113 protein-coding genes, 1 tRNA gene, 1 pseudogene and 1 other annotated feature (1 of these 116 running past the window's edge) are annotated in these 115,343 nt (G+C 51.1%); of the genes and pseudogenes, 50 read left to right on the top strand and 65 right to left on the bottom strand.

Annotated elements, in window-relative coordinates; genetic code table 11:
• Positions 1-437 carry the start of a glycine C-acetyltransferase gene (gene kbl, locus IB196_RS00575; RefSeq protein WP_005120460.1) on the bottom strand. Its footprint begins 760 nt before the window's first position, so only the first 437 of its 1,197 coding nucleotides appear in the window; its start codon is at positions 435-437; its stop codon lies off the left edge, out of view.
• 153 nt (positions 438-590) lie between these two features.
• Entirely contained in the window at positions 591-1,742 is a 1,152-nt protein-coding gene (locus IB196_RS00570; protein WP_040231583.1) for a glycosyltransferase, read from the bottom strand.
• A 297-nt stretch (positions 1,743-2,039) separates the two neighbouring features.
• On the opposite strand from IB196_RS00570, the gene rfaD reads away from it, so the two are divergent.
• From rfaD to rfaC, 3 genes are read left to right on the top strand one after another with little or no spacing between them, the layout of a single operon-like run.
• Complete coding sequence (rfaD, locus tag IB196_RS00565) at positions 2,040-2,972, top strand: ADP-glyceromanno-heptose 6-epimerase (RefSeq protein ID WP_003827312.1); 933 nt, start codon at positions 2,040-2,042, stop codon at positions 2,970-2,972.
• A gap of 12 nt (positions 2,973-2,984) precedes the next feature.
• Positions 2,985-4,031, top strand: coding sequence for an ADP-heptose--LPS heptosyltransferase RfaF (gene rfaF, locus IB196_RS00560; protein ID WP_040231582.1), 1,047 nt, complete (start codon positions 2,985-2,987; stop codon positions 4,029-4,031).
• A gap of 3 nt (positions 4,032-4,034) precedes the next feature.
• On the top strand, positions 4,035-4,994 hold the full coding sequence (gene rfaC / locus IB196_RS00555; protein WP_040231581.1) for a lipopolysaccharide heptosyltransferase RfaC: 960 nt from the start codon (positions 4,035-4,037) through the stop codon (positions 4,992-4,994).
• Between the two features lie 128 nt (positions 4,995-5,122).
• Here rfaC and IB196_RS00550 read toward each other — a convergent pair whose 3' ends face one another.
• The 5 genes from IB196_RS00550 to IB196_RS00530 all read right to left on the bottom strand — a co-directional run bounded on the left by IB196_RS00550 (position 5,123) and on the right by IB196_RS00530 (position 10,492).
• Positions 5,123-5,893 carry a glycosyltransferase family 25 protein gene (locus tag IB196_RS00550; protein WP_040231579.1) on the bottom strand — a complete coding sequence of 257 codons (771 nt, stop codon included), beginning with the start codon at positions 5,891-5,893 and terminating at the stop codon, positions 5,123-5,125.
• 127 nt (positions 5,894-6,020) lie between these two features.
• Positions 6,021-6,818 carry a lipopolysaccharide core heptose(I) kinase RfaP gene (rfaP, locus tag IB196_RS00545; RefSeq protein ID WP_040231577.1) on the bottom strand — a complete coding sequence of 266 codons (798 nt, stop codon included), beginning with the start codon at positions 6,816-6,818 and terminating at the stop codon, positions 6,021-6,023.
• Entirely contained in the window at positions 6,811-7,935 is a 1,125-nt protein-coding gene (locus tag IB196_RS00540; RefSeq protein WP_188231968.1) for a glycosyltransferase family 4 protein, read from the bottom strand. Before IB196_RS00540 ends, rfaP begins: the two co-directional genes overlap by 8 nt.
• Before the next feature lie 21 nt (positions 7,936-7,956).
• The gene (rfaQ, locus tag IB196_RS00535; protein ID WP_233614660.1) at positions 7,957-8,961 is read right to left on the bottom strand and encodes a lipopolysaccharide core heptosyltransferase RfaQ; all 1,005 of its coding nucleotides are present in this window, start codon (positions 8,959-8,961) and stop codon (positions 7,957-7,959) included.
• Positions 8,962-9,241: 280 nt separating this feature from the next.
• The gene (locus tag IB196_RS00530; protein ID WP_188231967.1) at positions 9,242-10,492 is read right to left on the bottom strand and encodes an O-antigen ligase family protein; all 1,251 of its coding nucleotides are present in this window, start codon (positions 10,490-10,492) and stop codon (positions 9,242-9,244) included.
• 311 nt (positions 10,493-10,803) lie between these two features.
• Here IB196_RS00530 and IB196_RS00525 point away from each other — a divergent pair, with 311 nt between their 5' ends.
• The 3 genes from IB196_RS00525 to coaD all read left to right on the top strand — a co-directional run bounded on the left by IB196_RS00525 (position 10,804) and on the right by coaD (position 13,805).
• Positions 10,804-11,793, top strand: a complete 990-nt coding sequence (locus IB196_RS00525; protein WP_188231966.1) for a glycosyltransferase — start codon at positions 10,804-10,806, stop codon at positions 11,791-11,793.
• A 246-nt stretch (positions 11,794-12,039) separates the two neighbouring features.
• Positions 12,040-13,317 carry a lipid IV(A) 3-deoxy-D-manno-octulosonic acid transferase gene (gene waaA / locus IB196_RS00520; RefSeq protein ID WP_188231965.1) on the top strand — a complete coding sequence of 426 codons (1,278 nt, stop codon included), beginning with the start codon at positions 12,040-12,042 and terminating at the stop codon, positions 13,315-13,317.
• Between the two features lie 8 nt (positions 13,318-13,325).
• Positions 13,326-13,805: a pantetheine-phosphate adenylyltransferase gene (gene coaD / locus IB196_RS00515; RefSeq protein ID WP_005122615.1), complete on the top strand. Its 480-nt coding sequence runs from the start codon at positions 13,326-13,328 to the stop codon at positions 13,803-13,805.
• A 48-nt stretch (positions 13,806-13,853) separates the two neighbouring features.
• Here the strand turns inward: coaD and mutM are convergent, their stop codons facing one another.
• The 4 genes from mutM to radC form a co-directional block, all read right to left on the bottom strand.
• A complete protein-coding gene (gene mutM / locus IB196_RS00510) occupies positions 13,854-14,663 on the bottom strand; it encodes a bifunctional DNA-formamidopyrimidine glycosylase/DNA-(apurinic or apyrimidinic site) lyase (protein ID WP_005122614.1) in 810 nt (269 codons plus the stop codon).
• A gap of 98 nt (positions 14,664-14,761) precedes the next feature.
• Positions 14,762-14,929 carry a 50S ribosomal protein L33 gene (gene rpmG, locus IB196_RS00505; protein WP_003024094.1) on the bottom strand — a complete coding sequence of 56 codons (168 nt, stop codon included), beginning with the start codon at positions 14,927-14,929 and terminating at the stop codon, positions 14,762-14,764.
• A gap of 22 nt (positions 14,930-14,951) precedes the next feature.
• The gene (gene rpmB / locus IB196_RS00500) at positions 14,952-15,188 is read right to left on the bottom strand and encodes a 50S ribosomal protein L28 (RefSeq protein ID WP_002436699.1); all 237 of its coding nucleotides are present in this window, start codon (positions 15,186-15,188) and stop codon (positions 14,952-14,954) included.
• A gap of 218 nt (positions 15,189-15,406) precedes the next feature.
• Positions 15,407-16,072, bottom strand: coding sequence for a DNA repair protein RadC (radC, locus tag IB196_RS00495; protein WP_005122612.1), 666 nt, complete (start codon positions 16,070-16,072; stop codon positions 15,407-15,409).
• Between the two features lie 172 nt (positions 16,073-16,244).
• Here radC and coaBC point away from each other — a divergent pair, with 172 nt between their 5' ends.
• From coaBC to slmA, 3 genes are all read left to right on the top strand, one after another.
• Positions 16,245-17,465, top strand: coding sequence for a bifunctional phosphopantothenoylcysteine decarboxylase/phosphopantothenate--cysteine ligase CoaBC (coaBC, locus tag IB196_RS00490; protein ID WP_149691914.1), 1,221 nt, complete (start codon positions 16,245-16,247; stop codon positions 17,463-17,465).
• Positions 17,443-17,901, top strand: coding sequence for a dUTP diphosphatase (gene dut, locus IB196_RS00485; protein ID WP_006687626.1), 459 nt, complete (start codon positions 17,443-17,445; stop codon positions 17,899-17,901). Before coaBC ends, dut begins: the two co-directional genes overlap by 23 nt.
• A gap of 116 nt (positions 17,902-18,017) precedes the next feature.
• Positions 18,018-18,614 (top strand): nucleoid occlusion factor SlmA, encoded by a 597-nt coding sequence (gene slmA / locus IB196_RS00480; protein WP_003827257.1) that lies wholly within the window; start codon positions 18,018-18,020, stop codon positions 18,612-18,614.
• Between the two features lie 77 nt (positions 18,615-18,691).
• Here the strand turns inward: slmA and pyrE are convergent, their stop codons facing one another.
• Complete coding sequence (gene pyrE, locus IB196_RS00475; protein WP_149691877.1) at positions 18,692-19,333, bottom strand: orotate phosphoribosyltransferase; 642 nt, start codon at positions 19,331-19,333, stop codon at positions 18,692-18,694.
• Between the two features lie 65 nt (positions 19,334-19,398).
• Complete coding sequence (rph, locus tag IB196_RS00470; RefSeq protein WP_003024054.1) at positions 19,399-20,115, bottom strand: ribonuclease PH; 717 nt, start codon at positions 20,113-20,115, stop codon at positions 19,399-19,401.
• A 125-nt stretch (positions 20,116-20,240) separates the two neighbouring features.
• On the opposite strand from rph, the gene IB196_RS00465 reads away from it, so the two are divergent.
• The 7 genes from IB196_RS00465 (at position 20,241) to IB196_RS00435 (ending at position 25,264) form a co-directional block, all read left to right on the top strand.
• The gene (locus IB196_RS00465; protein WP_005122606.1) at positions 20,241-21,104 is read left to right on the top strand and encodes a YicC/YloC family endoribonuclease; all 864 of its coding nucleotides are present in this window, start codon (positions 20,241-20,243) and stop codon (positions 21,102-21,104) included.
• 130 nt (positions 21,105-21,234) lie between these two features.
• On the top strand, positions 21,235-22,569 hold the full coding sequence (locus tag IB196_RS00460; protein WP_172729729.1) for a site-specific integrase: 1,335 nt from the start codon (positions 21,235-21,237) through the stop codon (positions 22,567-22,569).
• Positions 22,566-23,504 carry a hypothetical protein gene (locus tag IB196_RS00455; protein WP_188231964.1) on the top strand — a complete coding sequence of 313 codons (939 nt, stop codon included), beginning with the start codon at positions 22,566-22,568 and terminating at the stop codon, positions 23,502-23,504. The genes IB196_RS00460 and IB196_RS00455 overlap by 4 nt, the downstream gene beginning before the upstream one ends.
• Positions 23,505-23,595: 91 nt before the next feature.
• Positions 23,596-23,814, top strand: a complete 219-nt coding sequence (locus tag IB196_RS00450) for an AlpA family phage regulatory protein (protein WP_049014569.1) — start codon at positions 23,596-23,598, stop codon at positions 23,812-23,814.
• Positions 23,814-24,248, top strand: a complete 435-nt coding sequence (locus IB196_RS00445; RefSeq protein WP_131341477.1) for a hypothetical protein — start codon at positions 23,814-23,816, stop codon at positions 24,246-24,248. The genes IB196_RS00450 and IB196_RS00445 overlap by 1 nt, the downstream gene beginning before the upstream one ends.
• A 13-nt stretch (positions 24,249-24,261) precedes the next feature.
• Positions 24,262-25,092, top strand: a complete 831-nt coding sequence (locus IB196_RS00440; protein WP_188231963.1) for an antA/AntB antirepressor family protein — start codon at positions 24,262-24,264, stop codon at positions 25,090-25,092.
• Positions 25,085-25,264, top strand: a complete 180-nt coding sequence (locus tag IB196_RS00435; RefSeq protein ID WP_188231962.1) for a DUF4222 domain-containing protein — start codon at positions 25,085-25,087, stop codon at positions 25,262-25,264. The genes IB196_RS00440 and IB196_RS00435 overlap by 8 nt, the downstream gene beginning before the upstream one ends.
• 427 nt (positions 25,265-25,691) lie before the next feature.
• Here IB196_RS00435 and IB196_RS00430 read toward each other — a convergent pair whose 3' ends face one another.
• Complete coding sequence (locus IB196_RS00430; RefSeq protein WP_071887300.1) at positions 25,692-25,874, bottom strand: YlcI/YnfO family protein; 183 nt, start codon at positions 25,872-25,874, stop codon at positions 25,692-25,694.
• Between the two features lie 178 nt (positions 25,875-26,052).
• A pseudogene (locus IB196_RS00425) lies at positions 26,053-26,280 on the bottom strand (hypothetical protein); the annotation flags it as partial.
• 338 nt (positions 26,281-26,618) lie between these two features.
• Between IB196_RS00425 and dinD the strand changes: the two are divergent.
• Positions 26,619-27,443: a DNA damage-inducible protein D gene (gene dinD / locus IB196_RS00420; RefSeq protein ID WP_188231961.1), complete on the top strand. Its 825-nt coding sequence runs from the start codon at positions 26,619-26,621 to the stop codon at positions 27,441-27,443.
• A 229-nt stretch (positions 27,444-27,672) separates the two neighbouring features.
• Here the strand turns inward: dinD and IB196_RS00415 are convergent, their stop codons facing one another.
• Together IB196_RS00415 and IB196_RS00410 are read right to left on the bottom strand one after the other, a co-directional pair.
• Positions 27,673-28,113 (bottom strand): hypothetical protein, encoded by a 441-nt coding sequence (locus IB196_RS00415; protein ID WP_040231568.1) that lies wholly within the window; start codon positions 28,111-28,113, stop codon positions 27,673-27,675.
• A gap of 13 nt (positions 28,114-28,126) precedes the next feature.
• Complete coding sequence (locus IB196_RS00410) at positions 28,127-28,798, bottom strand: hypothetical protein (RefSeq protein ID WP_188231960.1); 672 nt, start codon at positions 28,796-28,798, stop codon at positions 28,127-28,129.
• A gap of 443 nt (positions 28,799-29,241) precedes the next feature.
• On the opposite strand from IB196_RS00410, the gene IB196_RS00405 reads away from it, so the two are divergent.
• Positions 29,242-29,859 carry a trimeric intracellular cation channel family protein gene (locus tag IB196_RS00405; protein WP_188231959.1) on the top strand — a complete coding sequence of 206 codons (618 nt, stop codon included), beginning with the start codon at positions 29,242-29,244 and terminating at the stop codon, positions 29,857-29,859.
• Here IB196_RS00405 and ligB read toward each other — a convergent pair.
• The gene (gene ligB / locus IB196_RS00400) at positions 29,856-31,535 is read right to left on the bottom strand and encodes an NAD-dependent DNA ligase LigB (RefSeq protein WP_188231958.1); all 1,680 of its coding nucleotides are present in this window, start codon (positions 31,533-31,535) and stop codon (positions 29,856-29,858) included. The two genes, IB196_RS00405 and ligB, sit on opposite strands and share 4 nt — an antisense overlap.
• Before the next feature lie 261 nt (positions 31,536-31,796).
• Here ligB and gmk point away from each other — a divergent pair, with 261 nt between their 5' ends.
• From gmk to recG, 5 genes are read left to right on the top strand one after another with little or no spacing between them, the layout of a single operon-like run.
• Positions 31,797-32,420 (top strand): guanylate kinase, encoded by a 624-nt coding sequence (gmk, locus tag IB196_RS00395; protein ID WP_005122601.1) that lies wholly within the window; start codon positions 31,797-31,799, stop codon positions 32,418-32,420.
• Between the two features lie 54 nt (positions 32,421-32,474).
• Complete coding sequence (gene rpoZ / locus IB196_RS00390; protein WP_000135058.1) at positions 32,475-32,750, top strand: DNA-directed RNA polymerase subunit omega; 276 nt, start codon at positions 32,475-32,477, stop codon at positions 32,748-32,750.
• An 18-nt stretch (positions 32,751-32,768) separates the two neighbouring features.
• Positions 32,769-34,883, top strand: a complete 2,115-nt coding sequence (gene spoT, locus IB196_RS00385; RefSeq protein ID WP_005122599.1) for a bifunctional GTP diphosphokinase/guanosine-3',5'-bis pyrophosphate 3'-pyrophosphohydrolase — start codon at positions 32,769-32,771, stop codon at positions 34,881-34,883.
• Positions 34,884-34,893: 10 nt separating this feature from the next.
• Positions 34,894-35,583 (top strand): tRNA (guanosine(18)-2'-O)-methyltransferase TrmH, encoded by a 690-nt coding sequence (trmH, locus tag IB196_RS00380; RefSeq protein ID WP_155021720.1) that lies wholly within the window; start codon positions 34,894-34,896, stop codon positions 35,581-35,583.
• 5 nt (positions 35,584-35,588) lie between these two features.
• Entirely contained in the window at positions 35,589-37,670 is a 2,082-nt protein-coding gene (gene recG / locus IB196_RS00375) for an ATP-dependent DNA helicase RecG (protein WP_040231563.1), read from the top strand.
• A gap of 39 nt (positions 37,671-37,709) precedes the next feature.
• Here recG and gltS read toward each other — a convergent pair whose 3' ends face one another.
• Positions 37,710-38,915, bottom strand: coding sequence for a sodium/glutamate symporter (gene gltS, locus IB196_RS00370; protein ID WP_003024029.1), 1,206 nt, complete (start codon positions 38,913-38,915; stop codon positions 37,710-37,712).
• A gap of 225 nt (positions 38,916-39,140) precedes the next feature.
• Between gltS and xanP the strand changes: the two genes are divergently transcribed.
• Positions 39,141-40,532 (top strand): xanthine/proton symporter XanP, encoded by a 1,392-nt coding sequence (xanP, locus tag IB196_RS00365; protein ID WP_188231957.1) that lies wholly within the window; start codon positions 39,141-39,143, stop codon positions 40,530-40,532.
• A gap of 121 nt (positions 40,533-40,653) precedes the next feature.
• A complete protein-coding gene (locus tag IB196_RS00360) occupies positions 40,654-42,363 on the top strand; it encodes an AsmA family protein (protein ID WP_188231956.1) in 1,710 nt (569 codons plus the stop codon).
• A 32-nt stretch (positions 42,364-42,395) separates the two neighbouring features.
• On the opposite strand, the gene IB196_RS00355 is transcribed toward IB196_RS00360, so the two are convergent.
• The 9 genes from IB196_RS00355 to IB196_RS00315 form a co-directional block, all read right to left on the bottom strand.
• Positions 42,396-43,082 carry a D-lyxose/D-mannose family sugar isomerase gene (locus tag IB196_RS00355; RefSeq protein ID WP_188231955.1) on the bottom strand — a complete coding sequence of 229 codons (687 nt, stop codon included), beginning with the start codon at positions 43,080-43,082 and terminating at the stop codon, positions 42,396-42,398.
• Positions 43,083-43,131: 49 nt separating this feature from the next.
• Entirely contained in the window at positions 43,132-43,992 is an 861-nt protein-coding gene (locus tag IB196_RS00350; RefSeq protein ID WP_040231557.1) for a ketose-bisphosphate aldolase, read from the bottom strand.
• A gap of 80 nt (positions 43,993-44,072) precedes the next feature.
• The gene (locus IB196_RS00345; protein ID WP_003024015.1) at positions 44,073-44,924 is read right to left on the bottom strand and encodes a class II fructose-bisphosphate aldolase; all 852 of its coding nucleotides are present in this window, start codon (positions 44,922-44,924) and stop codon (positions 44,073-44,075) included.
• Between the two features lie 11 nt (positions 44,925-44,935).
• Positions 44,936-46,027, bottom strand: a complete 1,092-nt coding sequence (locus tag IB196_RS00340) for a PTS fructose transporter subunit IIC (RefSeq protein ID WP_188231954.1) — start codon at positions 46,025-46,027, stop codon at positions 44,936-44,938.
• Between the two features lie 26 nt (positions 46,028-46,053).
• Positions 46,054-46,374 carry a PTS fructose transporter subunit IIB gene (locus IB196_RS00335; RefSeq protein WP_003844521.1) on the bottom strand — a complete coding sequence of 107 codons (321 nt, stop codon included), beginning with the start codon at positions 46,372-46,374 and terminating at the stop codon, positions 46,054-46,056.
• A gap of 19 nt (positions 46,375-46,393) precedes the next feature.
• On the bottom strand, positions 46,394-46,864 hold the full coding sequence (locus IB196_RS00330) for a fructose PTS transporter subunit IIA (protein WP_003024008.1): 471 nt from the start codon (positions 46,862-46,864) through the stop codon (positions 46,394-46,396).
• A 26-nt stretch (positions 46,865-46,890) separates the two neighbouring features.
• Positions 46,891-48,444, bottom strand: a complete 1,554-nt coding sequence (locus IB196_RS00325; protein ID WP_188231953.1) for a PRD domain-containing protein — start codon at positions 48,442-48,444, stop codon at positions 46,891-46,893.
• A 322-nt stretch (positions 48,445-48,766) separates the two neighbouring features.
• Positions 48,767-51,085 carry an alpha-xylosidase gene (gene yicI, locus IB196_RS00320; RefSeq protein WP_188232022.1) on the bottom strand — a complete coding sequence of 773 codons (2,319 nt, stop codon included), beginning with the start codon at positions 51,083-51,085 and terminating at the stop codon, positions 48,767-48,769.
• Between the two features lie 10 nt (positions 51,086-51,095).
• Positions 51,096-52,478 carry a glycoside-pentoside-hexuronide family transporter gene (locus tag IB196_RS00315; protein WP_188231952.1) on the bottom strand — a complete coding sequence of 461 codons (1,383 nt, stop codon included), beginning with the start codon at positions 52,476-52,478 and terminating at the stop codon, positions 51,096-51,098.
• 290 nt (positions 52,479-52,768) lie between these two features.
• Here IB196_RS00315 and IB196_RS00310 point away from each other — a divergent pair.
• Together IB196_RS00310 and IB196_RS00305 are read left to right on the top strand one after the other, a co-directional pair.
• Positions 52,769-52,863, top strand: a tRNA-Sec gene (locus IB196_RS00310).
• A 95-nt stretch (positions 52,864-52,958) separates the two neighbouring features.
• Positions 52,959-53,525 carry a DUF6680 family protein gene (locus IB196_RS00305; RefSeq protein WP_149691887.1) on the top strand — a complete coding sequence of 189 codons (567 nt, stop codon included), beginning with the start codon at positions 52,959-52,961 and terminating at the stop codon, positions 53,523-53,525.
• On the opposite strand, the gene IB196_RS00300 is transcribed toward IB196_RS00305, so the two are convergent.
• Positions 53,526-53,729: a toxin-antitoxin system HicB family antitoxin gene (locus IB196_RS00300; protein ID WP_149691888.1), complete on the bottom strand. Its 204-nt coding sequence runs from the start codon at positions 53,727-53,729 to the stop codon at positions 53,526-53,528.
• A 136-nt stretch (positions 53,730-53,865) separates the two neighbouring features.
• Here IB196_RS00300 and IB196_RS00295 point away from each other — a divergent pair, with 136 nt between their 5' ends.
• The 4 genes from IB196_RS00295 (at position 53,866) to IB196_RS00280 (ending at position 55,665) form a co-directional block, all read left to right on the top strand.
• Positions 53,866-54,156, top strand: a complete 291-nt coding sequence (locus IB196_RS00295) for a SymE family type I addiction module toxin (protein ID WP_040231550.1) — start codon at positions 53,866-53,868, stop codon at positions 54,154-54,156.
• 243 nt (positions 54,157-54,399) lie between these two features.
• Complete coding sequence (tssD, locus tag IB196_RS00290) at positions 54,400-54,885, top strand: type VI secretion system tube protein TssD (protein WP_040231549.1); 486 nt, start codon at positions 54,400-54,402, stop codon at positions 54,883-54,885.
• A gap of 10 nt (positions 54,886-54,895) precedes the next feature.
• Positions 54,896-55,339: an STM2901 family protein gene (locus IB196_RS00285; RefSeq protein ID WP_040231548.1), complete on the top strand. Its 444-nt coding sequence runs from the start codon at positions 54,896-54,898 to the stop codon at positions 55,337-55,339.
• Positions 55,333-55,665 carry a DUF1493 family protein gene (locus IB196_RS00280; RefSeq protein ID WP_040231546.1) on the top strand — a complete coding sequence of 111 codons (333 nt, stop codon included), beginning with the start codon at positions 55,333-55,335 and terminating at the stop codon, positions 55,663-55,665. Before IB196_RS00285 ends, IB196_RS00280 begins: the two co-directional genes overlap by 7 nt.
• Positions 55,666-55,763: 98 nt before the next feature.
• On the opposite strand, the gene misL is transcribed toward IB196_RS00280, so the two are convergent.
• Both misL and IB196_RS00270 read right to left on the bottom strand, forming a co-directional pair.
• Positions 55,764-58,544 (bottom strand): intestinal colonization autotransporter adhesin MisL, encoded by a 2,781-nt coding sequence (gene misL / locus IB196_RS00275; RefSeq protein WP_188231951.1) that lies wholly within the window; start codon positions 58,542-58,544, stop codon positions 55,764-55,766.
• A gap of 74 nt (positions 58,545-58,618) precedes the next feature.
• Positions 58,619-59,236 (bottom strand): hypothetical protein, encoded by a 618-nt coding sequence (locus IB196_RS00270; RefSeq protein ID WP_005121535.1) that lies wholly within the window; start codon positions 59,234-59,236, stop codon positions 58,619-58,621.
• A gap of 574 nt (positions 59,237-59,810) precedes the next feature.
• On the opposite strand from IB196_RS00270, the gene IB196_RS00265 reads away from it, so the two are divergent.
• The 3 genes from IB196_RS00265 (at position 59,811) to IB196_RS00255 (ending at position 62,884) form a co-directional block, all read left to right on the top strand.
• Positions 59,811-60,584, top strand: a complete 774-nt coding sequence (locus IB196_RS00265; RefSeq protein ID WP_005121534.1) for a winged helix-turn-helix domain-containing protein — start codon at positions 59,811-59,813, stop codon at positions 60,582-60,584.
• A complete protein-coding gene (locus IB196_RS00260) occupies positions 60,581-61,045 on the top strand; it encodes a hypothetical protein (protein WP_005121533.1) in 465 nt (154 codons plus the stop codon). The genes IB196_RS00265 and IB196_RS00260 overlap by 4 nt, the downstream gene beginning before the upstream one ends.
• A gap of 342 nt (positions 61,046-61,387) precedes the next feature.
• On the top strand, positions 61,388-62,884 hold the full coding sequence (locus tag IB196_RS00255; RefSeq protein WP_188231950.1) for a C69 family dipeptidase: 1,497 nt from the start codon (positions 61,388-61,390) through the stop codon (positions 62,882-62,884).
• Positions 62,885-62,914: 30 nt separating this feature from the next.
• On the opposite strand, the gene IB196_RS00250 is transcribed toward IB196_RS00255, so the two are convergent.
• A complete protein-coding gene (locus tag IB196_RS00250) occupies positions 62,915-63,817 on the bottom strand; it encodes a LysR family transcriptional regulator (RefSeq protein WP_040231542.1) in 903 nt (300 codons plus the stop codon).
• Positions 63,818-63,927: 110 nt separating this feature from the next.
• On the opposite strand from IB196_RS00250, the gene IB196_RS00245 reads away from it, so the two are divergent.
• The gene (locus IB196_RS00245) at positions 63,928-64,935 is read left to right on the top strand and encodes a zinc-binding alcohol dehydrogenase family protein (RefSeq protein ID WP_005121528.1); all 1,008 of its coding nucleotides are present in this window, start codon (positions 63,928-63,930) and stop codon (positions 64,933-64,935) included.
• A gap of 207 nt (positions 64,936-65,142) precedes the next feature.
• Positions 65,143-66,045 (top strand): carboxylate/amino acid/amine transporter, encoded by a 903-nt coding sequence (locus IB196_RS00240; RefSeq protein WP_188231949.1) that lies wholly within the window; start codon positions 65,143-65,145, stop codon positions 66,043-66,045.
• A gap of 26 nt (positions 66,046-66,071) precedes the next feature.
• Here the strand turns inward: IB196_RS00240 and nlpA are convergent, their stop codons facing one another.
• From nlpA to dagR, 9 genes are all read right to left on the bottom strand, one after another.
• Positions 66,072-66,890 carry a lipoprotein NlpA gene (nlpA, locus tag IB196_RS00235; RefSeq protein WP_149691897.1) on the bottom strand — a complete coding sequence of 273 codons (819 nt, stop codon included), beginning with the start codon at positions 66,888-66,890 and terminating at the stop codon, positions 66,072-66,074.
• Between the two features lie 123 nt (positions 66,891-67,013).
• The gene (locus IB196_RS00230) at positions 67,014-67,928 is read right to left on the bottom strand and encodes an Rpn family recombination-promoting nuclease/putative transposase (RefSeq protein WP_149691898.1); all 915 of its coding nucleotides are present in this window, start codon (positions 67,926-67,928) and stop codon (positions 67,014-67,016) included.
• Between the two features lie 209 nt (positions 67,929-68,137).
• Positions 68,138-68,881 (bottom strand): 2-dehydro-3-deoxy-phosphogluconate aldolase, encoded by a 744-nt coding sequence (locus IB196_RS00225; RefSeq protein ID WP_040231535.1) that lies wholly within the window; start codon positions 68,879-68,881, stop codon positions 68,138-68,140.
• On the bottom strand, positions 68,868-69,977 hold the full coding sequence (gene dgaE, locus IB196_RS00220) for a D-glucosaminate-6-phosphate ammonia lyase (protein ID WP_040231534.1): 1,110 nt from the start codon (positions 69,975-69,977) through the stop codon (positions 68,868-68,870). The genes IB196_RS00225 and dgaE overlap by 14 nt, the downstream gene beginning before the upstream one ends.
• A 3-nt stretch (positions 69,978-69,980) precedes the next feature.
• Positions 69,981-70,841, bottom strand: coding sequence for a PTS system mannose/fructose/sorbose family transporter subunit IID (locus IB196_RS00215; RefSeq protein ID WP_005121522.1), 861 nt, complete (start codon positions 70,839-70,841; stop codon positions 69,981-69,983).
• Positions 70,838-71,587, bottom strand: a complete 750-nt coding sequence (locus tag IB196_RS00210; protein WP_003023960.1) for a PTS sugar transporter subunit IIC — start codon at positions 71,585-71,587, stop codon at positions 70,838-70,840. The genes IB196_RS00215 and IB196_RS00210 overlap by 4 nt, the downstream gene beginning before the upstream one ends.
• Before the next feature lie 25 nt (positions 71,588-71,612).
• The gene (locus IB196_RS00205; RefSeq protein WP_003023959.1) at positions 71,613-72,098 is read right to left on the bottom strand and encodes a PTS system mannose/fructose/N-acetylgalactosamine-transporter subunit IIB; all 486 of its coding nucleotides are present in this window, start codon (positions 72,096-72,098) and stop codon (positions 71,613-71,615) included.
• Positions 72,099-72,110: 12 nt separating this feature from the next.
• On the bottom strand, positions 72,111-72,536 hold the full coding sequence (locus IB196_RS00200; RefSeq protein WP_040231533.1) for a PTS sugar transporter subunit IIA: 426 nt from the start codon (positions 72,534-72,536) through the stop codon (positions 72,111-72,113).
• Positions 72,537-72,748: 212 nt separating this feature from the next.
• On the bottom strand, positions 72,749-75,547 hold the full coding sequence (gene dagR / locus IB196_RS00195; RefSeq protein ID WP_040231530.1) for a transcriptional regulator DagR: 2,799 nt from the start codon (positions 75,545-75,547) through the stop codon (positions 72,749-72,751).
• Between the two features lie 204 nt (positions 75,548-75,751).
• Between dagR and IB196_RS00190 the strand changes: the two genes are divergently transcribed.
• Together IB196_RS00190 and IB196_RS00185 are read left to right on the top strand one after the other, a co-directional pair.
• Positions 75,752-76,045 (top strand): YicS family protein, encoded by a 294-nt coding sequence (locus IB196_RS00190; RefSeq protein ID WP_040231528.1) that lies wholly within the window; start codon positions 75,752-75,754, stop codon positions 76,043-76,045.
• Between the two features lie 92 nt (positions 76,046-76,137).
• Positions 76,138-77,520: a glycoside hydrolase family 1 protein gene (locus IB196_RS00185; RefSeq protein ID WP_188231948.1), complete on the top strand. Its 1,383-nt coding sequence runs from the start codon at positions 76,138-76,140 to the stop codon at positions 77,518-77,520.
• 55 nt (positions 77,521-77,575) lie between these two features.
• On the opposite strand, the gene nepI is transcribed toward IB196_RS00185, so the two are convergent.
• The 3 genes from nepI to IB196_RS00170 all read right to left on the bottom strand — a co-directional run bounded on the left by nepI (position 77,576) and on the right by IB196_RS00170 (position 80,158).
• Positions 77,576-78,760, bottom strand: a complete 1,185-nt coding sequence (gene nepI / locus IB196_RS00180; protein ID WP_005121516.1) for a purine ribonucleoside efflux pump NepI — start codon at positions 78,758-78,760, stop codon at positions 77,576-77,578.
• Between the two features lie 169 nt (positions 78,761-78,929).
• A complete protein-coding gene (locus IB196_RS00175) occupies positions 78,930-79,382 on the bottom strand; it encodes a DUF1198 family protein (protein WP_003023933.1) in 453 nt (150 codons plus the stop codon).
• Positions 79,383-79,402: 20 nt separating this feature from the next.
• Positions 79,403-80,158: an IclR family transcriptional regulator gene (locus tag IB196_RS00170; protein WP_005121514.1), complete on the bottom strand. Its 756-nt coding sequence runs from the start codon at positions 80,156-80,158 to the stop codon at positions 79,403-79,405.
• Positions 80,159-80,404: 246 nt separating this feature from the next.
• Here IB196_RS00170 and IB196_RS00165 point away from each other — a divergent pair, with 246 nt between their 5' ends.
• The 5 genes from IB196_RS00165 to IB196_RS00145 all read left to right on the top strand — a co-directional run bounded on the left by IB196_RS00165 (position 80,405) and on the right by IB196_RS00145 (position 85,786).
• Positions 80,405-81,304: a dihydrodipicolinate synthase family protein gene (locus IB196_RS00165; RefSeq protein ID WP_005121513.1), complete on the top strand. Its 900-nt coding sequence runs from the start codon at positions 80,405-80,407 to the stop codon at positions 81,302-81,304.
• Between the two features lie 21 nt (positions 81,305-81,325).
• Complete coding sequence (locus IB196_RS00160) at positions 81,326-82,843, top strand: altronate dehydratase family protein (protein WP_188231947.1); 1,518 nt, start codon at positions 81,326-81,328, stop codon at positions 82,841-82,843.
• Positions 82,844-82,911: 68 nt separating this feature from the next.
• The gene (locus IB196_RS00155) at positions 82,912-84,222 is read left to right on the top strand and encodes an MFS transporter (protein ID WP_005121510.1); all 1,311 of its coding nucleotides are present in this window, start codon (positions 82,912-82,914) and stop codon (positions 84,220-84,222) included.
• 51 nt (positions 84,223-84,273) lie between these two features.
• The gene (locus IB196_RS00150; RefSeq protein ID WP_149691902.1) at positions 84,274-85,170 is read left to right on the top strand and encodes a 2-dehydro-3-deoxygalactonokinase; all 897 of its coding nucleotides are present in this window, start codon (positions 84,274-84,276) and stop codon (positions 85,168-85,170) included.
• Entirely contained in the window at positions 85,163-85,786 is a 624-nt protein-coding gene (locus tag IB196_RS00145) for a 2-dehydro-3-deoxy-6-phosphogalactonate aldolase (protein ID WP_005121507.1), read from the top strand. The genes IB196_RS00150 and IB196_RS00145 overlap by 8 nt, the downstream gene beginning before the upstream one ends.
• A 47-nt stretch (positions 85,787-85,833) precedes the next feature.
• Here the strand turns inward: IB196_RS00145 and uhpT are convergent, their stop codons facing one another.
• The 7 genes from uhpT to ivbL form a co-directional block, all read right to left on the bottom strand.
• Positions 85,834-87,225, bottom strand: a complete 1,392-nt coding sequence (gene uhpT / locus IB196_RS00140) for a hexose-6-phosphate:phosphate antiporter (protein ID WP_149691903.1) — start codon at positions 87,223-87,225, stop codon at positions 85,834-85,836.
• A gap of 141 nt (positions 87,226-87,366) precedes the next feature.
• Positions 87,367-88,695 (bottom strand): MFS transporter, encoded by a 1,329-nt coding sequence (locus IB196_RS00135; RefSeq protein WP_040231521.1) that lies wholly within the window; start codon positions 88,693-88,695, stop codon positions 87,367-87,369.
• A gap of 9 nt (positions 88,696-88,704) precedes the next feature.
• Positions 88,705-90,207 (bottom strand): signal transduction histidine-protein kinase/phosphatase UhpB, encoded by a 1,503-nt coding sequence (uhpB, locus tag IB196_RS00130; protein ID WP_040231520.1) that lies wholly within the window; start codon positions 90,205-90,207, stop codon positions 88,705-88,707.
• Positions 90,204-90,797, bottom strand: a complete 594-nt coding sequence (gene uhpA / locus IB196_RS00125; RefSeq protein WP_005121502.1) for a transcriptional regulator UhpA — start codon at positions 90,795-90,797, stop codon at positions 90,204-90,206. The genes uhpB and uhpA overlap by 4 nt, the downstream gene beginning before the upstream one ends.
• 156 nt (positions 90,798-90,953) lie before the next feature.
• Complete coding sequence (gene ilvN, locus IB196_RS00120; RefSeq protein WP_003023914.1) at positions 90,954-91,244, bottom strand: acetolactate synthase small subunit; 291 nt, start codon at positions 91,242-91,244, stop codon at positions 90,954-90,956.
• A 3-nt stretch (positions 91,245-91,247) separates the two neighbouring features.
• Positions 91,248-92,936 (bottom strand): acetolactate synthase large subunit, encoded by a 1,689-nt coding sequence (ilvB, locus tag IB196_RS00115; RefSeq protein WP_188231946.1) that lies wholly within the window; start codon positions 92,934-92,936, stop codon positions 91,248-91,250.
• 107 nt (positions 92,937-93,043) lie between these two features.
• A complete protein-coding gene (gene ivbL, locus IB196_RS00110) occupies positions 93,044-93,142 on the bottom strand; it encodes an ilvB operon leader peptide IvbL (protein WP_003827118.1) in 99 nt (32 codons plus the stop codon).
• A gap of 522 nt (positions 93,143-93,664) precedes the next feature.
• Between ivbL and tisB the strand changes: the two genes are divergently transcribed.
• From tisB to emrD, 3 genes are all read left to right on the top strand, one after another.
• Complete coding sequence (gene tisB, locus IB196_RS00105) at positions 93,665-93,754, top strand: type I toxin-antitoxin system toxin TisB (protein ID WP_003023909.1); 90 nt, start codon at positions 93,665-93,667, stop codon at positions 93,752-93,754.
• 123 nt (positions 93,755-93,877) lie between these two features.
• The gene (locus IB196_RS00100; RefSeq protein ID WP_040231517.1) at positions 93,878-94,711 is read left to right on the top strand and encodes a DMT family transporter; all 834 of its coding nucleotides are present in this window, start codon (positions 93,878-93,880) and stop codon (positions 94,709-94,711) included.
• A gap of 193 nt (positions 94,712-94,904) precedes the next feature.
• On the top strand, positions 94,905-96,089 hold the full coding sequence (emrD, locus tag IB196_RS00095; RefSeq protein ID WP_005121497.1) for a multidrug efflux MFS transporter EmrD: 1,185 nt from the start codon (positions 94,905-94,907) through the stop codon (positions 96,087-96,089).
• Here emrD and IB196_RS00090 read toward each other — a convergent pair.
• Both IB196_RS00090 and dsdC read right to left on the bottom strand, forming a co-directional pair.
• Positions 96,016-97,098, bottom strand: coding sequence for a cellulase family glycosylhydrolase (locus tag IB196_RS00090; RefSeq protein ID WP_040231514.1), 1,083 nt, complete (start codon positions 97,096-97,098; stop codon positions 96,016-96,018). The two genes, emrD and IB196_RS00090, sit on opposite strands and share 74 nt — an antisense overlap.
• Before the next feature lie 78 nt (positions 97,099-97,176).
• Positions 97,177-98,103 (bottom strand): DNA-binding transcriptional regulator DsdC, encoded by a 927-nt coding sequence (gene dsdC, locus IB196_RS00085; RefSeq protein ID WP_005121496.1) that lies wholly within the window; start codon positions 98,101-98,103, stop codon positions 97,177-97,179.
• A 229-nt stretch (positions 98,104-98,332) separates the two neighbouring features.
• On the opposite strand from dsdC, the gene dsdX reads away from it, so the two are divergent.
• Both dsdX and dsdA read left to right on the top strand, forming a co-directional pair.
• Entirely contained in the window at positions 98,333-99,670 is a 1,338-nt protein-coding gene (gene dsdX / locus IB196_RS00080) for a D-serine transporter DsdX (RefSeq protein ID WP_040231512.1), read from the top strand.
• 17 nt (positions 99,671-99,687) lie between these two features.
• Positions 99,688-101,010: a D-serine ammonia-lyase gene (gene dsdA / locus IB196_RS00075; RefSeq protein WP_188231945.1), complete on the top strand. Its 1,323-nt coding sequence runs from the start codon at positions 99,688-99,690 to the stop codon at positions 101,008-101,010.
• A gap of 12 nt (positions 101,011-101,022) precedes the next feature.
• Here dsdA and IB196_RS00070 read toward each other — a convergent pair whose 3' ends face one another.
• The 6 genes from IB196_RS00070 to ibpA form a co-directional block, all read right to left on the bottom strand.
• Positions 101,023-101,553: a hypothetical protein gene (locus IB196_RS00070; protein WP_040231509.1), complete on the bottom strand. Its 531-nt coding sequence runs from the start codon at positions 101,551-101,553 to the stop codon at positions 101,023-101,025.
• Entirely contained in the window at positions 101,550-101,912 is a 363-nt protein-coding gene (locus tag IB196_RS00065) for a DUF202 domain-containing protein (protein ID WP_188231944.1), read from the bottom strand. Before IB196_RS00065 ends, IB196_RS00070 begins: the two co-directional genes overlap by 4 nt.
• Positions 101,902-102,249, bottom strand: a complete 348-nt coding sequence (locus IB196_RS00060; protein WP_005121491.1) for a YidH family protein — start codon at positions 102,247-102,249, stop codon at positions 101,902-101,904. Before IB196_RS00060 ends, IB196_RS00065 begins: the two co-directional genes overlap by 11 nt.
• 235 nt (positions 102,250-102,484) lie before the next feature.
• The gene (locus IB196_RS00055) at positions 102,485-104,146 is read right to left on the bottom strand and encodes a putative transporter (RefSeq protein WP_040231506.1); all 1,662 of its coding nucleotides are present in this window, start codon (positions 104,144-104,146) and stop codon (positions 102,485-102,487) included.
• A gap of 124 nt (positions 104,147-104,270) precedes the next feature.
• Positions 104,271-104,699, bottom strand: a complete 429-nt coding sequence (gene ibpB / locus IB196_RS00050; protein ID WP_005121488.1) for a small heat shock chaperone IbpB — start codon at positions 104,697-104,699, stop codon at positions 104,271-104,273.
• Positions 104,700-104,793: 94 nt separating this feature from the next.
• Positions 104,794-105,207, bottom strand: a complete 414-nt coding sequence (gene ibpA, locus IB196_RS00045) for a small heat shock chaperone IbpA (protein WP_040231504.1) — start codon at positions 105,205-105,207, stop codon at positions 104,794-104,796.
• Positions 105,201-105,273: a sequence feature (ROSE (Repression Of Heat Shock gene Expression) occurs in the 5'-region of heat shock genes and acts as an RNA thermometer to modulate expression.), on the bottom strand. (Overlaps the previous gene by 7 nt.)
• Before the next feature lie 239 nt (positions 105,274-105,512).
• Between ibpA and IB196_RS00040 the strand changes: the two genes are divergently transcribed.
• On the top strand, positions 105,513-105,845 hold the full coding sequence (locus IB196_RS00040) for a YceK/YidQ family lipoprotein (RefSeq protein WP_005121486.1): 333 nt from the start codon (positions 105,513-105,515) through the stop codon (positions 105,843-105,845).
• Between the two features lies 1 nt (position 105,846).
• Here the strand turns inward: IB196_RS00040 and IB196_RS00035 are convergent, their stop codons facing one another.
• Complete coding sequence (locus IB196_RS00035) at positions 105,847-107,073, bottom strand: DUF3748 domain-containing protein (protein WP_188231943.1); 1,227 nt, start codon at positions 107,071-107,073, stop codon at positions 105,847-105,849.
• A 99-nt stretch (positions 107,074-107,172) separates the two neighbouring features.
• Between IB196_RS00035 and cbrA the strand changes: the two genes are divergently transcribed.
• Positions 107,173-108,288 (top strand): colicin M resistance lipid reductase CbrA, encoded by a 1,116-nt coding sequence (cbrA, locus tag IB196_RS00030; RefSeq protein WP_188231942.1) that lies wholly within the window; start codon positions 107,173-107,175, stop codon positions 108,286-108,288.
• Positions 108,289-108,292: 4 nt separating this feature from the next.
• Here the strand turns inward: cbrA and yidA are convergent, their stop codons facing one another.
• From yidA to dnaA, 5 genes are all read right to left on the bottom strand, one after another.
• Positions 108,293-109,105 carry a sugar-phosphatase gene (gene yidA / locus IB196_RS00025; RefSeq protein WP_005121481.1) on the bottom strand — a complete coding sequence of 271 codons (813 nt, stop codon included), beginning with the start codon at positions 109,103-109,105 and terminating at the stop codon, positions 108,293-108,295.
• A 213-nt stretch (positions 109,106-109,318) separates the two neighbouring features.
• Complete coding sequence (gene gyrB, locus IB196_RS00020) at positions 109,319-111,733, bottom strand: DNA topoisomerase (ATP-hydrolyzing) subunit B (protein ID WP_005121480.1); 2,415 nt, start codon at positions 111,731-111,733, stop codon at positions 109,319-109,321.
• A gap of 28 nt (positions 111,734-111,761) precedes the next feature.
• A complete protein-coding gene (gene recF / locus IB196_RS00015; protein ID WP_188231941.1) occupies positions 111,762-112,835 on the bottom strand; it encodes a DNA replication/repair protein RecF in 1,074 nt (357 codons plus the stop codon).
• On the bottom strand, positions 112,835-113,935 hold the full coding sequence (dnaN, locus tag IB196_RS00010; protein ID WP_003023863.1) for a DNA polymerase III subunit beta: 1,101 nt from the start codon (positions 113,933-113,935) through the stop codon (positions 112,835-112,837). Before dnaN ends, recF begins: the two co-directional genes overlap by 1 nt.
• A 4-nt stretch (positions 113,936-113,939) precedes the next feature.
• Positions 113,940-115,343, bottom strand: coding sequence for a chromosomal replication initiator protein DnaA (gene dnaA, locus IB196_RS00005; protein WP_005121475.1), 1,404 nt, complete (start codon positions 115,341-115,343; stop codon positions 113,940-113,942).

The following is a 115,343-nucleotide window of genomic DNA, read 5'->3' as shown; positions in this document are numbered from 1 at the left end:
CACAGACGAACGCCATCGATAATAGAGGCGTGGTTCAGGGCGTCAGAGATAATGGCATCTTCTGCTCCCAGCAGCGTTTCGAACAGGCCGCCGTTGGCGTCAAAGCAAGAAGAGTAAAGAATGGCATCTTCCATACCCAGGAACGCCGCCAGTTTTTGCTCCAGTTGCTTATGGGTGTCCTGAGTGCCGCAAATAAAGCGCACCGAGGCCATACCAAATCCGTGAGAATCCATACCCGCTTTTGCCGCTGCAATCAGTTCCGGGTGGTTAGCCAGCCCTAAGTAGTTGTTAGCACAAAAGTTAATAACATGGCTTCCGTCAGCCACGGTGATATCAGCCTGCTGAGCAGACGTAATAATGCGCTCTTCTTTAAACAACCCTTCCGCGCGTGCGGTTTCCAGATCGTTCGTTAACTGCTTATAAAAATTCCCACGCATTGCAATTCTCCAGACTGGGCAAATTTCAGCACATATTACCCAATGCTATTGGTTTGTACGAGATGACTCATCATGACTTGTCTAAAATGCAGCATAAATCACGTGTACCCACATAACCTTTCAGGAATGACAGACCTGGCATCACAACCTGACTTACGTTGTCGCGTCATCAATGACCTGAGACACTGATGACGGTGCTATAGTAAATCCTGCCATAGCAAAGGCCTTATTAACCTTAATGATATAGTTGTCTTCGTAGAATTCCTCAATCGCCTGCTGAATCTGTTCGCCGGCAGGCAACGCTTTTCCATCAACAATTCCCTGTAGCAAGGAAACAAATTTTTCCGGTTCATCAGTAGGGTATAAATTACCGTTTATCCCTTCTTTGATAATGTCTGCAGGCCCCGTTTCACAATCAGAGCTAATGGCATAAACGCCGTGAGCGCTGGCTTCAACCAGAACCATAACGAAACCTTCAAAATGAGAAGTTAACAGCAGGCAGGTGATATTTTTTAGCGTATTTTGAATATATTCCCATGGTGATTTCTGCCAACCATGCCAGTGAATATTTCCACTAATCCCCAACGTTTCAGCTAATGCCGTTAAGGTATCAACATCCGGGCCGGTGCCGATAATATCTAAGGACCACTTCCCTTTTAGTTTAGCCAACCCGTTGAAAAGACTGCGTACATTTTTCTGTCCATCTGCCACAACCCTGCCTACATACACAAACCGGGCATGCTTCTCAGGGGTAGGGATACGGATATCGCATCGCGCAACGGGATTATAAATCGTTGCAATAGTGCTTTTTTCTATTCCCATCTCAATGAGCTGCTGAGTTATCCCTGAGCTAATTGAAAGATGATAGTCAGCTTTATTAATGTACTTGATTTTTTTCTTATAATTATTTTTGTAGAAGTTAAAAATAGAGAAGTGAAACCATGAAAATATTTTCACCTGCTTGCTTGTATATTTTCTTGCAACGTGACTGATGTAACATGAAAGCGTATCCAGGGAAATAATTATATCTGGACTTTCCTGAAGAATAATTTTTCGCAAACCATAAGCAAAACTTAGTCTTCTTAATTTAGTTATTTTTATATTAGAAGATAGATGACAATAGCGCTGCCCTGTGAGCCAGTCATTATTGACATTGCTATTATTATTTTTCTTAAAAAAAACAAAAGAGACATCAATATCAGGGTCTTGCGTCCGCAGCAGCCTCACCAAATTAATACATACCGTCTCCATACCTCCGAGGCCACTGGTTTCATAACCTGTAATAATTATCTTCTTAAGTTGCATATATTTTTTTCATTCCAACGACTATTGTCAGCCCCAACACAGTGCTTTACCTTGCTTATTCATTCGTTGATGGCTCCGAAAAAGCCAGCACCGCGCGCCTGAACATCCATTTACGACGTGAATCATACACCACCAGACCCTAACTATTTCAATTAAGAATGACTGAAGCAATAATCAGTACACATGTCACACGCCACATGACGCGACGTACTGCTGAAGCCGAAGCCATGTAGTGATATGATTAGAGGTATTCGTGTCTGAGATTGTCTCTGACTCCATAATTCGAAGGTTACATTTATGATCATCGTTACCGGCGGCGCGGGCTTTATCGGCAGCAACATCGTTAAGTCCCTGAATGACAAAGGCATCACCGATATTCTGGTGGTGGACAACCTGAAAGACGGCACCAAGTTTGTGAATCTGGTGGATCTGAATATTGCTGACTATATGGATAAGGAAGACTTCCTGATCCAGATTATGGCTGGAGAAGATTTCGGCGATATCGAGGCAATTTTCCACGAAGGCGCGTGCTCTTCCACGACCGAGTGGGATGGCAAGTATATGATGGACAACAACTATCAATACTCCAAAGAGCTGCTGCACTACTGTCTGGAGCGTGAAATTCCTTTCCTGTATGCCTCTTCTGCAGCAACGTACGGCGGTCGTACCTCTGACTTCATCGAATCTCGTGAATATGAGAAGCCGCTGAACGTCTATGGCTACTCAAAATTCCTGTTCGACGAATATGTACGCCAGATCCTGCCAGAAGCAAATTCTCAGATCGTTGGCTTCCGTTATTTCAACGTCTACGGGCCGCGTGAAGGTCACAAAGGCAGCATGGCGAGCGTCGCTTTCCACCTCAATACTCAACTCAACAATGGCGAAACGCCAAAATTGTTCGAAGGCAGTGAAAACTTCAAACGTGATTTCGTCTATGTCGGCGATGTTGCAGCAGTAAACCTGTGGTTCCTGGAAAACGGGGTTTCTGGCATCTTTAACCTCGGTACTGGTCGCGCAGAGTCTTTCCAGGCCGTCGCGGATGCCACGCTGGCATACCACAAAAAAGGCAGCATTGAGTACATTCCGTTCCCGGAAAAACTGAAGGGCCGCTATCAGGCATTTACTCAGGCGGATCTGACTAACCTGCGCGCTGCGGGCTATGACAAACCGTTCAAGACCGTTGCCGAAGGCGTAACGGAATATATGGCCTGGCTGAACCGCGACGCATAAGGCAGGCAATCAATGAGGATTCTGGTGGTTGGCCCGTCCTGGGTGGGCGACATGATGATGTCGCAAAGTCTCTATCGCACGCTCAAGGCGCGCTATCCCCAGGCGATAATCGACGTGATGGCACCTGCATGGTGCCGTCCGCTGCTGTCGCGTATGCCTGAAGTCAACGACGCCATCGCCATGCCGCTGGGACACGGCGCGCTGGAGATTGGCGAGCGCCGCAAACTGGGCCACAGTTTGCGTGATAAACGCTACGATCGCGCGTATGTCCTGCCGAACTCGTTTAAATCCGCACTGGTACCCTTCTTCGCGGGTATTCCTCATCGTACCGGCTGGCGTGGCGAGATGCGCTATGGTCTGCTGAACGATGCACGTGTACTGGATAAGGAAGCCTGGCCGCTGATGGTCGAGCGCTATGTCGCGTTAGCGTACGATAAAGGCGTGATGCTCACAGCCAAAGATTTACCACAGCCGCTGCTGTGGCCACAATTACAGGTCAGTGAAGGTGAAAAGTCACTTACCTGTAGCCAATTTTCCCTCTCGGCTGAACGTCCAGTCATCGGTTTCTGCCCTGGTGCAGAATTTGGTCCAGCGAAACGTTGGCCACATTACCACTATGCAGAACTGGCAAAGCAGTTGATTGACGAAGGTCATCAGATTGTCCTGTTTGGCTCGGCTAAGGATCATGAAGCTGGCAATGAAATTCTGGCTGCACTGAGCGTTGAACAGCAGGCATGGTGTCGGAACCTGGCTGGTGAAACGCAGCTGGAGCAGGCCGTTATTCTTCTCGCCGCCTGCAAAGCCGTGGTCACCAATGACTCCGGTTTGATGCACGTGGCTGCCGCACTAAATCGTCCGCTGGTCGCTCTGTATGGCCCTAGCAGCCCGGATTTCACTCCACCACTCTCTCACAAAGCACGCGTGATTCGCCTGATTACGGGCTATCATAAGGTGCGTAAGGGAGATGCTGCACAAGGGTATCACCAGAGCCTGATTGACATCACACCTCAGCGCGTACTGGAAGAACTGAATAACCTGTTGTTACAAGAGGAAGTCTGACGGATGCAGGTTCTGATCGTTAAAACATCGTCAATGGGCGATGTGCTGCATACGTTGCCCGCATTAACAGATGCGCAGCAGGCCATTGCGGATATTCAGTTTGATTGGGTAGTGGAAGAAGGGTTTGCTCAAATCCCCTCCTGGCATCCGGCCGTAGACCGTGTGATCCCGGTGGCGATTCGCCGCTGGCGTAAAGCCTGGTTTTCCGCCCCCATTAAAGCTGAGCGCAAGGCTTTTCGCGATGCGGTACGTTTACAGAACTATGACGTGGTTATCGATGCGCAGGGGTTGGTAAAAAGCGCCGCGCTGGTCACTCGTCTGGCGCATGGCATTAAGCATGGTATGGACTGGAGTACCGCGCGCGAACCGCTGGCGAGTCTGTTTTATAACCGTAAGCATCATATCGCCAAACAACAGCATGCTGTTGAACGTACTCGTGAGCTGTTCGCGAAAAGTCTGGGATATACCAAACCCCAGTCGCAGGGTGATTACGCTATTGCACAGCATTTTCTGAATGAACGCAATGCCGATGCAGGGCAGTATGCCGTCTTCCTGCACGCCACCACTCGTGATGACAAGCACTGGCCGGAAGCGAAGTGGCGGGAGCTCATTGGCTTATTAAATCACGCAGAAATACGTATTAAGCTCCCCTGGGGCGCTCCGCATGAAGAAGCGCGAGCCAGACGACTGGCAGAAGGATTTGATTACGTAGACGTTTTACCGCGAATGAGTCTTGGGGATGTAGCCCGGATATTAGCCGGCGCTAAGTTTGTAGTATCCGTTGATACCGGATTAAGCCACTTGACCGCCGCACTGGATCGGCCGAATGTTACGCTATATGGCCCTACGGATCCGGGGTTGATTGGGGGATACGGGAAGAATCAGGTCACATGTCGTGCCCCGGAAGGAAAGCTTGCTTTGCTTGAACCCACTCAGGTTTATTCTCACATAGCGCTGCTGTAATTATTCAGGTATCGCAGATATGTTAAATTCGTTCTTATACAATCGCTTTGCTATTTAACATATCTGCAGCTGACCAAAACTATGCACTATATCGTCTTTCATCCACGATTAAGCATTGTTGCATTCATCTACTTCCACCAACATAACCCAAGAATAATTCGTCGGCCATACCAGTATGAGGATGAAATTTTACGTCTGAAAAGTGATTTTTGCTTTTTCTTGTGACTCTTTATCTCTTTACGTTCTTTCTCTAACCAGCTCCCGGACAACTCTTCAGGGTGATGGACAAAGTTTGCCAGGTATATATCAGAAAAATAACCCTGACGCATCAGATATGCCCATTCATCTATGATGAAAAAGTTATTTTCAAAACGGGAAACAAGTTTTTGAGCGGTTACAGAATTCATCAAATAACCGCAGGCTCGCAAAACATATCCATGACCAAATATAACTTTGCCGAAGGTCTGGCCACCAATTTTCTTGAGTTTAAGCAAATTTAAGACAACTTTATTTTTATACCTTAAACCATCCTGCCCACCAAGTAGGTATAACGCATCTTTATTGAGAACACTTTCATCGACTGTCGATATAAATTCCTTAAAATTCTGATCGATTATTGCATCATCCTCAAGAATACAAACCCAATCTTGTCCACTCTGCCCAAACTGTTTAAATGCCTTCATATGGCTTAGTGAGCAACCCAGTTCACCATCAGTAGGCGTATGGTTTTCCCTGTGCTGAAAGTCAGTTAACGGTATCTTGCGCTTTTCTTCGGCGGACAAATTTTTCCCATAGATAGCATCAACGAACGAATACTCGATCTTTAATTCATTCATTATATCTGATACGCGTTTTCGTCGGGCATCGTCAAAAGGAAGCGAAATGACCAGCACGTACATGAGTTCAAACCCTCTAATATAATTAAGCCAGCACCGTCATCGTGAACTAAAGATTAACAATCACTGGCCAGCTGAATAAACTTAATTAACTATTCTATGTAGCTATACAAAGTCTATCATTTCATATTTATAGTTTATTCTTTGATGTATGATTAATAATTTTATCAGTTTTTTTTGCATAAGTTGCAAAGAGATCGGACTCATCACGAATAATTTTATTAATGTCTTTTTTAAAGTATATCTTCAAAAATCTGAAGTAGTCTCTTTGCGTTAACCCGATGTTTAACGAGGAGAAGTACAAACCAATCAGATCTTTATTGCGCCAACGAACAGGAACCGCATTTCTTATCTGAGCCCGGTGCAGATCAATAACCGACAGTTTGAACGTATTATCCTCAAAATTGGCCGGTTGGTGCAATAAGAAGTGACAGAGATAGCAATCACGGTGATTAACGCCTCCCTGATGCATCCTTCTGACCATAATGGCAAGACGCTCAATTAATGCCATTTTAATTTTTCGCGCAGGTGGATTCACCAACCAATCTGCGCAATAGTCTTCCAGGCTAACCGCCGGGCTCAGATCTTCAGTTATAATAAATGAGATACGGTTGAGCGGATTTATACCTTGCTGCCCGAAACCAACACCGTGCATTGTATCAACATCCAGTTCCTGCAAACGGTGTATAGCATTCCATTCCCTATCAGCTCCGAGTACCGGCAAACGTAAAGAGAACAAGTTTTTGATAACTTCCTTCAGTTTAGTTCCCTGGTGCCATTTCAGGAAATAGCTTTTACCTGCAATCTCAAACCTTATCGTTCTACGCGTTTCGAGCTGTCTAAATGTTTCTCCCTGCAGCTTCTGCACTTCAGAAAAAGCATCTTTCCCTTTCCACAAGGATAAAAATGGTTCTTTTAACTCAACCATGGGCACCACCTATAATAATATCCGCTGCTTTCTCAGGTAGACTATAAAGGTCTTGAGTATCAGCAAAGTGTTGTGCATTCTCTTTCCAGGCATTTCTCTGCTCTGAGTCAGTTAAAGAAAAATAAACAGCTTCATTTAATAATTTTTGTTCAAACGGTTCATCAATAACAATGCCGCACTCAGCATCTTTAACATAATGAGCATATCCGCAAACTGCCGTTGTTATGACAGGTAAACCTGCTGCAATTGCTTCAACCAGCACGATCCCTGCGGCTTCCTGGTATGCCGGATGAATCAATAGATCGGCCGCTGCCATTAACTCTGAGACATCATTACGGCCAGGGAAGAACTTGATATTGTCAGCAACACCATACTCTGTTGCCAGCTTTATATAGCGATCAGGCTTATCCTGACCCACAACAAACAGAATCGTTTGTTTGCGGACAGCTTCCGGTAAGGAAGCAATCGCCCTGATAGTTCTGTCGACACCCTTACGGGTAAAATCAGAACCGATTTGTATAATTAAATACTGGGAACCACTGATATCATTTTCTTTCCTGAAGCTAGCTCTACAATTTGCTGCCTGAGAGCTATATTTTCTGTCAGGATAAATTCCCGGCGGAAGAATATGGAAACGCGCTGGCTCGGTATGATAGTGCTTCTGAAAATCCGCAATTTGCTTATCTGTTAACATCAACAGCTGTGTTGATTTTCCCTCAGCAAATGTTGCTTTCTCAAAGGCAGCATAATGCCGGTATCGTGGTGTCAGACGATAGAGCAAACCTTTTTCTTGCGCGACTTTTTCTGCGTAGCAGACATCAGCAGCATAATAAACATCTAATCCAGGCATTTTATTGAACCCAACGACCCGGTCTGCTGGATTACTCTCAAGATGTTTACTTACCCACCGATGATACTCAGCATTTTTCCCGTTGTTGGAGCATGACCTCACAGGAACAATGATGATCTCCAGGCTGTCTGGAATATTTCCTTGCCATGATTGTGTGTAAACCCGAACATGATGTCCACGTGATGCGACTGTCGACGCTATACGCAAAAAATCACGCTGTAACCCACCAAAAGGGAAATATTTATACAAACAGAAAGCAATAACCATTTTATATATCCGGATGCTTTATTAATCGAGTTTAGGTAACCGTGACGCTATGGCTGCAATCACGTCTTCCGCAGGTATAGCAGATAAATATTTCTTACTTCGATCAAGTTTTTCACGCACAGGCATTGGTTGGTAATCACCAGCCCAAAATTGAACCACATCATCAGACCATGGTCGCCAGGCGATATGATCGGTGGCGCCGAAAAGACAAATGATGGGGGTTTTAACAGCTGCAGCAATATGCATCGGGGCAGAGTCAACACCAATAAAAAGTACGGCATGATCAATTAATGCAGCAAGCTCAGGGAATGTTGTCTTCCCGGCAATTTCAGTTAAAGGTTTGGTTTCACATGCCCTGGCAATCTCATCGACGCAGGCAATATCGCTGGCACCAGGTCCAGAAGTCAGTACAACCTGATACCCCAAATGATGTATCGCATCAATCACCAGGGAGAATCTATCATTCTCCCACGACTTGAATTCTTGTCTCGCCGTAGGCTGTATAACAACATACTTCTGGGTATCAACCTGAGGAAGTTTTTTCCGGACAGATTGCCAGACTTGCTCACCATAAACCATTTTCAGTATCGGGACTGATTCTTTTAGATTTAATGGCGTCAACACAGACAAATTACGTTCAACCCAATGATCGCCACTTAGAGGAACGTGATGAGTAAAACTGTCGCGCCAGAATTTCTTATTTCTGTGCGAGAAATCATGTGTCAACTTTATTGGGCAATCCAAACAACGACACAGTAAGGCAACTATCCACTGATCGGTAAGATTGACCACTAAATCATAATGATTACCACGTAGTACCTTGGTTAGCGCTAAGAAATTTTTTGCTTTCTCAAAAGCAGAGCTCTTTTTATTTTTTATGCCATACAAAGCATGGATATCGGGGTTTTCAGATAAAATAGGAATGGTGTCTTCGTAGAGTAAAACATCAATATCAGCATCAGGATAATTTTTTTTAAGCGTGCTGATGACCGGTGTGGTTAGCAACATATCGCCGTGAAAGCGCATTTTTATTACCAGGATCTTTTTCACACTATACCCTTTCAGGTTATTGTTAATTTTCAAATCACGCTACCGCCCCAGGCTCAACAGCTACCTGTGTACTGCAGATCACACCATCTTATTTTATCGCTTATATTATACCACTATTCACTTGACAATTCGATATCTATGGGAATTTTCTATGTGAATTAGAGAAAAATGAATACTTACAATATATGAGACTATTTATCATATTATGAAAATTGAGCCTATATTCTCAACTACGTTACATAGGCTCATTTTAATGTTAATTCATTAATTTTCCTGACTCATTTTTGTCATACAACATCAGGATAGCTATGCTGTATAATAAAAAGACATTTATGAACATCTTTTCAAATAGACAATATACCAGAATATAGCCAACAAGAGAGCACAGTAATGAAATACTAAAAATATCTTTTTGGCTTCTGGCTCGAATATATATGTCTTTAAATGTAATGAAAAAAGCCGCAGTAAATAAGAAGAGACCAATTGCCCCAACATTATAAAGAATTATTATAAAAAATGGTTCATCTATATTATAGCCTTTGTTCCGCTCAGAATATACCCCGCCATTTTTCGGCGCATTATGGCCCTCTAAATATTGATTGTATGTAGAATTTCCATATCCAATACCAAAGGCGGCATTGTTTATATTTTCCATTACTAAAGGGAAACGGTCTAAGATGATTTCATCACGACTGGATGTGACGTTATTCATTTGCAGAGTTTGATCGACTTTCATTTTTACCTGACCCACAGTGTTGTAGGCCCCGACAAGCAAAGCAACCATTATAAATAGCAAGCCACAGGTAGCAGCCATAAATCTCTTGATAGTTTTACTCACCAGAAATGAAATCAGGAAAATCTCTACAACAACTGCTAAGATCCCTGCCCGACTCCCGGTGTATGATAAAAAGACAAACGCAAGCGCAGAAATGATATATAATACTGTTTTCAGGAAGTGATTCTTGAATAAGATCGCCCCTGTTAATACAAAAGGAAATAGCATAACAACATAGAATGCGAAACCATAGCGAAGCTGTAGATACAGTTCCTGCGGGTTATTTTTTATAATTCTTAAAATCGGCACTACTAAGACAATATAGGATAGAGTAAGTATCGCCCCAATGACAAAGACCCGTCTCAGTGAGGTTATATGCTTACTGAATGCTCCAAAAAATAACATCATCACTAACGGGTAACGCCAGTCTTTTATCAATATAATAAAGGCATCAAGAGATTTATCTTCATAGGTGAAAAACACAATACAAAAAACACACCACAACGTGAAGAGTAACAATAACTTTCTCTTCTGTATGAGATCAAGCACAATATTTTTAATATCTATTTTATTGGCTTTAATATAGTAAATAGATAAAACTACAGCGAGCACAGAGGTCATATTTAGCACCCCTTGATTATCTATCGTAAATAACCCAAAAATCATTAAAACCAATACAACTTTGCTTAAAATCAAGATATTACTATTTTGACTGTATCTTACTTGATTCATAAAATTCAAATCTCACTTCTTAAAATTGCCTTGTTAATCAATAACAAACACTCGCTCGCACGATTTATGGGGCATATCTTATTATATAACATCGTAAAAATCCCCCATTAATTTTAGTCTCTTCCTCTCACGGTGTACCTTCATTCTAATCACAAAAATATTTTCACATAACACAATGATTAATAAAGAAAATTTAGTCACCAAGTATCTCTTTCCTTCCTTTACAGTTTGTTCTATTCTATGCCGACAGGAGAGCCATTTTGTCTTACATAAACACGCGTGCGCTCTGAAAGAATCAAAAGGAAAAGGATGTGAAAGAAAATATAGTAAAATATATTAAAAATGCACATATTGAAAATGACGATAAAAAAAGTACATGCATCAATATTACCTATGGCGCTGACAGACCCTTTCTTTACGGTACGGGCGTTTCAATTACATCGGTACTTTTAAATAATCGGGATCTGAACTTCCATTTCCATATTTTCACTAATTATCTTGATGAACATCAACTTCATCTTTTTTCTGTCCTGGCAAGCCAATACAATACCCGCATTACGTTTTATGTACTGGATGATAATGAATTAAAAAATCTACCTACTGCATCTAAGGCATGGAATTATTCGATCTACTTCAGACTTATTGCAATCGATTATTTTGCCGATAAACTCAGCAGCATTATATATCTTGACTCTGATATTATATGTAAAGGAAGCCTTACCTCGTTACTCACGGAAGAATTTAATGGCAATGTATTAATGGCTGTCCATGATAGCTTTGTCGATACGTCTGCTGTTGCCGGTATCAATCCAGGCCTGTACTTCAACTCAGGCTTCATGTATTTTAATCTTCCAGAATTAAAAGATACTAATTTGACTCTACAGGTCATTTCAAAGGTCAATGAAAACCGTTTCTCACATCCCGATCAGGATGCGTTGAACGTCCTCTTCAATGATCGCGTAAAAATTCTTGACCATAAATTCAATTCATTCTTTAACATTGATACGTTAGCCAGGAAAGGGGGGGATGCCTTTAAAATCACATCACAAACGGTATTCATTCACTATGTCGGCGTCACTAAACCCTGGCATGACTGGGCGCAATATTATGCTGAAGTCAAATACTTCAAAATAGCCAGAGATAATTCACCGTGGAAAGATATTCCTTTATTGGCACCCACTACGTATAAACAGCTATCGCGAAAAAGCACACATTTAAAACACAATGGTCATCTCCTCGGTGCTTTTATTTTCTATGTTAAGTATTTAGTTAACAAATACCAAGCACAGAAAAAACGCTAATGTATTGATATTATTGTCTTTTCAGGAATGGCTATGTTTCTGGCATATTCTATAAAGAGATCGGTTTTTATGACCATAACCATTCCGTTTTTAGCCTTCCACTGCAGAGATTACCAAGCGGGGCAACACAACTCAGGCCCCCTTTCTCGTGATCCGTACAGTTTCCTCAAAAAATCAGCAAAAATGATGGTAAAGCCATAGTTAAATACATAGAATCCCCAGCACATCCATAAGCCAGCTACTATTATGCTTGAATTGCTTTACACCGCCCTTTTCTACCTTATTCAGCCTCTAATCTGGATACGGCTTTGGGTGCGCGGACGTAAAGCTCCGGCGTACCGTAAACGCTGGGGTGAACGTTACGGTTTTTATCGCCGCCCACTGAAACCAGGCGGCATCATGCTCCATTCAGTTTCCGTAGGTGAAACGCTGGCAGCAATCCCCTTAGTCCGCGCTCTGCGACATCGTTACCCGGATTTGCCGATCACGGTAACCACCATGACGCCAACCGGTTCTGAGCGCGTGCAATCTGCTTTTGGCACAGACGTTCAACATATCTATCTTCCCTATGATTTACCGGATGCGTTGAACCGTTTCCTGAATAAAGTTGACCCCAAACTGGTGTTAATTATGGAAACCGAGCTCTGGCCAAATCTGATCGCTGCACTGCATAAGCGCCACATCCCGTTGGTCATAGCCAACGCGCGCCTTTCTGCTCGTTCAGCCGCTGGCTACGCTAAATTAGGGAAATTTGTTAGCAGGCTATTACGCCGCATTACGCTGATTGCTGCACAAAACGAAGAAGATGGTGCTCGCTTCATTACATTGGGTGCCAGAAGCAATCAGGTCACCGTCACCGGCAGCCTGAAGTTTGATATTTCTGTCACCCCACAGCTGGCCGCTAAAGCGGTTACGTTGCGACGCCAGTGGGCACCGCATCGCCCGGTATGGATTGCGACCAGCACGCATGACGGGGAAGAAAGCATTATCATCGCTGCTCATCAGGCGCTGTTACACCAGTTCCCGAATCTTTTATTGATTCTGGTTCCCAGACATCCTGAGCGCTTCCCGGATGCCATCAACCTCGTACGCCAGGCTGGTCTAAGCTTTACCACACGTTCTTCAGGCGAAGTGCCGTCCTCAAGTACCCAGGTGGTTATCGGCGACACGATGGGTGAGCTGATGCTGCTGTACGGAATTGCCGATCTTGCTTTTGTCGGTGGCTCTCTGGTTGAGCGTGGTGGACACAACCCACTGGAAGCAGCGGCACATGCCATTCCCGTATTGATGGGCCCGCATACCTTTAACTTCAAAGACATTTGCGCCCGACTGGAACAGGCAAGCGGGTTGATCACCGTCACTGACGTCACCACGCTGGCGAAAGAGGTTTCGTCCCTTCTGACCGATGAAGATTATCGTAATTTTTATGGTCGCCATGCTGTTGAAGTACTGTATCAAAATCAGGGCGCGCTACAGCGTCTGCTGCAGCTGCTGGAACCTTACCTGCCACCCAAAACGCATTGAGGGCTGTCATGCAAAAACGGGCGATTTATCCAGGAACCTTTGATCCCATTACTAACGGCCACCTCGATATCGTGACGCGTGCGACAAGCATGTTTGATCACGTGATCCTGGCAATTGCCGCAAGCCCCAGTAAAAAACCGATGTTCACACTGGAAGAACGCGTTCAGCTGGCACAGCAGGCAACGGCGCATCTTGGTAATGTAGACGTCATGGGATTTAGCGATTTAATGGCAAACTTTGCCCGCGATAATCAGGCTAATATTCTGATTCGCGGTCTGCGTGCCGTGGCTGATTTTGAATATGAAATGCAGTTGGCGCACATGAACCGCCACTTAATGCCTCAACTGGAAAGCGTCTTTTTGATGCCTTCTAAAGAGTGGTCGTTTATTTCATCATCGCTGGTTAAAGAAGTCGCCCGCCACCAGGGTGACGTGACCCACTTCCTGCCAAAAAATGTTCATCAGGCGCTGATGGATAAGCTGAAGTAGCGCTTTAGCCGGGTAAGCCGACAATGTTTATCCGGCCTGCAATGAATGTTATTTCTGACAGCGACGGCAGTAGAACGTCGTTCGCTGAGCGTGCTTAGTTGCAACGATTGGCGCTCCGCATACGCGGCAAGGCTCACCTTCACGTCCATAAACCTGTAATTCCTGAGCAAAATAGCCTGGCTTACCGTCACTTTGCAGAAAATCTTTCAGCGTCGTTCCACCCTGCTCGATAGAGCGCAGCAATACAGCCTTAATAACGCGTACCAGCAGCCCACACTCATCTTTCGACAGCGATGATGCCAGGCGGTCAGGATGAATGCCAGCCGCAAAGAGAGACTCACTGGCGTAGATATTTCCCACCCCCACCACCAGCTTGTTATCCATCAGCCAGGGTTTTATCGCCGTTTTCTTCTTCGCGCATTTCTGCTGGAGATAAGCGGCGTTGAAATCGTCGCTCAGCGGCTCAGGGCCAAGATGGGCGAGGACATTATGTCCATCCAGTTCTTTCGTCCACAGCCAGGCGCCAAAACGCCGGGGATCGGTATACCGTAGGACTTTGCCATTACTCATCACTAAGTCGACGTGATCATGCTTTTCTGCGGGAAGTTCTTCAGGAAGAATACGCAGACTACCCGACATCCCCAGATGAATGATAATCCAGCCATCCGCCAGTTCCAGCAGCAGGTATTTCGCGCGGCGCTGTACGCTCAGTACAGGTTTATCGCTCAGGCGATAGATTTCCTCAGATACTGGCCAGCGCAAACGACCATTACGCACAGTGGCGTGTAGAATCGTCGCCCCTACCAGATGCGGCTCAATACCACGGCGACTGGTTTCGACTTCAGGTAATTCAGGCATAGCATCTCCGGCGCTGTATCAGGTCTCATTAATATGGGGACGGCCAGAAAACAAAAAACCCCGCCGAAGCGAGGTTTTTTGCTACATCGAAACTAAAATTATTTGATTTTAGCTTCTTTGTACAGTACGTGCTGGCGTACAACTGGATCGAATTTTTTCAGTTCCAGTTTTTCCGGCTTAGTACGTTTGTTCTTCGTGGTGGTGTAGAAGTGACCTGTACCAGCAGAAGAAACCAGCTTGATTTTCTCGCGAATACCTTTAGCCATGATTTATTTCCTCTTTAAGTACTTAGTACTTTTCGCCACGGGCACGCAGTTCAGACAGAACTGTATCGATGCCTTTCTTATCGATTACACGCATACCTTTAGCAGATACGCGCAGGGTGACAAAACGCTTCTCGCTCTCAACCCAGAAACGGTGAGAGTGCAGGTTCGGCAGGAAACGGCGTTTAGTCGCGTTCAGTGCGTGGGAACGGTTGTTACCGGTCACCGGACGCTTGCCAGTAACTTGGCAGACTCGGGACATGTCTATTCTCCAAAAATCAAATTAGCTCGAGCTTCGTATGGGGTATCGGCGCCTCGTCAGGCTTTACAGCCCGGTCATCGCATAGTTCTAAGTGAACTCTCGATTGCCAGGCCCAAATGCCAAACCCGAGATTCTCAAAGGTGGCGTAGTATACGCTGACCCGGCGTTATGCTCAAGTCCCGAACAGACAAAGATCCCGATGGATCGCGTAAAGTGCGTTAAATCCAACCGCGTTCCGCAAAAGAAACGTACTCTCCGCGCCCAATGACCAGATGATCAAGCACCCGGATATCCATGAACTGACAGCATTTCACAACACGCTCGGTGATGAGTTTATCTGCTTTGCTCGGCTCTGCACAGCCTGAAGGGTGATTATGCGCAAGGATCACTGCGGAAGCATTCATTTTTATCGCTTCGCGGACAATTTCTCGCGGATGTACCTCGACGTGGCTAATCGTACCGGAAAAAAGTTTACTGTGTTTAATCACGCGATGTTGAGAATCCATAAAGATCACAAAAAAGATCTCGCGTTCCTCTTGCGAGAGCTGGCTTTGCAAAAATTCACGCGCCATTTCCGGGCTAAGTATCGCGCGCTCCTCAATCACCCGTACGTTGTAGTAACGCCTTGCCAGTTCCGCTATCCCCTTCAGCTGCGCATACTTCGCGATACCGATACCCGGAACATAGCTGAATTCCATGTAATCAGCAGACAACAGGCCATACAGCGAATCAAAATGCTGCAGCATCTCTTTCGCCAGCGTCAGCACATCTTTACCCAGCATCCCGGTGCGTAAAAAAAGAGCTAGTAGCTCAACGTCGGTCAGCGAGCTGGCTCCCTGCGCCAACAGCTTTTCCCGAGGCATTATACGTCCTGTATTTTCCATGCTTTTCCCCTCCTGTCGCGTCCGCATAGTGGCATAACGCCAACGGTGAATCGACGCTCTGTTATCAGTTCTTCGTAGCGCCTCGCAAACTGGATCGCGGGCAAAAGCACGACACATTGCGGATTGTGATAAAATATCCGCCTTCTGGTGAAACCCAACAGGAAAGATCATGATGAGCCTGGCCGGTAAAAAAATCGTACTTGGCGTCAGTGGCGGTATTGCTGCGTACAAAACCCCTGAGCTGGTGCGTCGTTTACGGGAACGCGGCGCTGATGTTCGCGTGGCAATGACTGAGGCGGCAAAAGCGTTTATTACTCCTCTGAGCTTACAGGCAGTTTCGGGTTACCCCGTTTCCGACAGCCTGCTTGACCCCGCTGCCGAAGCCGCGATGGGTCACATTGAGCTGGGGAAATGGGCCGATTTGGTTATCCTGGCCCCTGCGACGGCAGACCTGATTGCTCGCGTTGCCGCCGGGATGGCCAACGATCTGGTCTCTACGATTTGTCTGGCAACACCCGCGTCTGTTGCCGTGCTGCCGGCCATGAACCAGCAGATGTACCGCGCTGCCGCTACCCAGCACAATCTGGGCATTCTTGCCTCGCGCGGTTTGCTCATTTGGGGCCCTGACAGCGGTAGCCAGGCATGTGGCGATGTCGGTCCTGGCCGTATGCTGGATCCCTTAACAATTGTGGATATGGCTGCAGAACATTTTTCACCTGTCAAAGATCTGCAACATCTCAACATCATGATTACGGCGGGTCCGACGCGTGAACCACTTGATCCCGTGCGATATATTTCCAACCATAGCTCCGGGAAGATGGGATTTGCTATCGCGGCCGCTGCAGCAAAACGCGGGGCAAACGTCACGCTGGTATCAGGTCCGGTTTCGTTGCCCACGCCGCCATTTGTCCAGCGCGTTGATGTGATGACCGCGCTGGAAATGGAAGCCGCCGTGCAATCTGCGGTGCAACAACAGCATATTTTTATCGGCTGCGCCGCAGTCGCTGATTACCGCGCTGAAACTGTCGCCCATGAGAAAATCAAAAAGCAGGCGACGCAGGGCGATGAATTAACAGTAAAAATGGTCAAAAACCCGGATGTTATTGCCGGCGTTGCCGCACTGGATGCTAACCGGCCTTTTGTCGTTGGGTTTGCCGCCGAAACAAATAATGTGGAAGAATATGCCCGACAAAAACGCCTCCGCAAAAACCTTGATGTGATTTGTGCGAACGACGTTTCGCTGTCTACTCAAGGATTTAACAGTGACAGCAACGCATTACACCTTTTTTGGCAGGATGGAGATAAAGTCTTACCGCTTGAGCGCAAAGAACTCCTGGGCCAATTATTACTCGACGAGATCGTGACCCGTTATGATGAAAAAAATCGACGTTAAGATTCTGGACCCGCGCGTAGGGCAACAATTTCCGCTCCCGACGTACGCCACCTCTGGTTCTGCCGGACTTGACCTGCGTGCTTGTCTTGATGACGCCGTAGAACTGGCGCCGGGCGCAACAACGCTGGTGCCTACCGGGTTAGCCATCCATATCGCCGATCCTTCTCTGGCGGCGGTGATGCTCCCGCGCTCCGGGTTGGGCCATAAGCACGGTATCGTACTGGGCAATCTGGTCGGTTTGATTGATTCCGACTACCAGGGCCAACTGATGGTATCCATCTGGAACCGTGGTCAGGACAGCTTCACTATTGAGCCAGGCGAACGTATCGCGCAGATGGTATTTGTACCGGTCGTGCAGGCTGAATTTAATCTGGTGGAAGAGTTTGAAGCCACCGATCGTGGCGAAGGTGGCTTCGGCCATTCCGGGCGCAAGTAACCCGCAGAAAAGTATCCCACAGCGTAATAACGCAATAACATACCGCAAACAGTCGTTTGCGGTCGCTGTGTGGATGCCTGCCTGGCAAGAGCTTATTTTCAGGGGTATTTTGTAACATGGTAGAAAAGCAAACTGCGAAAAGGAATCGTCGCGAAGAAATACTTCAGTCTCTGGCGCTGATGCTGGAATCCAGTGATGGAAGCCAGCGTATCACGACAGCAAAACTGGCAGCCTCTGTGGGCGTATCCGAAGCGGCATTGTATCGCCATTTTCCCAGCAAGACTCGCATGTTCGATAGCCTGATTGAGTTTATCGAAGATAGTCTGATTACCCGTATCAATCTGATTTTGAAAGATGAAAAGGACACTAACGCGCGCTTGCGTCTAATCGTTCTGTTGATTTTAGGGTTCGGTGAACGTAATCCCGGCCTGACGCGAATTCTGACCGGACACGCGTTGATGTTCGAGCAAGACCGTCTGCAAGGCCGCATTAACCAACTTTTTGAGCGCATTGAAGCGCAGTTGCGCCAGGTTCTACGAGAAAAAAGAATGCGTGAAGGTGAAGGCTACACCGTGGATGAAACGCTGCTGGCCAGCCAGTTACTGGCTTTCTGCGAAGGTATGCTATCCCGGTTTGTACGTAGCGAATTTAAATACCGCCCAACGGATGATTTTGACACCCGCTGGCCGTTAGTTGCCGCTCAATTGCAGTAACACAGCCGTCCACCTTATCAGGCCTGCGCAACCCGTAGGCCCGGTAAGCTTAGCGCCACCGGGCAATTCAAAAGCGATTAAACCCCAAACTCTTCGCGATACGCCCGTACTGCGGCCAGGTGTTCTGCCATTTCAGGTTTTTCTTCCAGATAGGCAATCAGATCTTTCAGGGTAATGATAGAAATCACCTTGCAACCATAATCGCGTTCCACTTCCTGAATCGCTGAAATCTCGCCGCGACCGCGTTCCTGACGATCGAGAGAAATGAGTACCCCTGCCAACGTCGCGCCATTTGCCTGGATTATCTCCATGGATTCACGAATCGCAGTACCGGCAGTGATCACGTCATCCACCAGCATGACACGCCCCTCAAGTGCGCTACCGACCAGATTGCCACCTTCACCGTGGGTCTTCGCCTCTTTACGGTTAAAGCAGTACGGCAAATCTTTATCGTGGTGTTCAGCCAGCGCAACGGCCGTTGTAGTCGCAATCGGAATACCTTTGTACGCTGGGCCAAACAGCAAATCGAACTCAATACCGGAATCCACCAGCGCTTCGGCGTAAAAACGGCCTAACAGAGCCAGGTCGCGCCCGGTATTAAACAGTCCGGCGTTGAAGAAATAGGGGCTTTTACGCCCGGATTTCAGCGTAAACTGGCCAAACTTTAGTACCTGCTTGCTAAGCGCAAACTCAATAAACTGGCGCTGATACGGTTTCATGGATTCGCTCCTCATCTCACTTTATTACAGACAAAAAAAAGGCGACTCATCAGTCGCCTTTAAAATCAATTTTCTAACGCCGCCTTCTGCGTCGCTACAATGGATTCGATTCCCCCTCGGGCCAATGCCAGTAGGGTGAGTAGCTCTTCGTGGCTGAACGGCTCACCTTCTGCCGTACCTTGCACTTCAATAATGCGACCGTCTTCGGTCATCACCACGTTCATGTCGGTCTCTGCGGCAGAATCTTCAACGTATTCGAGGTCGCAAAGTGCTTCGCCATTCACAATACCTACGGAGACCGCCGCGACCATCCCTTTCATCGGGTTAGTTTTCAGTTTACCGCTCGCGACCAGCTTGTTCAGCGCATCAGCTAACGCAACACATGCACCGGTAATTGATGCGGTGCGCGTACCACCGTCTGCCTGGATAACATCGCAGTCCAGCGTAATGGTGAACTCGCCTAGCGTCTTCAGATCAACAGCGGCGCGCAACGCGCGAGCGATCAGACGCTGGATTTCCATAGTACGACCGCCCTGCTTACCTTTTGCCGCTTCACGCGCGTTACGGGTGTGTGTGGCGCGTGGCAGCATGCCATATTCTGCGGTGATCCAACCCTGGCCCTGACCTTTCAGGAAACGCGGAACACCTTCATCAATAGACGCGGTGCACAACACTTTGGTATCACCAAATTCGACCAGCACGGAGCCTTCAGCGTGTTTTGTATAATTACGGGTCAGGGTGACGGGACGCACCTGATTGGCACTACGACCTGCTGGACGCATGATAAAATCTCCGGCTTGAAACGAATGTGGCTGCGCATTATACGGACTTCCGACTGTTATTCCTATCCTGACAAGACGTGGATGGCTATAATCCTCCCATCTCATCTTTAAAAACAGGAACGTCTATGATCCGCAGCATGACCGCTTACGCCCGGCGTGAAATCAAGGGTGAATGGGGTAGCGCTACCTGGGAAATGCGCTCGGTAAACCAGCGTTATCTGGAAACTTATTTTCGCCTGCCGGAGCAGTTCCGTAGTCTCGAACCCGTGGTTCGCGAGCGTATTCGCACGCGTCTGACGCGCGGTAAAGTCGAATGTACGCTGCGTTTTGAGCCTGATGCCAGTGCACAAGGCGAGCTGATTCTGAATGAAAAACTCGCTAAACAGCTCGTTAGCGCTGCTAACTGGGTCAAAATGCAGAGTGATGAAGGTGAAATTAACCCGGTTGATATCCTGCGTTGGCCTGGCGTAATGGCAGCCCAGGAGCAAGATCTGGACGCCATTGCCGCCGAAATCCTCGCCGCGCTTGACGGTACGCTGGATGACTTCGTCGTCGCGCGTGAAACCGAAGGTCAGGCGCTAAAAGCGCTGATCGAGCAGCGTCTGGAAGGCGTCAGCGCTGAAGTCACCAAAGTGCGCGCACATATGCCGGAAATCCTGCAATGGCAGCGCGAGCGTCTGGTCGCCAAACTGGAAGATGCTCAGGTGCAGCTGGAAAATAACCGCCTTGAGCAAGAGCTGGTGCTGATGGCACAGCGTATCGACGTGGCTGAAGAACTGGATCGCCTGGAAGCTCACGTCAAAGAAACCTACAACATTCTGAAGAAAAAAGAGGCGGTTGGCCGTCGTCTGGACTTCATGATGCAGGAATTCAACCGTGAGTCGAATACTCTGGCATCGAAGTCTATCAATGCCGAGGTGACTAATTCCGCGATTGAACTGAAGGTATTGATCGAGCAAATGCGCGAGCAAATTCAGAATATCGAGTAAATACTTAAGAGCTATCACAAAGACGCACAAAACCAGCAAAGCCCGCATTTAGCCGGGCTTTTTTGTTATCATGGGCTATCATAAAGACGCAACAAAGCGCATAGTTAAGGCGTACCCAAAGGTGTACCCAATGAGTTTTGTGTACATCACTTTGGGTACACCCCCTATTCAAAGTTTGGATATTCGCAAAATGCCAAAACTGACAGACATGCAGATCCGTGCGTGGATAAAAGCCGGAGAACGCTTCGAAGGACGCGCAGATGGTGGCGGTCTATACCTCCGATACCGACAGGTAGACCAATCCCCAAGCTGGCGATTCCGCTATAAGTTCTCTGGTAAGCAACGGGCTATGGTTATTGGCTCCTATGCCGAGCTATCACTATCTAAAGCCAGAGAGACCGCCAAAGAACTAGCCGCCCGCGTTGCGCTTGGTTATGACGTGGCAGGAGAAAAACAAGAACGGAAAGCCAAGGCCCTGGCGAAGATGGAAGCAGAAAAAAACGCCATGCGCGTTTCAGATCTTGCCGCCGAATACTTTGAACGCCAAATACTGCCTCGCTGGAAGCATCCAGACATACTACGCCGCCGGATCGACAAGGATATTAATCCCCATATTGGACGCATGAAGGTGGAGGACGTAAAGCCACGCCATATTGATGACATGCTCAAAGCGATAGTAGACCGTGGAGCACCGACCATAGCGACAGACGTTCTACGCTGGACGCGCCGCATATTCGACTACGGAATCAAACGGCACGCTCTGGAGATTAACCCATGTTCCGCATTTGAGGTCTCGGACGCTGGTGGGAAGGAAGTTAGCCGTGACCGCTGGTTAACCCGTGATGAGCTAATCCAGCTATTTAGGGCCATGCGCACCGCAAAGGGATTCAGTCGACAGAATGAGATCACTTTCAAACTATTGTTAGCCCTATGCGTTCGTAAAATGGAGTTATGCGCCGCCCGCTGGGAAGAGTTCGACCTGGACAAAGGCATTTGGCACTTACCAGAAGAACGCAGTAAAAACGGGGACGCTATAGATATTCCTCTGGCGCCACCAGCAGTTGAATGGCTTAGAGAGCTTTACACGTTCTCATGCAACAGCGCATGGGTATTGCCAGCCAGAAAGATGCAAAACAGGATGATTCCACACATTCAGGAAAGCACCCTGCCCGTGGCGCTGGCAAAAGTACGCGCAGAAATGCCGGACATGCCAAACTTCACCATTCACGACTTCCGCCGCACAGCTCGTACACATTTAGCGGCATTGGGTATTGACCCGGTAGTTGCAGAAAGATGTCTTAATCACCGTATCAAAGGCGTTGAGGGTATCTATAACCGGCACCAGTATTTTGATGAACGCAAAGCAGCGCTGGCACAATGGGCCGATCTGCTGGTGGCGCTGGAGCGCGGTGAAGATTACAACGTTACCCCTATTAAGAAATCTAATTTACGGACTGTAATATGAAGAAGATTCCGCCAAATACGTATTTTTCTATTGCTAGAGCCGCAGATTTACTTGAAATCGAGATTGATGATTTGTTGCATATGGGTTCTACGGGAGCTATCCATCTTGGCGTGATTCTGGATGACTTACCTTCTGTGCTTGTTCAACATGTCGATAAACATGGAAATGTTATTTATCACGAATCCTACGCTCCTGAATGCCTAGTAAATTCAGAGTTTTATTATTTTGATCCACATTTATATGAAGGGCAGCAAAAAGAAATCCGCGGAGGCCTTCAAAGTGCGGGTCTAGCATCTGGGCTGTGGCATATTAATAGAGGAACGGTAGGCCAAATTTTACAGTATGGTTCCGGCGCTATAGGGTTATGTCTCACCACCTCATTCGACAATGTAGATATCGATGACTTTAACTATGTCGAAATGCTACTACTTGCAAGTGCACAAGAATTTGATTTGCCTGAGGATTTATTTCCAGATCAAGAAGCCGCAAAAAATGAAATTATGCGACAGAGCGAGCTACTACTAAAAGCGGGTGATTTGTACATCTCAAGGGCTTGGCTTCTTCACATCAGAGAGTGTATGGAAAATTGTACGGTAATCACCCCAAAATTGGGGACACCACAAACGGCGCTAAGGAAAATAGCGATTACAGCCCAAGAGCACGGGAATACTAAACGTTTCAGCCAGAATCGTGAAAACTGCCTGATGGCACTTATTTATACCAAGAGAATTTACCCTGAAGAATGTAAAAACGTCAGCGGTATCGAAACAAATGATGCTTGGGCCGCGGCAACGTTAGATCATTGGCATTCTGTTGGCGCTGGATACTCTCAACCTTCAGCTGATTTTCTCAAAAAAATCATTTCTGATATGGATCGAATTCCAAGTGATCGAACCACCGCTGGAAAACCTAAGGTAGTTGATACTAAAAAGTAGTCCCATGATGCTAATTTTTAGTGTCGTTCACTTCATTGATGATTTTTACTTTAATGCCCGTAACACCAACTATCACAGGAGTTACGGGGCTATGCATACCTCTCAACCGGCATCATCAGCCATACCTACCTCGGGATACATTCGCCGCTTTCGCATGCCGGAGCTGCTGGGCGTATCCATGCCTACCATTGATCGCTGGGTTAAGAACGGCAAGCTTCCTCGCCCAATTAAGCTTAGCGATAGCGTTACCGCATTTGATGCGGTAGAGATTCATAACTGGCTGGCAGAACGCCGCGGGAAGGTAGCGTAATGGAAAAGAAAAACCGCCCAGTACAGCAGGCGGCTAACTCAGATATTCGCGGATCTGATGTTACGCCACCAGCCCACTCTATTCAACAGATGAAGCGCACGCCGAAAAAGCATCGTGCCCGCGTCTATATGCTGCGCACTGGCGTAGAGGGATGGACAGAGAACGATATTCTTCGCTACTGCCGTCTTTCGTCTGGCCGCAACTATGCATCTGAAATAGAGCGCCGCCTCGATATTCAGCTTGAGCGTATCGACGAGAAAAACCCGGATGGCATTGGCTCACACCTACGCTACCGCTTTGTAAGCCGTGGTGACGTGATGCGAGTTATCCAGTTGGTTAACAGCAACGCTGCCGCATGTGGTTATCAGGGACTTACTCAGCCTGAAATAACCGATATTCTCAACCTCTACCCGGACGCATTCACCGCCGCATAACGGAGTCTGAAATATGAAACTCGAAAAAAGCCGATTCACTTCGGAGGCCGCCCCACAATCTAACGTAGGCCAGGGCGTAATTATCAATAACGACTTTGCCGCCATTGTGCCGGTTAATTCAGGTCTGATTGGCGGGCGTCAAACCAATATTGTGAGCGCCAGAGATCTGCATAAAGCGCTCGGTGTTGGCAAAGATTTCTCAACGTGGATCACCGACCGCATTACTGATTATGGCTTTTCTATTGGCAGTGATTACATCGTTAACAAGGCAATTTCCCCAAAATTGGGGAAAAGCCCTACTGGCGCGGCTTGCAGCCCGGCAACTGTAGGCAGGCCTGGTAAGGATTATTTGCTGTCTATCAGCACCGCCAAAGAAATCGCAATGCTCGAGCGCAACGAACAAGGCCGAGCCGTTCGCCGCTACTTCATCCAGTGCGAGGAGGAGTTACAGCGCAGCGTACCGGAGATTGCCGCCCGGTATCGCCAGCACCTTAAAGCCCGTATCAATGCGGCTGGTCGTTTCACCGCTATGTGTGAAGCGCTTGAATTAGCGCGAATGGAGCAAGGTAAAACCACGCAGCGCCATCACTACACCAATGAGAGCAACATGCTGTCTCGCATTGTTCTTGGTGGCCTGACAGCTAAGCAATGGGCGCAGGCAAACGGTGTGGAGGGTGAGCCACGCGACAGCATGAACGCTAAGCAACTAGAGCACTTCGCTTACCTTGAGAATACCAACATCACGCTGATCGATATGGGCATGGAGTTTGAACAACGCAAAGCAGAATTAAACCGCCTGTCACAGCGCTGGATGGCAAAGCATCAGGAGGTTGCTCATGACTAAGACCACCAGCATCCCACGCCCGCAGCAGCGCTTTAAGGACGCACACGGCGCTATGGTGACGGTTGAAAGTGTTACGTCCAACCGCGTGACGTTCTACCGTGACGGATATCATTCACAATGCGTACAACCGCTGGAACGCTTTACTAAGGAATTCCGGGAGGTGGCGCAATGATGGCTACCGTCCAGAGCAAGGGTTTTCTCCTGGCTGGCCTGTTAACAAATGTTAACCCTCAGAACCTTATAAAACCCAAGGTCACGAACGGTTGCCTGTTATCAATTGTTATGGCTAATGGCTTAGCAAAACTTAGCCTGAACCTCACAAAACCTGACATCCACACTCGGGAAATGACGACAAATGATGACATTTTAAACCAAGAAGAAATCACCTCTAAAAAGCTGAATGCGGGGAATAAATTCCCCCTGCTGGCTGGTGGCGTGAACTGGTGTGCTACCGTTATGGGCCGTGTTACATCAGCTTTTACGAGCAGTACGCATGCACCAGAAGATTTTTTAGGGGTCGTTACGCGAGAAGGTGAGTATTCGGAGTCCATAAAAAAGGGCAGCCATAAGGCCACCCTTTGCAATGTTGCTGAAAAAAATCAAGCCTTAGGTTTAATTCCTTCTTTCCGCAGCCTATCGCGGCATGAGTCTTTAACCCAAGAACTGAAATTGCCTTGTCCAGCAACAGCGTTGATTTGCTCAAGTAGTTCATCCTCAAAGCGAATGTGCTTCATGGTGCTCCCCTTGCGATCGAACGCTTTTTTCTGCTTATCATCTTGCATTGGTAGTTACCAGTATTATAATGGCAATACAGATGGTAACTACCAGTTTGCGGTAATTCAATACCAATCTGTAAAAACGGCAAAGCCCGAGGGTGCGCTAACACCAATCGGGCTTCTAACCACCACCGATAGTAATAGTATCGAGGTAGCTATGAGCAATCGTACCACACACCCGCAAGGGCGGGATTCCCTGCTTACCTCCTGCCAGCGCTGCGGCAGCGGCTTCCATTCGCTCCACCAGCGCCAGCATACGCGACTGTGGGTTATTCTCTGGCTGGTTTAATTTGCTGCGTAGGGCATCGAGTAGCCACGCTGTTTTGTCGCCACCAGATGCTGCTACAGACCCATTAAACGCATCCACCAATTCAGCAGGGACGCGGAACGCTACAAGATTGGATTTGCTCATGATGGCAACCGTATCAGTGTTTTATATCTATACAGTATACCACTGTATAACAATGTTATACGAATGGGGTTGAAGTTAACTATCTGATTTGTTTGATACCGTCAATTTTGGAATGTGATGCTGACGGTGCTTAAAGAACAGAGTAACTGCAAGTCACTCTGTTGTCCTGTCAAAGGGCAGAATTTTGCGGCTGGTCATTCTCATGGCTGGCTGATTGCTTATGGTGGGGTACCTCTATCATACATTAATCAGGATGTGAGATATTAAGCCTTGCCGCTAGCGTTGGCGGCAATGATAGCTGCCATCCTTAAATATCAAGCTAATACATGGAGTGAGCAATGAACGAGCACCACCAGCCTTTCGAAGAGATCAAACAGGTTGATGAAGAAGGATCAGAATATTGGTCAGCACGAGAGCTAGCAAAGCTGCTGGATTACTCAGAGTATCGTCATTTCACTCCTGTTTTAGAACGAGCAAAAGAAGCATGCCTTAACAGCGGTCACAATATTGGCGACCATTTCGAGGATGTCCTCGGTATGGTCAAAATTGGTTCAGGTGCGCAAAGGGAACTAAAGGATGTAATACTGTCTCGGTACGCTTGCTACTTAGTTGTTCAAAACGGAGACCCTACCAAACCCGTCATAGCCGCGGGGCAAACGTACTTTGCAATACAGACTAGGCGGCAGGAACTAGCTGACGATGAGACATTCAAGCGACTCCGCGAAGATGAGAAACGCCTTTTTCTTAGGAACGAACTGAAAGAGCACAATAAACATTTGGTCGAGGCAGCACAGCAAGCCGGTGTTGAAACCACTCTGGATTTTGCAATTTTTCAGAATCATGGGTATCAAGGGCTGTACGGTGGCTTAGATCAGAAGGCTATACATCAGCGAAAAGGCCTCAAGAAAAGCCAAAAGATACTCGACCACATGGGTTCCACTGAATTGGCGGCCAACTTATTCCGAGCCACTCAGGCAGAAGAGAAACTCCGCAGGGACAATGTTAAATCTAAGCAAAAAGCCAATGAAACTCACTTTGAGGTAGGTAGAAAAGTACGTCAAACTATTCAGGAGTTGGGTGGGACAATGCCCGAGAATCTGCCTGTGCCAGAAAAAAGTATCAAACAACTTGAATCGGCCGCCAAAAAACTGGGCAAAAAATAGACACAGCAACAAAGCACATGAAGTTTTGGTGTACACAAGGGTGTACCCATTGAATAAACGCACTCCATAAAAACCAGTAAACATAAGGCATAGACTCACATACTCAACAAACAAATTCAATCGAGTAATTTTGAATATCATCCCTATGCTATCGTAACGTACTAGATAGCCTGCTCAATGCAGGCTATCCGTACCGCCAGTAAGTGCTGACTTATATAAAATTGAATACTTATTTATCTGGCATATATTTGTCGTTATAAATACTCTTCAGAATATCAATCCGAACAGCATTACTGCTGTTCATATTCACGACTGTCAGTACTTCATCGGAGCCCCTGAGACGCCAGCATTCCGCCTCAACATCGCATTTTACCTGTTTTTCATAGCCCGCCATTGAGAGATATTTACTAATCCTCCCCGTATTACTGGTATCATGGAACGTCACACTCCATACATCAGCCTTAGGACCAGAAATGTTCGTATAATTAAAGTCATACACTTGGGATATTCTCGGCATTTTTTTTAAAACTTGAGGAGTATAATAATCATATTTGTCTTTATCAAACTCTGTATATTGTGCGTTACCAGCAAGTCTCATTTTAATATTAGGACAGAAATAAGAACTGCATATAGCTATTATCATCAGCACTATTATGACTGCCTGTTTCATATGTTTCCCTTTTTTACCAGTTAACGACCGTTCCATCTCTGGAAACTATTTTAACGTTACCAGAACTAAAGTCGCTGTAAGGTATCACTGTTCTCATGAATGAGGGTAAAACACCTTTTACAGGAAGAGCTAAAGCTGATTTCATCGGTTCGGGAAATAAAATCGGTTGGAATGAGGTGTTTTTAAAAGAACCGATTGGACCATAATAATCCCAACGTCTGAGGGCTTCCTCTTTGCTGACGGGCTGCAATAGCGGGAATGGGTTACTATATGAGACTACGCGGTAGAACCCCAGCAAATCGGATACTAAATCCTCACCACTGAAACCGCTGTCGGTGTAAAGATAAAAGGGGAAATTTGACTGTAAACCTTCAAAACGATGAGCAAGCGCCATCATCATGGAAAGCGCTATACTATATCGTTCAAATAAACTTCGCCCTTTTCTAATTCTCCATCTGATGAACTTCCCAATTGTGAGCCCTCCTCTTCCCATACTTTGAGTGTATTTTACATCGTAATAATCCTTTCCTGAATGCTCGCCTTGGTGCATATCCGAGAGTAACTTTCTGACATCATCTCCTCGAGCATGTCCCATATCTATCCACCCCAAAACTTCGGTGTAGGTTATCCCACTTCTTAAATTTCCAGCCTCTCTGCCATCCTGAATTTCCTCTCTTACGCTCATGTCTATCACTCCGACTGACTAAATGCTGAAGATTTTGCTGTAAATGTGTCTACACGCATAGAAGCGATAGCTGAGGGGGGCATTTTTCAGAATAGAGGCCGCTGAATATCAGAGTTTACTTAGGATGACTTCTCTAATGGCTTCTGGAGTGTCAACTTGTCCAATGGTCGGGGAGGATAGTTTTGTTGAAATATCATACGTGGCTCGCCAGTAAACGGCGGCGCTACGTGCTTTTCCGATGGGCATGTTTATAACCTCTCACTACGCATTATATTTTCTCATCACTTATCACCATCACTAATATCGTTATGCGCACAACATATGGCATTTTCTTCAAACAAGCATTAGCTGTAGTTATTAGAATCACTTCACCTTAGAAAATCTCAATCGTGACAGTGCGCACAAATCGTTAACCTTAGCCCCCAGCAAATCAGGGGGAATACATGCTGTTACACGTTTTATACTTAATTGGTATTACTGCCGAAGCCATGACGGGTGCACTTGCGGCAGGTCGTCGTCGTATGGATACATTTGGCGTCATTATTATTGCCACCGCGACGGCCATTGGCGGTGGATCAGTGCGCGACATTCTTCTCGGCCACTATCCGCTCGGTTGGGTAAAGCACCCTGAATACGTCATTATCGTGGCGACCGCTGCGGTACTGACCACCATTATTGCCCCCGTCATGCCCTATCTGCGTAAAATATTCCTCGTACTGGATGCGCTGGGCCTGGTGGTCTTTTCTATTATTGGCGCTCAGGTGGCGCTGGATATGGGACACGGGCCAATTATTGCCGTGGTCGCTGCGGTTACCACTGGTGTCTTTGGCGGTGTATTACGCGATATGTTCTGCAAACGCATCCCGCTGGTGTTCCAGAAAGAATTGTATGCCGGCGTATCATTTGCCGCTGCCGTGCTGTACATCGTGCTACAGCATTATGTCTCCAGCCACGATATCGTAGTTATCTCCACCCTGCTTTTCGGCTTTACAGCACGTTTACTGGCACTGCGCCTGAAGTTAGGACTGCCGGTATTTTACTATCGCCATGAAGGGCATTAAGGCATAAAGCCCGTGATCCGCTGAGCAGCTAACCAGTTGCTCAGCACTGTGACCTCTCGCTCCTCCAGCCACTGCATCACCTGCCGAGCCCGTCGCTCCCCCATAAAAGGTAACTGCCGCCAGCTTTGTTCACTACGCTCCTGTAACTGCAGCCACGAACCATCCCGACTGGCATTCAACGTAACCTGTGTTATCGGTATTCCCATAGCAATCAGCCAGCGCGTGAACGGAAGATCGCGTGACAGGTTGAACTGATGCCATAACTTCTCCCCTTTGCTTACACCAAATGTGGACTGTAGTTGTTCCTGAGTTAGCCCAAGCCAGGAAAAGATATGCTCAAAGCGATACGCCTGATGGAGCTCCCGCCATCCCGCCTCGCCGATGCCCTCCAGCCCCAATACCTCTTTGGCGCCCAGCCAGACCAGCCTTGCGACAAACTGCTCATAACACTCCGGGGTAGCATAAAAACAGGTTAATGAATTGAAGCGCCCCTCAGGTGGCGTTGGCTTAATACGCTGGGTACTGCGCCACACCACCTCATCTATACGGGGGATCCCTTGTCCGGCGAGGCTTATCAGAATCTGATCGCCAGGCGCGATATCCCATTCATTCCAGCGTCGGACAGAGCCAATATTGACGCGCTGCACCCGCTTATCATCCAGCATGACGGGCTTCAACATAGCAACAACGGCAATTTTCCCACTTTTACCAACTGAAAACTGAATATCTGTAACCTCTGACACCTGAGCCACCGGAGGATATTTCCACGCTGCCAGCCAGTCTCCCTGTCCAGGGAGCCAGTATCGCGCCTGTGGTTCTTTCCCCGATCGCACCACGACACCATCCGTCACAAAAGGGAGCGCCGAAGTCCACCACCTGGCGCGGGCCTGCTCTACGTCGTCCGCATTCTTCACGGCCTGAGTATAGCGCTGCGCAAAACTGAACCCGGCAGCAGTGAGTTGCTCCAACCTTTCCGACATGACCGCCGGACCATCAGGCCAGGCCCAGATAAATATGTTCAGAGAGCGTAATAACTCCGGCGTGTTCTGCCGCATCATCATTCCAGCAACCTTTGAACGGGCGTTCATTCCCCCTCTCTGCTGTTGGATATGCCCTTCCTGCTGCAAAAATATCTCACCCTGCAGAGTACTGTTAGCGAGCTGTCCCTCGGTAATATGGGGTACGGAAGGGATCTGAAGAACCTTTTGCGTCCAGTCTTCACCTTTCAGGCCGTTACCACGGCTAATCGCCTGTATCAGATTGCCGTTGCGATAAACCAGCGTGACCGCCACGCCGTCCACCTTCGGCTGCACCCAGAGATCGCTACGGGCCTGCATCCATTGCTGGAGCGCTTGCTTATCGGCAAGTTTTCGAACTCCCGTGTGGGGAACAGGGTGCGAAACTGTGCCACTTATTGGGGGCGCAGACAGATCGGGTGGGGCTTCATCGACAAAACAACGTTGCCATTGGATGAGTTGCGCATTGAGCTGGTCATAAACGCCGTCGTCTACGGCACTTTCACCCTGTTTCCAGTAACTGTCATTCCACTGTGTTATCTGCTGCTGTAGTCGCGAAATTTCCTCATTTGCCCGGGCAGGCGACCAGACGGGGCAAACCGCCCAGGCGGGTAGATATCCCATTAGCAAAATCACCCCTATGCCTTTCCATAACCTCATGCTACCTCCGCTGAACACTGCGTTTCCCGGCAGATATAGCGCGAAGTGAAAAGGAAACAGAGCGGTAAAAACTCATCCTGCGAGCACCATTCCTGACATTTGCACAAATTGCTGCAAATCGTGGATAAAACAGGAAACTGGTACGCAAAACGCAATAAACATGCGCAAAAAGTGTGACAAAGGCTACGTAGCAAAGCGGCTACGTGTATAATAAGCCCGTATGTAGGCTCTCTTTCGACAATCACATACATTAAGATACTCATGGCTCAAGGCACGCTTTATATTGTTTCTGCCCCCAGTGGCGCGGGTAAATCCAGCCTGATTCAGGCTTTATTAAAAACCCAACCGTTGTATGACACCCAGGTTTCTGTTTCGCACACCACGCGCGCTCCGCGTCCGGGGGAAGTGCATGGTGAACACTATTTCTTTGTGAACCATGATGAATTCAGAACCATGATTGGCAGAGATGCGTTCCTGGAACACGCTGAGGTATTTGGCAATTACTACGGCACCTCGCGTGAGGCAATTGAGCAAGTACTGGCATCGGGCGTCGATGTCTTTTTAGATATCGACTGGCAAGGTGCGCAGCAAATTCGTGAAAAAATGCCGCATGCACGCAGTATTTTTATTTTGCCACCTTCTAAGATTGAGCTGGACCGCCGCCTGCGTGGCCGTGGTCAGGATAGCGAAGAAGTTATCGCAAAACGTATGGCGCAAGCTGTTGCAGAAATGAGCCATTACGCCGAATATGATTATCTGATTGTGAATGATGACTTCGATACTGCCCTGGGCGATTTGAAAACGATCATTCGCGCCGAACGTCTGCGCATGAGCCGCCAAAAGCAGCGTCATGACGCTTTAATCAGCAAACTGTTGGCAGACTGAACCCACATTCAGTATCATGCCCAGTCATTTCTTCACCTGTGGAGCATTTTAAGTATGGCACGCGTAACTGTTCAGGACGCTGTAGAGAAAATTGGTAACCGTTTTGACCTGGTACTGGTCGCCGCGCGTCGCGCTCGTCAGATGCAGGTAGGCGGAAAGGATCCGCTCGTACCGGAAGAAAACGATAAAACTACCGTTATCGCGCTGCGCGAAATCGAAGAAGGTCTGATCAACAACCAGATCCTCGACGTGCGTGAGCGCCAGGAACAGCAAGAGCAGGAAGCCGCTGAATTACAAGCTGTTACCGCTATTGCTGAAGGTCGTCGTTAATCACAAAGCGGGTCGCCCTTGTATCTGTTTGAAAGCCTGAATCAACTGATTCAACACTACCTGCCGGAAGACCAGATTAAGCGTCTTCGGCAGGCGTATCTCGTTGCACGTGACGCTCACGAGGGCCAGACACGTTCAAGCGGTGAACCCTATATCACGCACCCGGTAGCGGTAGCCTGTATTCTGGCCGAGATGAAACTCGACTACGAAACGCTGATGGCTGCGCTGCTGCATGACGTGATTGAAGATACCCCAGCCACCTATCAGGACATGGAACAGCTTTTTGGTAAAAGCGTTGCAGAGCTAGTAGAAGGGGTATCGAAGCTTGATAAGCTTAAGTTTCGCGATAAGAAAGAGGCGCAAGCCGAAAACTTTCGCAAGATGATTATGGCGATGGTGCAGGATATCCGCGTCATTCTCATCAAACTTGCCGACCGTACTCACAATATGCGCACGCTGGGCTCATTACGCCCGGACAAGCGTCGCCGCATCGCCCGTGAAACCCTCGAAATCTATAGTCCGCTGGCACACCGTTTAGGTATTCATCACATTAAAACCGAGCTGGAAGAGCTGGGTTTTGAAGCGCTGTACCCGAACCGCTATCGCGTGATTAAAGAAGTGGTTAAAGCCGCTCGCGGCAACCGCAAAGAGATGATCCAAAAAATCCTCTCGGAAATCGAAGGGCGTTTGCAGGAGGCAGGCATTCCGTGTCGCGTGAGCGGGCGCGAGAAGCACCTGTACTCTATCTACTGCAAAATGGTGCTCAAAGAGCAGCGTTTTCACTCCATCATGGATATCTACGCTTTTCGCGTCATTGTTCATGATTCCGATACCTGCTATCGCGTACTCGGCCAGATGCATAGCCTGTACAAACCGCGTCCTGGTCGCGTGAAAGACTATATCGCCATTCCAAAAGCGAACGGATATCAGTCTTTGCACACCTCAATGATCGGCCCTCATGGCGTTCCGGTTGAAGTACAAATTCGTACTGAAGACATGGATCAGATGGCAGAAATGGGTGTGGCGGCGCACTGGGCTTACAAAGAGCACGGCGGCGAAAGCAGCACCACCGCACAAATCCGCGCTCAGCGCTGGATGCAAAGCCTGCTGGAACTGCAGCAGAGCGCCGGTAGCTCGTTTGAATTTATTGAAAGCGTCAAATCTGATCTCTTCCCGGATGAGATTTATGTTTTCACACCGGAAGGGCGCATTGTCGAACTGCCCGCCGGTGCAACGCCTGTCGACTTCGCCTACGCCGTGCATACCGATATCGGTCACGCCTGCGTCGGCGCACGTGTCGACAGACAGCCTTACCCGCTTTCACAACCGCTGTTTAGCGGTCAGACCGTTGAAATCATTACCGCGCCGGGCGCACGTCCGAATGCGGCATGGCTTAACTTCGTCGTCAGTTCGAAAGCGCGCGCCAAGATTCGCCAACTGCTGAAAAACCTCAAGCGCGATGATTCCGTCAGTCTGGGCCGTCGACTGCTCAACCATGCCCTGGGCGGTAGCCGTAAACTGGCTGAGATCCCGCCAGAGAGCATCCAGCGTGAGCTTGAGCGCATGAAGCTCGCCACGCTTGACGATCTGCTCGCAGAAATCGGTCTGGGTAACGCCATGAGCGTGGTGGTAGCGAAAAACCTCCAGCAGGGCGAAGCAACAGCTAACGTACCGGCACAATCTGGCCATGGTCATCTGCCGATCAAAGGCGCAGACGGTGTGCTGATCACCTTCGCGAAATGCTGTCGTCCGATTCCAGGCGATCCCATCATTGCCCACGTCAGCCCGGGTAAAGGTCTGGTGATTCACCATGAATCCTGCCGTAACATTCGTGGCTACCAGAAAGAGCCTGAGAAGTTTATGGCGGTGGAATGGGATAAAGAGACGGAGCAGGAGTTCATCACCGAGATTAAGGTGGATATGTTTAACCACCAGGGTGCTCTGGCGAACCTGACGGCGGCAATTAACACGACCACCTCCAATATTCAAAGTCTGAATACGGAAGAGAAAGATGGCCGCGTCTATAGCGCCTTTATTCGCCTGACCGCCCGCGACCGTGTGCACCTGGCAAATATCATGCGCAAAATCCGCGTCATGCCGGACGTGATCAAAGTCACCCGTAACCGTAACTAGAACACGTTTTATGAATGAACAGCGCTATGCACGTATCCGCGAAATGCTCGCACGTCGTCAGCCCGATCTGACCGTCTGCATGGAAGAGGTCCACAAGCCTCATAACGTTTCCGCTATCATTCGTACTGCAGATGCGGTCGGCGTGCATGAAGTCCACGCCGTCTGGCCGGGTAGCCGTATGCGCACCATGGCCTCTTCTGCCGCAGGCAGTAACAGTTGGGTACAGGTTAAAACTCACCGCACCATTAGCGATGCGGTCACACATTTAAAAAATCGGGGCATGCAGGTGCTGGCAACCCATCTGTCAGATAAAGCCGTGGATTTTCGCGAGATTGATTACACTCGCCCCACCTGCATCCTGATGGGTCAGGAAAAAACCGGCATTACTCAGGAAGCGTTGGCTCTGGCGGATCAGGACATCATCATTCCCATGACTGGCATGGTGCAATCGCTGAACGTTTCGGTCGCCTCGGCGCTGATTCTGTACGAGGCACAGCGCCAGCGGCAAAACGCCGGCATGTACCGCCGAGAAAACAGTATGCTGCCGCAAGATGAGCAGCAGCGTTTGCTGTTTGAAGGCGGTTATCCGGTGCTGGCGAATGTCGCTAAGCGCAAAGGTCTTCCCTACCCTCACGTAAACACGCAGGGCGAAATTGAAGCCGATGCAACGTGGTGGGCCACTATGCAATCTGCGAGATAAACGCGATGAAAGGCCGTTTACTGGATGCCATCCCACTCAACTCTCTGACCGGCGTTGGCGCAGCGCAAAGCAGTAAACTGGCGAAAATTGGCCTGCACACCGTACAGGACCTCCTGCTCCACCTCCCCCTGCGTTACGAAGACCGTACCCATCTGTACCCAATTGGCGAACTGCTACCGGGCGTCTATGCCACCGTTGAAGGCGAAGTGCTGAACTGCAATATCACCTTCGGCGGTCGCCGGATGATGACCTGTCAGATCAGCGATGGTTCCGGCATTCTCACCATGCGCTTTTTCAATTTCAGCGCAGCAATGAAAAACAGCCTCGCCACCGGTCGCCGGGTGCTGGCCTACGGTGAAGCCAAACGCGGGAAATACGGTGCAGAGATGATCCACCCGGAATACCGTGTGCAGGGCGATCTCAGCACGCCGGAATTACAGGAAACGCTTACCCCTGTTTATCCGACTACCGAAGGCGTGAAGCAGGCCACGCTGCGCAAGCTGACCGATCAGGCGCTGGACCTGCTCGATACCTGCGCCATTGCCGAACTGCTGCCGCCAGAGCTGTTGCAGGGCATGATGAGCCTGCCGGAAGCCCTGCGCACGTTGCACCGCCCACCGCCGTCACTGCAGTTGAGCGATCTGGAAACCGGCCAGCATCCGGCGCAGCGACGTCTCATTCTGGAAGAACTGCTGGCGCATAACCTCAGCATGCTGGCGTTACGCGCCGGAGCCCAGCGTTTTCATGCCCAGCCGCTGAGCGCAAACAATGCGCTGAAAGATAAGCTGCTGGCGGCGCTACCGTTTAAACCGACCGGCGCACAGGCCCGCGTTACCGCTGAGATCGAACATGATATGGCGCTGGATGTCCCGATGATGCGCCTCGTGCAGGGCGATGTCGGCTCCGGTAAAACGCTGGTTGCAGCACTTGCTGCTCTACGGGCAATTGCACATGGCAAGCAAGTTGCGCTGATGGCCCCCACCGAACTACTGGCTGAGCAGCATGCGAATAACTTCCGTAACTGGTTCGCGCCGCTGGGCGTTGAAGTGGGCTGGCTGGCAGGTAAACAGAAAGGCAAAGCGCGCCAGGCGCAGCAGGAAGCTATCGCCAGCGGTCAGGTGCAGATGATTGTCGGCACGCACGCGATTTTCCAGGAACAGGTACAGTTCAACGGCCTGGCGCTGGTTATCATTGATGAACAGCATCGTTTTGGCGTGCATCAGCGCCTGGCGCTGTGGGAGAAAGGCCAACAGCAGGGTTTCCATCCGCACCAGCTCATCATGACTGCCACGCCCATCCCGCGCACGCTGGCGATGACCGCCTATGCCGACCTCGACACATCAGTCATTGACGAACTGCCTCCGGGGCGTACGCCGGTCACTACGGTGGCGATTCCGGATACCCGCCGCAGCGACATCATTGATCGCGTGCGCAACGCCTGTACCCACGAAGCGCGCCAGGCATACTGGGTCTGTACGCTGATTGAAGAGTCTGATCTGTTAGAAGCTCAGGCAGCAGAAGCAACGTGGGAAGAGCTTAAAATTGCGCTGCCAGAACTCAATATTGGCCTGGTACACGGCCGTATGAAGCCCGCCGAGAAGCAGTCAGTAATGGCGGCCTTTAAGCAGGGTGAACTGCATCTGCTGGTTGCCACCACGGTAATTGAAGTGGGTGTGGACGTGCCAAACGCCAGCCTGATGATTATTGAAAACCCGGAGCGTTTGGGTTTAGCACAGTTACACCAGTTGCGCGGCCGCGTCGGTCGTGGCGCGGTAGCCTCCCACTGCGTCCTGTTGTACAAATCACCACTGTCAAAAACAGCGCAAAAACGCCTGCAGGTTCTGCGCGACAGCAACGACGGGTTTGTGATTGCACAAAAAGATTTGGAGATCCGCGGCCCCGGCGAGCTGTTAGGTACTCGCCAGACCGGAACGGCGGAATTCAAAGTAGCGGATCTGTTGCGCGATCAGGCAATTATTCCGGAAGTTCAGCGCATTGCCCGCCATATTCACGAACGTTACCCGCAACAGGCGGTGGCGCTGATTGAGCGCTGGATGCCGGAAACCGAGCGCTATTCCAACGCATAGTGAATTAATCGCGGCGGACATGACTCCGCCGCACAGCCGTTATTGCGCAAAAATCGGCAACAGCAGATACAGCTTAATCACCAGCGCGTTGACGATATCGATAAAGAACGCCCCCACCATCGGCACCACCAGAAACGCCATATGGGATGGCCCAAAGCGTTCGGTAATCGCCTGCATGTTGGCAATCGCCGTCGGCGTCGCGCCGAGGCCAAACCCGCAATGCCCGGCTGCCAGTACGGCGGCATCGTAGTTCTTACCCATCATGCGCCAGGTGACGAATATCGCGTACAGCGCCATGAAAATAGTCTGCACAACCAGAATTGCCAGCATCGGCAGAGCCAGAGAAGCCAGCTCCCACAACTTCAGGCTCATCAGCGCCATCGCCAGGAACAACGACAAACTCACGTTACCCAGCACCGAAACCGCACGCTCGAACACCCGATAAAAGCCCAGTAATGCCAGACCGTTACTGAGGATCACCCCAACAAACAGCACGCAGACAAAGGTCGGCAGTTCCAGCACCGTTCCGACCAGCATTTGCGCAACGATTTTCCCCACCGTCAGGCAGATAGCGATCAGCGCAATAGTTTCAATCAGCACCAGTGAGGTGATCATGCGTCCGACGTCCGGCTTTTCAAATGCGGTCGGAACAGCCTGATCGTCCGGCATACCGTCCGGCGTGGTGGAGTGTTTGACCAGATAGCGTGCCACCGGGCCGCCAATCAGCCCACCCAATACCAGACCAAACGTTGCGCAAGCCATCGCCACTTCAGTCGCATTGGTGAAGCCGTAACGTTCAATAAACAGCTTGCTCCATGCGGCCCCGGTTCCGTGTCCACCAGAGAGGGTGATCGAGCCAGCAATCAGGCCCATCAGCGGGTCCAGACCCAGCAGGGTCGCCATACCAATACCGATGGCGTTTTGCATCAGCAACAGGCCAACAACCACAATCAGAAAAATACCCACCACGCGGCCGCCGGCGCGCAAACTTGCGATATTGGCGTTCAGACCGATAGTGGCGAAGAAGGCCAGCATCAACGGATCGCGCAGGGTCATATCGAAGTTCACTTCCCAGCCCATGCTTTTTTTCAGCACCAGCAGCGCAATCGCCACCAGCAGGCCGCCCGCTACGGGTTCGGGAATGGTGTATTTTTTCAGGAAGGAAACAGACTGGACGAGCTTACGTCCCAGCAGCAACACAAGGGTTGCCGCAACCAGCGTTGATAACGTATCGAGATAAAACATTTACAGCTCCATTAGTGCGTTTAGCACAATCACGCACGATGCATTCCAGACCGATTTTTAGCTCTTATTGAGTTTTCGGGGTGGATTTTAAGCAGAAAATGATGAAAAGTTATATAAAAATGTTTGTTTATCCGTTTTAAATATTAAGAATACCTGCTAGCAAACGTTTGCTTTTCTGCCCTGGTCAGATAAAATCACCGCTTTTCCACCATGGGATTGCCTCTGATGTCCGTTAACGCCGTAGAGTCAACAAATGCGCAACCGGTTGCGCAGACTCACAACAGTGAACTGATTTACCGTCTTGAAGATCGCCCCCCGTTAGCCCAGACCTTGTTTGCCGCCTGTCAGCATCTGCTGGCCATGTTCGTCGCGGTAATTACTCCCGCTCTGTTAATTTGCCAGGCGCTTGGTTTACCGGCTCAGGATACTCAACACATTATCAGTATGTCGCTGTTCGCCTCCGGCGTAGCTTCTATCATTCAGATCAAAGCCTGGGGGCCGGTAGGCTCAGGGCTGCTATCCATTCAGGGCACCAGCTTTAACTTTGTTGCGCCACTGATTATGGGCGGTACGGCGCTAAAAACCGGTGGCGCAGATGTCCCAACCATGATGGCGGCGCTGTTCGGTACGTTGATGCTGGCAAGCTGCACCGAGATGGTTATCTCACGCGTACTGCATTTGGCGCGGCGGATCATTACCCCATTGGTCTCAGGCGTGGTGGTGATGATTATCGGCCTGTCGCTGATTCAGGTGGGTCTGACATCAATTGGTGGTGGCTATGCCGCAATGAGCGACAACACCTTTGGTGCACCGAAGAATTTACTGTTGGCAGGCGTTGTACTGGCACTAATCATCCTGCTTAACCGTCAACGCAACCCTTACCTGCGTGTTGCGTCATTGGTGATTGCGATGGCGGCAGGCTATCTGCTGGCCTGGTTTATGGACATGCTGCCGCAAAATACCGCACCGGTAAGTCAGGACCTGCTAATGGTGCCAACGCCGCTGTATTATGGCCTGGGTATCGACTGGAGTTTACTGCTGCCGCTGATGCTGGTCTTTATGATCACCTCGCTGGAAACCATCGGCGATATTACGGCCACCTCTGATGTCTCCGAGCAGCCGGTTTCTGGTCCGCTGTATATGAAACGCCTGAAAGGCGGCGTGCTGGCGAACGGTCTGAACTCGTTTGTTTCCGCTGTGTTCAACACCTTCCCGAACTCCTGTTTTGGACAGAACAACGGGGTTATTCAGTTAACGGGAGTTGCCAGCCGCTACGTCGGTTTTGTGGTGGCGTTGATGTTGATCGCGCTGGGCCTGTTCCCGGCGGTCAGCGGTTTTGTACAGCATATTCCTGAGCCAGTACTGGGCGGGGCAACGCTGGTAATGTTCGGTACTATCGCCGCATCCGGCGTGCGTATTGTGTCCCGCGAGCCGCTGAACCGCCGCGCGATTTTGATTATCGCGCTGTCGCTGGCCGTCGGCCTGGGCGTCTCCCAGCAGCCGTTGATCCTGCAGTTCGCCCCGGACTGGGTGAAAAACCTGCTCTCTTCCGGCATTGCCGCAGGCGGTATTACCGCTATCATTCTGAACCTGGTGTTCCCACCAGAAAAGCAATAAGCAAACAGCGGCGTTGATTCTGAATCAACGCCGCTGTAACGCTCTTTCACCATTCCCGCCTTGAGCATTGCGTCTAAATCGTGCATAACTTGACTATGTGCACTTCGCGGGATGGAAGACCATGAAATTTATTGGAAAGCTGCTTCTTTACGTGCTGATCGCCCTTGCAGTGGCGATCCTCGGCCTTTATTTTCTACTGCAAACCCGCTGGGGCGCAGAGCACGTCAGCGCCTGGGTTTCACAGAACAGCAGCTACCATCTGGCCTTTGATGCCATCGATCACCGGTTTTCTTCCCCTTCCCATATTCTGCTGGAAAACGTCACCTTTGGCCGGGATGGTCAGCCCGCCACGCTGGTCGCCAAAACGGTCGATATTGGACTCAGTAGCCGACAAATCACCGACCCGCTGCACGTAGACACCATTTTGTTGCAAAACGGCACGCTGAATCTTTCCCAGCAAACCGCGCCGTTGCCGTTTCAGGCCGATCGCCTGCAATTGCAGGATATGGCGCTTAACAGCCCCGGTAGCGAGTGGAACCTCAGCGCCCAGCGCGTTAACGGCGGCGTCATTCCCTGGAGCCCTGAGGCAGGTAAAATTCTCGGCAGCAAAGCGCAAATTCAGCTCAGCGCCAGTTCGTTGACGCTGAACGATGTCCCGACCACCAACGTATTGATTGAAGGCAGCATCGACCATGACCGGGTGACGCTAAGCAATATTGGCGCGGACGTGGCGCGTGGGGCATTAACCGGTGTAGCGCAGCGCAATGCCGACGGTAGCTGGGTGGTGGAGAATCTGCGCCTGAACGATATTCGGCTGCAAAGCGACAAATCGTTGGCCGATTTTTTTGCCCCGTTAAGTACCATTCCTTCCCTGCAAATTGGTCGTCTGGAAGTGACGGATGCCCGTCTGCAAGGCCCTGACTGGGCGGTTACGGATCTCGATCTGAGCTTGCGCAACATGACCTTCAGCAAGGATGACTGGCAAACTCAGGAAGGAAAATTGTCGATGAACGCCAGCGAGTTTATCTACGGCTCGCTGCACTTCTTCGATCCGATTCTGAACGCTGAATTCTCACCGCAGGGCATTGCGCTACGCCAGTTCACCACTCGCTGGGAAGGCGGTATGGTCAGAACGTCGGGTAACTGGCTGCGCAACAACAAAGCGCTGGTCCTCGATGATGCCGCCATCGCCGGACTGGAATACACGCTGCCAGAAAACTGGAAACAGCTGTGGATGAAACCCCTGCCCACCTGGCTAAACAGCCTGACGCTGAAGAAATTCAGCGCCAGCCGTAATCTGGTGATTGATATCGATCCGGACTTCCCATGGCAGCTCACCGCGCTGGACGGCTACGGTGCCAACCTCGGGCTGGTGCAAAACAATCAGTGGGGGATCTGGAGCGGTAGCGCCACCCTCAACGCCGCTGCCGCCACGTTCAACCGCACCGACGTGCGTCGCCCTTCGTTGGCGCTGACGGCGAACAACAGCACCATCAATATCAGCGAACTGAGTGCCTATACGGAAAAAGGGTTGCTGGAGGCCACCGCCAGCATTTCGCAGTTGCCTCAGCGCCAGGCTCAGATCAGCCTGAACGGGCGCGGCGTGCCAATGACGATTCTGCAACAATGGGGATGGCCCGTGCTGCCGCTTTCCGGCGACGGTAATATTCAGCTTACCGCCAGCGGCAATATTCAGGCCGACGCGCCGCTCAAGCCAACGGTCAGCGGCCAACTACATGCGGTGAACGCGGAGAAACAGCAGGTCACGCAGACCATGCAGGCGGGCGTGGTTTCGGGGAGTGAAGTCACAACACCACCACCTGCGCAATGATTTATTGCCCGGTGGCGCTTCGCTTACCGGGCCTACTCACGCTCATAATGAATATATTCGCTGCACAACAGCCACTTCACCGGCTCGTCCTCTTCTATCGCCGGAAAGCGACCGCCCGGTTCAAGGAAATGGTTGTCATGCAGGTCGTCATTGACCATCGAGATTTCCCAGCCCAGCACGAATGCTTTCTCCGCCCAAAAGCGATGATACAGCCGCGGCGGCAGGCACACCCCCTGCCCCGGTTTCAACACCAGCGTCTCACCGGGTTTCACGCTATGCCGCTGACCATCGACGCTAACTTCAACAATACGCCGTGCGTCATACCCGTCATCAGGCGTGGCCCATGCCAACTGCATACATAAGTCACCGCCGCTGCGATTCACGATATCTTCCATTTTATGGCGATGAAAATGCCATGGCGTTTGCTGATCCTGCTGAATTTGCAGCATCTTTTCGGCATACGGTTTGGGATAACCCGCTGACCCTGGCTGACCATTGCGCAACGTCAGTAACGTCAGTCCCGTTTGCGCAAAATCTCCACGCCCAAAGTCGGTAATGTCCCAGCCCAGCCGGAGATCGAACACTTCACCCCACAGAGTTTGATCCTGTTGCCGCCAGACGTCAGCCGTAAAATACGCAAAATCAGGCAGACAGACCCGAAAAGTCTCGGCTATGGCATGCGCTTTATCGACGGCATAATTAATGTGTGAACGCTTCATTCCACTTTTCCTTGTTGCGAAAAAGGCGGGTCACCCCGCCTGCATGCCGTTAGTAAAGTGATGCTTTGCCGGTTGAACCGAACAATTTCATTTTGTGGCGGATCACGTCACGCGCGGCGCTAATCGCTTCCGGGTAAATCACGTTCGGATCCCACCAGGTTTCTTTCGCCAGGATTTCGCGGACTTTCTGGAAATAGGCGTATTTCATATCGCTGGAAATATTGATTTTACCCACGCCCAGCGTAACGGATTCGGCAATTTCCGCATCCGGGTTCGCGGATCCACCATGCAGCACCAGCGGAATGTCCACACGTCCGGCGATATCGCGCAGGATGTTCATTTGCAGCTCTGGCTGCATCCCTTTCGGGTAGATCCCGTGCGCGGTTCCAATCGCCACCGCCAGCGTGTCTGCGCCGGTACGGGCGATAAAATCCTGTGCCTGAGCTGGATCGGTATAGGTAACCTTCGATACGCCGCCTTCCACTGACGTTCCGGTCTGGCCAATTGTACCCAGCTCACCTTCAACCGAGACGCCTACCGCATGCGCCAGTTTGACCACTTCGCGGGTTAGCGCCACGTTTTCTTCATACGGCAGTAGCGATCCATCAATCATCACCGAGGTAAACCCACACTGAATCGCCCTCAGGACATGCTCAACCGAAGCGCCGTGGTCCAGATGCAGAGTAAAGGGAACCGGGCTACGCAGAGTGATATCGCGGACATAGCTAAAAAACGCATCGCCGACAAAATCATGTTCACTGGGGTGAATAGAGATAATCGCCGGGGTATTGGTCGCTTCCGCTTCCTCCACTACTGCACGTACAAAGCAGCTGTCCGCCACGTTGAATGCGCCGATAGCAAAACCGTGCTGACGAGTAGGTTGCAGTAATTCTTTCATCGAAACTAACATGTTAATTCTCCAGTTTCAGGGTGTAGAAAGCCCTGCCAGTGCGTCATCGCAGAGGCATAGAAGGCGTTACAGAAAATGAATCAGGCTTTGCCGATAGCGCCGCTGGCCTGCAGGTACGGAATAATGGCTTCCTCGCAGGCCTGCTCCATCAGGGCCAGGGCATCAACGAGCTCACCGGATGTGTCACGACACAGGGTATGCAGTAGCGCAGCCTTTCCGGCTTCGAAAACCGCCGCACCAACGTTTATCTTGGCGACGCCAAACGTCGGGCAACGCTGTAGCTGATCAAACGGCGTCCCGCTGCCGCCATGCAGCGCCAGAGGTACAGTTGATAACCGGGCTATTTCCTCCAGCCGCAGGAAATCAATAGCAGGTGTGATACCCGGCGCGTACATGCCGTGTGCCGTACCCACCGACACCGCCAGCAAATCGATCCCGGTCTGTTGGATAAAGGGTTCCACGTCGGCGGCCTGAGTCATCAAATCAGCGTTAGCGGCATGGTCATAGCGCGGAGCATCGGCCAGATGGCCCAGCTCGCCTTCCACGCACAGAGAAACGCTGGCTGCGAGCTCGACCACTGCCCGGGTCTGGCGAATGTTCTCCTCCAGTGCAAAGGCGGAGGCATCGATCATTAACCCGCTGAATCCGGCGCGAAAAGCCTGACGAATGCGTACAGGATCCTTTCCATGATCCAGCGCCAGCGCGACCGGTACTGAGGCTTCCTCTGCCAGCGTTTTGACCACCGCAGCGGCTATCGGAGCCGGAAAATGCTCCAGATGCCCCTGATACAGATTCAGAATAATGGGCGCACGGTGCTTCTCAGCCACCCGCACCGCCGCGCGGGCGCTTTCGAGGTTCATACAGTTGATGGCTAGCAGCGCGTACTGCTCACGCCAGGCTTTCGTCACCATGCTTTTCATATCGGCAAACATACGGCCTCCGGTTATTCCAGGGTGAAGGTGATCTCTTCGTCTTTCATTTTTTGATCGCTGAGTTCATCAAACTCTTCGTCACGCTCGGTCACCGGTTTCTTCCACAGCGACAACATGACACCGCAAATCACCGTGCCGATTCCCAGCGCCAGACAAAACAGCAGCGGATGCGTAAAGAGCGGAACCACAAACATGCCACCGTGCGGTACCGGGCTTTCGACACCCCACACCATAATCAGCCCTCCCGCTACCGCCGAAGCCACCACACAGGACCCCACTACGCGCAGCAGGTCGCGCGCCGCAATCGGAATAACCCCTTCGGTAATCATGCAGATCCCCATCGGAAATGCTGCTTTCAGCGCCTCGCGCTCCGCACGGGTGTACTTGTGACGCGTCAGCAGGAAGGAGAGCGTAATGCCGAACGGCGGGATCATCGAACCAACAAACTTCACCGCTTCCGGACCGTACACACCGCTGACCAGCATGCCGTCAGCAAACAGCGACATGGTTTTATTCACCGGTCCGCCGAAGTCGAATGTCGCCATCGCACCGAGGATAGCGCCCATCAGAAAGCGGGATCCGCCCTGCATGGACTCCAGCAGATGAATCAACGCGTCCTGCAGCCAGGCTATCGGCTTGCCAATCAGCGTCATCATCAACAGGCCGCCAATGACGGTACTCAGTACCGGCAACACCATGATGGGCATCAGCCCCTGCATCGACTGTGGCAAACGGATATAGCGCTTAAGTAGCAGTACGGTATAACCGACCAGGAACCCGCCCAGCATCCCGCCGATAAAACCGGTATGAATTTCGCCGCAAACAAAGCCGACAATCAGGCCCGGCGCAAATCCGGGACGATCGGCAATGGAGTACGCAATCGCCGCACTAATCAGCGGTACGATTAACCCCATCCCCCAGCCGCCAATCTGGTTGAGCATCCAGGGTATGGTTCCTGTTTTTTCACCCACGTTAGTGCCGCCAAGTATTTGCCCGAGAGCAATACAGATCCCGGCGGCGACAATTAACGGAATCATCCACGAAATCCCCGTTAATAAATGTCTTTTTATTTCCTGAGATAGCGGAATTTTATTTTCACTCATGTGAAATCCCTCCAAAATGAGGATCGCTACTGGTTATTATTAACTAATGATTTTTCGACCTTTTCAAGAAACTGAATGGGCGATTTTATGACGATTTCGGTTTTCACTCGCACGATGCGTTTATTTGAAAATCGTTCCTCCCCTTTTATTTTGACATCGACAGCAAGAATTACGACATCAGCTGCAGAAATATCCTCTGTCAGCAGTTCGTTCTCCGTGCCGATAGTTCCCTGGGTTTCAACTCTTATATTATGACCAAGCGCTTTAGCACCTTTAATTAGCTTCTCACGGGCAATATAGGTGTGCGCAATACCCGCCGTACAGGCGGCAACACAAACAATGTTCATAACATGCTCCACATTTTAATTAGCAGACATTGGATTCAGCATATTGGCTAAACAGCTCAATAATTTTTTGTGGACTACTTTCTACTAACAATTGTTCAATAATGTCGTCATCCGCCAAGGCACCTGCAACCTGCGAGAGCAAACGAATATGGGTGGTGTTTTGATCTTCAAGGCGTACGGCAAACAGAATGATGCAGCGCACATTACTGCCGTCCAGGGTTTCCCAGGGAATGTCCTGGCGGGTACGACCAATTGCCAGCGTGGTATTGACCACCGCCGAGGATTTGCCGTGCGGAATAGCAATATGGTTTTCGAAACCGGTCGAGCCTTCTGATTCACGCTGCCAGACATCCTGAATAAACGTTTCCCGACAGCTAATTGCCCCATCTTTTTGCAGAATATCCGTCAGTTCCTCAATAGCCTCCGTTTTGTTCGTGGCCTTCATGTCCAAAATAACGCGATTTGTATTGAGTATTTTCGTGATGTCCATCAATCATACCTCATGGAGTTCAGACATTAATTTTCAACGACCAGCGACGTCGCCCGATGTAATTTTTCCGTAATAACCGTTTCTGTTACTCGCTTAATATCCGCATCATTGAAAAAGGCGGTGACATACACAACCGGCATGGCAACAGCGGGTAAATTAATTGTCGATACCACCAGTTCAATATCGTCCGTCAGTACGGAAGGCAAGCTGCCTGCCGACACCACGCCAACGATGGTCCAGTCCGGAAAAGTGCGTAGAATGCGGCTTTTGAGTAAGTGGGAAGTACCGATACCGGTTGAGCAGACCAGCAGCACGCGCTTACGCGCGATCTGCCGCTCCATTGCGGCCTGAAAATGTACGGTTAGATACCCCACCTCATCTTCCGACACGGCCCGCTCGCCCCAGCCGCTAAACACCCGATTTACCGCGCACTGGGTCAGACGCCACACGTCCTGCAACTCGCCTTTAATGTCCTCCAGCAGCGGATTACGGATGCGGATTTGGTAGTTCAGGCGGTTAATCAGCGGCTTAATATGGATCAGTAATCCGTCATACAGCGCAGTATCCTGGCTAAGATCGCTGTCGACCATTTCAGCGAAGGTGGCAATCAGCCGCTGGGTAATCAAGCGCGCTTCATCGCTGGAGTGCATATGGCCAATCACGCTCACGTCGTTATGCTCTTCAATTACCACGCCGGAAGAGATAATGTATTGATAAATAAACCAGACTTCGTCTTCCGGCAGCGGGTGGGCAATGCGTTTTTCAATATGTTGAATCATACGACTGGCAATGGAAAAGATGTTCTCATCACAGGTAGTGATGCTCTCTTCTTTTCTCGGTAGCGCGTTGCCCCGCGTGATGCGGTACATCATGATCAGAATATGGGTAAAAATATTGACGTAATAAGGCTCGCCCAACGACCAACACAGATCGTTCTCCATTTCCTGCAACAGCGTCTGGACAAACAAAACGTCTTCTTCGCCGAAGTAATGCACCAGCGCTTTATAGCTGCCCGGATCAAGACGTGAATAAATTACGCTGCCAGGTTCATTATGGTTAATCACGCCGTTAATCAGCGATGCCATTGCCTGGCGTACACCGCTCTCGCTGCCTTCGATGTGCGTACCGCTCTGGCTGCGAATCAGCGACAGGCCCAGCGGGGTAATCCAGGATTCAATCACTTTCAGATCGTTAACAATCGATGCACTACTAATAAAATAACGCTCGGATAACTTACTGATCGACGTTTCATGCGGCGTTTCGCTTAATAATTGTGAGGCTATCTTGACTCGCCGTGAATTATTCATCATGCCGTCAGTATCATCACCCTCCGATCCTAATAACTGGTCCATATATAAAAGGTCGGTAATATTATCGGAACTTAATATCACCCCAGCACCAGCACGTTTATCGATGGTTATTTTCCATTCTGATAACCATGGTTCCAGTAAGCGCAGATCGCGCTGCACAGTTTTCTCTGAAACAGATAAATACTCGGCAATTTTCAGCAGCGTGACATATTCCTTCTTAGACAGAAGAAACTTTAATAATCTGTTTTGTCGCGAGGTAATCATTTGCATTATTTACCCTTATTACATACCAGATTAAATATCTAAAGAAGCGCTTATGCTCCACGTGTAATCCGTGATGATAAATATAAGAGGACTACGATGCGCCAACAATACTAAATCGTGTCCAGCAATCCGGACAGAAATAAGACAAAAAGAGGAAATAGTGAGATATTTACGGCGCAGATCACATTTTTCGCGGGAATCAGAGTGATACCGCTCGCAAATATGCAGAGATAAAAATTTAATTCAGGATGTTTTGGATTTTCAGATCTGGAATGCTGCTCGCAGCGTGGGCCGGATAAAACGCATCCGGCACCACGTCGACACATGCTTACAAGGTAATCGTCAGCTCACTGCCCTGTGGAGTAATAACTACACCCAGCTCGCTGCCCATATGCGACCCGCATTTAATGCCGCCAATTTTCTGAATATTTCGCAGGCACAGCGTCCAGTTACGTGCCTCACCGTTCCCTTTCACAGTGATGGTATTACCTACACGCGTCGCCTTCAGCGTGAAGATAACCGAGCCGTCCATCGCAGACACTTCACACACCGCTTCCCGTCCCTCCTGCAAATGGAACAGCTGGAACGCGGTTCCTTCATGCCAGGCGTAGTCCGGCTTCTGGTTATTGCTGCCCAGCGCCAGCAGGGTGTTCTCACGCACGTAGACTGGCAGGCTCAGGAAGTCATGCCGCTGCTTATGCCAGCGGCTGCCAGACACCTCGTCGTTAAGCCACAGATGCGTCCAGCGTCCTTCCGGCAGGTAGAACTGCACATCGCCGGCCTCGCTAAACACCGGTGCGACCATTACGCTATCGCCCAGCATGTACTGGCGGTCGAGGTAATCACACGCCGGATCGTCCGGGAACTCCAGCATCATCGCGCGCATCATCGGTGTGCCTTGCTCATGGGCACGGGCCGCTTCGCGATACAGATACGGCATCATGCGGCATTTCTGCTCGGTGAAGTAGCGCACCACATCGCAGGATTCATTATCGTACGCCCACGGCACACGGTAGGATTTGCTCCCGTGCAGACGACTATGGCTGGAGAGCAGCCCGAACGCACACCAGCGCTTGTAGACGTGCGCCGGGGCGGTATTCTCAAAGCCGCCAATATCGTGACTCCAGAAGCCAAAGCCGGACAGACCAATGGACAACCCGCCGCGCAGGCTTTCCGCCATCGATTCATAGTTGGCATAGCAATCGCCGCCCCAATGCACCGGAAACTTCTGCGCGCCCACTGAAGCTGAACGGGCAAACAGGACAGCGTCTTCTTCACCGACGGTTTCTTTCAGCACGTTCCACACCAGTTTGTTGTAGATGTACGCATAATGGTTATGCATTTTCTGCGGATCGGAGCCGTCGAACCACTGGACATCCGTTGGAATGCGCTCGCCAAAATCGGTCTTGAAGCAATCCACGCCGATATCCACCAGGCCTTTCAGCTTGTTGGCATACCACTCACAGGCTTGCGGATCGGTGAAGTCATAAATCGCCAGGCCCGGCTGCCATTTATCCCATTGCCACAGGGAACCATCCGGCCGCTTGAGCAAATACCCTTTCTCTTTCAGCTCGTTGAAAATCGGTGATTTTTGCCCGATATACGGGTTGATCCACACGCAAACCTTCAGCCCTTTTTCTTTCAGGCGGCGGATCATGCCTTCCGGGTCCGGGAAGGTCAGCGGATCCCACTCAAAGTCGCACCACTGGAAGGCTTTCATCCAGAAGCAGTCGAAGTGAAAAACGTGCAGCGGCAGATTGCGCTCGGCCATGCCGTCGATAAAGCTGTTCACCGTCGCTTCATCGTAATTGGTGGTGAATGACGTGGTCAGCCACAGGCCGAACGACCAGGCGGGCGGCAGCGCGGGACGGCCAGTGAATTGGGTATAACGGTTCAACACGTCCTTCGGCGTTGGGCCGTCAATAACGAAGTATTCCAGATACTCGCTTTCCACGCTGAACTGCACTTTCGACACTTTCTCAGAGCCAATTTCAAACGACACGCACTGCGGATGATTCACCAGCACGCCGTAGCCGCGGTTGGTGAGATAAAACGGGATGTTCTTGTAAGATTGCTCGGTACTGGTGCCGCCGTCACGGTTCCAGGTTTCTATCGTTTGCCCGTTACGCACCAGCGCGGTAAAGCGTTCGCCCAGGCCGTATACCGTTTCCCCGACGCCGAGATCCAGGCGCTCAAACATATAGTTACGCCCGCTGTGGGTCTCCTGCACGTAGCCGTTGTTTTTCAGCTGACTGCCGGTAATACGCTTGCCATTACGCAGGAAATCCAGCGACCAGAACTCACCTTTGGTAACGCGCACGCTGAGATTGCCGCTCTTCAGTTCGGCAATCTCAGCGGTGTTGCGCATCTCGACCTTCACATCCTGCAGCACATTTAGCGGGTAATGCGGACCGGTATCCAGCGCACCCTGGAAATGCTCCATACGCACGCCCACCACGCCTTCCTGCGGCGAGAAGAAGCGCAGGGTAAACAATGGGGTATCCAGTTGCCAGGTACGTTCACGCACGTCTCGCGGCGCAACGTAGACAATCATCTCATTGCCCTGCTGTTCAACCTCGAACACCTGAATCGGGTTAATCACGTTCAGACCGGGCTGAATCAGCCAGTTTCCATCGCTTATTTTCATCATCGGTTCCTTAGTTCTGTAATTCTTTCGTCGTAAAATCTTGCTGATTGCGACGCGCGCCCTGCGCCAGTTGGCTCATGATTTCAGTCAGATACGGCGTTTTCAGGGTATAGAAGCGTTTGGCAATCACGGCGCTCAGCAGGTAGCAAATAGCCGGGACAATGGTGAACAGCCCGATGATGATGCTAATGGTGGCGCCGTTCTGGGTTTTCGCTGCGGCGTCGTAGCCCCCACCTGCCAGCATCCAGCCAATCAGCGCCCCACCGAGCGCCAGACCCAGCTTGAGCACAAACAACGTGCCCGCAAAGCTGATGCCCGTCAGACGTTTACCGTTGCACCACTCGCCGTAATCAACGGTGTCGGACATCATCACCCACTGAATTGGCGTCACGAGCTGGTGCAGTACGCCAATCACGAAGATAAAGCCGAACATGGTGATGCTGGCGTGCATCGGTACAAAGAACATCGCCAGGCTCGCTACCGCCAGTGCGGCGTTGGTCCACCAAAAGATGCTGACTTTGCATTTCCAGTCGGTCAGCGGCTTCGCCAGCGCAGAGCCGATAAGATTGCCGACGCAATAGGTGGTGAGGAAGGCGACAAACACTTCTGGCATACCCAGGATCCAGGTGACGTAATACATCATCGCCCCGCCGCGTACGCAGACAGCAAGGATGTTGAGGATGGTCAACAGGCCGACAATGCGCCATTGATCGTTCTGCCAGATGTCGCGCAGGTCTTCACGCATCGAGGTGGTGCTCGGCGGCGCTTCCACGCGTTCTTTGGTGGTGAAAAAGCAAAACGCCAGCATCAGGAACGCCACCACCGAGAGCACGGCAATCCCGCCCTGAAAGCCGAACGCTTTATCCTCGCCGCCAATCAGATCCACCAGCGGCATCATCAGCACGGTGGAGAGCATGCCGCCCGCCGTCGCCAGCACGAAGCGCCATGATTGCAGGGAGATACGCTGCGCGGGGTCATTGGTGATGACACCGCCCAACGCACAGTAGGGGATGTTCACTACGGTGTAGAGCAGGGTCAGCAGCGTGTAAGTAATTGCAGCATAAATCATTTTGCCGTGCAGGCTGAGATCTGGCGTACTGTAGGCCAGCACGCAAACCAGACCAAACGGCAGTGCGCCAAACAGCACCCACGGGCGGAATTTCCCCCAGCGCGACCGGGTACGGTCGGCCAGCAGCCCCATGCAAGGGTCTGAGATGGCATCCAGCGCACGCGCCAGTAAGAACATGGTGCCGACAAATCCGGCCGGAATACCAAAAATATCGGTATAGAAGAACATCATATATAACATGACGTTATCGAAGATAATGTGGCTCGCCGCATCGCCCATTCCGTAGCCAATCTTCTCTTTAACAGACAGAATCTCACTTTTCATTACGCATCCTTGTTAGCACTTTCACACGCCCTGATACCGGTTACAGTTCTTGTAAACCATCCCTGTGAGCGCGGGTATTCCGATATCTCGTTATCAAATTACGATTCTTGTTTTCTGTGATCAGAGTTGCGTCGAAAAATGTGATGAAATGTAACTACCGGATTTATTGAGGATTTATATGAAACCGATCATGGCAAGACAAAAGGGAAGTTAAAAAAGTGAGTGAGGGGGTGTGGAAACCCCAGGAAGTAGCTATAATGCGCCCCGCCTCCATGTAGCAATCGAGGCGCGGAAGATCGTCATCTCCGGTGAGGTGGCTGGACTTCAAATCCAGTTGGGGGCGCCAGCGTTCCCGGGCAGGTTCGACTCCTGTGATCTTCCGCCAAAATTCTTACCTTATCCCAGTCATTTGCCATATCTTTTCAGCACACAAATTCCTTTATGATCCTCGCCCAAATATTTTCATAGCGAGAATCTAATATGAACACTGCTCTTACAATTATGGCTATTGCTGCTACTGTAATTAGCCCATTATTAGCCATTCAGACACAAAAGTTTATAGAAAGATATTCCCAGAAAAAATCATTAAAAATTGACATATTCAAACAGCTTATGGCTACCAGATCTCAGAGTGCCAGACTGTCAAGTGAACATGTTCGTGCACTAAACATGATCGACTTAGCATTTTACGGGAAAATTAAAAGAGGAAAAGCCAAAAGAAGTGCTTCTGAAGGTAATGTATTATCCTCATGGAAGCTATATTTTGCACATTTGAATACATCTTACCCTGATAACGATAATACCTTAGGTGCCATATGGAACCAAACAAGTAACAATCTTTTCTTAGACCTATTGTCAGAAATCGCAAAAGATATTGGCTATGACTTTGAGCGGGTGCAATTACAAACAGCCATATATTCTCCTGTAGCCCACGGAGCAATAGAAAACGATCAGTTAAAAATTAGGAAGGGCTTAGCTGCAATTTTCTCTGGGGAGGATGCCTTAAAAATGGAAATCATAAATATTCCGAATAGACAGGAAAATTAATCAATTCTGTACTTTTTCCAGTGGCTCAATACCCAACCTTTCCAATTCCCTTCTCCCCAAGGTCTTGAGCCAATTCCCCAAACTCATCCCTTCTGCTTTTGCAGCAGCCTCGAACTGAGCCTTCAACTCCGGCGTAATACGAATCTGAAAAGTTGGTGCTTTTCCGGATGTTGACTTATGAGGGTCGCGTTTAGCTGTTGACATGTACGTACCTATAAGAGCAAGATATCTTCACTGAGGTACGTACCTTAACATACGAAAACCTCAAATTGAAACGCCCTCGCCCGGTATTCGCAGTACCCGACGAGAGCTAACCTCACCAACTATCAAGGAGTTGATTATGGCTGATTCGCATTCTACCCCAGACAGCGACCAATCCGGAACCGAACGTTCGGTAATTGTGGGATATCGCCCGAATGTTTTCGACAAATCCACACCCAAAATTATTCTTTCCGGTAAGTGGCTACGCACAGCGGGGTTTGATACCGGGCAACAGATTAGCGTAAAAGTGATGAACGGCTGTATCGTCCTGATGGTCTATGGCGAACAGGAGCAACGATTGCAGGATGAGCTGCAAGAGTCACAGCAGAAGTTAATAATAATTAAGAGCACGCTGGCGACTCTCCAGTGAAGTGCGGCTGAACCGGTAAGCGTTAATTACAGGTTAGCCAGATGCCGGATGGCGCTAACGCTTATACGGCCTACTTTCAAAATTAATTACCCGTCCCAAATCGATCATCTAAATTATATATGGATATTTTAAATTCATCCGCGGAATAAGTTATTTATTTTTATCTATTATTAATGCCTTTACTATTGCAAACCAATCGTAAAAACCTTTATATGTTATTTTTTAACAAAGTGGACTATTAAAATGGCAATTCCTGCTTATCTCTGGCTCAAAGACGATGGTGGTGCACCTATAAAGGGTTCTGTTGATGTAAATAATCGCGAACGTTCAATCGAGGTGACATCGTTTAGCCATAACCTTTATATCCCAACGGATGGTAACACAGGAAAGCTTACTGGCACACGTGTGCACGGCGCACTGATTTTTGAGAAGGAATTCGATAGCGCTTCCCCTTATCTTTTTAAAGCCGTTGCCACAGGGCAAAGCTTGCAATCGGCCGAATTCAAATGGTACGAGATCAATGATGCAGGTCAGGAAGTAGAGTACTACAACATGCTCCTCGAAGGGGTTAAAGTTGTATCCGTAACACCGATGATGCATGACACTAAAACTGTCATCAATGTTGGTCATAGAGAACAAGTACAGCTACGTTACGATAAAATCACCTGGCACTATCTCGATGGGAACATTCAATATTCAGATGCCTGGAATGAACGCATAACCGAATAAGTGAAATCATATGGACACTGTCGAAGAGCTTAACGGTACATATTTCTACAGAGGGTTTGCTAATCTTTCAGCAGGAGAACTTCTTTTCTGGATTTTCCTGGATGAAACAAGTGAACAATTTGGCGTAAATGATTATATGACCTTGGGTCTAATTTTACTTGGTCAACCTACGATCGCAACCAGAGATAAGCCGATAGGGGCAACTGCAGGGACATCACCACTGAGCTCTCAGTTACGACATTGGTTAAATATAGAAACTAGACGTTTACCCACCCTAACTACAGGAAGTATAAGACGATTAAAATTTGCATATGTAACAAATCTGGGCGCTTTTGTTGGAAGATGGATTCCAATATTGGGGATTGTCATAATGGCTTATGACGTGACTGAGATTTCATACAAAGTCACAATTAAATATAACACCATAGCCAGAGGTAAAGATAAGCTATGGTAAGTGATGATGATATCATCGCCTGGTACGATGAAACATTTAATAAACCCAGCTTATTCTTTAAAAAGCGTTGGCCAGTCACTCTCGATACCAGCCTTTCAACGGGAGATTATGTGTGGGCCAGTGAAACGGGCGCAGACATCATGGATGCTTACTTTGCAACTTTCAATGTTGATTGCGCCAATTTCGATTTCTATAAATATTGGCCTATTGAGACATTCATACTTTATGCAATGTTTACCTGTAGCAGAGATGACGATGAGCCACAGCCATTAACACTCCGCATGCTGGCAGAGTCTGCAAAAGCGGGTAAATGGCTTTATGACTGAACCTTATTGACGGATGCCATTTATCCGACCTACCGCTTCCCCAAAAAATAAAGCCGCTGACCTATTAATCAGCGGCTTTTCTGTTACTTACAATCCCGTCAGAAATTGTATTTCACGCCCAGCATACCGCGGGTATCGCTGTAGCCTTTGTCGCCGATCTGTTGAGCCACGTTGCTCCACACGTTGAGGCGCGGAGTGATTTGCCCTTCAACGCCGACTTTCAGCTCGCCGATGTTCTTCGTGCCGCGCATGTCATTGCTCACATCGTCCATCTTCACACTGGCGGTCTGGGTGTTGTGGATCCAGTTGGCTTCAACAAACGGCTGGAACTCACGGGATTTACCGTCGTCGATGGCGTTGTGACCGTTGATAAAGGCCTTCACGCCCAGACGGGTCATCAGGTTGCCATCGGTATCATCCTTCACACGGGTACCATTCGCTTCGCGGTGACTGTCGGCCTGCACATCCATCCACACCACCTGCGCTTTCGGTTGCAGCCAGTAGCTGTTGCGCTCGTTTTCACCCAGTTTGAAGCTGTAACCGGCTTCTACCGAAGCGGTTATCCCGCTGGATTTGTATTTCTCTGTCGCCTGCTCCTGGCCCATCACTTTGTTATCAAACCAGTTGTAGAGCATCCAGGTGTCTACGTAGGTGCCGGTTTTGTCTGCGTCATTGGCATACCAGGTGCCGTACAGCCCCACGCTGTAACCGGTAACTTGACCACGTGAATGGTAGCCGGTCAGGCTGGACTGCGTGCGGTTCTGGCTGTTGGCATAGCCTGCCATTGCGCCAATGTGCCAGCGGTCGAGACCGTCGGAACTCCACTGCGCCAGATCGCCGCCTAACTGCAACACATAGCTGTTGCTTTGGGTTTTTAACTGCCCGCTGCCGTCTTTAAAGCGGGTATGCGCCCCGACGTTACGCATCCACATACTGGTGACTTTTTTCTCGCCCGTCAGCATGTCGATGTACTGCGTTTCGCCCAGACGATCGTGCAGTCGGGTCATAAACAGCGTGTTAGCGGCGTAGTTGTTCGCCAGATAGCTACCCGCTTCCGGACGGTACTGCTGCTCAGTGACCGGAGGTGCTACAGGTTCTTCCGGTTCAGGAATAATCGGGTCCACAGGATCGACCGGGTCTGGGTCAACAGGATCAGGGTCATGCGGATCGACCGGATCCGGGTCTTCCGGATCCGGCGGAGCAGGAATAAAGCTGGTCAGATACCAGTTGTTGCCCTTCTGCACAACGTTATAGTCGTAGGCACCGGCAACAATACGGCTTGCCTTCTCAAAATTGCCGTCAGAATTGCCAGCCACTTCAATTATCTCAATCCCTTCAACGGTTTGTGCCCCGGTACCGCCAATGTTGTTCACCGCCACAAAAGAGTCACCCGTGGTGTTGCCGAGAACAATCAGCTTATCGGTTTCGGAGGTATCGTCATTGAGGACGGTATTAAAGACCAGCGTGCCGCCGTTGCCGGTGTAATCTTCATTGATGGTAAGCGTCTGCCACGGTTCGCCGTCAGTATGCCTAAAGTTCACCACCGCCCCGCTGTTCAGCGTTAGGTCGGTGAGCGTGGAACTGTTGGTCATATTCCAAACTGCATCACTCATTTGCAGCGAGATAACCCCCGTTCCGGCCGTGACGCTGGTGATGTATGACGCCCCACTCCACAACGAGTTGTCGGTCATGTTGAGCTTAATCGCACTGTTTTGCTGCGGCAGGCTGCTGGTCGCTGCGGTCGCTCCGGCAGCATGAAGATCGCCGTCGATGAGGAAGCGTCCGCCAGCAGAGCCATCGACGATACCGCCCGTTTCTGTGCTGATGGCGTAGCTTTCATTGCTGTGGTCGCCCGCCATAGCAATAGTAGCGCCGCCACCAAGATTTACCGTGCCGCGTGAAATCGCATACAGACCGCGTGGCGCTTTGCTGTAAGAGGCGGCCTTCGTAGAGCTGTTAACGTTAATCGTCGCGTTATCACCCAGATTCACCGTTGCATTGGTGGAATAGACCGCATGGGCGCTGGCACCGCTCACCGAAATAGTGGCGTTATTGCCCAGTTCCGTTTTGGAAGATGAGGCGGCGTAAATTCCTGTTGAGGAGGCCCCCGATGTCTCGATAGTGGCATCATTCCCAAGGCGGATTGACGAGCCGCTCTGCCCGGAACGGATCCCCTCTGAACCAACGCCGGTAGTCACAATGTGTGCACGATCGCCGACGATAATCGTATTCTTGGCAAGCGTGGCATCTCTCATCGCGTTGGCGGTGATACCACGCCCCTGATTTCCGGTCGTTTTGATATACAGATCGTCGCCGACGTAAATGTTTGCCGACCCTATCCAGCCCTGGCCAATTGCGTTGTAACCAGCGTTTATACCGTCACCATCCAGACCATCCACGTAGATGCTGGTGCGATCCCCGGTGATAATAAAGACCGGATTATCCGGCGTGTTGGCACCGTGTGTACGGATGCCATCAACGTTTTTACCGTTATCAGCGGAATTCTTTGAGTTAGTGTAAATCGTCAGGTCATCGCCAAAAATAACGCCCGGACTTCCCGTTTGGCTGTTCTGAATAACGGTAATGGAGTGCTCAAAGGCTTCTGCTCCTGGCCCATTGAGCGTTAACCCATTGCCATAAACAGGAATGGTGCCAGCACTCCATTGATAAACATAATTCGGCGTGGCGCTGGTTTTTGCGAAACTGGCATTCGCCTGAGCAGGAAATAAAGCCTGCAATTCCGGCGAAAGGCTGCTCACCAGTCCACTGGAAGGCAGACTGTCAATATCAATCCAGGCCGCGTGGGTTGAAAATACCATTGACGTTAACGCGGCTGATACCGCTATAGCAATGCGTGAGTAATGCTTAGGTTTTTTCATAATAGCCTCCTGCTTTCGGGCGTAGGGCGTCCACCACATCGCGATGACGTGGAAATAATAAAAATGAGAATCAGCTATAAAATGTTAGAGAGTATTTTATGAATACTTAGGCCTAACTTATCTTCAAGTCGAAGTTTGTAGACATATATTCTCTTAACATCAATATTATCTATTCGGGTAATTTGCTGAATACTTACCCCTGAAATAAATCGCTTGAGTAATACCATTTCCGTATAATTTAATGAACGCCCACGTTTGCTGTTGGCGAGATGCCCCCGGAATAAGCGACGTATTTTCTGATGTTGAACTTCATCACTATCATTGGAATAAATAATCCCTTGAATTTTATTGCTTTTCGATAACCAGTAATTGGCTAACGGCGCCAGGATCCGGTCCGCTATCAATACAATATGCATACCACTCTGCGTCAGGCGATCCACCCATTGCGGATCGGTGAACAGGCGCAAATTCGGGAATGAAAAATCGATAAAAATAAATCCATGGGATAAATGGTTGTGATTATTAAGTAAAAGTTTTTCAACAATGCCTTTTTTCAAATAATCATTACCCTCTGGCCAGACAGCAAAAGCGGCTCGGTGGCAATATTGTGCACGTACGGCAGCATCCGGAAATAATTCACAGGATAATTCACAGCTTATGCAACGAACACTCTGTAGCGTCTTTCTCTTCATCAACTATGCCCCTGTTATTTTCCATAAATATTTCATCGGTAAATAAATGTGTCAATCCGACACGTGGTGAACTCCATTTCTGCTAATAACAGTCGATTGATGAAAATGTTATAAAATCCTATAGAAAAACAATCTCCAACTGTAAACATCGTTATGTTGATAAGTATTACGAAGTTTTCTCTCAGATTAATAACCCATATATTAGGAGTTTTATACACAAATCCAGACATCACGATAAACGTAAATACAGCACTATTTGCTAAAACAAAACCTTAAAAAATGATTTTAGTAAATTACAAAATTCCTAAAAACCAGAAACCTTTGTGATGTTGTGGGATAAATATAATAACTAATCAGATAAACCTGTAATTAATTCTCATTATTTTACCTTAGTTAATTATCACCTAAGATATGTATACCATAACTCATTGTATTAAAAGGATTTACCCATCAAACACAAAATTCTTATCTTTGATCAAGTACAAAGGTAGAAGCGTCTTATCCATTTAGATGTAATATGAAATGGGTATGTTGATGCAAAATATGAGACGTTTTCGTTACTGAGGGCCGGGCATTGTACCTTATCAACCAGTTGGTCGAATTTAATCCTGATAACAAAAGCCTGGTCAATCGACAGACCGGGCGAGCAATTCAACTGCAGATCCCAGCCTCGCTCTGTTTTCTCTATTTAATTACTCACGCAAGTGACATTGTTTCTCAGAACACGCTGCTCAAAGTAGGTTGGGGAGAAAGAAACAATGTGACGACGACCAATACTTTTTACCAGGCAATTTTGACGTTGCGCAATGCACTGGCGGATGTCGGGTTGCCCCGTGATACAGTCAAAACTATTTCCCGGCGTGGACTCAGATTAAATGAGAATACGCATGTGGAGACGATCACTCATTCCCAAACTGAGCCCCCCTTAGCACCATTTATTAAGGAAAACAACAATCCCGAGGTAACACCCTCTCCACCGCAAGTAGCAACGTCGATTCCCTGGTGGAACATTTTCTTAACCACCGGAGTGATTATTACTACTCTGATTATCTGGTTGGTTTGGTATCAGACTCGCCCTGTCATGCCGTTTAGTAAATTCGTGTCGGTTTCTATGCAAATTCCCTCTCAGGAAAACTGTAAAATTTATTACTCACCGAATGAACACAATCTGGAAAGCTATTTCAGCCTGATGCAATCGCATCCCGATCTTTGTGAATATAACAAACATGTGTTTCTTTCAGGTTACCGTAGGGCACAGAGGATGGTGGCCTTTGTCTGCGATAAGGATGCGCGGATAGATGTTCACGCGTTTTGTTCTACTCATTACTACTGGATGCGCGGGAAATGAACAAAATACACAATCTTATCCTGCTGGCGATCGGCGTGGTATTGATGCTGGGTTCAGGCGCCTGGTTATGGTATTCACGCTACGCCGACAGGCCATTGAACTGCGTCGGTAACGTGGAGTGGAATATTGGCAGCAACCGCTTTACCGGCACGGTGTCGTATCGGTTGTACGACCATCAGGGGCTGGCAACCTTAACCGGAAAACTGTACGGGCGTCACGTCACAGGTATTAGCAGAAACATCTATTTTACCTATACCCAGCACCACGACGCGCGCGTGCTGCAGTCAACGCAACTGGTAAAAACCTTCTCAGACTCCGCCGATAAAGACGATATCAACGAGACCTTGCCCAGTTTTTATCGCGAAACCGGACAGCGCCTGAGTCTGGTCATGGAGGAGTATAAAGGGGCGTGGATAGTAGCGAGTTCCACTGTTCCTTCGCTGTATTGCCGTAAAAAGTAACGTCATATCCGGATACAAAAAGGGTGCCCTCACGCAGGAATTCATATTTGTCATCATCGACTTACGCGACATGGGTCACTGAATCCATTCATATCCCATTGCTATTCTTTTCCCCGAATCAGGAAACATCCTGAATATCACGATATCCATTGCGTAATAATTAAGCGAAACGGGCGTTTTATTTTGTCCAGAAGACTTCAATCTACGGATGGATATTTGGAGAAGGCGTGGGCAGGGGCGTTTATCTCTCTCGCGAGCAATGTCTGAAGGTTCAGGCGTTATCGCATTTCAGGAAACGGTGTGTTTCCGGTGTATTTTTGGCGTACATATGAGGGATACGTAATGTTTACTTTTAAAAAGTGCCTGATTGCACTTTCTATAAATTTGGCCGTTGTTTCATCAGGTTTTGCTTGTACGACCCTGCTGGTCGGTAACGAAGCATCAGCGGACGGCTCCATGCTGGTAGCGCGTAGCGCTGACAGTGATGCCCTGAAAGCACAGCATTTTGTCATTCACCCGGCAAAACAGAATCAGACCGGGGTATACAGCACCAAAGCACATAACGGTGCGAATGACTTTACCTGGCCGCTACCCAAAAACTCTCTGCGTTATACCACTGTTCCAAACTGGAAAACCCAGTTGCACGGCGCGACCGGATTTAACGAGCTGGGCGTTGGCGTGAGCGGCACAGAATCTATTTTTGCCTCACCAAAAGCGCTGGCCGCCGACCCGTACGTTGAGGATAAAGGGATCACCGAAGACGATATTCCGGATATTCTGCTGTCGCAGAGTAAAACCGCGCGTGAAGCCGTGGCGCTGCTGGGTCATATCGTTGAGACCGTCGGCGCAGGTGAAGGCTTTGGCGTTGCCGTCGTCGACGATAACGAGATCTGGTATCTGGAAACCGGCAGCGGCCATCAGTGGATGGCACAGCGCCTGCCGAATAACCAGTATTTTGCCACCGGCAATCAGGGGCGTTTACAGGATTACGATCCGAAAAACCCTGACATGATGGCGTCAAAAAACCTGCTCCAATTTGCGACCGAAAAAGGTCTGTACGAACCGGCAAAAGACGGTAAATTCAACTTCTCCAAAGCCTATACCCGTGATGACGAACGTGACCGCACGTATAACGACCCTCGCGTATGGACCATCCAGAAAGAGTTCAATCCTTCCGTAAACCAGGATATGGCCAAAGGACGTGAATTCCCGGTCTTCATGACGCCAGAGAAGAAAATGACGCTGGACGATGTGAAGGCCGTACTGCGTAACCATTACGAAGGCACCAGCCATGACCCCTACACCAACGGTCTGAACGGCAAAGAGCCGTGGCGTCCGGTCAGCGTCTTCCGCACCTATGAAGCGCACGTTATGCAGGTTCGTCCGTGGTTGCCAAAAGAGATTGGTGAAACGACCTACATTGGCCTGGGTATGGCCGACCTCACCGCCTTTGTTCCGTACTACAGCGGCCTGAAAGCGTATCCGGCTAACTATACGATGGGTACCGATAAAGCGGACGATCAGTCTATCTACTGGAAATATCGTAAATTACAAACGCTGACCATGACCGATTATCCGAAGCTCGCGCCAATCGTCAAAAAAGCCTACAAAGCGTGGGAAGACAAAGTGGCGAAGGAGCAAAAAGAGGTCGAAGCAGAGTATCTGAAAATGGCGAAAACCGATAAACCTGCCGCCGATAAGATGCTGAATGACTTCAACCTTCGCATCATGGCTGACGCCGAGAAGCTGACGGAAGATCTGACTAATCAGCTGTTTACCATCCGCACTAAAGACATTCAGTCTGATATCTTCTTTGCCAACGCGGCGAAAAAAGACTGATTAACGACGCAATAAAATTGCTGGCGCATATTAGTTTTGCGCCAGCATTTCACACCGCGCCTTCACCGCGTCGTGCAGCAGACGGACCGCCGTTGAAAGCTGCTTCCTATGCGGGCAAATCATATTCAGCGGGACTGTCTCTCCCTGATAATCCGGCATCAGCAGTTGTAATCGACCATCACGTACATCCTCGCTGACATCCAGCCACGACTTATATGCCACACCCTCGCCGGTAATCGCCAGGCGGCGGATCACTTCCGCATCGTCGCTCATTATGGTGCCGTTAACCTGCACGCTGCTGACCTCACCGTTTCGCGTAAACGTCCAGCGATCGTGCAGACGTCCGCGCAAGACGAAGGTCATGGCGTTGAGCTGCGCTAAGTCACCCGGGCTTTGCGGCGCGCCGTTTTGCACCACCCATTCCGGTGAGGCCACCAGCACGCGTCGGTTCCCCGGCGCCACGGGCAGTGCAATGTAAGACGCGTCTTCGGTGTTGCCATAGCGAAACGCAACATCGACGGGATCTTTAAAGACATCCGTCACCTGGTCGGAGAAAAAAATCCGCAGGCGCAGCGCGGGATAGCGGCGTCGAAATGACTGAAAGACCGGCAACAGCAGGTTACGGCCGAGATCGGAAGGCACGGCAATTTGCAGCGTGCCTGACACTTCATCTTCCGGGGTCTGAATTTTTTGCAGCCCGGCATGCATCACGTCCAGCATCTGGCGGGCATAGGGTAGCCAGACCTCGCCTTCGGGCGTCAGGCGCAGGCTGCGCGTGGAGCGGGCGAACAAACGGATAGCCAACGTCGACTCCAGACGCTTGATGGCTGAGCTAACCTGAGCAGGCTGAACGCCGACTTCGCGCGCAGCATCGCTAAAACTATTCAGCGCCGCGGCGCGGACAAACAACGTGAGATCTTCAAGCCGGAACATTTTCACTCCCCGAGTATAAGTCCTGTCGCCGTGGGGCTATTTTTCCCGTTCTGCTGCCGGTTTACCATCGAATTATTCAACACAGATAAGGTTTCTGAACCGGAGAGATGATGAAAGCCATCGCTATTACCCGCGCCGCGACCGACGGCAATAATATTGAATTTTTACAAGAGATTGACCTGCCCGTGCCGGTTGCCACCGGGCACGATCTGCTGGTTGAAGTGAAGGCCATTTCCGTCAACCCCGTTGATACCAAGGTTCGCGAGGGTTTTAACGCTGATGTGCCGCGCGTGCTGGGCTGGGATGCCGTGGGCGTGGTGAAATCCGTGGGTGAAGCCGTCACCCTGTTCTCACCGGGCGATGAAGTCTGGTACGCCGGTGCGCTGGGTCGCGCTGGCAGTAACAGTGAATTTCAGCTGGTTGATGAACGTATTACCGCGCTGAAGCCGCAATCACTGGATAATGCCTCTGCGGCGGCGCTGCCGCTGACCGCGATCACCGCCTGGGAAATGCTGTTTGACCGTCTGGGCGTTGAGGAAAACGGCAATGAAGATGATGTGTTACTGATCGTTGGCGCGGCTGGCGGCGTCGGTTCTATCCTGACGCAACTGGCCAGTAAGCTGACCAAAATGACCGTCATCGGTACGGCATCACGTCCGCAGAGCCAGAAATGGGTTCGTGAAGCGGGCGCTCATCATGTGATTGACCACAGCAAGCCGTTGACGGAAGAGCTGGCACGGATAGGCATTAAAGAGGTGACGCACGTTGCCAGCCTGAACAATACCGAGCAGCACTACCAACAAATTATTGCCGCCCTGGCACCGCAGGGCAAACTGGCGTTGATTGACGATCCTGAATTCCTCGATGCCCGTCCGCTGAAGGCCAAAAGCATTTCGCTGCACTGGGAATTTATGTTTACCCGTTCGATGTTTACCACCCACGATATCATCGCGCAACACCAGCTTTTGACCCGCGTGGCACTGCTGATCGACAGCAACACCCTCCGCACCACGCTGGGCGAGCATTTTGGCGCTATCACTGCAGCAAATCTGCAAAAAGCCCACGCGCAAATTGAAACCGGTCGTTCGGTCGGCAAGATTGTGCTGGAGGGGTTTTAACATGCCTGACACTGGGGTGATTTTCATTATTGCGGTACTAAAGGCCAAACTGCTACGGCTGGATTATCTGACGCCGATTGCGCCATAAAATAACTGCCGAAGCCCCCCTGCCGCATGGGGGGCTTCGACAGTCATGTCTCACTCGCTTCACTATCTCTGCTATGATGCCTGCACACAAATAAGACAAAACAACATGCCGAGGGAAAGATGAGTTCCACCAGAAGAGGGATGATGAACGTCCTGATTGCCGCCGTATTGTGGGGAAGTTCAGGCGTTTGCGCGCAGTACATCATGGAGCAAAGTCAGATGTCGTCGCAGTTTCTGACCATGACACGTCTGATTTTCGCCGGGCTGATTCTGCTGATGCTCTCTTTCGTTCACGGCGACAAAGTGTTCTCTATTATCAAAAACCGCAAAGACGCCATCAGCCTGCTCATTTTTTCCGTGGTCGGGGCGCTCACCGTACAGCTCACCTTTCTGCTGACCATTGAAAAATCCAACGCCGCTACCGCGACGGTGCTGCAATTTTTGTCACCGACCATTATCGTGGCGTGGTTTTCCGTGGTGCGCAAAGCACGACCGGGGATTTTAGTGCTAACGGCCATTCTGACCTCACTTCTCGGCACGTTCCTGCTGGTGACTCACGGCAACCCGACATCGCTGTCCATTTCACCTGCCGCGCTGTTCTGGGGGATTGCCTCAGCGTTTGCCGCCGCGTTCTACACCACGTATCCCTCTACGCTTATCGCGCGCTACGGCACGCTGCCGGTCGTCGGCTGGAGTATGTTAATCGGCGGCATGATCCTGCTGCCGTTTTATGCCGGACAGGGCACTAATTTCGTGGTGAATGGCAGTTTGATTCTGGCGTTTTTCTATCTGGTGGTGATCGGCACGTCGCTGACGTTTAGCCTGTACCTGAAAGGTGCACAGATGATTGGCGGGCCGAAGGCGAGCATTTTAAGCTGTGCGGAACCGTTGAGCAGCGCCCTGCTATCACTGTTGTTGCTGGGGATTACATTTACCCTTCCCGACTGGCTGGGCACACTGCTGATCCTCTCTTCAGTGGTGCTGATTTCCATGGACTCCCGCCGCCGCGCCAGAACGGTATAGCCCCGAACGGCGCGGCAACGGGGAGATTACCAACCCGGAACCGCGCCGCCGTTAAAGATTTTCTCAGCCGCTTTCGCCACTTCCGGTGACTGATAAGATTGCAGGAATTCTTTCACATTCTCGGCATCTTTGTTGTCTTCTCGCGCCACCAGGATGTTCACGTACGGTGAGTTTTTGTCTTCGATAAATACGCTGTCATGTACCGGGGAAAGACCGGTTTGCTGGATGTAGGTGGTACTGATAATCGCTACATCCACTTTCTGATCGTCCAATACGCGCGGCAACTGCGCGCCTTCCAGTTCCATAATTTTCAGATGCCGCGGATTATCAGTGATATCCAACGCTGTTGGCAGCAGGCCGGTATCCGCTTTCAGCGTAATTAACTTCTCTTTTTGCAGCAGCAACAGCGCCCGCCCGAGGTTTGTGGGATCGTTAGGTATCGCAATCGTTGCACCGTCTTTTAGTTCAGCGACGGTTTTGATTTTCTTCGAATACCCTGCCATCGGGAACACAAAGGTATTGCCCACCGCAACCAGCTTATAGTCGTGTGCTTTATTATCTTGTTCGAGGAACGGACGATGCTGGAAGACGTTGGCATCCAGCTCACCATGATTAGTGGCATCGTTGGGCAACAGGGAACCGCTAAACCCTACCAGCTCCACCTCCAGGCCATATTTTTCTTTAGCCACTTTCTTCGCAACTTCCGCCACATCCTGCTCTGCGCCGTTAATTACGCCGACTTTGATATGCTTCGCATCGCTGCTCTGCTGATCGCATCCTGCCAGCAATAATCCCGCCAGCAATACTGCCGCCCCGGCCCCAAAATGAGGTATCTTCAGTTTCACGTTTTATCCTTTTTTAATAACCGCCTGATGAGTAATGAAATGACTATAGCGGCAAGGCCGCTGCGGTTTAAAAAACGAAAAAGCATCAGCAAGAAGAAAAAAGCATAACGGGAAAAAGATAAATTAGTCGGAAGATGCCATTAGTTCATCACTTGAAAGCCCGGTGATAATTAGCACCAGTTCACGATCGATCCCCTTCTCCAGCATGGCATGGGCTATCCGCAACGCTTCGTCTTGTTTGCCTTCGAGTTTGCCCTCTAACAAACCCGTTATTCGCCCCGATTCACGTAAACATTCTGCAATAGTCATTAATCTCTCCTTGTGTTGGGGAACGCGTAAAGCCACCTCGCGAATAAACGTCTCGAAACGCGGTGCGCTGCCAGACTGCATCAGATAATTAAATAGCGTTTCTACCTGGCTGTCATTAGCAAATCCCTTAACCAGCAGAGCAACCAGGTTATCCACCAGCACCATCAGGTCACGTTCACGTATATGCTTCTGGACGAGCTCAAGTAGCGCCATCCGCCGATGCTGCATAATCTCATCATCAGACACCACCGTGATGTCTACCAGCGGGAAGGCCGCACCATAAAGGTGCCGCGCGGTTTGTGGATCATCAAATTCATCCAACCAACACAGCGAGTACGGATACGGGCTGTCAACGCCATGATAAAAAAGTATCGGCACCACCAGCGGCAGTGTTTTGTGTCCTGCATCAAGATGTTTCTGCATCGCAGCAATGGCATAACGCATCATCCGGAATGCCATACGAGCATCTGGCGAGCTTTGGTGCTCAATCAACGCATAGATATAGCCTTTACCCGATGTCGTTTTCAGCGACCACAGCACATCGGAATAACACGCACGCAAATCTTCTTCAATAAAACTCCCGGGTTCCAGCTTCAGTGTGTCCAGATCGCAAAGCTCATGTAATGACGCCGGAAGATAGGTATCAAGAAAATCCCGTGCCGTATCTGGATGGCCCAGGAACTTTTTAAATACCGCATCATGCGGCGTAGAGGTTATTGGTTTTTGCATGGCGATCCGTCACAAGAAGAACAAGATGACGGGACATTACTCGCCAGTGGCGCACACAACATCAGAGAACTTTTCTATCTGCGAGGCGTTTTGACGGATAAATACATACTTCTGCAATGCATTCATTTTTCATGAATGATATTCGCAAAAATGCCCGGTAAGCGTGAGCTTCTCCGGGCATTCTCTTTTCGCTATCCAACGATGGCGCCTCACACCAGGGTTTTGACTATCTCCATCATCCTGGCGACATCTTCAGGCCGGGTATTGCCGGTTTGCGAGTCGATAATCGAGCTGTACACATGCGGCATGACCCGCGGTACGCCCGCCTCGAGGCAGGTTTGCAGGATAATGCCGAAGTTATCCAGCGAGATACCGCCGGTCGGTTCAATCAGCGTCATGCCGTTGCGCGCCGCGGTCGTCGCCAGCGCGTACAGCTCAGGCAACGATTTCTCACCGCCCATCGGGAAGAACTTCGCCGCATGCGCGCCAGAGTCCAGCATCATGCGCACTGCGGCATCGCAGGAAACGCGGGCTGGCGTGCCCTGGCTGCTGCTGACCCCGGTCGAGATCAACACTTCCCCCGGCGTGCCCGTGGGACTGACTAACGCGTTGATATGGGTCTGTTCACCGCCCGTTGCGGCCAGCGCGCCTGCCGCAAAACCACAGCCGGTAAAAGTCTGGTTGACGTGTGCCGGATGGATCCGTGAGGCAATCATGGCCGCTTTGTAATACTGCGCCGGGTCGCCCGCCCCAAGCCCTACGGAAATTGACGGCACTTCAGCCATCCAACGCTTCACTTCGACAACCCCTTCCTCAACCGAGGCAAACTGTGCGGAAAGGATGCCGATCACCGCATGGCCTTCAGCGGCATCATAGATTTCCCGCGCATTGGCGATATCCTTCGCCAGTACGTTAATCGCCACTTTATTACGATAAAAATTAATCTGCTGCATGCTCTGCAATCTCCTTTAATCGCGCCACGATCAGCGCCATTTCCCCTTCTGCGACCGTACGCGGATCGAGACTAAAGACACCCTGGTGAAGGTTATAACGACGCGCGTAAATCGCAATATCGCCCCCACGCAGCTGTGCTTCTACGGCGTATGCATCCAGTCCCAACGCCTGCGCGTTCACCTGAATACGAACCCGCCAGATGGCGCGTCCGGCTTCGTCCTGCTCAATATCCGCCTTCAGTCCGTGAATCGCTGAAATCGCCTGCGCGACCGGTTGCAGTTCTTCGGCGGTAACGCTTGTTTGCCCCTGATGATAGTTTTCCAGGGCATACACCAGCCCGACCATATTCTCTTTGCCGATCTTCATCGCCCGGGCAATTCCGTGGTGCTGCGCTTTACACGCCGCAATCCATTGTTTTTTCCCGGTGATAAACCCGGAGGTCGGCGCATTAAAGGCTTTTGCCCCGCTGTAGACCACCATATCCGCCCCGCTCGCCACCCAGGCGTGTAAGTCTTCCTCGGCGGCGGCATCGACAATCAGCGGCAGATTGTGAACCTGCGCAACCTGTACGAAGTCCGCAATGTTCAACATGCCTTTCTGCACGCAGTGGTGCGATTTCACATACAGCAGCGCGGCGGTGTTGTCGGTAATCGCGCTCTCCAGCTGCCAGCGGGCCGCCAGATTACTCGAGCCAACCTCCACCACGCGTCCTCCCCCTAAGCGAATCGCGCTGGTGATCGGCGCCCCATAGTCCACGTTATGCCCACGCAGCATGACCACTTCATTGGCCATACCCGCGCTGTCCGGCATCATCGTGACACTAGCCTGGTCACCGCGGGTAATGGCGGCGGCAACGGCAATCGCAATACCCGCCGAGGCGCACGAAGTAACATAGCTGTCCTCCGCGCCGGTGTAGCGGGAAACCAATTGACCGGTACGGTCCACCAGCCGGTCAATTTCAACAAAGGTCGACGCTGCTCGTGCGGTGGCCTGCATCACTTCCGGCGCGACGCTGGAAACGCCCAGAATCGTCATCTTGCCGCAGGCGTTAATCACCTGTTTTAGCCCCAGTTGTTGATAGATATTCTGTGTCATGGCTTACAACACTCCCAGCAGCGAACAGACCACGCTGAGCGCGACAATCGACAGCAAAATGGTGGTGTAACGCGGTCCTTTCTTCACCAGATAGAAGTAGATGGCGAACACCGCCGCCAGCGGCAACAGACCGGGAGCAATAGAGTCGAGGATTTGCTGAACCACCACTTCAGAACCTTTCAGGGCGCTGAGTTTTAACGGCGTGGTGATCTTGACGTAGCTTGCCGACAGCGCCCCCATCATGATCAGGCCCAGCACGTTCGCGCCGTAGATAAGCTCCTTTATTCGCCCTCCCTGCAGCAGACCAATTATCGAGTCACGCCCCAGCGTATAGCCTTTGTGCACCATGCCATAGCTGATTGCCAGCGTAATAGCAGGATAGAGAATTAACGGCACAATTCCGCCCATCGCGCTGCCATTGGCGGCAAACGGGATGAAAATGGCAATTAGCAGCGGCATCACGGCGGCCCAGATGATCGAGTCTCCCATCCCGGCCAGCGGCCCCATCAAGCCCGTTTTTATCCCGGTGATGGATGCGTCGCTGATCGGCTCACCGCGCGTTTTCTGCTCCTCCATCGCAATGGAGATCCCCTGAATTACCGCCCCGAACGTCTGCTCTGAGTTGAAGAAGTTCAGATGGCGTTTCAGCGCTTCTACCTGTTCCTCTTTTTGCGGATAGAGCTTTTTGATGATCGGCGTCATCGAGGCGCAGAAAATCAGGCTCTGCAAACGCTCATAGGAGCTGGAAACTTCTGCACCCAGCCAGTAGATAAACCAGGCTTTGGTGATATCGGCTTTGGTCAGCGTGCCGCTTTCACGCGCACGCTCCACCAGTTCATGTTGCATTACGTCGCTGCTCATCATGCTGCTCCTTCATTTTTCGCCAGACCTTTAATCAGGAAGGCCACGCAGGTACCAAAGATTGCCATCGCCATGATGTCCACCTTCAGGTACAGCACTGCGAAGAATCCGCCGATAAACCACGGCAGCAGGCTCTTTTTACCGATCACCATAATGGTGATGGCGAAGCCCAGCGCTGGCAGAATGCCGCCCATAATTTCAAAGGAGTGCGTCAGCCAGTGCGGCATCAGCTTGAGGAAGCTTTCCACCACATCCTGACCAAAATAGTTGGCGGCGAAAACCACCGGGAAACGCAGCACCAGCCCAAGCAACGCCGGGTAGAGGAACGCACAGCGCATGATACCCGCCATGTTGGCCGTTTCCGCATGTTTGTCGGCCATATGTACCCATGCCGCGTTTAACGTGCGGCGCAGCTGGTCGAGGAATACGCCGATGACGCCAAATGGGATCGCCAGCGCGATAGCCAGGTTCGGATCCATTCCGGCCTTCACGGCGATAGGAATTGAAATACAGGCGGCCAGCGCTGGATCAGAGGGCACATTACCACCCGGCGTGGAGGTCACGCCGAGGTAAACCAGCTGCATACCTGCACCAATGATCATCGCCGTTTCCATGTTGCCTAACAGCAGGCCAACGAATACGGCAATCACCACCGGTTGCAGCAGCATCGCGGAGAAGGTGTAGCCAAGGCGTAAACGGGCAAACCAGTAATACAACCCCATCAGGCTTGCGAAGACTAAAGTATCCATAATTAGTTACCCTGTTATCAAAGAGTTAGAATTTTTTCAGGATATCGTCCAGCGACTGCGGCTTATCTTCCGGGATGGTCTGGAAGAACACCTGAATCCCACGATTTTTCAGGTCGCTCAGAATGCCGACGTCTTTTTCATCCAGCGTAATGTTCTGGAATACCGCTTTGCGGTTTGGCCCACCGCCCAGCCCACCGACCTGAATGGTAGTGACGTCAAACCCCAACTGGACCGCTTCCTGAACCGCCGCCAGAGAGGGGAACAGCACCAGCACTTTGCCGTCACCAAGCTGGTTTTCTTTCCAGGCAGCCGCAAAACTTTGGTTACCAAAACAATCCACTTTGATGTTCGGCGGCGCGGCCATCAGGTAGATATTTTTCATAAACGGATCGGCATCCAGCTCATCGCTGACCACCGCAATCCGGTTGGCCTGAGATTGTCCAACCCACTTGGTCACCACTTGTCCATGAATCAGACGGCTATCGATACGACATAAGACGATGTTTGCCATGATGTTTATTCCTTATTGTGATTGTTGTAATTGACGCACGTGGGCGACAACGTCCAGGCAACTGCTACGCCCGGCTTCGACCAGTTCAGCCACGCAGGTGGTCAACTGGCCATGCTCGCGTTTGTCGAGCGCCTCCAGCAGCAAAGAGGCATTGAGCCCGGAAATCACAGCCACCGGGTAATCGGCACTCAGCCGCGCCGCCACGTTAGAGGTGGTGCCGCCAATAAAATCGGTCAGGATCAGTGAACCTTCCGGCATGGTTTTCACCACGGCTTCAACGCGCTGGTAAAACTCGCCGAGCGTATCAACGGGCATCAGCGCAATTTCCGTCACGCCTTTGATTTCACCCATCACCATGCGCAGGCTGTTGCAAAGCTGTTGCCCCCAGCCGCCATGGGTCAGCAGCAGGATCTGGGGCAAGGATTCAGTGGTAGTCAAAATGGCCTCCTGGCTCGATTACATGAGACTTGCGATGCCTGATGGCGCTTCGCTTATCAGGCCTACGGCAAGTGCTTTTGTAGGCCGGATAAGGCGTTTTATGCCGCCATCCGGCAAACTCATCAAAGTAAGAGCAAAGGCTGTGCCAGAATTTGTGTCACGCAGGGAAGAGAGGAGCGCTGGCGGGGCATAGAGCCGCGCCAGTAAAGGGATTAGCTATACAGCAGTTCGTAGATATAAAAATATTCCGCGTCCGATAAGCGAATGGCATAGGCCTCTTCGATCGGCAGGAAAGCGGATTTAATGACACTAAACGCGCGATTATCCAGATCCGGCTTGTTCTCCAGCGCCATCTGTAACGGTTTACGGTTAATCACGATACGCTCGACCATACAGCAGCAGTGGATCAGGAAGCGCAGTGTCACCTGACGACTCGGTTTCAGGGCAAGCGCAGTGGTCAGATGGTTAAGCACACTCTCCATCTCTTTCAGAATACGCTGCGGGTTGAGCACCGAAATATGGTTAATGATGCTCTCCATAGTCAACGCGCTGATAAAGCGCATTGCGCTGCGCTCCATCTCCACGCGGCGTTCGCTGCTGGAGAGATCCGGCGTCAGCAGACTGAGCACCAGCTCGGGGCCTTGCTCAGAGAACAGCTCCTCGAGCGAGATAAACGGAATATCCGGCAGTCCTGGCTGGAAAGTCCCCACTATTCCCGCCAGGCGTTCACTGGCGTTAATCGCCTGCTGCACGCGCTCCAGACTGCGGACTTCATTGTAATCGAGGATCACCATCCGCGTGTCCTGCGACATCAGCTCGCCGAAGCTCTCTTCCAGCACCTTTTTGATTTTTTCTGCCGTTCCCATCCCGGTGATGCAGGAGATAACCAGCACCTTACCGCTGTTTTCCTGCTGCGGCGTGCAGAGCTGACAGGGGATATCTTTACTCTGCATTAACGCCGCCAGCTGCGTTAAGTCGCTGGTTTCGTAGCTTAAATCCAGCCCAATCTCCAGCAGGCTGGTGAGCGTGATATTGGGCATTAGCAGTACGTCTATCTGGAATAACTTACTGATCGTGCTACCAAAATGCACCAGCGAACCAATATCCACCATCAGGATCAACCGGCGATATTGTCGGGTCTGGATCATCTGTGTCAAAGCTTCCAGCGTGTCATGCACCGACTGCTCAAAAGGCATATCGATAGCGCTGAACACCTCGCGCTCCAGCACGCGATTCACGTACTGCGCCTGGCTTGTCGCCGTCGTCGCACCGTGGGCAATCAAAATCACCCCGCAATCCGGACTGGCATCAATCCGTTGGCGGTAATGGCGACACTCTTTGAGGAACAGGCACAGCCAGACCACTTCCGTCGCCGGACATTGAATATGCAGCAGTTCATTGATTTTCCGGCATAGTAGCGTGGCGTTGTCATATTCATCTTTACAGCGATCGAGGATCAGGCTGGAAGAATAAAGTTGCGGAATAAGGCCGCGCTGCACATAGCCAATCAGCGCCAGGAAGTGTTTGCGCAGCGGATTAACCAGATTCTCCGGCAGCGTGAAACCGAGCACCTGTTCAACGCAGCCGATCAGCAGCGTGACGCGCTCTTCTATCTGATCGCCATAGCGCGGCGGATGCCCCACGCTGTCACGGCTGTAGAGACCATATTCAAAAATCGAACTGAGCTTGTTTTTGAGGATCGCCAGCGTTTCGGCTGGCGGTACGTTGCTGTTACGCAGATTGATATATTCGCGGGTCAGGAAGCTGTAGAAGAGATCGCTCTCTTCTATTTCGGCTCCGGTCGCCAGTGAATTTTTCAGCGCGGGCAGCGTGCGGGCATCGATGCTTAAATGCTCTTTGCCTTCGAACAGTGCGCCAACCAGCAGACGCTGTTCCGGCGTGGCGTTAAACGAAATCTCCGCCAGACGTTTATCCAGCTGTAGCGTGTCGCTGTGCCCGGTCATCCCTGAGGCCCAGGCCTGGGCGCAGAGAAACTGAATGTCGCTCTTAAGCTGACCAATGTTACCTTCCAGCGGCTTGTTCAGTAGCCAAAGCAGTAAGGTGCGGTCGATGCTTATCGTACGCTCGATTTTGCGGCTCTCACGCTGCAAGAAGCCAACGATAAGCTCAACCTGCTCTTCCACCGAACGCTGGCGGATGCCGGGCAAATCGATACACACCTGAATACGTCGCTGGAAGGTACGCAGCAATGCCGAACTCACCGGCTCGGTGGTGGCGCAAATCAGGCGCACCGAAATAGACCGCGCCACGGCGCTTGAGCCCAGCGGCCGATATTCACCTTTGTCGAGAATAGAGAACAGCTTTTCCTGACCTTCATACGGCAGACGATGCACTTCGTCGAGCAGCAAATAACCGCCGTCGGCTTGCTCGACCAGACCGGGTTTATTTTCATTTGCGCCGGTAAATGCCCCCTGTCGATGACCAAACAGGTGCGAAGAAAGCAGCTCCGGGTTATGGGCGTATTCCGCGCAGTTAAAGTAAACCAGCGGCGGCGACGCTCCCACTGCGCGTTCGCAGGCAAAACGGTGCATCAGTTCGGCAAAAAAGGTTTTGCCGACGCCGGAGGGACCGGTCAGCAGAACGTGCAGCCCGTGGGGATACAGCACCGCCGCGCGGCCTTTTTCCACCGCGTCGCGCAGGCTACGATCGTAACCAATCAGGCCGAAGAAGGGATCCTCTGTTGCCTGATTTTCCTGAACCGGCAACAGGTCGGCAACGGTTTGCACTTCGCGCTCGGACTCATCCAGTTTGCGACCCAGCAGCGTTTCAATCGCCTGACGATGCAGAAAGAATACCGGGCGTCCGCGGCTTTTAATCGCCAGGCCGTCGTTCCAGAGCTGATTGAGATCTTTACTGACCGAGTTGCGCGCCAGTCCGAGGTTAAAGCCGATAGCTTCTGCTGTGAACGCCGTTTCCTGCGCCAGATGGGCAAGATTCAGTCCTCGCGTCAGCCGTTCCAGCTCCCCCAGTATTATCTCAATCCGTCTCATCTCTTTACCGCTTAAGAAATAAATGATTGTTCAGAACATACACTATTCTGCTGCGCAAGAAAGTGAGGAGAAGAGGAGAAGCCATCTACAACTTACAGACGAGACCGTTTTCCCTGGTAATGCAGACTGTTGAGTGAGTCATGTGCAATGTAGTGTCTACACTTAGTCTTGAGATGATGCGCATCGACAACAAGGATTATTATCATGAAACGAGCCGCTTTACCGCTTATTGCCATTCTTTTCACGCTGCCGGGTTTAGCGCAGGCCGAGTCGGCTTACGGCTCTCTACAGTCCGTTCATGAAAAAAACACTGTATTGAAGGACTTACGCAAGATTTGCACCCCGCAGGGTTCACCCTCCGATGAGATGTGGGAAAAAACGATTATGGCTGATACACGTAATCAGCAGCATATCCGCGAGGCTATTCTGGCAATACAACGAAATAACCAGAACACCTACTGGGAAGCGTTGGGCAAAGTTGAATGCCCGGATTTGTAACTATCGTATTGAAAAACGAGCTCTGTAACCGGTTTCTGTTTAGCAAAATCGCCTATTGTGTAGGGAAGTGAAATACATCAAGGAGCAAGATAATGCGATACCGTTTTCCTGATAACTTTTGGTGGGGGAGTGCCTGCTCGGCGTTGCAAACCGAAGGGGATAGCCTGAATGGCGGCAAAAGCCAGACAACATGGGACGTGTGGTTCGACCGCCAGCCAGGGCGTTTCCACCAGGGGGTTGGCCCGGCAAACACCTCAACGTTTTATCAGCACTGGAAACAGGACATCGCACTGCTCAAACAGCTGAAACACAACAGCTTCCGCACTTCTATCAGCTGGTCACGACTGATCCCGGACGGTACTGGCGAGGTTAATCGTGAGGCTGTCGATTTCTATAACAACGTCATCGACGAACTGCTGGCGCAAGGCATTACACCGTTTATCACCCTGTTTCACTTCGATATGCCGATGGTGATGCAGGAGAAAGGCGGCTGGGAAAACCGTGACGTGGTTGAGGCGTTTGGCCGCTACGCGCAGACCTGTTTTAACCTATTCGGCAATCGGGTGAAGCACTGGTTCACCTTTAACGAACCGATTGTCCCGGTAGAAGGCGGTTATCTGTATGATTTCCACTACCCTAACGTAGTGGATTTCAAACGCGCGGCCACCGTGGCGTATCACACTGTACTGGCGCATTCCACGGCGGTGCGCGCGTATCGCGCCGGAAACTACGGCGGTGAAATCGGTGTGATCCTAAATCTGACGCCGTCTTACCCACGCTCGCAAAACCCGGCGGATGTAAAAGCCGCGCACCATGCGGATCTACTGTTTAACCGCAGCTTTCTTGACCCGGTACTAAAAGGGGAATATCCGGCGGATCTGGTCGAACTGCTGAAAGCGTACGATCAGCTACCAGCCTGTCAGCCAGGCGACAGTCAGCTCATCGCCGAGGGGAAAATCGACCTGCTCGGTATCAATTATTATCAGCCGCGCCGCGTGAAATGTCGTGATACTGCCGTCAATCCAAACGCGCCGTTTATGCCGGAGTGGCTGTTTGATTATTACGAAATGCCGGGGCGTAAAATGAACCCTTACCGTGGCTGGGAAATTTATGAGCCAGGTATTTACGATATTATTACTAATCTTCGTGATAATTACGGCAACCCGCGCTGCTTTATTTCTGAAAACGGTATGGGTGTGGAAAATGAGCAGCGTTTCGTTGAGCAGGATCAGATAAACGACAGCTACCGCATTGAATTTGTATATGAACATCTGAAATGGCTACATAAAGGCATCAGCGAAGGGTGTAATTGTCTTGGCTACCATATGTGGACTTTTATTGATAACTGGTCCTGGCTCAACGGATATAAAAACCGCTACGGTTTTGTCCAGTTAGATTTAGACACGCAAAAACGTACGGTGAAGAAAAGCGGCGAATGGTTTGCCCATACCGCCGAGAACAAGGGTTTTGATTGATACCGTTGTCAGATAGCGGTATTGCCTGATAGCTGTGCGCCATCAGGCAATACTCTCACTGCATTCTGACCTTCATCGTGACCAGAAGCGCCGTCAACAGCATCAGACTGCCGGAAAGCATCAGGGGCGACAGCAATCCGAGGTTATCGAGCGCATAGCCTCCCACTGCGGCCCCGCAGGTATTGGCAAGCTGGATCACGGCAACCTGCACCGATCCGGCTTTTTCTGCCTGATCAGCCAAAGAACGGGTGATCCACGTCGACCAGCCTACCGGTACCAGCGCAAACGCCAGTCCCCAGATAATCGCAATGCCAGCCGCCACCACTTTGTCGCTGCCCCACAGGATCAGAACCAGCGCACTGAGCGCCAACACCAGCGGCGCACCGGCTAAGGCCAGTTTGACCGAGCGCTTCAGAATCACCGAAGAGAGCGACGTCCCGACAAAGCTGGCGATACCAAAGCTCAACAGCACTAACGTCAGGCCATCAACATCAAAGCCCGCCAGATTCATGTATACCGGACGGATGTAGGTAAAGAAGGCAAACTGCCCGGCAAAGGACATAAAGATGGCGATCATGCCAGCCATCACGCCCGGACGTTGCAGCAGGCTGAACATATTTTGTTTTTGGTGCGACGGTTCACCGGGCAGCGATGGCAGCGCTCTCACCACCCAAATCGTGCACAGCACGCCCATCACCGCCGCCGCATTAAACACGTTACGCCAGCCGATAATACCGCCTAAAAAGCTCCCCAGCGGCGCGGCAATCACCAGCGCGATAGAGACAGCGCCAAAAATCACCGACAGCGCTTTCGGCACCGTACGAGGGGGAACCAAACGCATGGTCAGCGACGCCGACATTGCCCAGAAACCGCCAAGCGCCAGACCGAGGCAAGCGCGGCCAATGAGCAGCAGCGAAAAAGAGTTGGCAAAGGAAACCAGCAGGCAGGAGAGCGTCAGCAGCACTGAGAACAGGATCACCACATAGCGACGATCGGTCGCCTGGATGATTTGCGTCACAAACAGGCTGGCGAACATAGCGACAAATGCCGTCACTGTCACCGATTGCCCCGCCACACCTTCAGAAATCCCCAGATCCTGCGCCATCGGCGTTAACAGGCTCACGGGAAGAAACTCAACGGTTATCAGGCAGGCAACGCAGAACGCCACGGCGAATACCGCCGACCAGTTAGGTCGGGTATTCACTTCAGCGCGGGATTTTTGTTCAACAGCTTCACTCATTTTGTTACCTGCGTGGGGTTATTGTAGAAAAGTTACGCAGTGTAACATTAAATGTGTGACGTATTTAACGTTTCAACAACTTTCTCCGCCGAATGGCGATGTGGCTTATTCCATCTAAGGCAGGGCCCTTTTTTCGACCTGAGAAGCGTAACGCCACCAGGCATAACTATCAATGTAACCAGTGCACGCCATCTTCGGGCTGGAAAAAGGCGTTATAGCGCATTTGAAACGCATTAAGCTCCTGCATATCCGGCTCCATTTCGCGCAAAAAACCAAGCGCCAGACGCACCTGCGCGTCGGTAATCGGCGCGGCCAGCCGAGCTTTTTGCAGCCAACGGTGCCACTGCAGCAGATTCGGCTCACTGCCGTCGACAATCACGATTTGCCAGATCAACAGCACCTGGGCCGCATTTTGCAGATGCGATTCGTCAGGGCGGTGCAGGTACTGTAAAAACGCCTCGCCCTGCACTTTTCCCATCTGATCGATCATCGACTCTACCGGCACGACATCAATATTCAGTCGCTCGCTCAGACGGCGAATTGCCCGTCGAGATCCGGACGTCAGCACCCGAAACCCCACCACAAAAACAACCACCAGGGTGGCCAGCATTATCCAGATCATTAACTACGATACCTGCATACTTAAACTAATTTTGCCGAGAGTGACTGGCAGGCTTCGCGCACCCACTGAGAATATTGTGGAATACAATCTTTTGGCATTTGTAGTTCAACGCCACTGATGCTGATTGCTGCAATCACATCTTTATTACGGTTAAATACCGGTGCGGCAATGCAATAGATACCCGGGGAGTCTTCCGCATTATCAAATACCCAGCCTTGCGCGCGGATTCTGGCAAATTCCTTCATCAACGCTTTTTTGCTGGTAATGGTGGTATCGGTATATTTTGGCAGGTCTTCATCCGGCAACAGTTCGTCGATTTTATCCTGCGGCAGCCAGGCACACAGCGCTTTCCCTACGCCGGAACTGTGCATCGGCAATTTTTTACCGACCCAGGTACGAATGCCAATCGGCTGGGTGTTTTCCAGCTTCATAAGATAAATTGGCGCGACTTCATCCAATATGCCCAAGTGACAGGTCAGGTCCGTTTGTTGACGCAGTTTTTCCAAAACAGGAAGCGCTGCATTACGGATATCAAACTGCTCCAATGAACGATTTCCCCATTCGTACAGCTTCAATCCTAAAAAGAAACGTCCCTTTTCCAGACGCAAAAGATGATGCTCAACCAGCGCATTTAGCAGAGAAGACGTGCTGCTTTTTGGTAATGCCAGATCCTGCTGAATCTGGCTGAATGTTGCGCCAGGGGAATTAAAAAGGTAATTACAGATTTTTACCGTCTTATCCAGAGCGGGAACAGAAGTCGTGATGTCTTGGTTCATGCGCTATTAATCTTTTTTATTCATAGACTCTGCACAGTATACCGCAATCACTTTTCTCAGGTATGCGGCTTTTTTGCACATATGCAAACTGCGCTCTGTTGCCTAATTCTTACATCCGCAAACCCGATCCGCCTCACAGTTGTTCATTTGTTCTGCAAAAAGCATTGACGAACGATTTGGATATCTGCTGTACTGACTTCAACATACAGAACATAAGTTCCATATACAGAACAACAAGGAGTGAGCATGTTGAACGTTTTTAAGGGCATCTTCCCGCCAGTACCGACCATCGTTGACGATAACGGTGAATTGGATCGCGCAGGAATGGCGGTAATGATTGATCATGTGATTAGCAATGGTGCCGACGGAATGCTAATTCTGGGCAGCGGCGGCGAATTTTCACATTTCTCGTCTGAACAAAGAAAACAGATTGCAGAATTTAGTCTGCAGCATGTTGCCGGCAGAGTCCCCGTACTTATCGGTATCGCCTGCGCCAGCACAGCAGAAACTATCCAGCTTGGAAAGCATGCCGAAAAAGCGGGCGCGCAAGGAGTACTGGTAGTCAATCCTTATTATGCAAAACTCAGCGAAGAAGCCCGCTTTACGCATTACAAAAGAATTGCTGAAGCGTTAAACATTCCAGTCTTCCTATATAACTTTCCAGAACTAACCGGCCAGGATATTGGTTTAAACGTCATCACACGCCTTGCCCGCGAAGTACCCAATATCGTCGGAATTAAAGACACTATTGATAATATTAGCCACACCAGGGAAATCATCAATCAGGTTCACTGTTTCCGCCCAGATTTTATCATTTTCAGCGGCTATGACGAATATTTACTTGATACATTAATGTTGGGGGGGCATGGTGGAATTCCGGCAACATTTAACTTTGCACCTAATATTACGCGCGGAATTTATCAGGCTGTTCAGCAGAACGATCTCGCCACGGCTAAAGCACTTCAACAACAACTATCAGAATTATCACCTTTATATGCATTAGAACAACCGTTCTTTGGCGTTATAAAGACAGCCATAAAATTAAGTGGTGTGGACATATCAACCGCAGTTGTCCCTCCGGCATTACCGTTGAATGAAGAAAAAATAGCGCAGGTTAAAAATATTTTATCCCGTATTTCGGTGTAAACCAGCATGAGAACAATGATAATGAACATCAACCCTGTACTAAAATTGAATCCCAAAGATGATGTGGTTATCGCAAGACAGACGGTCCCCATGGGCACCTGGCTTGAAGAAGAACAAATTACGGTACTAAGTGAAATTCCAGCAGGGCATAAAATCGCCCTGCATGCGTGTAACGTAGGTGATGCGATCAAACGCTATGGGCAGATTATTGGCTTCGCTACTCAGCCAATTAAGCCTGGCGAACACGTCCACATGCATAATTTAGGTATGGGCGATTTTGAACGAGATTATGCCTGGGGTGAAGACTGCCATTCTCCCTCTTCGGTTCCTCAACAGGATACATTTTTGGGTATCCGCCGGGCCGATGGCCGCGCTGCTACACGCAACTACATCGGCATTTTAAGCTCCGTAAACTGTAGTGCTACGGTCGTCAGAGCGATTGAGGATCACTTTCGTCTGCATGGTCTTGCAGATTACCCAAATGTTGATGGCGTGGTGTCGTTGCCACAAAGTTTTGGCTGTGCCATCGGATCTAAAAGTGAATCAATGGATGTCATGAGACGTACGATGGCTGGTTATGCCACCCATGCAAACTTTGCCGGAGTAATCATCGTTGGGCTGGGATGCGAATCCAGCCAAATTAAAGATATGATGAACGCCCATGGGTTAGCTGATGGCCCAATGATGCACAGCTATACCATTCAGGATGTGGGCGGCACACGTCATGCCATTGAAAAAGGAATTACCCTGGTTAACCAAATGCTGCCTGTTGCTAACCGGGTAACACGTCAACCAATCCCTGTATCAGAAATCATTCTCGCGTTGGAATGTGGCGGTTCCGACAGTTATTCCGGGATCTCAGCCAATCCAGCGCTGGGTTATGCGGCAGATAAGTTGATCCAACAAGGTGGAACAGCGATATTATCTGAAACCTCCGAAATTTATGGCGCTGAACATCTTCTTACTCGCCGCGCCGTTTCCCGTGAAGTCGGGGAAAAACTTATCGCCCGTATTCACTGGTGGGAAGAATACTGTCGCCGCACTGGAAGTGAAATGAACAATAATCCCTCTGCGGGTAACAAAGTCGGAGGGCTGACGACAATTCTGGAAAAATCACTCGGTGGTATTGCTAAAGCAGGCACAACAAATCTGACAGAAGTGTATGAGTACGCGGAACCAGTTACCGCGAAAGGTTTTGTCTTTATGGATACACCAGGGTATGACCCTATTGCCGTCACGGGTCAAATCGCCGGTGGGGCAAATCTTCTCTGCTTCACAACAGGCCGCGGTTCGGCTTTTGGATCCAAACCAACCCCAAGTCTGAAGCTAGCTACCAATAACGCACTTTGGGAACGTCAGCAGGAGGATATGGATATAAATTGCGGAACTATTGTAGAGGGGGAAGAAACAATTGCAGAAGTCGGTGAACGTATTTACCAGATGATTCTTGAGATGGCATCCGGTAAAAAAACAAAGAGTGAGGAATTTGGCTATGGCAGTCAAGAATTCGTCCCATGGACTATTGGCTCCATAATGTAACACTTCACAATATAATAATACCTCGTACCGCCATACTCATATTATTATGAGTATGGCAAGGAGTCCTTATGTCTCTTGTTAATGCAAATACTGAAGAAGAAAAATTAAAGGCAACAACTGTAAGGTGGCGGATATTTATCATCATGCTTTTATTAGGCGCCATTAATTATATTGACCGCACATCTCTTTCCATTGCGATGCCATATATTACGGATGAATTTGGCATTACTGACACACGCGTTGTTGGGGTTATTCATAGTGCCTTTTTCTGGGCTTATGCTTTGATGCAAATTCCCAGTGGAGTTATTGCTGATAAATTTAAAGCAAGAAATATCATAGCGCTGGCCACTATCTTATGGGGAGCATTTCAGGCCGTCGCGGCGCTGTGCCACTCCATTTTTACTCTCTCACTTTCTCGACTGGGGTTAGGCGTTACTGAATCTCCAATTATGCCCGCTGGCGCAAAGTTAATGGGGACATGGTTAACACCAACAGAACGCGGGCGTGGTTCGATGCTACTTGATGGCGGCGCGCCGTTGGGTACGGCATTAGGGGCGGTGATCATCGCAGGACTTATTGCTTTTTTCGACTCCTGGCGTATGGCATTTGTGGTGGCAGGTGTGGGAACAATGGTGGTCGGCTTACTGGCCTGGTGGTACATCCGCACTTATCCATCAGAACATCCCAGCATTAATAAAGCAGAACTGGACCATATTACCGCTGCAAACGGTGCTGAAACCAGCAGCAAGAAATACCGTCTGGCCGACATCAAACCTTATCTAAAACAACGGAATGTGATTGCGCTCATCGGTGGTTGGGTTTGCTACAGCTTTGTGTTCTACGGCCTGATGACCTGGCTGCCACTCTACTTTCAGGCCACCTACGGTTTCGATATCAAATCGATGGGTGGAGCAATGGCGCTGATCTTCTTGCTGTGTTTTGTCGGCCAACTGACCGGCGGCTACATTATGGATAAATGGCGCAGCAAAGGAGCAAAAACAAGCCGTGTGATGCATACAATGTTGGCTATTTCCGCCACTACCGCTGGCGTTGGTATTTTCCTTTGCGCACAAAGTTCTACGCCGGCCGTTGCGATAACCCTGCTCACCATTGCCCTTTTCCCACTGCGGTGGGCCAGTGTTTACTGGTCAATACCAGGGCTGCTAGGCGCGCAATCTGTTGCGGGTACCATCTGTGGGACCATGAACTTCACCAGTAACTTATTCGCCGCTATCCTGCCAATTTTTATCGGTTTCCTGGTGCAATCCACCGGAAATTATTACGCCGCCATGATGTTCTTTGCACTGGCTGCTGTGGGTTATCTCATCTGCTCGCTGCTGATCAATTTTGATAAAAAAATGGTTATTGCCGACGAGTAATCCCCTGAATATGGCCCGCTTAGGGCCATCTTTTCGTATCAGGAATGATGTATGTTCAATTCAGAGAATTTTATTGCCGTGGATTGGGGCTCCAGCAACCTGCGCATTTGGGTCTATCAACAGAATCAATGTGTCTGGCAACACGCCGATCAGAATGGTGTACTCAAGCATCATCCTGACGCATTCAAAGATACCTGGCTAACACTGCTAAGTTTGTGTCCGCAGCCATTAAGCAAAGATACAACCGTCATAATGAGCGGCATGGTGGGCAGTAATATCGGTTGGGTAGATAGCCACTATTTGCGTTGCCCAACCCCATTAAGCGCATTATCGCAGCATCTGACAGCGGTTGAGGATGCCGGTCCTTTTCCCACTTTCATCGTACCGGGTCTGCAAATTGCCGGACCGAAAACCTACAACGTCATGCGTGGAGAGGAAACGCAACTTTTTGGCGCCCTGACTGATGAACGCTGGTACGTCTTCCCTGGAACACACAGCAAATGGGTTCAGGTGCAAGAGGGTATCGTCTGCGATTTTCAAACTATCATGACCGGCGAGTTTTTTCATTTGCTCTCCCACTATTCCATAGTGGGAAAAAATGCCGGGGAACAAAACACGAACATTCAGGCTTTTTTAGACGGGGCCGAACGTGGCTGGAATGAAACGTGTTTATCCCGCAGCGTATTTGACCTCAGAGCTCGAATACTCAGCCATTCCTTGCCACCCGACACGCTATACGAATCTCTCTCAGGATTACTGATTGGCCACGAAATAGCGCAAATGCTACAGCATTACGCCATTAACACCGGGGAAGAAGTCATTTTGGTAGGCAATGAAGAATTGCTCAACCGCTATCAAAGCTTGTTTCATCATTTCGGTTATCGCTGTCGTCTGTGCAATGGTGAAAAAGCATTTATTAATGGTATCAGGAGACTTTTACATGAATAACCGTAACCCTTTGGTCGCCATTCTGCGTGGGGTGAAGCCTGATGAGGTGCTGGCTCATATTGACGCGCTGATCACAGCTAGCTTCAGCACAATAGAAATACCGCTGAATTCTCCAGACTGGAAAAGCAGTATTGCTTTGGCCGTAGAGCATTATGGCCAGACGATAAAAATCGGTGCAGGGACGGTTACTAATGTCGCAGATATCAGCACTCTCTCTTCGCTTGGATGCGCATTTATCCTTACGCCCAACACCGATCCGGAATTAATTGATGCCGCCAAAGCGGCCCAAATGAAAACCTGCATCGGTTGCCACACAGCCAGCGAAGCATTTCTTGCACTCAGGCACGGCGCAGATGGACTGAAAATTTTCCCTGCGGGAGAACTGGGACCGAATTACATCCGGGCATTAAAAGCGGTTTTACCTCCTCAAGCTCCTTTATATGCCGTGGGCGGAATTCGCCCTGACAATCTGTCTCATTACCTGAATGCAGGTTGTTACAGTGCCGGATTAGGCAGCGATCTTTATCGCATTGGGCAATCTGTCCACCAAACTGCAACAAATGCGAAGTTATTTGTTGAGGCTTACAACACCTACTGTCAGCATAATGAGGCATAAAAAAGCCCGCCATTAAGGCGGGCAAAAGTTACCAATGCACACTTAACTTAAGCGACTTTCAATTGTTGAATCTTTTTCTCGCGGCGAATTTTACGCTCTTCAAACACGGCCACGATAGCCATCAGGCAGATACAACCGATAGCGGCGGTGTCCAGCGCGGCGAAGGTTCCCGCCCAGCCGGTGAGGCCGAAGACCGGCGTACCATCAGCAATCATCCCCAGGCCCAGCTTGGCGAAGCTGTCACCGATCAGATAGGCGAATGTCCCTTTAATCCCATCGGCCGCGCCGATCGCTTTTTTCGGTACGAAACCAACGGCTGCGACACCGATTAACAGCTGCGGACCAAACACCAGGAAGCCGAGGGCAAACAATGAAGCCAGGTAAACGTACTGGTTGCTGGCGTGCTGGTAAACACCGAGCGTGGCAATAATTAATGCCAGCGCCACGCAGGCCACCAGCGCCCGGCGACCGTTCGCCAGATCAGACAACCAGCCCCACAGCAACGTACCGACCAGCGCACCCACTTCAAACAGGGTAAAGCCCTGAATCGCCACTTCTTTGGAGAGCTTCAGTTCCTGGAACGCGTACACGGTAGACCACTGGTCGATACCAATACGCACCACGTACAGGAAGATGTTGGAGAAGCACAGCAGCCAGATCACTTTGTTTTTCAGCACGTACTCAACAAAGATCTGCCACTTGGTCATGTCATTTTCTTCGGTCTCTTTGTCTTCTTCGCTGATCTCTTCACCGAACAGCTCTTCAGCTTTCCCCAGACCATAAGATTCCGGGGAGTCGCTGCCATAGCGCAGGCCGATAAAGCCAACAATCAGGGCGATAATCGACGGGAAGATAAACATACCGATGACGTGGCCGTCGAACAGGTAGTTGGCACCAAACAACGCCACACCAGCCGCACCGGCACCACCGAGGTTGTGGGAAATGTTCCACATACCGAGGTAAGAACCACGTTTACGGCGAGGCGTCCATTTGGTGATGGTGGAATAACTACAGGAACCGCCAGTACTCTGGAAGAATCCGCTCAGCGCGTAGAAAGCAATCATCAGGAACAGGCTGGTTGAGCCTGCGCCCATGCTGGCGCTGAAGCCGAGCATACAGATGGCGGAGAGAATCAACATAAACGGCAGGAACTGCTTGGTGTTTTTGCCATCCGCGTAATAAGAAACCAGCGTTTTACCCACGCCGTAGGTGATGGAGAAGCCCAGGCCAATCATCCCCAGCTGCGTCATGCTCAGCCCGTAGGTGGAGATCATGTCGTTCTGCGCGATGTTGAAGTTTTTGCGGATCAGATACATGGTCAGGTAACCAATAAAGACCACCAGATAGGACTGCATGAACGGTTTGAACCACATTTTACGCCGCACATCGAGCGGCAGATCCAGGGTTGGCTTGCGCACCTGGTTTAAGAAGGCCAGCATAGGACTCTCCGAGCTAATTTTTATACCTGCGAATAGCAGGCATTGTAAAAATCAGCCCGGGATCACGCCTGAGACAGCGTCCAAGTGAAACCGGGAAAATTTCTTAGTTTTACCCCACTCGGGGCAAAAAGGTGAGGTACATCACGCTTCACCAGGCTCACGCGGTGCCTGGGCATTCAAAAACGGCAGCAGCAATAGCGCGGAGATCCCCGCGGCGATAGCGATAACCACAAAGAATCCGGTCCAGTGCCAGACCTCCATCACCTTCGCCAGCGGCCAGCCGGAGAGCGAAGCGCCCAGATAAGCGAACAGCCCGACAAACCCGGTCGCCGCCCCTGCCGCCTCTTTGTGCGAGCACTCTGCCGCCGCCATACCAATCAGCATTTGCGGGCCAAAGACGAAGAATCCGGTGGTGAAAAAGCACGCCGCCTGCATCACATAGCTGGCGAACGGCATCAGCCATAGCGAGCCGACGGAGAGCAAAATCCCGGCGGCAAAAATCAGGTTCATTGGTCCACGATTGCCGTTGAACAGCTTATCTGACCCCCAACCCGCCACCAGTGCCCCGATAAACCCGCCCAGTTCAAACATGGTCACCGCGGTGTTGGCGGTCACCAGATCGACCCCCAGCGTTTCTGACATGTACAGATTACCCCAGTCGTTGATCGCCGCACGTACCACGTACACCAGCACATAACACAACGACAGCAGCCAGATGTAGGGATTCAGCAACACATAGCGGGTGAGGATTTCTTTGCGGGTTAAGCCTGCGCCCTCCTGCTGCTGGGCAATTTCTAACTCATCGTGTCGCCAGTCGCCAACCGGGGGTAAGCCAATCGCCTGCGGCCTGTCGCGCAACCGCCAGCACAGGAAAAATCCCACTACAATCGCCAGTATTCCGGCAATCATCATTCCTGCACGCCAGCCATAATGCAGCGCCGTCGCCGCCATCACCATCGGGATCAGCGCCCCGCCGACGTTATGCGCGGTGTTCCATAGCGCCCACCAGCCACCGCGCTCAGTACGCGAATACCAGGCCGTTAGCAAACGAGCGCATACCGGCGATCCCCAGCCCTGGAAGAACGCATTCAGTGCCCACAGTAGCGCAAAGGCCCAAAGCGAGGTCGAGAAACCGAACAGGATGTTTACCACGCCGGTTGCAATCAAACCAATGCCCATAAAATAGCGGGCGTTGGAACGATCGCTGACGATACCAGAGACAAACTTCGACAGGCCGTAAGTGATGTAAAACAGCGTTGCCAACAGGCCAATGTCGCTGCGGGTCAGCACACCGCTGGTGAGGATATCCGGCACCGCAGCGTTGAAGCTTTTGCGCGTGAAATAGAACAGCGCGTAGCCAAGCCAGATGGTGGTCAGAATATGCCGCCGCCAGTAGCGATAACGGGCATCAACCTCACTTTTATTGGTAATGAGTGGCGCATTCGCCGGGGCTTTTAGAAACTGAAACATTGCCATTCCTTACACATAACGCTGAGGCAAAGAGACGCTGACCCGCGTACCGTGCGTACAGGATATCGAAAGCTTACCGCCGAGGGCCGTAATGCGCTCACGCATCCCGGTGAGGCCAAATCCCTGCTGATTCGAACCCGGCGGCAGGCCGCTGCCATCGTCCTCAATCACCAGCATCAACCGCTCATCCTGTAGCCAGCCCTGCAACGTCACCGCACTGGCATTGGCATGCTTAACAATATTGTTCAGTCCTTCCTGGCAGACGCGAAACAGCGTCACCCGCTGGCTTTCGCTGAGTTCTGATTCATCAATATGCCAGTCGAGATGGCTGACGATACCGCGACTTTCCAGCTCCATTTCCCGCATCAACGAACGGATAGCTTGCTCCAGCGTTAAATCATCTAACTGGCGCGGGCGTAAACGCCCCAACAGGCGACGTACCGAATCGTATACCCCGAGTGAAAGCTGCTCGATATGCGCCCCACTGCGCTTCACCCCTGCGTTTTCCGGCGCCAGCCGCTGAACGATACCCGCCTGGGTACGAATGGCGGTAATGGTCTGCCCGATATCATCGTGCAGCTCGCGCGCCACGTCGCGACGCACGCTTTCTTCGGTTTCCAACAAACGCTCGGCCAAACGATGATTACGCGCCAGCTCGTTTTGCAGCGACTGATTGAGTTCACGCAGGCGCTGAATACCCGCGCCGAGCAGCAGCCCGGTCAGGCTCTGCGCCAGCAAGGAGAGCAGCAAGTCGACAGGATGGTCGTGCCAGGTCTGGCTGGCAATCAGCGCGATGGCATTCATCAGCGTGGCGATCAGCGCCCCCTGCCAGCCATAGTGCCAGGCAAGTGCAATAATCGGCAGCGCCAGGCAAAACGGCGTAAAACGTGACAGCTCATTCGGCAGCCCCAACTGCAACCACAGGCTGACACTGAACAACAGCAGATACCAGACCAGATGTCGTCCGCGCCAGTTCACAGGTTGAGAAACCACCGCCGGTCCCAGCGGCAGCCAGGTGGTGCTGGTCAGATAGTGCCAGAATACCAGGCAGATCGGCGCCAGCGTCAGCCCACCGGTGAGTGTTAGCAGCAGCACGGTCCACGCCTCTTCACCTTGCCCAAGCCAAGGTAGCGATTGCAGCAGTGCCGCCGCGGTCAGCGCTGCCCCCTGTAATAACAATGTGCGCCAGTCACGTTGATGGCGGAAACGTGAGGTCAGTGCGACAGGAAGTAAGGCGAGAAAGCTACCGATCACCAAAAGTGGCAGATGGGACAGCGCCACTTCCTGCGCCAGCCAGAACAGAAGCAGCCATTCCGCACCCAACAGCACCGGCCAGTAGCCGCGCGGACATTGCAGCAGCAACCCCAGGCGCAGGCCGAATGGAAACAGCAGCACTGCCAGCTCCGGGCGTTCAACCAGATGCAGGCTGATGCTCCACAGGCAAAACCATGCGGCAGAGAAGATAAAAAAGCAGGCAACAATGGTGACTAACCGGGAAAAGAACGTGTTCATTGCCAGCCGTCAAACATCCGCCGAGCCAACTCAACATCGTTGCTTACGCCCAACTTTTCCATCAGGTTGGCGCGGTGCACGTGTACCGTTTTTGGTGACAAGCCCAGTTCAGCCGCAATCTCTTTGACTGCCATCCCTTGTGCCAGTTTTTCTGCCACCTGACGTTCGCGTTTTGTGAGCGGGTCCTGACGTCCGGCCGCCAGTTTGACGGCGATGTCCGGCGTTAAATAACAGCCGCCGGTTGCCACGGTACGCACCGCGGCAATCAGCTCATCAGGGCTACAGCGTTTTGAGAGGAAACCTCGCGCCCCTGCGTTCAACGCCTGTTCCACCAGCGCCGGGCTGTCGTGGACGGAGAGCATGATAATCGCCATGCCTTTTGGCAACTGGCTTAACAGTTCGAGGCCGGAAATGTCAGGCATGGAGATGTCGCAGATACAGACCTGCACGCCGCGCCCCGGCAATCCTGCCAGTGCCTCGCTACCTGAGCCAAACTCAGCCACAACCTGCAAATCGGGTTCCAGCCCCAACAGTTGGGCAAACCCGGAACGGACGATAAGGTGATCGTCGATAAGGGCAACGGTAATCATGGGTTATGTCCTGGTGCTGGAAAACGCCTGATGGCGCTGCGCTTATCAGGCCTACAAGAAGGTAGGCCGGATAAGCCATGAATGCCGCCATCCGGCAAAGGCGATTACCTTAACGATATACACCTCATCCTTCAAGCGGCCTCTACCTTGAGCGGATTACTCGAAAAAGACGGTAATTTTGTTAAACATCGATGGATCAGACTGGTTGCGCGCAACTTTCACCACATCTTCCAGTTTGTCGATCTGGCTTATCATCTGCTCCAGACGCTGATCGTCATTCACCAATAGCCAGATACGGCTCTTATCACTGTCCTGAATCGGTAGACAGAGGATACCTTCCACGTTGAACGCACGGCGGGCAAACAGTCCACAAACGTGGGTCATTACACCCGGGTGATTGCGTACGGTGAGTTCCAGGATTACGTTGTCATGAGTCTGCTGTTGCATGGCTTATTCCCCCACCATTTCAGTGTTTGCCGCACCCGGCGGTACCATCGGGTACACTTTTTCTTCTGCATCAATACGTACGTGGATCAGCGCAGGTCCTGGACGATTGATTATCTCCTGCAGCGCCGCCTGTGGATCCGCTTCATGATTTAAATCGCAGGTTTCGAGACCAAAACCGGCGGCAATCTGCATAAAGTTAATCATCCCCGGATAGGTCGCAGCAAACACGCCTTGCTTATAGAACAGGCTCTGCTGCTGATACACCAGACCCAGTGCTTCGTTATTCATCAGGATGATTTTAATATCCAGCTGATTTTCGCTGGCAGTCGCCATCTCCTGAATATTCATCATCAGGCTGCCGTCGCCGGAGAAGCACAGCACTTTCTTGTCCGGGTTCGCCAGCGCCGCACCAATCGCTGCGGGCAGACCGAAGCCCATGGTCCCCAGACCACCAGAAGTCAGCCACTGACGTGGGCGATTCAGCGGGTAGGCCTGCGCCGCCCACATCTGATGCTGACCCACGTCGGTGGTGATGATGGCGCTGTCGTCCACGCAAGCCGCAACGGCGTTAATCAGCCCATAATGGCTGAGCGGATCGCTTTCCTGTGGAATCGTACAAGAGAATTCGCGTTGTAAATCGGCCACCATCTGATGCCACGCGTCCCGCGGTTGTGCTTCAATCTGCGGGATCAATTGCGCCAGAACCTCATTCACATCCGCCTGAATGGCCACGTGCGGCTGTTTGATTTTACCCAGCTCGGCACGATCGATATCCACGTGGATTATTTTTGCATTCGGGCAGAACTGCTCGGTTTTACCTATCGCCCGATCATCAAAACGCGCACCAAGAACAACTAATAAATCAGCCTCTTGCAGTATAAAGTTAGTGCTGCGTGCACCGTGCATACCCAGCATGCCTAACGACAGCGGATGCGCTTTTGGCAACATGCCCAGCGCCATCAACGTCATGGTGGTAGGCAGTTTCGCTTTTTCCGCCAGCTCACGTACGCGCTCAGGTGCGTTAATCACGCCGCCGCCGAGGTACAGCACCGGACGTTGTGCCGCATTAATCATGGCGGCAGCATCGCGAACGCTGTCCGCGCTAAAGGTTGGCGCAGGGGCTTTTTCTGCAGGCTCCGGCATCTCTTCAATTTCAAATATGGCTGTTTGAATGTCCTTAGGTATGTCTATCCACACCGGGCCTGGGCGTCCTGACTGCGCAATGCGGAAGGCATCGCTCATGACCTGCGGTAATTCATTGATATGGCGAACCAGATAATTGTGTTTGGTGATGGGGATAGAGATGCCGTAGGTGTCAACTTCCTGGAAGGCGTCGGTGCCGATCATCGAGGCCGGAACCTGCCCGGTGATACACACCAACGGAATAGAATCCAGGCGCGCATCGGCGATAGCAGTAACCAGGTTAGTTGCCCCTGGCCCGCTACAGGCCATACACACCGCGGGTTTACCCTCGGTTCGTGCCATCCCCTGGGCGATGAACCCCGCCCCCTGCTCATGGCGCGCCAGGATATGACGGATTTGCGTGCTTTGGCTTAAGGCGTCGTAGACGGGGAGAATTGAGCCGCCAGGAATACCGGTGACCACTTTAATTCCCTGACGTTCCAGGAAATGAACGATGAATTCTGCGCCCGTAAAGCGCGTACGCTTGGATGTGATGCCCGAACTTGCCATGCTCCAGTCCTTTTATTCTGGGCCTTTGCTCCGGGCAGGTCTCTTATACGAAAAACCCCGCCCGGTTTGCGCCGGCGGGGTTTTGGAATCGTGTGTTGTTCCGGACCCTACGGCGCATTGCCGACGACCACCACCACACGCACGACGACCGCTGCGCGAGATGGCGCAGTTTTTAGTAGGGTCGCAGTCAGCATGGAAGGGTTCATTAGGGACCTTGTCTGTTTGTTGGTTAACAGGATTTATACAAACACAGGTTTTTCAGCGTGACAATGGAAAATTTTTCATCTGCGCAAAAATGCGTCAAAGATCACGTTTAGCTGTACGCAATGTAAAAACAAAAAACCCCGCCGGAGCGAGGTTTTTTCAGCGTTGTGCGGTTGGTAGCCGCCGAACATACTGTGTTATGTCAACGAAAAAAGTATACGCGTTCTACGAAGAACACGCAATTTCGGCACGAATTTTGATGTTTTTGAGTATGGAACATGAATAGCGTAACGTCCATAAAACACTGTTAATTTATACAGTATTTATCTATAATGTCTCGGTACGCAATGTGTTATGCGGGGGCCGCATCGTAAACCGGCGCATCAAAGTCCTGGCTGAAACGGGTGGTGCCGTCAGCGCCTTAACCCCCGCGTGAGCACACTGTGTTATGTCAACAAAGGTGCTGGCAACAGGCAGCGGCGAGGTACGTCAGCACCGTGCTCCTTGTACCAAAAGGAGAGCGTATGAGCCTCGTGGATATCGCTATTCTTATCCTCAAACTCATTGTTGCAGCACTGCAACTCCTTGATGCCGTTCTGAAATACGTTAAGTAATTCAGATTCAAGTCGCACCTAAGGGGGGCGGATAACACTCCGCTCCCCTTTCACCTTCTCCCTGGTGCTTGTGCCATGCCAATGTGTTACGTTTTTATGACATCCTCAGGGAAGAATTCCGCCATGACCCTTTCTGTTTTCTGCATTTTGCTGTTCGCCGCACTACTGCATGCCAGCTGGAATGCCATCGTAAAAGCGGGAAGCGACAAGCTGTACTCGGCGATCAGCGTCAGCGGAACCGCTGCGATTATGGCGCTGATTTGTTTACCCTTTGCGCCGCAACCCTCTGCAGCCAGCCTGCCGTTTTTAGCTGTCTCAACCGCATTACAGGTGGTCTATACCGTCCTGGTCGCTAAAACCTATCAGGTTTCGGATATGAGCCAAACCTATCCCATCATGCGCGGCACAGCGCCGCTGCTGGTCGCAATTATCAGCGTCTTGTTTCTCGACGATCGTCTGTCAATGCTGGCCTGGGTGGGGATTGCCACCATCTGCCTGGCGATCCTCGGCATGGCATTTAACGGACGCAACAGTTCGCAACGCGGGATCGTTCTGGCACTCATTAATGCCTGCTTTATCGCCGGCTATACGCTGGTTGATGGCACCGGTGTTCGGCTTTCAGAAACTGCACTGGGCTACACGCTGTGGACCTTCTTTCTGAACGGCTCCTGCTTGTTGAGCTGGGCGATGATTGCCCGACGCCGCGAAGCCTCCCGCTATCTGGCGCACCAATGGAAGAAAGGTATTCTTGGCGGGATTGGCACCATGGGCTCTTACGGCCTGGCGCTATGGGCCATGACCCAGGCTCCGTTGGCGGTGGTCGCTGCGCTGCGTGAAACGTCGATTCTGTTTGGCGCGCTGCTCGCGTGGCTGCTGCTGAAAGAAAAGGTTGCCGGAATACGTCTTGTCGCAGCCGCAGGTATTGCAGCCGGCGCAGTTTTACTCCGCTTATCATGATCTCGTTGTAAACCTGATGCAATCCGGCAACATTTGTTGCCGCTATTTGTTTACATTTCCTGCCGTTCATCGTTGAAACATTCCAGTCCACTATCTGGCCTTCTTTTTCTGTTGTGGTAGATTCCACGCGCATTTATGGGAAAGTTCAGCACCTTATTCTTATTTTTTATTCATTTGAAAAGTAATCAGCGAAATGAAAAGGCATAGAAGCGTCAATTTGTTGTTGATGTTGGTATTACTGGTGGCGGTGGGTCAGATGGCGCAAACCATTTATATCCCCGCGATTGCTGATATGGCGCGTGAACTGAACGTTCGCGAAGGCGCAGTACAAAGCGTAATGGCTGCCTACCTGCTGACCTACGGCGTGTCACAACTTTTTTACGGCCCGCTTTCCGATCGCGTAGGTCGTCGTCCGGTGATCCTCGCCGGGATGTCTATTTTTATGCTGGCTACGCTGGTCGCCATTACCACCCATAGCCTGACGGTACTGATTATCGCCAGTGCCATCCAGGGGATGGGAACGGGCGTCGGCGGTGTGATGGCGCGAACTTTACCGCGCGATCTGTACGAAGGCACGCAACTGCGCCACGCCAATAGTCTGTTAAACATGGGGATCCTGGTCAGCCCGCTGCTGGCACCATTGATTGGCGGTGTACTGGATACAGTGTGGAACTGGCGCGCCTGTTATATTTTTCTGCTGATTCTGTGTGCGGGCGTGACGTTTAGCATGGCACGCTGGATGCCGGAAACACGGCCTGCGGGTGCACCGCGTCCACGGCTTATTGCCAGCTACAAAACCCTGTTTGGTAATAGCGCTTTCACCTGTTACGTGCTGATGTTGATCGGCGGTCTGGCGGGCGTTGCGGTCTTTGAAGCCTGCTCCGGAGTATTATTGGGCGCACGGCTCGGTCTAAGCAGCATGGCGGTCAGCATCCTGTTTATTCTACCTATTCCGGCGGCGTTTTTCGGCGCCTGGTTCGCCGGTCGCCCTAACAAGCGGTTTTCAACGCTAATGTGGCAGTCGGTGAGCTGCTGTCTGGTAGCGGGTTTAATGATGTGGATCCCGGGGCTGTTCGACGTGATGAACGTCTGGACACTGCTGGTTCCTGCCGCACTGTTTTTCTTCGGTGCCGGAATGTTGTTCCCACTGGCAACCAGCGGCGCAATGGAACCTTTCCCGTTCCTGGCAGGTACTGCCGGCGCGCTGGTTGGTGGATTACAAAACATTGGCTCTGGCGTGCTGGCGTGGCTCTCCGCGATGCTACCGCAGACCGGGCAAGCCAGCCTCGGGCTGCTGATGACCCTTATGGGGCTGCTGATTTTTGTGTGTTGGCTGCCGCTGGCGTCACGCGTGTCGCATCAGGGACAGGCGGTTTAAGCGCATGATGGCCCGGCTTATCGCCGGGCTTGTCACATTCAGGCGCAATCATCGTATTAATCAACGGCTCCAGTGCCGGACGCCAGGCGCCTTCCTCACCATCATAAAACTGCGTATCAGCATTGATTGCATAGGGGATTTTCGCCTTGCGCAGTTCACATGCCACAAACCGTGCAAATGCAGTTTGCGCGGCAGAAGGCGTGTTTTTGATGGTTTCTCCCGCTGACCACCCCCCCACCCAACTGACATGACCCGTTTTCTGTTGCCAGTGAATGGCCGTATTAATACGGGCGCGAATGGCGGCTTTTTCTGCCGCAGTTCCCGACGTCCAGGGATACTTACCGTTATTTTTTAGCGGCCCCCACGGGAAGATATGCCATTCAGCCAGAACGGTATTCTGACTTTGCGGCGGTAATCTCAGATTAAGCAAATCTTCCGGTGCCGCGCGCAGTCGCGGAGCAATGAAAATCATCCGCTGCGGCGAAATGGCGTGGATGGTGCGAATCGTTTTGTCGTACACCCGATTGAGCGAAGTCTGATTGTGATTAAGCTTATCGGCAGGCTCATAAATCAGGTCAAAACCCAGCAACGGCGAGCTTTGCCCAAAGTAATGCGCCACTGCGACCCACCAGTTAACCACCTCTTTTTCGTTGCCACTATTGGGGTCTTTTTTATATTCATCAGCTTGATAAGTAATAATCGGGATCACGCCGTATTGCTCGCAAGCCTCTACCAGCTTGCGCAAATGGATGAGTCTGGCTTCTGTTGGCTCGCCAGCCACACGAATACGCACATGAGAGATCCCCTTCGCCTTGAAATCCCGTACCACCAGCGGATCGAACTCGCGGATACCGCGATCGGTGCGAGCCCAGTCTACGTCCATTCCAACCCCAAGCTGCTGCGCATACAGCGCCGCCGTCAACACAGGGGGCGCTGCATACACGGTAGCACTGGCTAACAGTAAGAGGGAAACAATCGGCTTTAACACGGTCGTCCTTACGCAAATCATCAGGAGTGATATCACGTATTTAGCATGCTTTTTCACTTTCCGTGTAGAGAGAAAGCGTAAAAAATATTCGCGGCCCGCTTATTTAACCTGCTCCTGCAGCCAGCCAATAAATGCCTCGATTTTTGGCCACTGCCTGCCGGGTAACGTGGTGATGTAATAGTGTTGATGGCATTTCAGCGCCATATCACCGAAAGGCGCGACCAGTTCTCCGCTGTCTAGGCGCTTTTGTACCAGTCTCTTTCGGCCCATCGCTACGCCGATATGGTTCATCGCCGCAATGACCGCTAAATCAGAACGATCAAAACCGATACCCGATGATGTCGGCAGATTCGCCGCAAAATGCTGCGCCCAACTGTGCCATTCATCGGTTCCTGAGTCGTTACTCCATGCCTGCCTGTCGTGCAACAACGTGCAGTGCGACAGATTCACTAACGACCCCGTAAGATCATAACGACGGGCATAGTCCGGGCTGCATACCGGCAGAATCTCTTCATCCATCAGAAAATGGTGCGTAAGTTGCGCAGAGGGCGCATCGTCAAAATAGATAGCCAGATCAACCCCGGCACGTTGCAAATTGACGTTGTCATTCCCGGTCAGCATGGTCAGCGAAATCGACGGATAGCGACGGGTAAAGTCACCAAGCGCCGGAACCAGCCAGCACTGTGCGATGGAGGGGCGTGAGTACACAGTGAGCGTCCCGGACAGCTCCTGGTTTTTGATATCGAGGATTTCCTGATTCAGCGTATCCAGCGACGATTTCAACGCCCAGAACACCCGTTTACCTTCGTGAGTGAGCTCCACTTTGCGGTGTGAGCGAACAAACAGCTGAATGCCCAGCTCATCTTCCAGTTGATTAATACGATGGCTGACGGCGCTGGGGCTTAACGACAGCTCATCTGCCGCCAGTGCAAACGACTGATGCCGGGCCGCCACTTCAAAGGTATACAGCTTTGACAACTGCCAACCGTTGAGCAGCCGGTTTCTGACCTCGCGTAGGGGATCCAAACTCACCTCCTGTCCTCCTGATTCATTCGTCGGAGTGTAAAAAAGTTCGCTGTAAAAATCAGCATAAAGATGAATCAAGGTGAACCATATCGCATAAATGCAGCGTAATTAGACGTAAATCACTCATTTGATGCAATCTGGCTCATGTGAAAGGAGATTTATATCGTTTGTCAGACCGTGCCTTATTTTTGTCCAATAACCCTATATTAATCACAGGGCAAGGTGAGCTATGCACTCTCAAATCTGGGTTGTGAGCACGCTGCTGATAAGCATCGTGTTAATCGTTTTGACCATCGTGAAGTTCAAATTCCACCCGTTTCTGGCGCTGCTGTTAGCCAGTTTCTTCGTGGGTACGATGATGGGGATGGGGCCGCTGGATATGGTCAATGCCATTGAGAGCGGCATAGGCGGTACGCTGGGCTTTCTCGCCGCCGTTATCGGTCTTGGTACCATTCTCGGTAAAATGATGGAAGTGTCCGGCGCGGCCGAACGCATCGGCCTGACGCTACAGCGCTGCCGCTGGCTTTCGGCCGACGTCATTATGGTGCTGGTCGGGCTGATTTGCGGCATCACGCTATTTGTCGAAGTCGGCGTGGTGCTGTTGATCCCACTGGCTTTTTCTATTGCTAAAAAAACCAATACCTCACTGCTGAAACTGGCGATCCCGCTGTGTACGGCGCTGATGGCTGTACATTGCGTGGTGCCGCCACATCCGGCCGCCCTGTTCGTGGCGAACAAGCTGGGTGCGGATATTGGCAGCGTGATTGTTTATGGTTTACTGGTGGGTTTAATGGCTTCGCTTGTCGGCGGGCCGCTGTACCTGAAATTCCTCGGCAACCGTCTGCCGTTTAAACCGGTACCAACTGAGTTTTCCGACCTGAAAGTGCGCGACGAAAGTACGCTGCCGTCGCTGGGCGCCACGCTGTTTACCGTACTGCTGCCGATTGGCCTGATGCTGGTCAAAACCGTCGCTGAGCTGAACATGGAGAAAGGCGGTACGCTGTATACGCTGCTGGAGTTTATCGGTAACCCGATCACCGCGATGTTTATTGCCGTTTTCGTGGCCTATTACATTCTCGGTCTGCGTCAGCACATTGGTATGGGGGCGTTGCTGACCCACACCGAAAACGGTTTTGGCTCCATAGCCAACATTCTGTTGATTATCGGCGCAGGCGGCGCATTCAACGCTATCCTGAAAAGCAGTGGGCTGGCGGATACTCTGGCGCTGATCCTCTCGAATATGCACATGCACCCGATTCTGCTGGCCTGGCTGGTCGCACTGATCCTGCATGCGGCGGTAGGCTCAGCCACCGTTGCGATGATGGGCGCAACGGCAATCGTTGCCCCGATGCTACCGCTGTACCCCAACGTTAGCCCGGAGATCATCGCCATTGCCATCGGTTCCGGCGCTATTGGCTGCACGATCGTCACCGATTCCCTGTTCTGGCTGGTGAAGCAGTATTGCGGTGCCACCCTGAATGAAACGTTCAAATACTATACGACTGCGACATTTATCGCGTCCGTTATTGCACTGGCTTGCACATTCCTGCTTTCCTTTATTATATAAGCGCGAAGAGACTGACTATGGAAAACATTCAAACACTTATCGCCCAGCATCCTTTAGTGGAAGATCTGGTGGCTCTGAAAGAGACAACCTGGTTTAACCCTGGCACCACCTCTCTTGCGGAAGGTTTACCCTATGTTGGCCTGACCGAGCACGATGTGCAGGATGCTCACGCGCGTCTGACGCGCTTCGCACCGTATCTGGCGCAGGCCTTCCCGGAAACTGCCGTCACTGGGGGCATTATCGAATCTGAGCTGGCCGCCATCCCTGCCATGCAAAAACGGCTGGAAAAAGAGTTCGGGCAGCACATTAACGGCGAATTGCTGCTGAAGAAAGATAGTCATTTGCCTATTTCAGGCTCGATTAAAGCGCGTGGCGGCATTTATGAAGTACTGACCCACGCGGAAAAACTGGCGCTGGAAGCCGGTCTGCTGACAACAGAAGACGATTACAGCATTCTGCTTTCGCCTGAATTTAAACAGTTTTTCAGCCAGTACAGCATTGCGGTCGGCTCCACCGGCAACCTTGGGATGTCTATCGGCATCATGAGCGCCCGCATCGGCTTTAACGTTACGGTCCATATGTCTGCGGACGCCCGCGCATGGAAAAAGGCTAAGCTGCGCAACCACGGCGTGACGGTGGTGGAGTACGAAGAAGATTACGGCGTGGCGGTTGAACAAGGTCGTAAGGCGGCACAGTCCGATCCAAACTGCTTCTTTATTGATGATGAAAATTCCCGCACGCTGTTCTTAGGCTATGCGGTCGCCGGCCAGCGTCTGAAAGCGCAGTTTACGCAGCAGGGGCGCGTGGTGGATGCCGATCATCCGCTGTTTGTTTACCTGCCTTGCGGCGTCGGCGGTGGCCCTGGCGGCGTGGCGTTTGGCCTGAAGCTGGCGTTTGGCGATAACGTTCATTGCTTCTTCGCTGAGCCGACTCATTCACCGTGCATGCTGCTGGGGATTTATACCGGGCTGCACGATACCATTTCCGTGCAGGACATCGGTATCGACAACCAGACGGCAGCGGACGGACTGGCAGTCGGTCGCGCCTCGGGCTTTGTTGGCCGGGCGATGGAACGCCTGCTCGACGGACTGTATACGCTGGACGATCAAACGATGTACGACATGCTGGGCTGGTTGGCACAGGAGGAAGGTATTCGCCTTGAGCCGTCGGCGCTGGCTGGCATGGCTGGTCCGCAGCACGTTTGTGCCTCCGTTGATTACCAGCAGAGGCATGGATTCAGCGAAGAACAGCTCAATAACGCCACTCATTTGGTGTGGGCGACCGGCGGCGGCATGGTGCCGGAGACCGAGATGGCGCAATACCTGGCAAAAGGACGCTAACCCCCGCTGATCTCAGCGCAGCATCGCCATCAGCTCCATCGGTGAGCGATGCTGCTTAATGAGATCGCGCATGACGCGCATATGGGGTGATGAGTGTTCAAAGAAGGCCTGATATCCCGCACACAGCACGTTTTCCCCGTGAATATCCCCATGCACCGGGCAATCACCACGGTAAAATTGCGATAGTGAACATGACCGACAACGCACGCTCTGCTGTGAGGTCGATTGCCGTTCAATTTGAACCGCCAGACCACACCACCGACGCAGCGTTTTATCAAAAAGCTGAATAGATACCCGATTAATATCTTCACGAACCCAGATATCAAATATCGTATTTAAAAACTGCCCCCACCCTTCTGGTGTGACAGATTCAGCCGTCAGGTTGCCTGCTTCATCACGCTTAATCAGGGGGATAAACTGTACGAGACGAACATCGCCTTGTCGTAAATCACGGTACAGTTCAATAGGTTGTAAACTCTTCTGGTGATCAATCACCACCTTTAAAATACCCTCACTAACATCCATGTCCTCACATACTGTCATGCAAAATTCCCGATATATACGATAAGTTGGCGAACGTGTGTTACAGCAAACAGTATTGCAAGGGATAACACCGCGAGGGAGATCATAAATTTGTCACGCACCGCGCGAGATTCAGAAAAATCGCGATGCGTAACATCCATCAGGTTACGGCTACGGGTGTAGCGCCAGAGAATAATCGCCACAATTGCCAGTACCGCTATCGAAACCCAGAATAACGCGCCCGCCTGATGCCAGTTATGCTTAATCGCCAGCGCCATCAGTGCGCCATAGCCTAGCAACGTGCGAAACCAGGCCAGCGATGTCCGTTCCGGTTGTAGACCAGGATCGGACTCGCGACGGGCCTTACGATTACCCGGCATACAACACCAACGCCATAACAATCACCGCCACAAGCGTCAGCATGACGCTGATAATCAGCAGGCTATTGGTGTACGGCATGTCCTCTTTCAGACGCATCGCCTTTTCATTGCGCAACCAGCGCAGATAACCGTAGATCGCCAGACCGCCCGCAAACAGACACAGCAACAAGGCAAGTGCCTCACGAATGACCGGCGTAGCAAAGTCCGGGGCCAGTTGATCAAGACCAACGCCCGCCGCCAGAAAACCCAGCGCAGTGCGGATCCACGCCAGAAACGTACGCTCATTTGCCAGCGAGAAGCGGTAATCCGGCGCTTCCCCAAGGCGGGAAATCTTCATGACGGCTCCTTCAATATTGTAGTCTGGTCGTTATACCGGAACAGTGAAGGAGTATGAACCTGATTCGCAAACGAAAGGGAGCGTAATGTGATGAGACAATGGAAAAGAAAGGTGTGCTTTGTAATACCGGATGGCGACTGACGTCTTATCCGGCCTACAGTGAACGATGCTGATGTAGGCCTGATAAGCGCAGCGCATCAGGCATTCCTGGATATGCTGACTGGGTAGGTCAGTTTTAACCTAATCCCCAGAAAATCACCGCCAGCAGTTGTGGGGTAATAATGCGCAGAAACATGACCAGCGGATAAACGGTGGCGTAGGAGAGCGCAGCCGCCCCGCTGGTGGCATGCAGGTTGTTAGCAAACGCCAGCGCAGGAGGATCGGTCATCGACCCAGCCAGCATGCCGCACAGCGTCAGATAGTTCATCCTGGCAAAGATACGTGCCAGCAAACCGACAGTAATCAGCGGAATGGCGGTAATGAAAATACCGTAGCCCACCCAGCTCAGACCGTCGCCCTGCGTTAGCGTATTCACAAAATCGCCGCCGGATTTCAGACCAACCACCGCGAGAAAGAGCACAATACCCAGCTCACGCAACGCCAGGTTCGCGCTGGGAGGCATAAACCAGTACAGCTTACCGATGCTGCCAATACGCCCCAAAATCAGCGCCATAATCAGTGGTCCACCGGCCAACCCCAGTTTTAATGCCACCGGGAAACCGGGGATAAACAGCGGGATTGACCCCAGCAGAACACCTAGTCCGATACCGATAAATACCGGCAGCATCTGCACCTGCTGCAGTTTTTGCTGCGCGTTACCCACAACATTGGCAACGGCATCAATCGACGAAGGACGCCCTACCAGATTGAGGATGTCCCCGAATTGCAGGCTGGCGTCGCTGCTGGCGACCAGCTCAACGCCCGCGCGGTTCAGACGGGAAATAACCACGTCGTAACGTTCTTTAAAGTGCAGGTCACGGATCCGCTTGCCAAGCACCTGTTCGTTGGTCACAACGACACGTTCAACGCGCAAATCCGTGCCCCGCGTTGACAGTGAAGTGTCTACTTCCTGCCCAATCACCACCTTCGCATTATGCAGATCGCCAGGCTGTCCGACCAGGTGGAGCAGATCGCCCATCTGGATAATCGTCCCCGGCGACGGCACCATTAACGTTTCATCTCGCTTCAGGCGTGAACAGATGATTTTGTCGCTGTTCAGAATGGGGACATCCTGAATCGCCATATTATTGAGGTTCGGGTTTTCAACACGAATGTTCATCGTCTGAATCAGCGTATGACCGTTGGTCAGCGTTGATTCATGCTGCTGAGCTTCGGACTCAACGTTCACGCGGAAAATGAGGCGCATCAGCCACATCGTGAGCAAAATACCGCAAATACCGAAAGGATAAGCCATGGCATAGCTCATCCCCATCTGATCGACCACATCCCCCGGCGTACCCAGATCGCGCAGAATTTGCTGTCCGGCACCCAGTGCGGGCGTATTGGTGACCGCGCCGGAGAAGATCCCCAGCACCACGGGCAGCGGAATAGCGAAGATCTTATGCAGAAGCGCGGTGACCAGCCCCCCGATAATCACGATCAGCACTGCAAACAGGTTCAGACGCAGTCCCGAAACACGCAGTGAGGCAAAGAAACCCGGCCCTACCTGGATGCCGATGGTATAGACGAAGAGTATCAGGCCAAATTCCTGAATAAAATGCAGCATATCGCCGCTCAGGGTCATCCCTGCCTGATCGACAAAGTGTCCGACGATGATACCGCCGAACAGCACGCCTCCGATGCCAAAACCAACGCCCCGTACTTTAATGTTGCCGATCCATAACCCGACAACCGCCACCAATGCCAGAACGCTGACCGTCAATGCTATATCACTCATTCTTCTGTTCCCTGTGAATAACATCATTAAGTAAATGGATTCTCGCAGAGTACAAGCGCAATGTATGGGGGGTAAAGCACAAAAAAGCCCCGTCATTTCTGGCGGGGCAAAGGCCTGGAGCTATTTAGCTATTTAATGCGGGACGTTCGCTGATGGCGATACGTTGTGGAGCAATGGTTTCAGGCTCATTACGGGTTAAATCAATATGCAGCAAGCCATTGGTGAAGCTTGCGCCGGAGACTTCCATATTTTCAGCCAGCGTAAAGCTCAGACTGAATGATTGAGTGACCAGCCCCTGATGCAACCATTTGGTCTCTTTTTCCGGCTGCTGCGGCGTACCTTTTACGGTCAGACGCGTGCCTTCCAGTTGAATATCCAAATCTTCCTGACGGAAACCGGCTAACGCAAGGGTAATGCGGTAGTGGTTATCATCGCTCTTTTCGATGTTATAGGGTGGGAAGCTTTGGCTTTCACCGGCGTTTTGTAATGCATTGGCCAGTTTGTCAAAACCGATCCATTGACGCAGCAGTGGGGATAAATCGTAGTTACGCATAATATTCTCCTTCTAAGAAGCGAGTAAGTACCTTTCGGCTCCCTGACGGCAAGCCTGTGCTTAGCAGGGCCGCGCAAGCGGCCCGACAGATAAATTAGTTGATTTCGATGCGGCGCGGTTTGTTCGCTTCAGGAATCACGCGCTCAAGCTCGATATACAGCAGACCGTTTACCAGGTTTGCGCCGCGAACGTGGATGTTCTCCGCTAACTGGAACTTGCGTTCGAAGTTGCGTTCGGCAATGCCCTGGTACAGGTAAGTACGTTCTTTTTGTTCGTCCGCATGCGCGCCTTTCACCACCAGCAAATTATCCTGGGCGGTAATTTCCAGCTCGCTTTCAGCAAAGCCCGCAACGGCAATCGCAATGCGGTAGTGGTTTTCGTCTACCAGCTCAACGTTGTACGGAGGGTAGCCACCATTGCTTTGGCCCTGGTTGTTTTCCAACAGGTTAAACAGACGATCAAATCCAATAGCAGAACGGTATAGCGGGGATAAATCAAAGTTACGCATAATCAATAGCTCCTGAAATCAGCGAGAATGTTGGACCTTCCATCTTGGACAGGTCAGGTAGCCAGGACACCCATCAGGCATGCCCTTCATTTGTCTACACCCTAAAAATGGGTCTTAATACAAACTTTTCAAGCGTACTCCTCTGACTTTTTTTGCAGTTTGTTGTCTATTGCATACACTGGGGGGAGCAGTCGTTATCGTTAAATCGCGATTGCCGCCACAGTGCGACAAGATGGTGATGTTATTTTCGCAACGGATCGCTTTAACTCACCCTGCAAACACGATGATTAGCAGATGAAATAATGATGATAAAAAAAATGGTGTTAACACTGATGATGTGCAGCGGGATGGTTTTTATCAGCGGCTGCTCCAGCGTGATGTCACATACCGGAGGGAAAGAAGGTACCTATCCAGGCACCCGTGCCAGCGCCACAATGATTGGCGATAGCGATACGAACTGGGGAACAAAGTCGTTGGCTATTCTGGATATGCCTTTTACTGCGGTTCTGGATACGGTACTGCTCCCGTGGGATCTCTTTCGCAAAGATAACTCGGTTCGATCTCGCGTAGAAAAGAGCGAGGAGAGAACGCAAGCCACCAACGCCGTTATCCCCCCGGCTCAAATGCCTGCGCCTTAAGTTAACGTCCGGTTTCTGTCACCCATAGCTGGCGGAAACCGTCGACGTCTTCCATCCATGCAACCTGTCGGCCATCAGGAGAGAAGACAATCGCATCTGCTGAAGGTGGGTTGCCATGGCTGGTCGTTAAAAACTCAATCTCTCCCGTCTGCGCATCGCAGCAGGCAATTCGGTTTTCCAGCACAAATCCCAACCATCGACCCGACGGATGCCAGTTGAATGCCGACTGAATATCCGTGGCGCTCCGGGTTAGTTGACGCAGCTTCCCCCCTAGCACGGTAATGAGCCATAACTGCACGATACCGTTGTCATCACGCATCAGAAACGCAATTTCGTCTGCCTGTGGATTGCTGCGTACCCAGTGGCGTGGTTGATTCACCAGCCCCGGGAAGGCGCGATCGTGAGTAAACGTCAGGCGGCGCTGAACGATGCCGGCTGGTGGCGCAGGCATTGTTGATTCCGTTCCCTCCAGAGGTGCCTCGCCAGGCTGTTTCCAGCCGCTTTCATGGCGTGGCAAATCAACGATAAACAGTTCCGGTACTTTTTCGCCACTGACAGACAACGTATCGCCGATAAAGGCCAGCGTATGATTTCCTACCCAACCCTCTTCATAAGCACGGTTAATCTCATCGCTGCCCGGTTTGGGTTTCGGCGTTGTCTGACTGACCAGCACACACCAGTGGCTACCGCTGTACTCACGCGGGTGATCAGCTGACACAGTCACTGAGCCATAGGGAACAGCCACACCAACGTTACGTAAATCCAGTGCCGGAGAACGCTCATGCAGCACATGGTCGTTGTAGGTGAAGCTAACAAACTCACCGTTCGGACTAAAGACATGCACATGACTACCGCCACGCAGCGCGCCTGGGGTATACGGAGCGGTAATATCCATCGCATCCAGATTCGCCACTGCGGTCTGGTCCGCAATCACACCACGGCGATGATGGAAGTCGTAATGCCATGATTCATCTGGATTTTCAGGGCCGTGAATAAACACATATTTTTCAGACTTTGGATGAACGGTCACCACGCCGACGTGTGCCTCCTGCGTCGCGCGATAAATCACCGCCACCTCGCCGGTGTGAATATTGACGCGTTCAATCGTCTCACCGGTAAACGATGCACCGGAAGGACGCACATCAAAAACCAGCCACTGGCTGTCCGGTGTCCAGGTATTGATATTGGTAAGCTGATGATTACGCGGCGTAAAGGTGATTTGCTTCATGGAATGCCCTGATACAAGACGATTTCAGCAATCATACTTCACAAGCACTTCACTTTCAGGCTTTAGCGTATCGCCATCTTCATTTTTGCGGACAGAAAGATGGAACATTTTGACGTGGCGATTATCGGATTAGGTCCGGCAGGCGCAGCGCTGGCGCGGCAGTTGAGCGGAAAAATGCGCGTGATCACGTTGGATAAAAAACGTCAGTGCGGCAACGAAGGTTTCACGAAACCCTGTGGCGGTCTGCTGGCCCCGGATGCCCAGCGTTCGTTTATCCGCGATGGGATAACCTTACCCGTTGATGTCATCGCCAATCCGCAGATTTTTAGCGTTAAAACGGTTGATGTTGCAGCCTCTTTGACGCGTAACTATCAGCGAAGTTACATAAACATCAACCGCCATGCGTTTGATTTATGGCTTAAATCGCTCATTCCCGACGATGTACAGGTGTATCACGACAGCTTGTGTCGAAAAATCTGGCGCGAGGGCGATAAATGGCATGTTATTTTCCGCGCCGACGGTTGGGAGCAGCAGATCACCGCGCGTTATCTGGTCGGGGCCGACGGTGCGAATTCACTGGTGCGCCGTCATCTCTACCCCCAGCATCAAATTCGTAAATATGTCGCTATTCAACAATGGTTTGCAGAAAAGCATCCTGTGCCGTTCTATTCCTGTATTTTTGATAACGACGCAACTGACTGTTATTCATGGAGTATCAGCAAAGATGGCTATTTTATCTTTGGTGGCGCCTACCCCATGAAGGACGGACAGGCACGCTTTGACGCGCTGAAGGAGAAGCTGAAAGCGTTCCATTTCCAGTTCGGTAAACCGGTGAAAAGTGAAAAATGTACGGTGCTGTTCCCCTCACGCTGGAAAGACTTTGTCTGCGGAGAGGACAACGCATTTTTGATTGGTGAAGCGGCCGGTTTTATTAGCGCCAGTTCGCTGGAAGGGATTAGCTATGCGCTGGACAGCGCGGAGATCCTCAAATCAGTACTGCTACGGGATGCGCCAGATATGAATCTCGCTTACCGCAAAGCTACCCGTAAAATACGTCTCAAACTGTATGGCAAAATCCTTAAAAGCCGGGCGCTCACATCAGCATTTTCGCGTAAATGGATAATGCGCAGCGGCGTGGCACATATTCCACAGGTTGAAGAAACCATTATTGACGATAAAAACACCGGGCAAATGCAGCAAAGCATTTGCCCATAACATCTTATTGCAGCGCAAACTTCTCAATGGCGTACGCGACGCCATCTTCAAGGTTGGATTTGGTCACGAAGTTGGCGATTTCTTTGACTGATGGAATAGCGTTGTCCATGGCAACGCCCACGCCCGCGTATTCAATCATCGCGATGTCGTTTTCCTGATCGCCAATCGCCATCACCTCTTCGGCTTTAATTCCTAACGCATCGGCCAGCGATTTTACGCCAGTGCCTTTATTGACGCGTTTATCGAGAATTTCGAGGAAGTACGGCGCACTTTTCAGCACGGTGTACTTCTCTTTGACTTCTGCTGGGATGCGCGAGATGGCTTTATCGAGGATCTCCGGCTCGTCAATCATCATCACTTTCAGGAACTGGGTTTCTGGATCCATTTTCTCGGCTTCACAGAACACCAGCGGAATGGTCGCGACAAACGATTCATGCACCGTGTAGTAGCTGATATCACGATTGGCGGTGTACAGCGTATTGCGATCGAGGGCGTGGAAATGCGATCCAACTTCCCGGGAGAGCTGCTCCAGATAGCGATAATCGTCATAGCTTAACGCGGTTTGCGCCACGGTACTGCCATCCCCGGCTTTCTGCACCAGCGCCCCGTTATAGGTAATACAGTAGTCACCGGGCTGTTCCATGTGCAGTTCTTTCAAATAGCTGTGGACGCCGGCATAGGGGCGCCCCGTGGTCAGCACCACATTTACGCCACGCGCGCGTGCCGCGGCAATCGCCGTTTTGACCGCAGGTGAAATGGTGTGATCGGGCAGCAGAAGTGTGCCATCCATGTCGATAGCAATAAGTTTGATAGCCATGAGTTCCCCGGAATAAATGAGTCCATCCTCATGCTAACGCGATTCCGCTCAAAAAACAGCTACGAAAAGGGGGATGGGAAGGGGAATCGGGATCCCCCTTTTGACAATCGATGGTAGGCCGGATAAGGCCTGAGCCGCCATCCGGCAAACGCAGACGAACTGCCTGATGGCGCTGCGCTTATCAGGCCTACAGGAGCAGGCCTGAGGTACATGTTAGATATCGATGTTCGCCGCTTTCAGGGCGTTCTCTTCGATAAACGCGCGACGTGGTTCAACGGCATCGCCCATCAGCGTGGTGAACAACTGGTCGGCGGCAATCGCATCCTTCACGGTAACGCGCAGCATGCGACGGCTTTCCGGATCCATAGTAGTTTCCCACAGCTGTTCCGGGTTCATCTCGCCCAGACCTTTATAACGCTGAATCGCAAGGCCACGACGGGACTCTTTCACCAGCCAGTCCAGCGCCTGCTCGAAGCTGGCAACCGGCTGACGACGCTCGCCACGTTCGATAAACGCATCGTCTTCGATCAAGCCACGTAGTTTCTCACCCAGCGTGCAGATACGACGGTATTCGCCGCCGGTCACAAACTCGTGGTCCAGCGGATAGTCGGTATCAACGCCGTGGGTACGCACGCGGATCACCGGTTCGAACAGGTTCAGTTCAGCGTCTTTACGCACAAAACTGTTCCAGGTGCTGCCATGCATTTCTTTTTCATTCAGCACGTTGACCAGCTGAGAAACCCAGGCAGTGACTTTCGCTTCATCAGCGAGATCGGCTTCAGCCAGCGTCGGCTGATAAACAAGTTCTTTCAACAACGCTTTCGGGAAACGACGTTCCATACGGCCAATCATTTTCTGCGTCGCGTTGTATTCAGAAACCAGTTTTTCCAGCGCCTCACCCGCCAGCGCCGGGGCGTGGGCATTGGTGTGCAGCGTGGCACCATCAAGGGCGATAGAGATCTGGTACTGATCCATCGCTTCATCGTCTTTGATGTACTGTTCCTGCTTGCCTTTCTTCACTTTGTACAGCGGTGGTTGCGCAATATACACGTGACCGCGTTCCACGATTTCCGGCATCTGACGATAGAAGAAGGTCAACAGCAACGTACGGATGTGCGAGCCATCGACGTCCGCATCGGTCATGATGATGATGCTGTGATAGCGCAGTTTGTCCGGGTTGTACTCGTCACGACCGATGCCACAGCCCAGCGCGGTGATCAGCGTCGCCACTTCCTGAGAAGAGAGCATCTTGTCGAAGCGCGCCTTCTCAACGTTAAGAATTTTACCCTTCAGCGGCAGAATCGCCTGGTTCTTACGGTTACGTCCCTGCTTCGCAGAGCCGCCCGCTGAGTCCCCTTCCACCAGGTACAGTTCAGAGTGAGCCGGGTCGCGTTCCTGACAGTCCGCCAGTTTGCCCGGCAGACCCGCTAAGTCCAGCGCACCTTTACGGCGGGTCATTTCACGCGCGCGACGTGCCGCTTCGCGGGCACGTGCCGCATCAATAATTTTACCGACGACGATTTTCGCGTCAGACGGGTTTTCCAGCAGGTATTCACTCAGCAGTTCGTTCATCTGCTGTTCTACCGCCGATTTCACCTCAGAAGAGACCAGCTTGTCTTTGGTCTGGGAGGAGAATTTCGGATCCGGTACCTTCACGGATACAACGGCAATCAGGCCTTCACGGGCATCATCACCGGTGGCGCTGACTTTGGCTTTTTTGCTGTAGCCTTCTTTGTCCATGTAGGCGTTCAGGGTACGGGTCATCGCCGCACGGAAGCCTGCAAGGTGAGTACCGCCGTCACGCTGCGGAATGTTGTTGGTGAAGCAGTAGATGTTTTCCTGGAAACCATCGTTCCACTGCAGCGCAACTTCCACGCCGATACCGTCTTTTTCGGTGGAGAAGTAGAAGATATTCGGGTGGATCGGCGTTTTGTTTTTGTTGAGGTATTCAACAAACGCCTTGATGCCGCCTTCGTAGTGGAAATGGTCTTCTTTGCCGTCGCGCTTATCGCGCAGACGGATAGACACACCGGAGTTCAGGAATGACAGCTCGCGTAGACGCTTCGCCAGAATGTCGTATTCGAACTCAACGACGTTGGTAAAGGTTTCGTGGCTTGGCCAGAAACGTACCTGAGTCCCCGTCATTTCTGTTTCGCCAGTTACCGCCAGCGGCGCCTGCGGCACACCGTGCACGTAAGTTTGCTGATGCACTTTGCCTTCACGACGAATCACCAACTCCAGTTTCTGCGACAGGGCGTTAACGACGGAAACACCTACGCCGTGCAGACCACCGGAAACTTTATAGGAGTTATCATCAAATTTACCGCCTGCGTGCAGAACGGTCATGATAACCTCCGCCGCCGAAACGCCCTCTTCCGGGTGAATACCGGTTGGGATACCACGGCCATCATCGGTAACGGACACGGAGTTATCAGCGTGAATCGTTACCACGATATCTTTACAGTGACCCGCGAGCGCTTCGTCGATAGCGTTATCTACCACCTCGAATACCATGTGGTGCAGACCAGTGCCGTCATCCGTGTCGCCGATATACATACCCGGGCGCTTACGCACCGCATCCAGTCCTTTCAGGACTTTGATACTGGAGGAGTCATAAGAATTCGACATCAACGTTTCTCGCTCATTTTATCTTGGGTTAATCCGTTATTTTACCCTTTTCCACGGTAAACATCTTCGAATTTTCATCGGACATGTCCATAACGTGTTCAGCGCTGATTGCGCTGACAAAGACCTGAGATTGCGTGGCTTTTAAGCGGCTGGCCAGCAGCCCACGACGCGCATCATCCAGTTCAGAGGCAAAATCATCTATCAGGTACAGGCAGCGCCGTCCGCTTTCGCGGGTCAGGAACTCCCCTTGCGCCAGACGTAAGGCGCACATCAGCAGCTTTAGCTGCCCACGCGACAACGTGTCTTCCACCGGCGCACCGTCGGCGCGAATGCGGAAATCCGCCTTATGCGGGCCGTGCGCGGTGTAGGTCAACATGCGATCGCGTTCAAAACTGCGTTCCAGCACTTCGGCGTAATCTGTCTCTTTCTCCCAGCCGCGCTGGAAAGAGAAGGAGAGAGAAAACTCGGGAAGAAACTGCTGGCAGGTATCCGCCATATCCTGCGCGATACCGGCGCTGTACTCCGCGCGCCAGGTGCTGATTTGTTCCGCCAGTGGGATCAGTTCTTTATCCCACGGGCGCAGTTGCTCATAACGACTCACCTGGCGCAGCGCTGCATTGCGCTGCTTGAGCAGGCGCTTCAGGTTGCTCCAGGCGGTGAAAAATCCGGCTTCATTGTGAAAGCATCCCCAGTCAAGAAATGCTCTTCTGTATTTGGGGCCGCCATTGAGTAAAGTAAACCCTTCAGGCGTTATCAGCTGCATCGGCATCAGGTGCGCCAGTTCCGCAACCTTGTGCCCGTCGGTGCCGTCAATGCGCACTTTGCTGTCGCCCAGTTTGTCTTTCGTCAGACCAATCGACGTCTCACGCTCATCACCCTGCAAACGACCGTGTAAAACAAACGATCCCTGTTCGTGGCGAATCACACGGCCAATCTGCAAACTGCGAAACGCCCGACCATGGCCGAGCGTATAGATGGCTTCCAGCACGCTGGTTTTGCCGCTGCCGTTCGCGCCAACCAGAAAGTTAAAGCCGGGAGATAAAGCGAGATCCGCATTTTCGATATTGCGAAAATCGCGGATCAACAGGCGGGTCAGCGACATTACAGTCTCATTGGCATAACAACGTAAGCCGCGCTCTGGCTGGCTGCATCTTCAATTTGTACGCTGGAGACGGAATCGGTCAGCAGAATACGCACGTTTTCGCACTTCAGCGCGTTCAGAACGTCCAGTACGTAGCTAACGTTAAAGCCGATTTCCAGTTCTGTACCAGGATAGGAGACATCCAGAATTTCTTCGGCTTCTTCCTGCTCCGGGTTATTAGCGGTGATTTTGAGCTGGTTTTCACTGACATACAGACGCACGCCGCGGAATTTCTCGTTAGAGAGGATCGCCGCACGAGCAAACGCCTGCTTGAGGATATCGCAACCGGCTTCCAGATGTTTGTCCGGATTCTTCGGCAATACGCGGCGATAATCCGGGAAACGACCGTCAACCAGCTTGGAGGTAAAGATGAAATCACCCACGTGCGCACGAATGTTGTTGCTGCCAATCTGCACGCGCAGCGGGTTATCGCCGCCGTCGAGCATACGCATCAGTTCAATCACACCTTTACGCGGTACGATCACCGAATGGCTAGGCAACGGCTGACCGACAGGCATTGAACAGACCGCCAGGCGGTGACCGTCGGTCGCCACGGTACGCAACTCTTCCCCTTCGGTTTCAAACAGCATGCCGTTTAAGTAGTAACGCACGTCCTGATGCGCCATCGAAAACTGCGTGGCTTCAATCAGGCGCTTCATTGTCGCCTGTGGCAGGGTGAATTCGACTTCGCTCTGCCAGTCGTCCAGATTCGGGAAGTCGGCGGCAGGCAGCGTAGACAGCGAGAAACGGCTGCGGCCAGAACGCACCAGCATACGGTCGCCTTCCAGTTGAACGGCAATTTCCGCCCCTTCTGGTAATCCACGGCAAATATCGAAGAATTTACGCGCCGGAACGGTGGTCGCACCAGGTTCATGAGGCTGGATCAGCGCCACGCGCGCCACCATCTCCATTTCGAGATCGGTACCGGTAAGCGAAAGGGTGCCGTCAGCAACCTGCAGCAGCAAGTTTCCGAGGATCGGCAGTGTAGGACGTCCACCCAGCGGGCCGCTGACCTGCTGAAGCGGTTTTAATAAATGTTCACGTTCAACGGTAAATTTCATAGCGTCACGAAGATAATGTTCTGATTAAATTGGAGAAATCTTCTTTAATATCATGGCTTTCTTCACGCAACTGCTCAATCTTACGGCAGGCATGAAGCACGGTAGTATGGTCACGCCCACCAAACGCGTCGCCAATTTCCGGCAGACTGTGGTTAGTGAGCTCTTTTGCCAGCGCCATCGCCATCTGACGCGGACGTGCTACCGAACGAGATCGACGCTTAGAAAGCAGATCCGCAATTTTGATTTTGTAATACTCTGCCACCGTCTTTTGAATATTGTCGATGGTGACCAGCTTTTCCTGCAAAGCCAGCAGATCGCGCAGCGCTTCACGCACGAAATCGATAGTAATCGCCCGGCCAGTAAAGTTAGCGTTGGCGATCACGCGGTTCAGTGCGCCTTCCAGTTCACGCACGTTAGAGCGTAGACGCTTGGCGATAAAGAACGCCACTTCACCCGGCAGACGAATGTCATTTTCGTCAGCCTTTTTCATCAGGATCGCGACGCGTGTTTCCAGCTCAGGCGGTTCGATCGCGACAGTCAGTCCCCAGCCGAAGCGGGATTTCAGACGATCTTCAACGCCGTTGATCTCCTTCGGATAGCGATCCGATGTCAGGATGATCTGCTGATTACCCTCCAACAAGGCGTTGAAGGTGTGGAAAAACTCTTCCTGCGATCGTTCTTTATTCGCGAAGAATTGGATATCGTCAATCAGCAGCGCGTCAACGGAACGGTAGTAGCGTTTAAACTCTTCGATCGCATTGTTTTGCAGGGCTTTAACCATGTCCTGCACAAAACGCTCGGAGTGCATATACACCACTTTGGCATTCGGCTTTCGCGCCATAATGCCGTTACCGACAGCGTGCAGCAGGTGGGTTTTACCCAGGCCTGTACCGCCATAAAGGAATAACGGATTGTAGGCGCCGCCAGGATTGTCCGCCACCTGACGTGCCGCCGCGCGCGCCAGTTGGTTAGATTTACCTTCAACGAAGTTATCAAACGTGTGTTTGACGTTGACGTTAGAACGATAGGTAGGTTCTGCCGGAGCCGGGACGTTATCCCAGCCGGGGCGCGCCGCCGGAGCGACGCGTTGCGGTTGAACTTGTTGAGCCACATGCGCAGGCGTAACGATGTTATTCACCGGCGTCTTCAGCGTTTGCGTGACAGGTTTAGTGCCGACTTCAAAACGCAGCTGTGGGGCATCCGCTCCGCAGAAATTATTCAGCAATCCATTAATATTATTGAGGTATTTATCCCTTACCCAATCGAGCACGAAACGGTTTGGCGCATACAAAGCCAGCGTGTTATCGCTCAGTTCCGCCTGCAACGGGCGTATCCACATACTGAATTCTGTGGCTGGTAACTCATCCTGCAATCGGGCAAGACACTGCTGCCAAAGCGAAAGTGACAC

This window comes from Citrobacter sp. C6_1, assembly GCF_014596835.2.
Classification (GTDB): Bacteria; Pseudomonadota; Gammaproteobacteria; order Enterobacterales; family Enterobacteriaceae; genus Citrobacter; species Citrobacter pasteurii.
This window is presented reverse-complemented; position numbering and strand designations above follow the sequence as displayed.

Coding starts and splice junctions, on each gene's coding strand:
- IB196_RS00570 (WP_040231583.1), bottom strand. CDS start 1,742: ATGCAACTTAAGAAGATAATTATTACAGGTTATGAAACCAGTGGCCTC.
- rfaD (WP_003827312.1), top strand. CDS start 2,040: ATGATCATCGTTACCGGCGGCGCGGGCTTTATCGGCAGCAACATCGTT.
- rfaF (WP_040231582.1), top strand. CDS start 2,985: ATGAGGATTCTGGTGGTTGGCCCGTCCTGGGTGGGCGACATGATGATG.
- rfaC (WP_040231581.1), top strand. CDS start 4,035: ATGCAGGTTCTGATCGTTAAAACATCGTCAATGGGCGATGTGCTGCAT.
- IB196_RS00550 (WP_040231579.1), bottom strand. CDS start 5,893: ATGTACGTGCTGGTCATTTCGCTTCCTTTTGACGATGCCCGACGAAAA.
- rfaP (WP_040231577.1), bottom strand. CDS start 6,818: ATGGTTGAGTTAAAAGAACCATTTTTATCCTTGTGGAAAGGGAAAGAT.
- IB196_RS00540 (WP_188231968.1), bottom strand. CDS start 7,935: ATGGTTATTGCTTTCTGTTTGTATAAATATTTCCCTTTTGGTGGGTTA.
- rfaQ (WP_233614660.1), bottom strand. CDS start 8,961: ATGCGCTTTCACGGCGATATGTTGCTAACCACACCGGTCATCAGCACG.
- IB196_RS00530 (WP_188231967.1), bottom strand. CDS start 10,492: ATGAATCAAGTAAGATACAGTCAAAATAGTAATATCTTGATTTTAAGC.
- waaA (WP_188231965.1), top strand. CDS start 12,040: ATGCTTGAATTGCTTTACACCGCCCTTTTCTACCTTATTCAGCCTCTA.
- coaD (WP_005122615.1), top strand. CDS start 13,326: ATGCAAAAACGGGCGATTTATCCAGGAACCTTTGATCCCATTACTAAC.
- mutM (WP_005122614.1), bottom strand. CDS start 14,663: ATGCCTGAATTACCTGAAGTCGAAACCAGTCGCCGTGGTATTGAGCCG.
- rpmG (WP_003024094.1), bottom strand. CDS start 14,929: ATGGCTAAAGGTATTCGCGAGAAAATCAAGCTGGTTTCTTCTGCTGGT.
- rpmB (WP_002436699.1), bottom strand. CDS start 15,188: ATGTCCCGAGTCTGCCAAGTTACTGGCAAGCGTCCGGTGACCGGTAAC.
- radC (WP_005122612.1), bottom strand. CDS start 16,072: ATGGAAAATACAGGACGTATAATGCCTCGGGAAAAGCTGTTGGCGCAG.
- coaBC (WP_149691914.1), top strand. CDS start 16,245: ATGAGCCTGGCCGGTAAAAAAATCGTACTTGGCGTCAGTGGCGGTATT.
- dut (WP_006687626.1), top strand. CDS start 17,443: ATGATGAAAAAAATCGACGTTAAGATTCTGGACCCGCGCGTAGGGCAA.
- slmA (WP_003827257.1), top strand. CDS start 18,018: ATGGTAGAAAAGCAAACTGCGAAAAGGAATCGTCGCGAAGAAATACTT.
- pyrE (WP_149691877.1), bottom strand. CDS start 19,333: ATGAAACCGTATCAGCGCCAGTTTATTGAGTTTGCGCTTAGCAAGCAG.
- rph (WP_003024054.1), bottom strand. CDS start 20,115: ATGCGTCCAGCAGGTCGTAGTGCCAATCAGGTGCGTCCCGTCACCCTG.
- IB196_RS00465 (WP_005122606.1), top strand. CDS start 20,241: ATGATCCGCAGCATGACCGCTTACGCCCGGCGTGAAATCAAGGGTGAA.
- IB196_RS00460 (WP_172729729.1), top strand. CDS start 21,235: ATGAGTTTTGTGTACATCACTTTGGGTACACCCCCTATTCAAAGTTTG.
- IB196_RS00455 (WP_188231964.1), top strand. CDS start 22,566: ATGAAGAAGATTCCGCCAAATACGTATTTTTCTATTGCTAGAGCCGCA.
- IB196_RS00450 (WP_049014569.1), top strand. CDS start 23,596: ATGCATACCTCTCAACCGGCATCATCAGCCATACCTACCTCGGGATAC.
- IB196_RS00445 (WP_131341477.1), top strand. CDS start 23,814: ATGGAAAAGAAAAACCGCCCAGTACAGCAGGCGGCTAACTCAGATATT.
- IB196_RS00440 (WP_188231963.1), top strand. CDS start 24,262: ATGAAACTCGAAAAAAGCCGATTCACTTCGGAGGCCGCCCCACAATCT.
- IB196_RS00435 (WP_188231962.1), top strand. CDS start 25,085: ATGACTAAGACCACCAGCATCCCACGCCCGCAGCAGCGCTTTAAGGAC.
- IB196_RS00430 (WP_071887300.1), bottom strand. CDS start 25,874: ATGCAAGATGATAAGCAGAAAAAAGCGTTCGATCGCAAGGGGAGCACC.
- dinD (WP_188231961.1), top strand. CDS start 26,619: ATGAACGAGCACCACCAGCCTTTCGAAGAGATCAAACAGGTTGATGAA.
- IB196_RS00415 (WP_040231568.1), bottom strand. CDS start 28,113: ATGAAACAGGCAGTCATAATAGTGCTGATGATAATAGCTATATGCAGT.
- IB196_RS00410 (WP_188231960.1), bottom strand. CDS start 28,798: ATGAGCGTAAGAGAGGAAATTCAGGATGGCAGAGAGGCTGGAAATTTA.
- IB196_RS00405 (WP_188231959.1), top strand. CDS start 29,242: ATGCTGTTACACGTTTTATACTTAATTGGTATTACTGCCGAAGCCATG.
- ligB (WP_188231958.1), bottom strand. CDS start 31,535: ATGAGGTTATGGAAAGGCATAGGGGTGATTTTGCTAATGGGATATCTA.
- gmk (WP_005122601.1), top strand. CDS start 31,797: ATGGCTCAAGGCACGCTTTATATTGTTTCTGCCCCCAGTGGCGCGGGT.
- rpoZ (WP_000135058.1), top strand. CDS start 32,475: ATGGCACGCGTAACTGTTCAGGACGCTGTAGAGAAAATTGGTAACCGT.
- trmH (WP_155021720.1), top strand. CDS start 34,894: ATGAATGAACAGCGCTATGCACGTATCCGCGAAATGCTCGCACGTCGT.
- recG (WP_040231563.1), top strand. CDS start 35,589: ATGAAAGGCCGTTTACTGGATGCCATCCCACTCAACTCTCTGACCGGC.
- gltS (WP_003024029.1), bottom strand. CDS start 38,915: ATGTTTTATCTCGATACGTTATCAACGCTGGTTGCGGCAACCCTTGTG.
- xanP (WP_188231957.1), top strand. CDS start 39,141: ATGTCCGTTAACGCCGTAGAGTCAACAAATGCGCAACCGGTTGCGCAG.
- IB196_RS00360 (WP_188231956.1), top strand. CDS start 40,654: ATGAAATTTATTGGAAAGCTGCTTCTTTACGTGCTGATCGCCCTTGCA.
- IB196_RS00355 (WP_188231955.1), bottom strand. CDS start 43,082: ATGAAGCGTTCACACATTAATTATGCCGTCGATAAAGCGCATGCCATA.
- IB196_RS00350 (WP_040231557.1), bottom strand. CDS start 43,992: ATGTTAGTTTCGATGAAAGAATTACTGCAACCTACTCGTCAGCACGGT.
- IB196_RS00345 (WP_003024015.1), bottom strand. CDS start 44,924: ATGTTTGCCGATATGAAAAGCATGGTGACGAAAGCCTGGCGTGAGCAG.
- IB196_RS00340 (WP_188231954.1), bottom strand. CDS start 46,027: ATGAGTGAAAATAAAATTCCGCTATCTCAGGAAATAAAAAGACATTTA.
- IB196_RS00335 (WP_003844521.1), bottom strand. CDS start 46,374: ATGAACATTGTTTGTGTTGCCGCCTGTACGGCGGGTATTGCGCACACC.
- IB196_RS00330 (WP_003024008.1), bottom strand. CDS start 46,864: ATGGACATCACGAAAATACTCAATACAAATCGCGTTATTTTGGACATG.
- IB196_RS00325 (WP_188231953.1), bottom strand. CDS start 48,444: ATGCAAATGATTACCTCGCGACAAAACAGATTATTAAAGTTTCTTCTG.
- yicI (WP_188232022.1), bottom strand. CDS start 51,085: ATGAAAATAAGCGATGGAAACTGGCTGATTCAGCCCGGTCTGAACGTG.
- IB196_RS00315 (WP_188231952.1), bottom strand. CDS start 52,478: ATGAAAAGTGAGATTCTGTCTGTTAAAGAGAAGATTGGCTACGGAATG.
- IB196_RS00305 (WP_149691887.1), top strand. CDS start 52,959: ATGAACACTGCTCTTACAATTATGGCTATTGCTGCTACTGTAATTAGC.
- IB196_RS00300 (WP_149691888.1), bottom strand. CDS start 53,729: ATGTCAACAGCTAAACGCGACCCTCATAAGTCAACATCCGGAAAAGCA.
- IB196_RS00295 (WP_040231550.1), top strand. CDS start 53,866: ATGGCTGATTCGCATTCTACCCCAGACAGCGACCAATCCGGAACCGAA.
- tssD (WP_040231549.1), top strand. CDS start 54,400: ATGGCAATTCCTGCTTATCTCTGGCTCAAAGACGATGGTGGTGCACCT.
- IB196_RS00285 (WP_040231548.1), top strand. CDS start 54,896: ATGGACACTGTCGAAGAGCTTAACGGTACATATTTCTACAGAGGGTTT.
- IB196_RS00280 (WP_040231546.1), top strand. CDS start 55,333: ATGGTAAGTGATGATGATATCATCGCCTGGTACGATGAAACATTTAAT.
- misL (WP_188231951.1), bottom strand. CDS start 58,544: ATGAAAAAACCTAAGCATTACTCACGCATTGCTATAGCGGTATCAGCC.
- IB196_RS00270 (WP_005121535.1), bottom strand. CDS start 59,236: ATGAAGAGAAAGACGCTACAGAGTGTTCGTTGCATAAGCTGTGAATTA.
- IB196_RS00260 (WP_005121533.1), top strand. CDS start 60,581: ATGAACAAAATACACAATCTTATCCTGCTGGCGATCGGCGTGGTATTG.
- IB196_RS00255 (WP_188231950.1), top strand. CDS start 61,388: ATGTTTACTTTTAAAAAGTGCCTGATTGCACTTTCTATAAATTTGGCC.
- IB196_RS00250 (WP_040231542.1), bottom strand. CDS start 63,817: ATGTTCCGGCTTGAAGATCTCACGTTGTTTGTCCGCGCCGCGGCGCTG.
- IB196_RS00245 (WP_005121528.1), top strand. CDS start 63,928: ATGAAAGCCATCGCTATTACCCGCGCCGCGACCGACGGCAATAATATT.
- IB196_RS00240 (WP_188231949.1), top strand. CDS start 65,143: ATGAGTTCCACCAGAAGAGGGATGATGAACGTCCTGATTGCCGCCGTA.
- IB196_RS00230 (WP_149691898.1), bottom strand. CDS start 67,928: ATGCAAAAACCAATAACCTCTACGCCGCATGATGCGGTATTTAAAAAG.
- IB196_RS00225 (WP_040231535.1), bottom strand. CDS start 68,881: ATGCAGCAGATTAATTTTTATCGTAATAAAGTGGCGATTAACGTACTG.
- dgaE (WP_040231534.1), bottom strand. CDS start 69,977: ATGACACAGAATATCTATCAACAACTGGGGCTAAAACAGGTGATTAAC.
- IB196_RS00215 (WP_005121522.1), bottom strand. CDS start 70,841: ATGATGAGCAGCGACGTAATGCAACATGAACTGGTGGAGCGTGCGCGT.
- IB196_RS00210 (WP_003023960.1), bottom strand. CDS start 71,587: ATGGATACTTTAGTCTTCGCAAGCCTGATGGGGTTGTATTACTGGTTT.
- IB196_RS00205 (WP_003023959.1), bottom strand. CDS start 72,098: ATGGCAAACATCGTCTTATGTCGTATCGATAGCCGTCTGATTCATGGA.
- dagR (WP_040231530.1), bottom strand. CDS start 75,547: ATGAGACGGATTGAGATAATACTGGGGGAGCTGGAACGGCTGACGCGA.
- IB196_RS00190 (WP_040231528.1), top strand. CDS start 75,752: ATGAAACGAGCCGCTTTACCGCTTATTGCCATTCTTTTCACGCTGCCG.
- IB196_RS00185 (WP_188231948.1), top strand. CDS start 76,138: ATGCGATACCGTTTTCCTGATAACTTTTGGTGGGGGAGTGCCTGCTCG.
- nepI (WP_005121516.1), bottom strand. CDS start 78,760: ATGAGTGAAGCTGTTGAACAAAAATCCCGCGCTGAAGTGAATACCCGA.
- IB196_RS00175 (WP_003023933.1), bottom strand. CDS start 79,382: ATGATCTGGATAATGCTGGCCACCCTGGTGGTTGTTTTTGTGGTGGGG.
- IB196_RS00170 (WP_005121514.1), bottom strand. CDS start 80,158: ATGAACCAAGACATCACGACTTCTGTTCCCGCTCTGGATAAGACGGTA.
- IB196_RS00165 (WP_005121513.1), top strand. CDS start 80,405: ATGTTGAACGTTTTTAAGGGCATCTTCCCGCCAGTACCGACCATCGTT.
- IB196_RS00160 (WP_188231947.1), top strand. CDS start 81,326: ATGAACATCAACCCTGTACTAAAATTGAATCCCAAAGATGATGTGGTT.
- IB196_RS00155 (WP_005121510.1), top strand. CDS start 82,912: ATGTCTCTTGTTAATGCAAATACTGAAGAAGAAAAATTAAAGGCAACA.
- IB196_RS00150 (WP_149691902.1), top strand. CDS start 84,274: ATGTTCAATTCAGAGAATTTTATTGCCGTGGATTGGGGCTCCAGCAAC.
- IB196_RS00145 (WP_005121507.1), top strand. CDS start 85,163: ATGAATAACCGTAACCCTTTGGTCGCCATTCTGCGTGGGGTGAAGCCT.
- uhpT (WP_149691903.1), bottom strand. CDS start 87,225: ATGCTGGCCTTCTTAAACCAGGTGCGCAAGCCAACCCTGGATCTGCCG.
- IB196_RS00135 (WP_040231521.1), bottom strand. CDS start 88,695: ATGTTTCAGTTTCTAAAAGCCCCGGCGAATGCGCCACTCATTACCAAT.
- uhpB (WP_040231520.1), bottom strand. CDS start 90,207: ATGAACACGTTCTTTTCCCGGTTAGTCACCATTGTTGCCTGCTTTTTT.
- uhpA (WP_005121502.1), bottom strand. CDS start 90,797: ATGATTACCGTTGCCCTTATCGACGATCACCTTATCGTCCGTTCCGGG.
- ilvN (WP_003023914.1), bottom strand. CDS start 91,244: ATGCAACAGCAGACTCATGACAACGTAATCCTGGAACTCACCGTACGC.
- ilvB (WP_188231946.1), bottom strand. CDS start 92,936: ATGGCAAGTTCGGGCATCACATCCAAGCGTACGCGCTTTACGGGCGCA.
- ivbL (WP_003827118.1), bottom strand. CDS start 93,142: ATGAACCCTTCCATGCTGACTGCGACCCTACTAAAAACTGCGCCATCT.
- tisB (WP_003023909.1), top strand. CDS start 93,665: ATGAGCCTCGTGGATATCGCTATTCTTATCCTCAAACTCATTGTTGCA.
- IB196_RS00100 (WP_040231517.1), top strand. CDS start 93,878: ATGACCCTTTCTGTTTTCTGCATTTTGCTGTTCGCCGCACTACTGCAT.
- emrD (WP_005121497.1), top strand. CDS start 94,905: ATGAAAAGGCATAGAAGCGTCAATTTGTTGTTGATGTTGGTATTACTG.
- IB196_RS00090 (WP_040231514.1), bottom strand. CDS start 97,098: ATGATTTGCGTAAGGACGACCGTGTTAAAGCCGATTGTTTCCCTCTTA.
- dsdX (WP_040231512.1), top strand. CDS start 98,333: ATGCACTCTCAAATCTGGGTTGTGAGCACGCTGCTGATAAGCATCGTG.
- dsdA (WP_188231945.1), top strand. CDS start 99,688: ATGGAAAACATTCAAACACTTATCGCCCAGCATCCTTTAGTGGAAGAT.
- IB196_RS00070 (WP_040231509.1), bottom strand. CDS start 101,553: ATGACAGTATGTGAGGACATGGATGTTAGTGAGGGTATTTTAAAGGTG.
- IB196_RS00065 (WP_188231944.1), bottom strand. CDS start 101,912: ATGCCGGGTAATCGTAAGGCCCGTCGCGAGTCCGATCCTGGTCTACAA.
- IB196_RS00060 (WP_005121491.1), bottom strand. CDS start 102,249: ATGAAGATTTCCCGCCTTGGGGAAGCGCCGGATTACCGCTTCTCGCTG.
- IB196_RS00055 (WP_040231506.1), bottom strand. CDS start 104,146: ATGAGTGATATAGCATTGACGGTCAGCGTTCTGGCATTGGTGGCGGTT.
- ibpB (WP_005121488.1), bottom strand. CDS start 104,699: ATGCGTAACTACGATTTATCCCCACTGCTGCGTCAATGGATCGGTTTT.
- ibpA (WP_040231504.1), bottom strand. CDS start 105,207: ATGCGTAACTTTGATTTATCCCCGCTATACCGTTCTGCTATTGGATTT.
- IB196_RS00040 (WP_005121486.1), top strand. CDS start 105,513: ATGATAAAAAAAATGGTGTTAACACTGATGATGTGCAGCGGGATGGTT.
- IB196_RS00035 (WP_188231943.1), bottom strand. CDS start 107,073: ATGAAGCAAATCACCTTTACGCCGCGTAATCATCAGCTTACCAATATC.
- cbrA (WP_188231942.1), top strand. CDS start 107,173: ATGGAACATTTTGACGTGGCGATTATCGGATTAGGTCCGGCAGGCGCA.
- yidA (WP_005121481.1), bottom strand. CDS start 109,105: ATGGCTATCAAACTTATTGCTATCGACATGGATGGCACACTTCTGCTG.
- gyrB (WP_005121480.1), bottom strand. CDS start 111,733: ATGTCGAATTCTTATGACTCCTCCAGTATCAAAGTCCTGAAAGGACTG.
- recF (WP_188231941.1), bottom strand. CDS start 112,835: ATGTCGCTGACCCGCCTGTTGATCCGCGATTTTCGCAATATCGAAAAT.
- dnaN (WP_003023863.1), bottom strand. CDS start 113,935: ATGAAATTTACCGTTGAACGTGAACATTTATTAAAACCGCTTCAGCAG.